Genomic DNA, 115,343 nt, shown 5'->3' on the forward strand with positions numbered 1-115,343 from the left:
CGTTAGCATCAAATGCAGTATTTTCAATTGTAAAAGAATGCACCTCAGGCGAACCACCATCATTGCGGTGATAAGATTGCAGGGCGGTGCACATTTGGGCGTACTTTGCAGGCTCTGTAAATAAGTCATTCAGAAAATCGGCAATGAGAGTGTTACCTTTTATTAGATTTTGCAGATCGTCTTGAGTGCAATTAAACTCCAATTTTTCGGCCATAGGTTAATCTGGTTTAAATATATTGATAATAAGGGTTTTTTGGGTAGAATTATTGTTTAAGAAAGTATAGTGCACCGGGTGGTGATTTGAAAATAAAGTTGTACATGAGAATGTAAACCACGGCATTGGTGCCGATACAATAATCATGTCATTGCAAGACAGATGCAGGAAGAGCATTGGATGTCGAAGTAATGAGGAAGTACAGCACACCGGAACTCCAAGATTGCTTCGGCGGAGGCGCTTAACCCTTCCGCTGCTTCAAAATAACGATTAAATTAACTCAACCTTACTTTATTCCTTTCTTAACCCTATAGTTTTTATAGATTTTCACAGCCGACATGATAATAGCCGCAAATGCTATCAGACCAGCCATGCCATACAACCAATCTACAGCGCTTTTAAGTACCGCCAGGAATGCAATAGCAAACAGAAAAATGGTAGCAACCTCATTCCAAAGGCGAAGTTGGAAAGATGTCCATTTGTATTTACCGTGGCGCATATCTTCCATAATGCTTTGGCACTTTAAGTGATAAGCTACCAGGCCAGCCACAAAGCATAGCTTAACAATAAGCCAGTTGGCCCGCATCAAGGTGGTATCAAAGTACACCATGGTTATGCCTGCCAGCAACGTAAGTATCATTGCCGGGGTGGCTATGATATTAAAGAGTCGTTTCTCAATGCGCACGTATTCCGCGGTTAATACATTACGCTCAACCTCCGGTTTATCTTGCGCCTCGGTGTGGTAAATAAACAAACGTACGCCATAAAACAGACCGGCCATCCAGCTGACTACAAATATTATATGTATGGCTTTTACGTATAGGTACATAAGATACGGCACCCTGATTGGTGCGCTTTACTTGTTATTTTAAAAGGCAATCTCCTCCTTTTAACGGGAGGAGATTGATGTCTTAATATCTGTATTCTTTAATTACTTCAACAGCGTACTTCACATTATCAAACGGAATATCAGGCATAATGCCATGACCGAGATTGAATATATAACCCTGCTCATCTTTCATGCGATTAAACAGACGGTGAATACGCTCTTTGATAACGCTTTTATCGGCATATAAAATATGCGGATCGAGGTTACCTTGTACGGCAATGCCTTGTGGTAAGCGCTGCTTCATATCAAGCAAATCAACATTCCAGTCAATCGAAACTACATCAGGTTTAGCCTCTGCCATTAACGGGGCAAATACCGAGCTCCCTTTACAAAAAGATATTACCGGAATATCTTTACGGTTCAACTTGCTGATGATTTGCGCAATATAATTATGAGAAAATTCTTTGTAATCATCCCACGCCAAAGCTTGTGCCCAACTGTCAAATATTTGAACGGCATTCACGCCGGCTTCAATTTGCAGGTTAAGATAATCGGCAGTAACCTGCGCAATTTTTGATAGCAGTTGATGAGCCAGTTCGGGCTGATTATGCAACATCAACTTGGTGAGCTTAAAATCACGTGATGAACCACCTTCAACCAAATAACTCATTACAGTAAACGGAGCACCGGCAAAACCGATAAGGGGTATACGGCCATTTAAGCGTTGCTGTATCACTTTGATAGCATCGGCTACGTATTGCAGGCGATCTAACACATCAACCTGTAAATTGTCAACATCGGCCTTGGTACGTACCGGGTTTGCAAACTTAGGACCAACGCCTTGGGTAAAGCTTAAATCGCCACCCATAGCCTCGCCGGTAACTAATATGTCAGAAAAAAGGATAGCCGCATCAATATCCAGCAAATCAACCGGCAACATAGTTACATCGGCAGCAATTTCGGGTGTTTTGCACATTTCCAAAAACGAATACTTGTTTTTGATTTCCCAATACTGCGGCATAAAACGGCCTGCCTGGCGCATCATCCATACCGGCGGACGCTCGGTTGGCTGTGATAATGCGGCTTTAATAAATAATGAATCTTTCATATAAAAATAGCCGGCCTGCACAGCCTGCTTCATATCAATTTTTACGCAAGGCTAATTCGCTTTCAAGCTTAGTAATTACCTCGCGCATTTTAGCACTTATTTTATCACCTTTTTCTTCGGCAAGCTGCAAATAGGCTTCGGCCTTTTCATAGTTGCCTTGCCTTATATTAATATTTACAATATGCACCAAGGCGGCAACATGGTCATTAACTGAGCGTAACGGGTATTGAGCCGCCTGCTCGTAATGCTGTTCGGCCGTGGTGTACTCCTGCTTATGCAAGCTAATGCCACCCATCATAAACTCATAGAAACCACGGCGTTTACGGCTTAACCACTCAGGGTTTTTAATTTGCAGCAGCAACTCTTCGGCCTTATGATAATCTTTAAGGTGAAATTGCTTTGCAGCTAATATAATAGGTCCTTCTTTAAAATACCCCCATACCAGCAAAGCAACAAAAAGCAGTGCTACGGCAGCCAGCTGGTACGTTTGCTTATAGATAAAAAATATCATAAGCAGCGTAAAAGCAATAGCTACAAGTATACGGGCTTTATTGGTAAACATTAATGATGATCAGTAAACTTATAGCCTACACCACGAATGGAATGAAAATAAACCGGATTTTTTGGATCGGGTTCAAAATACTTGCGGAAGGTTAATATAAAGTTGTCAATAGTACGGGTTGATGGGTAAACGTCGTAGTTCCATACCGTCTCCAATATCTGCTCGCGTGATACGGCCTCGTTACGGCGCTCAATCAACAGCTTCAACAGCATGGTTTCCTTTTTAGTTAAAGGCGTAACCGAACCATCTTCGTTAATTAATTCAAATGAGTTGAAATGGATGGTTTTGTCGCCAATTTTGTAGCTGTTAAACTCTTTCAAGTCGTCGCCTTTGAGGCCACGCTTAACCAGGTTGTTAACGCGTAAAATTAGCTCCTCTAAATTGAAAGGCTTGGTAAGATAATCATCAGCACCTTTTTTAAGGCCCTGAATTTTATCCTCATTGGTATTTTTAGCCGTTAGGAACATGATAGGGACCTCCGAGTTTTCCAAACGGATGGTTTCGGCCACTACAAAGCCATCAACCTCAGGCATCATTACATCTAAAATTACCAAGTTAAAACGCTCTTCTTTAAACTTTTGAAGTGCTTTTTTACCATTATTGGCTGTTGTTACTTTATAACCCTCTAACTCGAGGTTTAATTTAATGGCTTCTAAAAGATGTTCTTCATCTTCGGCCAAAAGGATTCTTTTTTTTGTCATTACAGGTTTGTTGAAATGGTTTAACCAAAAATAACTTCAAATACACTGCCCGCCGGACGGTTATCACGTACATTAATTACCGCCTGGTGTTTATCCAGCACTTGTTTTACAATGTATAAACCCAAACCTGTACCCTTTGTGTTACGGGTTTCTTCGCTTCCTACACGGTAAAAACGTTCAAAAATACGGCTTTTTTCTTCATCTGCTATACCAATGCCGTGGTCGGCCACCTCAAGGTGTATTCTGTTGCCGCGGGCGTACAGTTTTACATCTACAGTTTCGCAGGGTTTTGAGTATTTAATTGCGTTCTCAATTAAATTAGTAACTACCGATGTTAAGGCAAACTTATCGCCGGTTACTTCAAGCTTTGGCTCAATTTCGGCGTTAATTAATTGCTGATGCATATCGCACCGGTTTATTTGTAAGCGGTTAATAATACCATCAACCAATACCGAAATGTTAAACTGCTGCTTTGGGAAGGTGTAAGACTGGTTTTCGATCTTGGCGGCCAGCAGCATATTTTCAACCATATCATTCAGGCGGTCAACGTCAAGCAAGCACTTGCCCACAAAGTCTTCAACCTGTTGCTTGGTCAGCGTTCGCTTTTGAATGGTTTCCAAATAAAGTTTTATGGAAGCCAAAGGTGATTTCAGCTCATGCGTAACCGAGAGTAAAAAATTCTTTTTTTGATGTTGTAAGCGGCGTTCTTTAGTAAGCGATTTATGAAACAGTATAGCCCCGCCTGTTATAACCATAACAAACATCGAACCTTCGCCTAGTATCATGCCCGTACGCTCGGGCTGCAGCTTTAAAAGCATATACCCCCACCACACCAATTCCATAACGGTGTAAATGATAAGCGCGTAGAAAATAACAAATGGTCTTTTCATAAATCAATTTATAGCTGGTGGTTCATAGTTTATAGCAAAGCTGGCACTCAGAAACTATGAACCAAGAACCTTTATCTATCCAAATATCACCTCTAAACTATCAAATATAGCTTGTTTTGCCTGGTTAAGTAAATCGGTAGTGTGAGCGGCAGATACAAACCCAACTTCATAACCCGATGGGCCAAAATAAACACCACGGTTTAAAAGTTCGAAGTGCATTTGCTTAAACTTGCTCATGCTTTGCGGATCAATGTCTTCGGCTTTACGGATGGTTTCTTTGGTATCAAACGCAAACCAAAAGATAGAACCAATACGCGTAAGGTTAACCGGGTAATTGCGCTCGTTTACAAAGGTTGTAATATCATTCACAAATGCTTCTGTTTTGGCCGACAAGTCTTCATAAAAGCCAGGTTTTAACAACTCGCTTATTTGAGCTATACCTGCTGCCATTGCAACCGGATTGCCCGACAATGTACCCGCCTGGTAAACCGGCCCTTCGGGCGATACATTGCTCATAATTTGTGCCGATGCACCGTAAGCACCTACAGGCAACCCTCCGCCAATAATTTTACCATAGGTAATAATATCAGGCTGAATTTGGTATAAACCTGCCGCACCAGTGAAGCTCACACGGAAACCGGAAATTACCTCATCAAAAATTAACAAGGTGCCGTTTGCCGTACAAATTTCGCGCAGGTACTGTAAAAATTCCTTGTGTTGAAGCAGCAAACCGTTGTTGGCAGGTACCGGCTCAATAATTACTGTAGCTATCTGATCTTTAAAATCTTCAAACGCCTGAGCCAATGCTTCTTTGTCATTAAGTGCGATTACTATAGTTTCATCGGCAAAAGATTTTGGTACACCTGCTGATGAGGTTTCGCCAAATGTTACCAGGCCTGAACCGGCTTTAACTAGTAAAGAATCAGTATGGCCATGATAGCAACCTTCAAACTTTAATATCTTATCGCGCTTGGTGTAGCCTCGGGCCAGCCTAATGGCCGACATAACCGCCTCGGTACCCGAGCTTGTAAAACGTATTTTTTCGATGAACGGATTATTGCCCAAAATAAGTTCGGCCAGTTCGTTCTCTAAAGCGGTTGGTGCACCAAACGACATACCGTTCTGCATCACCTCCATCACCTTTTCGCGCACGGCAGGGTGGTTATGTCCTAAAATAAGCGGACCCCATGAGCCACAAAAATCAATAAATTGATTATCGTCAGCATCCCACAGGTAAGCTCCATCACCTTTTTTTATGAAAAGAGGGGTGCCGTACACTGATTTGAACGCTCTAACCGGCGAGTTTACCCCACCCGGAAAAAACGTTTGCGCCTTAGCATATAATGCAGCCGATTTTTCACGGCTTATTTCTTTTACGTTATCAGACATCCTTTATATTAGGTTAAGGGTGAAAGGTGAAGGGCGAAAGGTACTTTTTGAGGTTTGAAACCTTTTACCTTTCGCCTTTATCCTTTCACCTTCAAATTACAGCCACTTGTTCTCCAACACTTCTTTAGCGTGGTAAGTTAAAATTGCCGATGCGCCTGCCCTGCGAAAACTCAATAACACTTCGGTTACCGAACGTTGCTCATTTAACCATCCGTTTTGCACGGCAGCTTTTATCATAGCGTACTCACCGCTTACATTGTAAGCAGCAATGGGCAGCTCAGTGTTATCTTTTAAGAGTTTTATAACGTCGAGGTACGGCAAACCAGGTTTTACCATTAAAAAGTCGGCACCTTCGGCTTCGTCAAGTTCGGCCTCAATAAGTGCTTCGCGCTGGTTAGCCGGGTTCATCTGGTACGATTTTTTGTCGCCAAACTTAGGAGCTGAATTCAGCGCATCGCGGAACGGACCATAAAACGCACTGGCATATTTAGCGGTATATGACATGATAGATACGCCGGTAAAGCCATTATCATCAAGCACATTGCGTATGTAGCCTACTCTTCCGTCCATCATATCTGATGGTGCAATAATATCGGCACCGGCGCGGGCGTGGGCTAAAGCCATTTTGCCTAATACTTCCAATGTTTCATCATTCAGTATTTCGCCGTTTTGTACAATGCCGTCGTGTCCATCGCTGCTGTATGGGTCCATGGCTACATCGGTAACTACGCAAGCCTCTGGAAATTCCTTTTTAACTGCACTGATAGCACGCAGGTAAAGGTTACCATCGCGATGACTTTCGGTAGCGTACTGGTCTTTTAATGCTTCATCAATGTTAGGGAACAAATCAAACGACTTCAAACCCAACTTCATGCAGCTCTCCACCTCGCGCAGTAAATTATCAATTGAGTACCGGTAAATGCCCGGCATCGAAGAAACCTCCGTTTTTTGATTCGCTCCCTCTACAATAAACAGCGGGAATATCAAATTTGCCGCACTCACATGTGTTTCCTGCACCATTTGCCGGATCACTTCACTCTTTCTGTTTCTTCTTGGTCGTTGTAGCATAATTTTAGTTCATGGTTGATAGTTCATGGTTCATGAAAGAACTGAGCTATCAACACCTTTGCTATGAACTATGATCCATGAACCATGAACCACAATTCGATTTTAAAGCCCAAACACCGCTTCGGCCAATCCCACCTCATCAGGTGAGAACGGCAGGGTGTAAGAGATATTCATTTCTTGTAATTTGTTGCCGGTTGATTTGCCTATGGCTATAACGCGCTGGTTATTATCCAGCAGGTTATCGTTAAAATAAGCTTCCACGTTTGATGGACTGGTAAACACCAATATATCGGCATTGGTGCCTTCGGCACTTTCTTCTAACACGGTTTCGTATACCGGCAGGTCAACTACTCTGGTTTCGGGCGAGAGGGCTTTGTGAATGCTCCTCATCGGGTTTTCGGCACCGGGAAACAACACATGTTGGCCGTTAGCCAGTTTGGCAAATTCGGCACCTACCTCAGCCGTGTCGCCGCTATCGCCTACGTAATCGGCAAAGTGGCCGTTACGGCGCAGCATATCTTCTGATCCACTGCCCATTACGCCAAACTTAACCGGGTGACTAAACTGTGGCTTCAGTTGAAAAAAGTATTCCACCGCGTTTTTGCTCGTAAAGAAAACCCAATCAACACCCTGCAAAACGTAAGGATTCAATATGGTCATTACCGGCACCGTGCGGATCAATGAGCGGGCTTCAATTTCCACATCATGTTTTTCCAACACACGGCGGAAATAACTTGATGCTGGCAGCTCCCTTGATATAAATACCTTGTTAGCCAGTTTGCGCTCTTTATCAAACTTGGCTAGTATTTTGTCAACCAGTCCCTCAGTGCTTTTGGCGCTGATAAACATACGGTCGGGAAGGTCATTTTCGGTATCGGCTTTAGAGGTAAACACATGGTACTCACCCTCGTGTTTGCGGCAGTAACAGCCCAAAGGCATGTGGCAGCCACCACCAAAGCTTTTAAGTACAGTACGTTCAACAGCCAAAGCCTCTGCAACCTCTGGGTGGTGCAGCTTTTGTAAAACCTCAAACAAATCAGTATTGGTTTCACGTATTTGGATAGCTAAAGCACCTTGCGCAGGGGCGGGTACAAACTCGGTTGGAGTTAGTTCCTCTACATGAAATTCGCTTAAGTCAATACCTAAGCGCACCACGCCGGCTTTTGCCAGCATAATGGCGTCATAACTCTCGCTACGCAGTTTGCCAATACGGGTAGGCACGTTGCCGCGCAAATCGTCCATCTCCAAATCAGGACGCAGGGCACGCAACTGGGCTTTACGACGGTTTGATGAGGTACCAACCAAACCCCCAAACTTAACCGATAGCTTTTGCTTTACGTCAACACAATCTTTCAAAATAATTAAGTACTCCGACGGGTCTTCACGCTCAGATACGGCTGCGATAATTAAGCCCGGCGGATGCTCGGTAGGCAAATCTTTGTGCGAGTGTACGGCAATATCAATAGTGCCGGCCATCAGTTCTTCTTCCAGTTCTTTGGTGAAAAAACCCTTACCCTCCAGCTTATCAAGGCTAAGGTTCAGGATACGGTCGCCCTGGGTTTTAATAATTTTTAGCTGGGCGGTTACGCCAATTTCAGCTAAACTATCTTTAACAAAGTTGGCCTGCCATAAGGCTAATTCGCTACCACGGGTGCCAATAATAACTGTCCTGTCCAAGTGTGTATTTTGATTTGCTAGCAAAAATAAGTTTTACATAGAGTTTTAAGGAATTTTTATGAGAATGTGAGGATTGATTGACGTAGGGGTGTTTATTTCTTAACAATCTCTTTTAAACCTGTCATTTCGAACGATAGAGAGAAATCTTATCGAAGCAACTTCGCTTGCCACCACGTCGTTGCTTGAGTTTGGTGCTTTTACATCTGCCAGTGCCTTGTTAACATTGGGATGTACTTGCGGTAAGCCAGTGGATGTTGTGGTTTGACTCGGGTTTCTGCTACCCGCAACACACTGATGCCGCGGGGGAAGAGCACTAGGACAGTGGTTTTGACAGTCCATAAATCTTGTTCAATAAACCAAGCAAACTATTCACCTTACTTATCGAACAAGATTTCACTTTATCGTTCAAAATGACAGTTGATAGATTATTACCTAACTTATCAATTCTGCCCATTCAACAAATTTTTAAAATTCCGGTTTAAGAGCAGCTATTTACGCCGCAGCCAAACCATCCTTTTTTCCCCTTAGCACCAGCATTACCAATACCGATAGCACCACCATAGATAAGTAGCTTAGCGCTAAATTGTGCCAATCGTTTGCAGGCAGCGCAGCTACCACACTGTAACTTAAAAACGATATGATGACGTAGTTGATACCACCAGTTAGGCCGCTGGCTATGCCCGCATTTTTTGGGAAACGGCTTAAACAAAAAGTAAAAAAGTTATTAAACGTAAAACCGGCCGCCACATGAATGAGGAACGCAAACAGGATGAGTGTATACAGATTTGACAGGTGCGGCATTACTACCAGCATGGCAATTACAAAAATTACCTGCACCACAATGTTTACCACCATGCGGCCAAAAAATGGACGGTTGATGGTAGCCTTGCCAATAAGCCCGCCTACCATCCAGGCGAAACCCAGCACCAGCGAACTGTAGCCCGATACAATGGGCGACAAGTGCAATGCATGCTCAATGATGAATGGACCTGTCATGTTGTAAACCATTACCATGCCGTAGGCCAAAGCCAGCATTACAATACCTAGCGTAAAACTAGCTGTTGTTATCATTGATGCATAAATGCCTGTTATCTTTTTGATGGCAAACTCAGAAAAGTGCTGTAATGATTCGCCGCTGTACAATACCTCTAACACAAAAAGTATTGCCCCAAATAAAGATAAAAAGTAAAAGTTTGACTTCCAGCCAAAAGCAACTTCAAAGTAGCCACCTACAAATGGCGCTACAATTGGCCCGGTAGACCAAATAATGGAGAACATGCTGAGGTAATGTTTCAGCTTATCGCCGGTAAACATATCAATAAAGTAAGCTCTTTTAGCTACAATAATGGCTGCTACGGTAAGGCCGTGCACTATGCGCATGGCATATATTAAATAAACGTTTTGGGTACTAGCAATAACTAAACTTGCCAGCACAAATAAAACCAATGATATAAGACTGATTTTATACCTGCCAAAACTATCAAGCAAACTGCCTATAAACAGCTGACCAAAGCCGTAGCTTATTAAAAAAAGTGTTAAAGTAAACTGAACCTGGATACTGCTGGCATTTAACGATGCAGCCATTGAAGGTAACGACGGGATGTAAATATCGGTAGCAAAGCCTGACAATGGCAATAACGCAAAAGCTAATACGGTTGCAATGCCTTGGTTTTGTTGTTTTATAGGTTTGGGGGTTAATATGTTAGAGAACATGATAAACGTAATAATGTAAACGGTTAATAAAGCAGCAGCAAGCGTGATAAATAACGCAAAGCGTGGCCGCACTAAATAATCAATTCCGGCTTGTGCCGGCTATTCCCCGAAAAGAAATTGGGAAAAGAAAATTACGCTTACAATGCTAAATAAACACTGTTCCGTGAAGCAATAACATGCAGGGCTTTTTGTAAAAGGGAGTCATTGCGGGTGATTACTGTTTGTATTATGATTGATCAGTTGTTGTTGATCATGATTTCTTTAGCCATTACCATGGGAACACTTATGTACTTTTTCTCCATGTAAGCTATCACTTTCTCCAGCACCTGGCGCGATTGCTCGTCCATAGCCTGTACCTCGTCGGCAAAAACGGTATTAAGGGCTTTATGCTTTATTTGCTTAATTGTTTCGGGCACCTGGCGCATAGCCACCTCAATACGGCGTTGTTTTAGCAAAGGCAAAAACTCGTCGATATTTTGGTTAATGATACGCTCGGCGTGTACCAATTCCTGGTAGCGCTCCTGTAAGTTCTTTTTAGCAATTTCATTCAGCGTGCTAACTTCAATAAAGTTTACCGGAAACTGCTCTAATACTTCAGGTGCGGTATCATTTGGCACAGCTAAATCAACAATCGTTTTGCGCTCGGTTTCGCCGTTTAATAATGATTTATAAATTTCGGCAGTAATGATAGGCTGCGTGGCCGATGTACAGGTAATAATAACATCAAAACCTTTGCTATAGGTTTTAAGGGCATCTAAATCGTATGCCTCTCCGTTTAAATCGGTAGCCATGCTTTGTGCATTGGCCAGCGTACGATTAAATACCGCAAAGTTGCTGTACTTATGCTTTTGCAGGTATTTTGATATGTTGCGGTTAGTTTCGCCTGCACCAATAATCAGCACTCTTGAGTTTGAACATTGCTTCAACTCTTTTAATTTACGGTAAGCTAATGATACTACCGAAATTGGGTTACGTGAAATATTAGTGTGGGTGTAAACTTCTTTGGCGGTTTTAACTACACAATTCATTACCATTCGCAGGTAATCGCCGGTGAGTCCGTTTTCGCGGCAGTTTTCATAAGCTTTGCGCAGTTGAGCTAATATTTCTTTTTCGCCAACTACCAAACTTTCAAGCGAGCAGGATGTTCTTAACAAGTGCGTTAATGCTTCCTGATCTTCATAAATTGATGCAGCATCAATAAAGGTGTTCATGTAGTAAGGACATAGCCCCATACTTAATGACTGAAGAAAACGCTGTGCAAAATCTCTGTCAACAGGCTGTGAAGTTGCCATTACAAATTCAACCCGGTTACAGGTAGAAAGGTAAAAAAGCTCAGGAATGTCGAATTGCTCCTTTACCTGTTGTAGTTTACCGGTAAGGTCTTCCTGACAAAGCACCAGCTTCCCAAGTTCCTTCAGTTCAATTTGCTTGTGCGTAAAAGCTATTACCTTTAAATACTTCAAAGCTTATTTATTAGTACAAAAATTCTGACCCACAAAAGTACTATCTTATATAATGTGCTACTGTCAACACTTTGTCAAACACCGCAATTTAGAATGAGTATAAATTAATAGCGATGACTTGATTTGGCTGTGATTACCAATTAATTCCTTATCAAATTTTAATATATATTTACCATAGCTTCTTCTTCATACACTAATCATGAACTCTTAAATGTTAAAAAAAGCAAGTCTTATTATACTCATTGTAGCTTACGTTGCTGCGGGTGTAAACCATTTCATAAACCCCGATTTCTATATTGATATTATTCCCGATTATTTACCCCAACCGCAGGCATTAAATTATATTGCGGGTGTTTGCGAGGTTGTGTTTGGTTTGATGCTTATATTTAAACAAAGCCGCAATTTAGGCTTAACCTTGCTCATTATTATGCTGGCTGCATTTTTACCGGTGCATATTGCCATGGTACAGCAGGCCCCTATGCGCGTAAACGGCACTACAATAACTTTACTAACGGCGTGGCTTAGGCTTTTTTTACAACCGTTGTTAATGCTGTGGTTGGCGTGGCACCTTGAAACAAAAAAGTAAGCCAAACACTTATCTAGTTACATGATTACTACCGAAAACTATACGCTGCCCGGCTCTAAAGGCCGCATAATGTCAATGGATTTGACCTATGACGATGCAAATCGCTATGCGCCGCTTGTCATATTTGTACATGGCTTTAAGGGCTTTAAAGATTGGGGAACACACCATTTGGTTGCCAATTATTTTGCCGCGCAAGGTTTCAGGTTTTTAAAATTCAATTTTTCGCATAACGGTACCACCCCCGAACAGCCTACGGACTTTGCCGATTTAATAGCCTTCAGCGAAAACACGTTCAGTATTGAGCTGGAAGATTTGCAATACGTAATTGACTGGGTTTGCAGCGGCTCGGTAATACCTGTAGTACATTCTGTTGCGCTTATAGGGCATAGTATGGGTGGTGGCATAAGCGTAATAAAAGCAGCTGAAGATAAACGGGTAAGTCATTTAATTACTATGGCATCGGTTGCATCATTCCGCAACCTTTGGCCGCCGTTAGCCGAAACGCAATGGCGGTTGAGTGGCGTAATTCACTTTCCTAATTATCGCACAGGGCAACAAATGCCGGTAAAGTCAACATTGTTAGATGATCTTGACCGCAACCCGGGCCGCCTTAATGTACTTGCCAATGCAGCCAACGTTACGCAACCCTGGCTTTTAATACATGGCACTGCCGATAGCGTGGTTACCTTAAGCCATGCGCATGAATTAAAAGCTATGCAACCCAATGCGCAATTATTAATATTACCTAACGCCGACCATGTTTTTGGTGCGGGTCATCCATATTTGCAGTCGGAGCTGCCAACACACTTACATCAGTTATGTGAAAAGGCAATAGCTTTTTTAAAACAGTAACTGCAATCAAAGACCATATCAACTACAATGCAACTAAAAGGCGCAAAAAAACAAGGCAAAAAATTCATTAATCCAATACCCACCGACGATGCCGGCCTTGACAAGATGCCTGCCGTATTTTGGGAATACCTAACCACCAGATCGGAAGGTACACCAAAGAAAACATTAGGACCGTTTGTTACCGATGCCGCAACATATAACACGCCACCTGAAAGCGGCTTGCGCATAACCTGGGTAGGGCACTCAAGCCTCCTAATTGAAATAGATGGCAAGCGCATATTAACTGACCCCGTTTGGAGCAAGCGCGCCTCCTTTGTACAATGGGCTGGACCCAAACGCTTTTTTGATGCTCCTTTACCACTTGATAAATTGCCTCAATTAGATGCCGTCATTATATCGCATGACCATTATGACCATTTTGATAAGGCAACCATACGTGCACTGGCACCAAAAAACATTCCTTTTTACACCTCATTAGGTGTAGGTAAGTATTTAAAAAAATGGGGAGTTGCAGCTGAATTAATTACTGAAATGGATTGGGGCGATGTTGCACAAGTAGGTGATAATTGCACAATTACAACAGCCCCTACACGCCACTTTTCGGGTAGAGGCATTACTAACCGTAACCAAACATTGTGGAGCGCCTTCGCAATAAAAGGCCATACACACAATATATTTTTTGGTGCCGACTCGGGTTGGTTTAATGGCTTTGAAGATATTGGCAACGCTTACGGCCCGTTTGATTTAACCATACTTGAAATTGGCGCTTACGGTAAAAGCTGGCCTGATATACATATGGGTCCGTTGAGTGCAGTAAATGCACACCTGGCCTTAAAAGGTAAACAAATGATGCCCATACATTGGGGAACATTTAACCTCGCCCTCCATGCATGGCACGAACCAATTGACATTTTACTTGAGTTAGCTGCCAAAGAAAACCTCAACCTTTTTGTGCCCGAACCCGGCAAACCAACCGAAGCAACAGGAAGTAACTATAATTCGGGCTGGTGGGAAAAGTACAAATCGTAATTATACGTAGTAAAAAAGCCAATGATTATAATCATTGGCTTTTTATTTTAGTTCCTGACGCAAATTTTGCTTTTATTACAGCACGTCTTTAATGTGTTTGTAATTGGCCTTTATGGTATCCCATACCTCGCCGGCCTCGCCGTTCAAAATATATTTCGACATAGAAAGAGCCATACCTTTAACCTGAGCAAATTCAATTTTAGGTGGCATAGCTAAAGCGTTTGGATTAGTGATTACATTAAGTAATACAGGCCCGTTGTGAGCAAATGCATCACGTAGTGCCGCATCAACATCATTCGGGTCACTTACTGTTACACCTTTAATACCCATGGCTTGGGCAAGTAAGGCAAAATCGGGGTTGTGCATTTCGGTTTGCCAATCGGGCAGCCCGGCAACTTCCATCTCCAGTTTCACCATACCCAACGACCGGTTGTTAAAAACTACAATTTTAACAGGTAGTTTATATTGAGAAATAGTAGCCAAATCGCCTAAAAGCATAGAAAGTCCGCCATCACCAGCTAAGGCAATAACCTGCCTGTCCGGGCATGCCATAGCTGCACCAATGGCCTGTGGCATAGCATTGGCCATTGACCCGTGATTGAATGAACCCAGCATACTACGCTTCCCTGTTGAGGCTATGTATCTGGCTCCCCAAACGCAGCACATACCGGTATCAACAGTAAATATTGCATTATCGTCAGCAAGCTCATTTATAGTATGCGCTACAAACTCCGGCTGTATAGCTCCGCTCTCTCCCCTATCTTTAACATAGGTAAAGAGATTGTCTTTCACTTTTCCATAAAGCTCCAGCTGATCCTTTAAAAAGCTATCATCTTCCTTTTGCGGAAGTAAAGGCAGTAACGCCTGTAAAGTATGATTAATGTTTCCGCATAAACCTAAATCAACCTTTGCCCGCCTACCAATACGTTCAGGCTTAGCATCTATCTGAATTATCTTGCAGTCGGTAGGCATAAACTGCTCGTACGGAAAATCGGTACCTAGTAAAATAACCAAATCAGAATCATGCATGCTATGATAAGCCGACGGTAAGCCCAGCAAGCCGGTCATACCAATTTCATTAGGGTTATTATGCTGCACGTACATTTTACCACGGAACGAATATCCTACCGGTGCATTCAACCGTTGTGATAACTGTATCACCTCAGTATGTGCGTCGGCGCATCCAATTCCGCAAAACAAAGTAATTTTACTACACTCGCTAATAAGCGAAGCCATTTTTTGCAAATCATGATCGGCCGGACGAATAACCGGCTGCGCATAGTAATTAGCAGTAGATGACACAATTTCCTCGGCATCCATGGAGGTAAGATCTCCGGGTATGCCTACTACTGAAACACCTTTTTTACTAATGGCGTATTGCACCCCAGCCTGCAGCATACGCGGCAGCTGTTTAGGCGTAACGGCAATTTGATTATAGTGACTGCAATCGTCAAAAAGTTTTATGGTATTAGTTTCCTGAAAATACTCGGTACCAAACTGATGCGATGCACAAGTTGAAGCAAGCGCAATAACAGGCGCTCCTGACCGGTGAGCATCATATAAGCCATTAATCAAATGCACATGGCCCGGTCCGCTGCTTCCTGCACAGCAGGCAATACCATTTAATTCAGCCTCGGCTGCGGCAGCGTACGCGCCGGCCTCTTCATGCCGTACATGTACCCATTCAAGCTTACCATCGCTGCGGCGTACTGCATCATTAATTTCATTAAGGCTATCACCGGTTACTGCATATATTCTTTTGATGCCTGCATTGGCAAGCATATCAACCACTTGTTCTGCTACATTTTTAGCCATAAAATTTAATTTATTGGATAACCGTTTAGCAACACAGTAAGTTTTAAGTTTTGCTGATTGCTTTAGTTTGATGACATCGATATTGCACTTAAAGCAAACCATAACAGGCTGCTCATGTTACTATAATAATTAAAACATACTACCATGGATAAATTAGAAATAAAAGGTGGCTGGAATGAGTTGAAAGGCAAAATAAAACAAGCCTATGCCGACCTTACAGATGATGATTTAAAACATGAAGAAGGCAAGGACGATGAGTTACTTGGCAGACTTCAACAAAAAACCGGCAAAGGCCGCGATGAATTGGTAAGCTGGATTAAAAGCTTATAATCATAAACAAAAAAGTAAAGCCCGGTAGAAGTACCGGGCTTTACTTTTATAAAGACTTTTTCCTGCCATTTTTGTAGTACGAGGTCAAAATCAGTAAGCCCAAAAGTACTGTTACCGTGAAAGCAACTACAGCTAAAAAAAATTCCGGCAAACTATCCATATCCATACGGCATTAAATTTCGCAGCAATTGCAACGGTTAAATCGTGAATAACGTAATAGACACCAAAATTTTGCTAGTGTTACATGAGCCTTTAGATGTTTAAACAAGCAGTGTGTAAACGTAACCAAACACATTAGTAAAAGTGATGTTGTAATAGGTGCTTTGATATACTATATGCTGTTGCTTAAATTAAAATATAAAATTAGGGCTATTGCCGTTGCCGCCTGCATTTTGTTACCCTTTGGCGGACAATGCTTTTCCATATTGGCTCATGAAGCCATTATTGATGCCGAATGGGACAGGACTCTAAAACCGGTACTGCTTAAACGATATCCACAATCAACCCTTGATGAGCTGATAAAAGCGCACTCTTTTGCCTATGGAGGCAGTTTGGTAGCCGATATGGGTTATATGCCAGGCGGTAACAGTTACTTTACTGATTTACTTCACTACGTGCGCAGCGGCGACTTCATTATTAACTTACTAAATGAAGCTCAAAGCTTAAACGAATATGCATTCGCCTTGGGTGCTATGTCACACTACATGGCCGATAAATACGGCCATAGCATGGCAACAAACGTTACTGTTCCGCAGCTATACCCTAAATTAAAAGCCAAATTTGGCAATGTGGTTACTTATGATAATGATCACACATCGCACAGCCGTATGGAATTTGCTTATGACGTGGTTCAAATTGGTAGAAGCAACTATGCATCTGTGGCTTATCATGATTTTATTGGCTTTAACGTAGCTACCGCCCCACTCGAACGCGCCTTTTTAAAAACATACGGACAAGAACTAAGTGTTATTTTTAAAAACTTCGACTCGAGCATAAACACCATGCGCTGGGGCGTAAAAAACCTTTTTCCGGCGATGACTAGGCGCGCATGGAATTCCAAAAAAAGTGACATTGTTAAACATGACAGCCACGCCAGCAAACGCAGTTTTAAATATAAAATGAGCAGGCGCATGTATAATAAGGAATTTACCGGCAAGCGCGAAAAGCCTGACATTAAAGCGCGCATGGTCTCATTCCTGGTAAATATATTACCAAAGGTTGGTCCGCTTAAAAATTTAAAATTTGTTTACCCAGGTGTGGAAGGCGAAAAGAGATTTGAAAAAGTATTTGATACCATTATAGTTAAGTATGCAACCGCTATCAAACAATGGGATGGCGATCAGCTGAAATTAAACGATATCAACCTCGACACCGGTCATGAACTTAAATTTGGTGAGTACAGCCTTGCCGACAATACTTATTGCGAATTGGTTACCAAGCTTAAACAAAACAACTTTGCCTGCTTAACACCTGATATTCAGCAGCACATAAATGCCTATTTTGCAGGCGCTGAACTGAAAAAGATGTTTTTGGACAAGCCTGAAAAACAAATGGAACTACAAACTGCATTACAGGAGTTAAAAAACTGCAAACCCATACCTGGTGCAGTAGAACCTGTAATGGCGCAACGCAAGTAAATTGATAAGCAATTGATTTGTATTTGTTAAGGCGATAACTTTACCGCCATGTATTTAACATTTACCCAATCAACGTTACGCAGCTTTACCCAAAATATATTCAAAGCTATGGGCTGCTCCCAAGAGCATGCAATACTGGCTGCAGATGTGCTGCTTAAGTCAGACCTGCGTGGAATAGATTCGCACGGAGTGGCACGCTTAAGCGGCTACGTTAGGTTATGGGAAAAGCAACGCATAAATGCAACACCCAACATCAAAATTGTACATGAAACCGCTACCACCGCAACTGTTGATGGTGATGCCGGCCTGGGTTTGGTAGTAGCCCCTTTTGCAATGAAAGTTGCTATTGAAAAAGCTGAAAAATATGGCTCGGGTTGGGTATCTGTAAAAAACTCAAATCATTTTGGTATTGCCGGTTACCACGCACTAATGGCGGTTGAAAAAGATATGATTGGTTTTGCCATGACTAACGCCAGCCCTTTAGTGGCACCAACATTTGCCAATGAACGTATGTTGGGTACCAATCCAATGTGTTATGCCTTTCCGGCAGGCAAATACCCTCCGGTAATTGTTGATATGGCTACATCGGCGGCGGCAAACGGCAAGCTTGAAATAGCCCAGCGCACCGGAAAAAATGTTCCTGAGGGATGGATTCAAAACGCGGACGGTGAATACACTACTGATCCACATGCATTGAAAACGGGTGGCGCTTTATTGCCATTAGGAAGCGACAGAGAGCATGGAAGCCATAAGGGCTTTGGATTGAGCGCAACCGTTGATATATTGTCGGGCGTACTTTCGGGTGCTAATTACGGTCCATGGGTACCCCCGTTTGTAGCATTTATGGAACCTGCAGCTAACGCGCCAGGCGAGGGAATTGGTCACTTTGTAGGAGCAATGCGCGTTGATGGTTTTCGCCCGGTAAAAGACTTTAAAACAAATCTCGACAACTGGATTGAACGCTTTAAAGCGTCAGAAACTATCAATGACAGTCAAAAAGTCATTATTCCCGGGGAGCCGGAAAGGGAAGCCGAGGCTGAACGCACAACTAATGGCATACCGCTGGTACTAGCCGTAGTTGACGATTTGAACGCCGTTGCCGAAAAATTTGGTATTGAAAAGCTTGTTGCTGATGCCTGATATAAGGTAGTGCAAAACGCTTCTACCTTACATAATATAATAAGTTTTAGGCGGTTCAATTACGTTTACCGGTGGTTCACCTACCATCTCCATCAGGGTATTCTCAATACCTTTTGATAGCGTGGTCATTGGCGTATCGGTTGGTCGGTTTTCAAACGGATCCTGCATAAATATGGCCGTTTGCTCAATGGCTATAAAAAGTACCGGCACAATAATAGTTAACGAAACTTCAACCAGCTTACTTTGATCTTCCAGGCCAAAAGGGAGCATGGTCATTAATACATAAATGAGGAAATGTATAAGTACGCTGTAAGCACGCGGGAACACTGTGTTTTTAATACGTTCGCATTTGCCCATTGAGTCACAAAGTTTTACCAGGGTTGAATCAATTTGCACCTGCTTATTAGGGTTTAAGTTGAACTTTTCTGTTGCAGCTACCAAAGCATCAGCATGATGATCAATAATACGATTGGGCTTATTGGCCGCATCCTCCCCTTTTTCATCAAAGTATTTTTTTACCTTTTCACTGTGTTCACATTTGCGCAATGACTCTGCAAGGGTGAAGCACCATACACTTTGTCTGCGGGCAAAATCTTTAGCAACTTCAAGGGCTTCGGGGGTTCGCGGTAAAAACTGCTTTACCTGCCTCACTAACGTACGGCTGTCATTTACAATAGCTCCCCACACAATGCGGGCTTCCCACCAGCGTTCGTATGACTGTGATATGCGAAAAGCCAATAAAAGCGACAATACCGTACCTGTAAACGCAGTAACCGCCAGTGGGACAGTTACCTGGCTCAAAATACTAAAATGATCAAAAGCACCGGCTAATATGGCGTAGCATATAATGGCAATAACATCCCATCTTATACTGCGCAGGAAGTAAACAATTGAAATACGTTTTTTTATAAGCATAGCAACACTGTAAACACCTGAAACTAAAATCAGTTGGCCTTAAAATTAAAAATATATTAGAGACGCCTTCAAATATTTGAATAATGACTCAACTAGTTTCCCACAAACAAAACAAGTTGAACAACACTGCTTGCTGTCAATTTAAACTATTAATAGTCAGTGAATTAATAAAAACCGTTTCACAATTTGCTTTTTTCTTTCCAAGTTAACTGCGAACTCCTATATTTGCAGCCCACGACGGGGGATTAGCTCAGCTGGCTAGAGCGCTTGCATGGCATGCAAGAGGTCATCGGTTCGACTCCGATATTCTCCACTAAAAAGCCATCTTTATGATGGCTTTTCTTATTTCATTCCATTTTATTTTTTGAGCTAGTCCGGAGATCATTTTCTCACTCCAATGTATACGATTTCATTACTGTTGTATTAATTAACACCAAGTTGAAACCTTGATAGCGGTTTAATGCTTACCTTTGTTTATTTAAAGCAACTCTCTGCATATATGATGAATGGTGAAGCTGTAAAGGCACTGCCTGGCCGTTATTGTAATTCGTTAATCGAGTATTCGCGCTTTGTTACCCGTGAGGTTAATATTGGTGATGTACCTATGGGTGGAAACAATCCCATAAGAATACAAAGTATGACCACTACCGATACCATGGACACCATTGGTACTGTAGAACAAACCATACGTATGGTTGATGCAGGTTGTGAGTATGTACGCATTACAGCACCAAGCATAAAAGAGGCACAAAATTTAGCCGAAATAAAAAAGCAGCTCCGCGCTCGCGGTTATACTGTACCCCTGGTGGCCGACATACATTTTACACCTAATGCCGCTGAGGTTGCAGCACGTATTGTTGAAAAGGTGCGTGTTAACCCTGGCAACTATGCCGATAAAAAGAAATTTGATGAGTTAGAATATACAGACCTTGAATACCAGGGCGAACTTGACCGTATATTTCAAAAATTTACGCCACTGGTAAATATTTGTAAAGAATACGGAACCGCTATGCGCATAGGCACCAATCACGGTTCACTTAGCGATCGTATTATGAGCCGCTATGGCGATACGCCACAAGGTATGGTTGAATCGGCTATGGAATTTATACGCATGTGCGAGGTGCTTAACTTCCATAACCTGTGCATCAGCATGAAAAGCAGTAATCCACAGGTTATGGTACAAGCCTACCGTTTGCTTGTAGAGACTATGGTAGCTGAGGGTATGAATTATCCGCTGCACCTGGGTGTAACCGAAGCAGGTGATGGTGAAGATGGCCGTATCAAATCAGCAGTAGGTATTGGCACCTTGCTTGAAGATGGCTTGGGTGATACCGTACGGGTTTCATTAACCGAGGAACCTGAAGCCGAAGCTCCTGTTGCTATTGCATTGGTGGAGAGATACTCAAAGAGAGCTTCAAATAGCGACAAGAGTCAAGAACAAGGAATCAAGACTTTTGAGCAAACTACTCACCACTCACTACCCACTACTCACCATAACCCTTACGAATATCAAAAACGCCATACTTTTGAAGCTAATGCATTTATAGGAGGGCACATGGTTCCGCGTGTGGTGGTTGACCTAAGTAACCGTAATTTAAAAGATCCATCAGTACTTAACGATGCAGGTTATCTTTATTCGCCAGCACTTGATAAGTACAATATGGCCGACCAATCGGTTGACTTTGTCTATCTGGCCGATAATCTTTCGTCATTCACCTTTCCAGGTAACTTAAAGCAGTTGTACAACTATTCAACCTGGTTAACCCTTGCTAATAAGAAAAATTGTCATCCGGTTTTTAACCTGCACGAGTATGTTGCTGAAGGCGTTGACCAATTATCTGATCTGAATTTTGTTTGCGTTAAACCAAAAGACTTCAACGCAGAACTCTTTGTAGAGCTAGCACAAAATAAAACACTTGTTTTTGTATTGGAAACCGATGCGCTGCACGGTATGGCCCAACAACGCACATTCTTCTTTAACCTGAATACTGCCGGTATTGATACACCTGTTGTAATCAAACGCAGTTACTCTTCCGGGGCAAGTGAAGTATTAAAACCAGCAAACCAAAATAACATAAGTGTTGTGAACCGTGTGCAGGCCTCACCTGAAGAGGTAACCGAATTACAGCTTTACGCGGCAACAGATATGGGTGCTTTACTAGTTGATGGTTTTGGCGATGGTATTTGGATTGATGCACCTGCTATGCCCGCAGCCGTTATCACATCAACCGCGTTTGGTATTTTACAGGCCACCCGTTCGCGCATATCTAAAACAGAATACATAAGCTGCCCAAGCTGCGGCCGTACCTTATTTGATTTGCAGGAAACTACACAAATGATAAGAAGCCGCACAAGCCACCTAAAAGGTCTAAAAATTGGTATTATGGGCTGCATTGTGAACGGTCCGGGAGAAATGGCCGATGCCGATTATGGTTACGTTGGCGCGGGTCCGGGTAAAATAACCTTATACAGGGGTAAAGAGGTAGTCAAGAAAAATGTTAATACCGCCAACGCTCTTGATGAATTGATAGGTATTATACAAGAAGACGGCAACTGGGTTGAACCTGCAGTAATTTAACTAAAGAAGGAGATCGGCCTCGCGCTAACCCCCTTCACGTTCATTAAAACAAAGTCTTTAATTTTTCAACTTCAACGAGGCGGTAAGCAAATTTTTGTTTTCACGGTAGCCTTGCTGCGTTAAAAGATTATTTAAAAGCTGGTTAAGTGCCTTTTGTATTTTTTTGCGGCTTATATTCAGCTTAGTATTTACTGTTTCTGCATATATCAACTGCGCATTGCTATCGTAAAACTTTACAGTTTGCACTTTGGCATTTGCGTTTTCACTTTCAACTACCCAGGTTGGCTGGTTTACGGTATTAACATCTTGAGCGTGTACTGTTACCAATGTTATAAGGCCGAGGCTTAAGGTTAAGATTATTTTTTTCATGGCGTTTCGTTAAATTGTGTTTGATTATGTACCAAATGTATTTAGCCATTTAACTACATTATAACAAAGCATATACAAGGTATATTTTTAACTACTAAGCGTAAGCTACAGACTATCAATACCGTTTGTATGAAAAAGGTGCAGTACACGCCTACCTTTAATGCATTTTGTCGACAATATCGTGTTGTCGGTATGCCGAAGAGCCTGGCAAGCTTATTTGCTTGTAACTTAGCTGTATGAAAAACTGGCTCGAACTCAAAATTGGTAACTGGCCGCTTAAAAGGGTTGCATTGCACCTGGCTTTTTGGGCAGTTGTATACTTTATGTATACTGGTATTTACGCCATACAGCTTACCTATGCCACATCATTACGCAACAATCTGTTTTATGTGCCGGTACACATGTTTTACTATTATACGCTGGCATATTGGTTATTACCCAAGTATTTGTTTAACGGCCAATATGTAAAGTTTGAGATATATCTTTTAGTACTCATGTTAGTGGCAACCGTTATGAGCAGGTTGGTCGGTATTTATATAGCAAACCCATACATACTACAACGTGAGCATCCTACCGATTGGAGCTTTATTGAAGAACAAAGATGGCCCTTGCATAAACAACTTTTTAACCTTTTAACCTTTGTAAACGCCTGGAAAGCCATGAACATGGTGGTTTGGTTTGCGCTTGTGCTTAAAATGGTAAAATTATGGGCCGAGCGTAAGCAAGCTGCGCTGCAGGCCGAGTTAAGCGCACTTAAGGCGCAGGTACACCCACATTTTTTGTTTAATACGCTGAATAATTTGTATGCCCTAACATTATCCAACTCACCAAAATCGCCGGAGGTGGTGCTTGGTTTGTCAGATATTTTACGCTATATGCTTTACGAATGCAATACCGAAAATGCCTCACTCAAACAGGAGATACTGGTATTGCAGCAATACATCAGCCTTGAAAAGCTTCGTTACGAAGACCGCCTTGACTTAACCTTTAACATTGAAGGCGATTTGGATGATAAATATATAGCGCCGCTAATAATGTTGCCGTTTATTGAAAATGCATTTAAGCACGGAACAAGTGAAACGCAGGGACAGGTATGGATTAATATTAATTTGTTAGTAAGCGGTAACGTTTTGAAATTTAAGGTGTCTAATAGTAAACCTGACAACACGCCGACTGATGCCAGCAAACATCACGGGCATATTGGATTACAAAATGTGCAAAAAAGGCTCGATTTGCTTTATCCATCGGCTTATCAGCTCAAAATATTTGATGACGATGAAGCTTACCTGGTTGTACTGCAAATTGAATTAAAACAACTGAACCAAACCAAACCGCAATTATTAACCCATGAAGATACGCACGCTTATAGTTGACGATGAACCCCACGCCATAGAAATTATTGACAAGTACCTGTCAAACTTTGGAGATGTGGAGGTAACCGGCCGCTGCAGCGATGCCATGCAGGCTTTCAAGATGCTGCAACAAAAGCATGTTGACCTGATGTTTCTGGATATTAAAATGCCCGGAATAAACGGCACTGATTTATTGCGAAGTATAAAAAACCCACCAAAAGTAATTTTTACTACGGCTTACAGCGAGTATGCTTTAGAAGGTTTTGAACTTAATGCGGTTGATTACCTGTTGAAACCCATTCCTTTTGAGCGCTTTTTGAGAGCGATGGATAAGGTATACCAATTAAATGACAGCAAATCGACTGTTCATTTGGCTCATGAAAACCTGGCGGTTAATACTGATGCTTATTTGTATATAAAGGTTGACCGTAAAACCATCAAGCTTAATATAAATGATATTTTGTGGATTGAAAGCTTACGCGATTACGTAAAAGTAGTAACCGACAGTGAGGTTTATATTAGTAAGCAAAAGATTAGCTTTTTAGAAGAAATGCTGCCCGAACGCCGCTTTGTGCGTATACATCGCTCTTTTATTGTTTCTCTCAATAAAATAGGGTCTTTTTACTCAGGAGCAATTGAAGTGAACGGCCACCAATTACCTATTGGCCGCAATTACAAGCAAGACTTACAAAAGAAACTCCGTATAGAGAACATGCATTTTAATTAAAGCTTGTTACCTCGGCAGCTGCACAACTAACTCCGGTTTATCATATGCCTTTGTGCTATTAAGCAGGCGCTTTACTTTACGTTGCCAAATTGCCTGCTGCTTTTCATCAAGGCTATGCTTGGTTTGTATATCATACTCGCGTTGCATAACCTGCAAACCGGCAATAACTTCCTGGTATATGTAATCCATAAGCTGGGGTAGTGTTGCAGGCGTATACCTGGCACGTGCTACTTTTTTAAAATACATACGCTTAAAGTACTCTGTAATATCAAAATGAAGCTGCTCATGTGCAAGCAGCCTCTCCGAAGCCTCTCCCTTTCTCCATGAAACACACGGGTAAAAGTAGGTAACCATTGAAGTATATAACCGGTAATCTTTGGCCGACCATGTTCTGATAAACCCTGAATTGGTATAAGCAGCAACTATTGAATTAGTATCGGGCTGCGCCTTATAATCAGCCCAAACAAGTGGCCTGCCTGCCCGCCATACTATGCTATCACAACGGTTAACCTGCGCATATGCTTGTATGCAAAATAAAAGTGCTATGCTAAAAAAAAGGTATTTCATAAAAGTTAGATGCATAACAACTAAACAAGCGTTTGGTGCAGGAAGGCTTAAAGTTTTTAAATAAAAAAAAGTCCGCATTAATAATGCGGACTCAAATTCATAGCAAAGCTTCCTATAAAGCTCCAGCCTTAATCTCATCAACTACGCCCGGATCCAACAGCGTACTGGTATCACCAAGGTTGCTTACATCGCCCTCGGCAATTTTACGCAATATGCGGCGCATAATTTTGCCCGAACGTGTTTTAGGCAAACCACTTACAAACTGAATTTTATCTGGTTTGGCTATCGGTCCTATAATGCGGCTCACGGTCATGAGTATATCTTTACGGGTTAAATCCTCGTTTTCATGCTTATCGGGCGATATAACGAATGCATACACGCCCTGGCCTTTAATATCATGCGGATAACCTACCACGGCAGATTCTACCACGCTGGAGTGCATATTGATAGCGTTTTCTACCTCGGCAGTACCAATACGATGGCCCGATACATTCAATACATCATCTACCCTACCTGTTATGCGGTAATAGCCATCAGCATCGCGCATGCAACCATCGCCGGTAAAGTACATATCAGCATAGGTAGAAAAATACGTTTGACGGCAGCGCTCATGATCGCCATAAGTAGTGCGTAGCATACCGGGCCACGGAAACTTGATGCACAGGTTTCCGCTTACGTCGTTACCTTCTATCTCTTTTCCGTTTTCATCAACCAAAACAGGCTGAACTCCGGGTAGCGGCAAACTTGCATAACCCGGCTTAAGTGGCGTTACCCCTGCAATTGGCGAAATCATAAATCCGCCGTTCTCTGTTTGCCACCAAGTATCAACTATAGGGCAATTTCCTTTACCAACGTTCTCATCAAACCAGTGCCAGGCTTCCTCATTAATAGGCTCACCTACTGATCCTAATTTGGTTAATGAACTTAGGTCATGCGATTTTACCAAATCGGTACCAAAACTCATGAGTGATCGTATAGCCGTTGGTGCAGTGTAAAGAATGTTTACTTTATACTTATCTACAATATCCCAAAAACGTCCTGCGTCAGGCCAGGTTGGTACGCCTTCAAACATAACTGCGGTTGCACCCTGTGATAACGGACCGTACACAATGTATGAGTGGCCGGTTATCCAGCCAATATCAGCAGTACAAAAATATACCTCTCCTTTATTGTACTGAAAAGCAGTATCAAAAGTAAAACCTGCATAAACCATATAGCCGCCGCAGGTATGCACTACGCCTTTAGGTTTGCCGGTTGAACCCGAAGTATAAAGAATGAAAAGCATGTCTTCAGCATCCATTTCTTCGGCTGGGCAATCGGGGTTACCCTGAGTTTCTACTTTCTTAATTTCGTCTTCCCACCATACATCGCGGCCTTTAATCATACTTACAGGAGTGCGGCTGCGGGTAAGCACAATCACTCTTTTAACTGATGGACATTGCACCAGGGCATCATCAATTACCGACTTAAGGGGCAGATCTTTAGGTCCGCGGAAACCACCATCAGCCGTAATAACAACTTTGCATTCAGCATCCTGTATACGGTCGGCAATTGACTGAGCCGAAAACCCTCCGAAAATAACAGAGTGCACTGCGCCAATACGGGCACAAGCCAATACAGCTATTGCCAGCTCGGGTATCATTGGCATATAAATACATATACGGTCGCCTTTTTGAACGCCGTTATTTTTTAAGGCATTTGCAAACTGGCAAACCTTGTCATGCAGCTGCTTATAAGTAAGTACACGGTGATCTTCGGTTGGATCGTTAGGCTCCCATATAATGGCAGGCCTGTCGCCGTCAGTTTCCAAGTGGCGGTCAAGGCAATTTTCGGTAATATTTAGTTTACCACCCTGAAACCATTTAATATCAGGCTCCTTAAAATTCCATTCCAATACCATATCCCATTTTTTACGCCATTGGAAAGTTTCGGCTACACCTTCCCAAAATTGCTCGGGTTGGCTAACACTTTGTTGGTATACCTGCTTGTAATGCTCAAACGAAGATATTTTCATGCTATAGATTATAATGGTTGGTACGCGCAAGATAGTAATTTACCCTGTTGCCTAAGCAAATGCCCGTTGTTTAAAAATACTTTTAGTTAACTTTGTACAACCCCGAAATGATTTGAGTGCCTGCGCAAGAACAATGCAGAACTATTTAAAAAAATTTTCATGGGCACTATTGAATTATTCACTTAATTTCCTGATATTTGCACACTCTTTTAGAAAAAGACACATTAAAAAGTTTTGTCATGTCAAGAATTTGTGATTTAACAGGAAAAAGCCCACTGAATGGCCATAACGTTTCTAACTCAAACGTTAAGACTAACCGTAAGTTTTATCCTAACCTGAAGATCAAGAAGTTTTATATCCCTGAAGAAGATAAATGGATTACTTTAAAAGTTTCTACTTCTGCAGTAAAAACCATCAGCAAAAACGGTATTACCGCTTGCTTGAATAAGTTTGTTAAAAAAGGATACATATAGTAGATAATTATTGGTTTGACCGGGTTTTAAGTTGATTGAGTTGTTTGCTTTATTGGCTTTATAACTCACACACCATAATTCAGTTACCAACAATATAATAAGCAACAAAATGGCTAAAAAAGGCAATAGAGTTCAGGTAATTCTGGAGTGCACTGAGCACAAAGAAAGCGGTATGCCAGGCATGTCTCGCTACATTACCACCAAAAATAAAAAGAACACTACTGAGCGTTTAGAGTTAAAGAAATTTAACCCTGTACTACGTAAAGTAACAACTCACAAAGAAATTAAGTAATAACTTCTGGTTGCGGGAGGCCGGTTTTAAGTTGCGTGTATTTACATCCAGCTGGTAACTGACAACTCACAACTCGTAACTCAAAAAGATATGGCAAAGAAAGTAGTTGCAACCCTGAAAACCGGTAAAGGTAAAGAGTACTCTAAAGTAATTACCATGGTTAAATCAACCAAAACCGGTGCTTATTCATTCAAAGAAGCTATCGTACATAACGATCACGTTAAAGATGCGATTGAACAAGCTAAAGCATAAGTTTTAGCACTTAGTTGATATACTAAAGCCGTCTTGTTTTTGCAGGAGGGCTTTTTTTGTTGATTTAAAACAAGAATCACGAGCGCCGAATTAGGAGTCAATACCCTCAAACTATTGTAATGTTTGTCTTTACTCTGTACTCTTGATTCCTGACTCTCTTCATAAGTTGGTATATTTGTATTTCAGCACATCTTTAATCAGCACATTATAAATGGGATTATTTGATTTTTTCAAGAAGAAAGAAAGCACGCCTCAGGAACAAGAGGCACTTGATACCGGTTTGGAGAAAACCAAAGACAGCTTTTTTTCAAAAATAACCAAGGTTATTGCCGGCAAATCAACCGTTGATGATGATGTGTTGGATGACCTGGAAGAAGTGCTGGTAACATCAGATGTTGGCGTTACCACTACGCTCAAAATTATTGAGCGCATACAAGCCCGCGTAGCGCGCGACAAGTACGTAAGCACTTCTGAGCTGAACACGCTCCTGCGTGATGAGATTCAGACGCTGCTTGCCGAAAACAACAGTAATGATTTTCAAAACTTTGAGTACGGTAACCACAAGCCATATGTAATTATGGTGGTGGGGGTTAACGGTGTAGGTAAGACTACCACCATTGGTAAGCTGGCTCATAAACTTAAGCAAGCCGGTAACAAAGTTGTACTTGGCGCTGCTGATACCTTCCGTGCCGCTGCGGTTGACCAGATACAACTTTGGGGCGAACGTGTAGGCGTACGGGTGGTTGCCCAAGCCATGGGGTCTGACCCTGCTTCGGTTGCTTATGACACATTGCGGTCAGCTGTATCAAACGGTGAGGACGTGGCAATCATTGACACTGCTGGTCGTTTACATAACAAGGTAGGCTTAATGAATGAGCTTACTAAAATCAAGAACGTAATGGAAAAGGTTATCCCCGGTGCCCCGCATGAGATATTGCTGGTGCTGGACGCCTCAACCGGCCAAAACGCTATTGAACAATGCAAACAATTCACCGAAGCTACTAACGTAAACGCACTTGCCCTTACCAAACTTGATGGCACTGCTAAGGGTGGCGTGGTAATCGGTATATCTGATCAATTCAAAATACCCGTTAAATACATTGGTGTAGGCGAGAGTATGAACGACTTGCAGTTATTTGACCGCAAAGGGTTTGTTAATAGCTTATTCAACAAATAAGTGTCCCACCCAAACTTCCCCCATAAAAGGAGGGCTTTAAAATAAAAATGACAAGTCTTTAAAAGTCGTCCTTACCAGGGAGATTTAGAGGGCTTGAGAACGATAAGCGTAGATAGATGAATACCAAGACCATAAAAAAGCCGATACTAACTGCTAAACCCCGTGTTAACGTGGTTACTTTGGGCTGCTCAAAAAACATATACGATTCGGAAGTGCTGATGGGTCAGCTTAAGGGCAACATGTTTGATGTGGTGCACGAAGCCGAAAGCGTATCAAGTAATGATATTGTAGTGATTAACACCTGCGGCTTTATTGATAATGCCAAGCAGGAATCTATTGACACCATACTACAATACAGCGAGCTTAAAGAGCAGGGAAAGGTTGGGAAAGTAATTGTAACAGGATGCTTATCTGAACGCTATAAACCCGAGTTAGAAGCCGAAATTACGAACGTAGATGCTTTTTTTGGCACAAATGATTTGCAAAACATATTGCAAAGTGTTGGTGCAAACTATAAATACGAATTACTGGGCGAGCGTATGCTCACTACCCCATCGCATTTTGCTTATTTCAAAATTGCAGAGGGCTGTAACCGTCCATGTTCATTTTGTGCTATTCCGTTGATGCGTGGTAAGCATTTGAGTACGCCGATGGAAGACCTAGTTAACCAAGCCAAAGGTTTAGCTAAGCAAGGCACCAAAGAGCTGATCCTCATTGCTCAGGACTTGACTTATTACGGCCTTGATTTGTACGGAAAGCGCAACTTGGATGAGCTGCTGCGACGTTTGAGCGATGTGGATGGTATTGAGTGGATTCGTTTGCAGTATGCTTACCCTTCCGGCTTCCCGATGGAAATTTTGGATGCCATGAACGAGCGCAGTAACATTTGCAAATACCTTGATATGCCGTTGCAGCACATTAGCGATAATATGCTAAAATCGATGCGCCGTGGCATCACCAAGCAAAAAACCATTGATTTGGTAAATCAAATACGTGATAAAGTGCCTGATATTGCTTTGCGTACTACGCTCATTACAGGCTACCCCGGCGAAACGCTGCAGGATTTTGAAGAGATGTATGATTGGGTTGAAGAAACCCGTTTCGACCGTTTGGGCTGTTTCACCTACTCGCACGAGGAAAAAACTCATGCGCACAGTTTGATAGATGATGTACCTGAGGAAACCAAGCAAGAGCGCGTTGATGCCATTATGGAACTTCAACAGGGTATATCGTACGAAAAAAATCAGGATAAAATAGGTAATACTTACAAAGTATTGATTGATAAAATTGACGGTGGTTATTTAACCGGACGTACCGAATATGATTCGCCGGAGGTTGACAACGAAGTTTTAATTGATGCTACCCAACAATATGCAACCGTTGGTAGTTTTGTAAACGTAAAGATTGATAGTGCCGAGGACTTTGATCTTTATGGACAAATTGTAAAATAAAATCAGCATATGGGAGCATTTTCAATAATGCTTCTACATTTGACGCTATGGACGCTACCTGTATTGATTATCATGAAACCGGCTTTTTCTCCAAAACAGTAACCGACTATTTGGAGGATGTACCAGAGCTTAGGTCATTTTACAGCTACCGTCCTGATTTGAAAGGTTTTCATGAATTGCTGGAACAGAAGCAGGTTCACGCCAATCGTGCTTTACTGGCCCAGGTTTTAAACGAGCAGTACAGCAAACCGGGCGCTTCCGAAATGCCTTTTATGCCCTTTGTGAAAGGCAATATCGATTTGCTTAAACAAGATAATACCTTTACCGTAACTACCGGTCACCAGTTAAATGTGTTTACCGGTCCGTTATACTTTCTATATAAGATAGTAACCGCCATTAAACTATCGAGGCAGTTAAAAGACGCCTTTCCCGATAAAAATTTTGTACCGGTTTACTGGATGGCATCTGAAGACCATGATTTTGCTGAAATAAACTATGCCAACATTGGCGGCAAAAAAATTCAGTGGAACGAGGAGGTTAGCGGGGCTACCGGTCGGATAAACATTAAAACTTTCCGCAACTGCCTTATACAGTATAAAGGCATCTTAGGCCTGGAAGGTCATGCCGAAGAGCTTGCCCAAATTGTTGAAACGGCCTACGGTCAACACCAAACCCTGGCCGATGCCATGCGCTATTTGGTTAACGCTTTGTTTGGCCAATATGGACTGGTGATTATTGATGCTGATGACAGCCGTTTGAAAAAGCATTTTTCGGGCATTATTAAGCAAGACATTATTGAACAAAATAGCTTTAAACATATTACCGAAAGCAATGCCGCCTTACAGTCTTTAGGTGTACATACACAAGTGAACCCCCGCGAGATAAATTTCTTTTACTTACAAGATAACCTGCGCGAGCGTATTTTACAGGAGGGCGAAGAGTTTCATGTGCTGAATACGGATATTAGATTCAACAAGGAGCAATTAGAGCAGGAGATAGATACCAATCCTGAGCGCTTTAGTCCTAACGTGGTAATGCGCCCGGTTTACCAGGAATATATTTTACCTAATCTTGCCTACATAGGTGGTGGTGCAGAAATTGTTTACTGGCTGCAACTCAAAGCCAATTTCGATCACTACGGTGTATCCTTCCCCATTTTGATGTTGCGTAATTCGGGGTTGGTTATCCGCAAGGAAACCACAGCTAAAATAAACAAAATGCAGCTAAAGGCGGTGCAACTGTTTAAAGATGCCGACAGCATAAAAAACGAATGGGTTAAGAAAAATACCCAGCACGACCTATCGCTTAAAGAAGAGTGGCGCGAATTGCAGTGTATTTTCGAAAAGATGAAACTGCGTGCCCACAAAATCGACCCTACCCTATCGCCCTCAACCAGTGCAGTACAGGCCCGATTAAAACACGCCATTGACAACCTGGAGCGGAAACTGGTAAAAGCCGAAAAACGCAACCACGAAACATCATTGCGCCAGATTGATGCCATCAAAGCCGAAATATTTCCTAAAAACAGCTTACAGGAACGCAGTGAAAACTTTGGCCTGTACTACGTAAAATGGGGTCAGATATTTATAGACGAGTTGATCCGCAACTTTGAACCGTTAGACTTTAAGTTTACGGTACTATCGGAGTAAGGCTAAAAATTAGCATCACTTTCAAACAAGGCTCTCATATCTTTTGATATGAGACTGCTTACCCCATTACATCTCAAACTTAATCCATCCCTCCCCTTCATTACCAAAAATGAATTGTTTAGGTTGAATGATTTCGGCCAGCATTTCAATCGCATCAACTAAACCGGCATCGGTTTGATAAAAATACGCTGCGCCATCAGCAATATACAAGCGCTTGTTTTTAACGGCTTGCAAATCGGCGAAACCGGGTTCTTGTAACAAAGCGCTGATTTGACGCATGCTTTGTTCTACCGATAAGCCTCGCGCCACTATCACAATCACATCAGGATCAGTCTGCTGAATTTCATCCCAATCAACAACTAATGATGGCATACCCAAAGTTGCCAATACAGGCGTGCCACCAGCAATTTCAACCAGCTCTGGTAGCAGGTTGCCTGCAACAGTTAACGGGTTTAGCCATTCAAGGCATAAGGTACTAGGCTTCTTATCTATAAACTTTAGCTTATGCTCTATAATATCCAGGCGTTCCTGCAGCTCTTCTATTACCGATTGGTCTGTTATAGGGATAAGCGATATGATGTTATCAGCGGGCATTCAATCTCAATTAAATTTTGTGCAAAGAAAGTTTATTTTAATTTGTAACTCAAAATAAATTGGTCGCTCTAATCTCAAAAAACGGTTTATTTTTGACCTAATGATTTTCCTGACGTTCATCCTCGGGTTGGTAGCCAATTTTATAGGTTATATTCCGCCGGGCAATATCAATCTAACCCTTACGCAAATTACCATCAACCGTGGTATGCGCCAGGCATTGCGCTTTATTACAGCATTTTCCTGCGTTGAATTTTTCTTTACCTTATTTATTATGCAGGCCGCGCAATGGTTGGCCGGGCAGCCCCGGGTAGGCACAATCATTGACTGGGTAATGATCTTTTTGTTCAGCATAATGGGTACCATTACCTGGCTCAACCGTAATAAACCACCCAAACCTAAGTATTCCGACCGCGAAAGCATTCGTTACGGTATTATTATGGGCTTTATTAACCCTATGCAGATTCCGTTTTGGATGATAGCCGGAACATACCTCCTTGCCCATGAGTGGATTTTACCCGGGTTGTTTGCGCTATGCATATTCAGCCTGGGCTCGGCATGTGGATCATTTTTATGTTTGTACGCTTATGCCCATTTTGCTAAATATATACAAAGCAAATTTGCGCTCAGCACACAAATCATTAACAAGAGTATTGCGGCTCTATTTTTTGTGCTTGCACTTTATCATATAGGCAAGCAGGTTTACCTTATATTTTTTAAGGTACATTAAATGGCGACACCCGTTTAATTTATTTCTCCATTATATTTGCTTTATGGTTATTGAACAGTTATACGAGCTTTATAAACAGCACCCTGTTATCAGTACTGATACACGCAAAATTGCCCCAGGCAGTTTGTTTTTTGCTTTAAAGGGCGATAAGTTTGATGCCAATACCTTTGCTGCAAAAGCGGTTGAAGCAGGTGCTGCCTATGCTGTTATTGATAACGCTGCTTACCGCGTATCTGAACAGTTTATTTTAGTTGAAGATGTTTTAACCGCGCTGCAGGATTTAGCCCATTACCACCGCAAGCAATTGCAAATACCTGTAATTGGGCTTACCGGCACTAACGGTAAAACTACCACTAAGGAGCTTATTAACGCTGTACTGTCGCAGCAGTTCAATACGCTAGCCACGCAAGGCAATTTAAATAACCATATTGGCGTTCCGCTTACCATTTTGAGCATTAATGCCAGCCACCAAATGGCGGTTATTGAAATGGGCGCTAATCATCAAAAAGAAATTGGCTTTTTGTGTACCATAGCCCAGCCTACGCACGGTTTGATTACCAACGTTGGTAAAGCCCACCTTGAAGGTTTTGGGGGCGTTGAAGGCGTTAAAATAGGCAAAGGTGAATTGTATGACTACCTCAAAGCCACCAATGGTGTTGCCTTTGTAAACAGTAGCAGTACCGATTTAATGCATATGCAGCAATCGCGCGAACTGGAAAATGTGGTTTACTACGGGCAATCGGCAACTGCGGCGGTGCATGGTAACCTTACCGGCAACGCGCCATACCTTAAGCTGCAGTGGGCAACCGCCAGCAACTTAACAGAGCACTACATCACCTCGCAACTTACAGGTGAATATAATTTTGATAATATTTTAGCAGCCATTTGTATTGGCAATTACTTCGAGCTATCTGAAACTCAAATTAACGATGGCATTGAAGGTTATCAACCAAAGAATAACCGTTCTCAAATTCTTAATACTGCTACCAACACGCTAATATGTGATTACTATAATGCCAACCCAAGCAGTATGGCCGTAGCTATTGCCAATTTAAACAACCTGGAGGCTAGCAATAAGGTAATGATTTTGGGTGATATGTTTGAGATGGGCGATGAAGCATACGCAGAACATAAAGCCATTGTAAACCTTGCTTTAGCAGTAAATGCAGATAAGCATATTTTTATTGGCAAGGAATTTATAAAACACGATGCCGGGGCAGGCAACTTTTACGAAACCGCAGATGAGGCTATGCAGGCACTCAAAGTTGATCAAATAACTAACTCAACAGTTTTGCTTAAAGGCTCAAGAGGCATGGCACTTGAACAACTTGTTCAATATTTATAGTCGTTACTCATGTGCCGGTAAACACAACCCCTTATGTTCACCGGCTTTACACCTAAATAATTGGAATAAGCGCACACCTAAGCGCTGCATCCTGTGATAAAGTTTACACGAGTACCCGGCCATATTGGTGAGTTAAATACCCTACGCAATTGATTGGTTAAACGCTACATCTTATTAGAATTATTTAAGAATTCGCGACACATTTACACGCCTTACTGAACATTTGACAGCTATTTTCACATTGTTATACCGTTAAATGCATGAACGCTAAGCGGAATGCTTTTTGATTGTATACAGGTATATAGGAAAGATTATGATGAATTTGAATATGATTTTAGGCTACATTGGTACTGGCGGATTTAATTCAGGCTGGCTATTAATGATAGCTATAGCCATAATAAGTTTAATTGTTCAATGGCGTTTTAAAAGCAAGTTTAAGGAGTATGCCGAGATCCCGCTATCGTCGGGTATGTCGGGTGCGGAAGTGGCTGAACGCATGCTGCGCGATCACGGTATAACTAACGTACAAATTATGTCGGTTGAAGGCCAGCTAACTGACCACTATAATCCTGAAAACCGTACTGTTAACTTAAGTCCTGATGTTTATCACAGCCGTAGTGTGGCAGCGGCAGCCGTAGCAGCACACGAATGTGGGCACGCTGTTCAGCACGCTAAAGCCTACAGTTGGTTAAGGTTACGTTCGGCGCTGGTGCCAATGGTGCAGTTTGCTTCAAACCTTGTACAATGGACCTTGATGATTGGCGTTATGCTGATGATTTTTTCAAACAGTCCTACCGTACTGTTCATAGGTGTTATTGCCTTGGGCGTTGTAACCGTATTTAGCTTTATAACCTTGCCGGTAGAGTTTGACGCTAGCAGACGTGCTTTAGCATGGTTAGAAAATAACTATACGGTAATGCAAACCCGCCAAGAACATTCAGAAGCGAAAGATGCGCTTTGGTGGGCAGCCATGACGTATGTAGTTGCAGCACTAAGCTCCCTGGCAACGCTGCTTTACTATCTGCAAATACTTAACAGTCGCAGAGACTAAGCATATCTTTAAATAAAAAAAGCTAACCAAATGGGTTAGCTTTTTTTGTGAAGTAACTAAACCTCCGATTGCGAATAATATAAAAAATCAGTAAACTGGAGGGGACTTTCTTACCCAAAGCGCTACATCCCAAGGCAAAATTTTTCTCGTATGTAAAGTTTTGTTAAGCTTAATAATGCCTAAAAGGGCCGCTTGAGCTATACGATCCATTTTGCTTCGTGACCATAATCTGAAATTGTTCCAAACTATATTTTAAAAGAATCGCAACTAGGATTGCTAATAGTCATTAATTTAAAATTAACCTCAATAAATCAAACTGTAAAGACATTTATTACGTCAAAAGCTATATAATGAATGTCTTTACTGAGTTCTCGTCATCTTGATTTGGATGAGTTTGCAACTGCACTTCGGCACCTTTTAAAAATGGAATATCCTTTAACACAGGAAGTATCATTTTATATAAGTTTTCACTGCTTTGTGCTTTGAAAAAGAAAACACCACTTTCACCATTTTTACTGAGTTCATAGCCATCGTATTTCCCGGCGTTACGAAATGACACTACCCGCTCTAAAATTTCCTGTGTTTTATCTAATACTTCAAGGTTAGTAGCTTGATAGTTAAACAAAACATTTAGCGCCTGCAAGTCGCCGGTGTCTTTCTTGGTGATCTGAGGATCGGAAAAAAAATTAAAATTGATCATAAATAATTAATTAATGTATCCGGAGTTATTTTGGAGCGTTACTCGGTTGTAACATCAATTGCAAGTTTTGTTCCTTGTTAAATTGTGTACAGTAAATTCAACCATTGCTTAACCATGCACTTTTAAACACTATCCTTTACCTTTGGTTATCAATTACACCAACCCTCTATTATGCGCATCAGCACTTTATTATTAGCCGTAACTTTTAGTTTGCTTATATGCCAAAGCAAAGCACAAGACACTGCAGGTAAAAAACAACAAACAACCGATACTATAAATAACAAGGTTTTAGGTGCGCAAATAAACAGGTTACAGCAATTACAGGCCGAGCATGTTGCCGATTCATTAAAGAAAGAAGCACTTGAAATACAAATAAGTATGCTCAAGTCGTCTGATAACACACGCAAGTCGGCCTTACAGCGTGAACTAGTCGAACTTAGAAGTCAGGATTCAGTAAGAGCTGCAAAGCAGAAGCGACAAGTAGATTCGTTACGTAGGTTTGTGAAGGGTTATCCGGTTATATTCTTTAAGGACACCTTATTCACTATCTATAACCGCCAGGGCAGCTTTTCGGCCTCAGACCGTGCCGCTGCAATAATTGACCGCCTGGAAACCATTAGTCATGATCATCTTTTTGCTGCAGACTCATTAAAAATTACTGAGGCAGAACAAACCATTGACTTGCAGTATGGCAAAATGCTTATAATGAGTATTGCCGAGATAGATGCCTTATGGGCCGAAAAAAAACGCTCGGTATTGGCTCTGCAGTATAAAGGTGTAATAGCTAAGGCAATTATCAACTACCAAAATGAAACCAGCTGGGATACTTTACTCAAGGAAGCCGGACTTGCACTTTTGGTAATAGTTGTTGCCCTGCTTATCATTTACTTTTTGCAACGAATTTTCAATTGGATACAACAGAAAATAGCCGCGCAAAAAGATCAGCTTATAAAAGGGCTGCGTATAAAAAACTATGAACTGCTAACGGCCGATCGGTCGGTATATGTTTTAAATGTTGTTGCAACTTTAGTAAAATGGGTATTTATAATTATCATCATCTACCTTGCTTTACCTATTTTGTTCGGCATTTTCCCCTGGACCAAAGACTACTCGGTAAAGCTTCTGAGCTACTTTACTACACCTGTAAAAAGAATACTGGTAGCTATATGGAATTACATTCCAAACCTCATTACCATAATCGTATTGGTATTGGTGTTCAGGTATATTATACGTTTCCTGCGTTTTATAAAGGATGAAATTGAACGCGGGGTATTGCGCATACCTGGCTTTTATACAGATTGGGCAAACCCTACATTTCAAATTATACGCATACTGGTGCTGGCCTTTATGCTAATTGTTATATTTCCTTATATGCCGGGATCCGAATCGCCTATATTTAAGGGCGTTTCTGTGTTTGTGGGCGTGCTTTTCACCTTTGGTTCGGCAGGTGCTTTGAGCAACGTGGTAGCAGGGCTGGTGTTAACCTATATGCGGGCTTTTAAAATTGGTGATCGCGTGAAAATTGGCGATGCTACAGGAGACATCATTGAAAAATCATTGCTGGTAACTCGCATACGCACTATAAAAAACGAGGTTATTTCAATACCAAATTCAATGGTGATGAATAACCATACCGTAAATTTCACAATTGAAACGGCAGATAAAGGACTCATCATCTATAAAACCGTTACTGTGGGTTATGATGTACCCTGGCGCAAGGTGCATGAATTGCTCATAGCGGCAGCAAAAGCCACTCCCATGATTGAGCATGAACCTGAACCTTTTGTGCTACAAACAAACTTTGATGACTTTAGCGTAGCTTACCAGATTAACGGCTACACAAAACATGCAAGCAAACAAGCCCTGATATATTCAGAACTTTATAAAAACCTGCAAGATACATTCAATGAGGCGGGTGTAGAATTGTTGTCGCCAACTTACCACGCCGTAAGAGACGGTAATGCAACCACTACTCCGCCTGAGTATTTGCCTAAAGACTACGTTCCCCCAGGCTTTAAAATAAACAGGTAAGCGTTGGAGACACCTTAATTCATTTTGAACGGTGCGATAAGGTAAAATTCAGGAATCTGCGCGTCAAAAACGGTATTATCTAACAAACGCAGCATTTGGTACTCGCCTTTCATGCTGCCCATATCAGTTTTAAGGTTACAGCCAGATATATATTCATGCGATTCACCCGGTTCAATTACCGGTTGCAAACCAACAACGCCTTCACCTTCAACCTCGCGGTGGCTACCATTTGAATCAAATATGCTCCAATGACGGCGCATAAGCTGAATGGTGTAATCGCTTAAGTTTTCAATATGAATTTTGTAGGCAAACATGAAATGCTCATTCGCCGGGTTTGAGTATTCGGGTTGATATTGTGTTTCAACCGACACTTTAACCCCATCTGTAATAATAGTTGTTGCCATATGTTTAAGGTTAAAAAACTTGTAAATCAATAATCACGCCAGTTCGTGAGTGTAACGATCGGTAATTTGTTCAAGTATTTCAAAAAGCTCGTCTATATTTTCGGTACTCACCAGCCTGGTTCTGAATTCTTTAAAATTTTCAAGGCCTTTAAAGTAGTTTGAATAATGTCTCCGCATCTCAAAAACCCCGGTTTTGGGCCCTTTCCACTCAACTGACTTTTGTAAGTGAGTTTTGCAAACGTCAACACGCTCGGTAATAGTCGGGCCTTCAAGGTGTGTACCCGTTTCAAAAAAGTGCTTTACTTCTCTGAAGATCCAAGGGTAGCCAATAGCTGCACGGCCTATCATCATGCCATCAACACCGTATTCAAGTCGCCAGTTTGCCGCTTTTTCGGGCGAATCAATATCACCGTTGCCGAAAATAGGAATTTTGATGCGCGGGTTCTTCTTAATATCACGTATAAGCGACCAATCAGCCACCCCTTTATACATTTGAGCGCGTGTACGACCATGTATAGTTAAAGCCTTAATACCTACATCCTGCAGGCGTTCGGCAACCTCATAAACGTTTTTGGTATTATCATCCCAACCTAAACGCGTTTTTACCGTAACCGGCAAATGCGTTGCCTCAACAACAGCTTTGGTCATGGCTACCATCTTATCAATATCCTGCAAAAGGCTTGCACCCGCACCTCGGCAGGCTACATTTTTTACCGGGCATCCGTAATTGATATCCATCAAATCAGGGCCTGCCTGGGTTGATATTTCGGTAGCTTCGCGCATGCTGTTAATATCACTGCCAAATATTTGAATACCTATAGGCCTTTCGTAATCAAATATGTCGAGTTTTTTACGGCTTTTGGCAGCATCGCGTATTAAGCCCTCTGATGATATAAATTCGGTATACATCATATCGGCCCCGTTTTGCTTACATACATAACGGAACGGCGGATCGCTCACATCTTCCATCGGCGCCAGCAGCAGCGGGAACTCTCCTAAATCAATATTTCCAATTTGTACAGACATGCCCTATCTTTAACAACTGCAAAAGTACATAATTTGCAACAACTGTATGATCAGCAAAAAACCATATTATAAGCAGGAGTTTGGCCCGGCACTTCAATTTGCTGCTTTTATTGGAATAACTATAGCTTTATTACTGCTGGGCAATATTATAGCCCTGGCTTTTATAGCAGTCAAATATGGCGCAAACGGCCTTATGGAGTTTGTGAGCATCGATTTAACTTCGCCCATTGTTACCCAAAACCTGTGGATATTGCAGGTTGCTGGTACCACCATACCAATTTTGCTTATACCCATAGTTTTTGCAAAACTGCTTACCCGCCAGCCGTCAAATTATCTTAAAGTGTCGGCAAGCTTTCCTTCCATGCTTATGTTAATAGTTTTAGCTACCATGGTGGTAAGTATGCCCTTTATGGAAACACTTATCAACATTAATCGCAAAATGGTTCTTCCTGAGTTTTTAAAAGGACTGGAAGATGCGCTTCGCCGCGCTGAGGATAGCGCACAAAAGGTGACGGCTGTACTGCTTAAAATGGATTCGCTGGCAGATATGTTTAAGGCCCTCATCCTGGTTGCACTTGTAACAGCAATAGCCGAGGAGTTGATGTTCAGAGGGTGTTTGCAAACCATTTTTTTACAGTGGACTAACAGCATACACTGGGCGGTTTGGATAACCGCCGCACTCTTCAGCGCCTTTCATATGGAATTTTATGGTTTTTTACCCCGGTTAATGCTTGGTGTTTTGTTTGGCTACTTTACCGTATGGAGCGGTAGTATATGGCCGGCTGTATGGGGCCATTTTTTAAACAACGGAACCGCAGTTGTGCTTACCTACTTATATCAGCATAAAAAAATTGATATTAACCCCGATGCGCAGCATGCGTTTAATTACTTTTTACCAGTTTTAAGTGCTGCTTTTACCTTAACTTTGCTGCTGGGCTACCGTTGGGTGGCTAACCGCAAAACAATTGCCGACAGCGTTTAATGGAAAAAAACTGGGTCAAAATTTACTCTTCTTCTAACTACTATCAAGCCGAAATTATAAAGCAAGTGCTGTTGGAACATGAAATTGGCGCTGTATTGCTTAACAGGCAGGCATCATCTCATCAAAACTTTGGCAATATTGAAGTGTACATACACGAAGAGAATTTTAGCCAAGCCATTGAACTAATGGTAATGAACCAAATAACCTTATGAAAACTCGTGCTATAACAGGCTTCTTTTTTGTGATTGTAATGCTGGGTTCCTTTTTTGCAGGAGCGGCAGTATTTTCGGTATTTTACGGCATACTTGCAGTTTTGTGTTTGCAGGAGTTTTATGGCCTTATAAAACAAAGCGGTTCATCTCCAAACACTGCAACAGGCCTAATTAACGGCGTTTACACCTATGCTGCATTTGCGGCATTATTTCATTGGGATGTTTACCCCGAGGCTCAAACCATACATAAGCTGGTATTTTTACTCGTACCCGCCATGATGGCTATATTTATACAGGAGTTGTACCGCAACACCAACAAGCCGTTTGAAAACATTGCCTACACGTTTTTGGGTATTATACTTACAGTGCTTCCTTTCACATTTTTTCATGCGCTGGGCTTTGTAACCAATAGCGGTTTTAGCGCCCACATACCCATGGGCTTTTTGCTTATGTTGTGGGCTAATGATACAGGCGCCTACCTTGTTGGCAGGCAGTTTGGCCGCACTAAACTTTTTGAGCGCCACTCGCCTAAAAAAACCTGGGAGGGTTTTATTGGGGGGATTATTATAAGTGCTGTAGCCGGTTACGTTCTAAGTATTTACTTTAAAGAGCTTGTTTGGAGGCAGTGGGTATCAGTAGCCATTTTAATAAGCATAGTTGGAACCCTTGGAGATTTGGTTGAATCGATGTTTAAGCGCAGTATTAACGTTAAGGATAGTGGTGGCTTACTGCCGGGCCACGGCGGCTTGCTTGACAGGTTTGACGGCTTATTTATGGCGGCACCAATTGTATTTGCTTATCTGTATTTCATATTCAATTAGGCTAAGCCGCTAACTATTAGCTTTTATTATAAATATTGTTGGGCAAACAGACCTATTTACTAATTTTGCTAACTTATTAAAACAGCATCACATCATGACTTTTCATAAAGAAGGATACACTTCCATGGCCCTGTGCATTTTGTTCATTTTTGTATTGAATGCTCTGGTACATTTTTACTACCCCGAAGCAGCGGTGCTTAAATGGTTCATTTACATAATCTCGTTTTTACTTTTTGTTATTATACTACAATTTTTCCGCAGCCCTAAATTTGTCGTTACCACGCATGATGAGCATGTTATTTGCCCCGCCGATGGTAAAGTAGTAGTAATTGAGGAAGTTGAAGAGCCTGAATTTTTAAAAGACAAACGCATTCAGGTATCCGTATTTATGTCGCCGGTTAATGTGCACGTAAACCGTAATCCTATTGCCGGTGTTATATCGTATTTCAAATATCACCCGGGTAAATACCTGGTAGCATGGCATCCAAAGTCATCTACAGAAAATGAGCGTACCACTATTGCTATTGAAAGCAAAACAGGTGTAACAGTACTGTTCAGGCAAATTGCAGGTGCTTTGGCACGCCGCATTGTATGGTACGTTAAAGAAGGACAACAGGTTGAGCAAGGCGAACAATTTGGCTTTATTAAATTTGGCTCACGCGTAGATATATTTTTACCTCTGGGCACCAAAATCAACGTAAACCTTGGCGATAAGGTTAAAGGTGGCCGTACTGTATTGGCTGAGCTTCAAGCTTAAACATTTACTGATATAATACCAGAAGCGGTTGGCACTTAAAAAGCCAACCGCTTTTTCTTTATAAGCTATTTTGGTTACTCTTGCGCCAGTATTGTAGCAAGGCTCCTGCCATCGCATCATCAAATACTGTGGCCATAAAACTTCGAGGTGAGCATGTTTGCTTCTCAAATAACAGGTTTATTCGGTACCTAGCACAATTAACATAGAAGGCGTATAAAAACAAAGCAGCCGTTGGATTTATGGTCCAACGGCTGCTTTAATTTAAAATTGATGAATGAGCTTATTTACCTCTTGCTTCTTGCTCAGCCTGACGAAGAGCACGTGAAGTAGTGATTGATAAGATAGTGTCTTCAGGAGTGTTAGTGATAGTTAAGTTTTCAACTTGAATATCGCGTACACGAACTGATTTACCAACTTCTAAACCTTCGATGCTTACTTCAATGGTATCTAAGTGATCTTTAGGTAAAGCTTTGATACGTAATTTACGTAGCTTTTGAACTAATTTACCACCCATTTTAACACCAGGAGAAGTACCGGTTAAGCGAATTGGAATTTCGATAGTTACTGGTTTAGCCTCGTCAAGTTGTAAAAAGTCGATGTGCAAAGTTTCGCCGGTTAACGGGTGAAATTGCATATCCTTAATGATAGCCTGAGTTTTAGTACCAGCAATATCTAAATCAATAAACTGAACTTCGTGAGTAAAAATCACAGTCTTAATTTCGGCAGCCGAAACAGAAAAGTGAGTTTGAGTTGCGCCACCGTACAATACTGCAGGCACTAAACCTTGGTAACGTAGCTCTTTAGCATCGCGTTTCCCTACGTTCTCTCTTAGAGAACCGCTAATAGCAAATGATTTCATTTTTTTAATTTAAATTGTTTGTTCTATAAAGCTCACAGCCTGTTAACCATGAACCATAGTTCTTTATATTTAGTTGCTGCTCATGGAATATTACCATAACCAAGCCACTTAAAAATTAGTCTATTTTAAACAACTGGCTAATTGAACCATGCTCGTTTACGTTAGCAATGGCTTTACCAAATAACTCTGCTGTTGACAGTACTTTAATTTTACTGCACTCCTGCTTAAGCGGAATAGTATCAGTAACAATAAGCTCTGTTAAAGCCGAATTTTCAATTGTTTCGTATGCCTTGCCAGATAACAGCGGGTGGGTACACACCGCACGTACACTGTTAGCACCACGCTCCATAATTAGGCCTGCAGCTTTAGCCAAAGTACCGGCCGTATCGCAAATATCATCAATAAGCACTATGTCTTGACCGGTTACATCGCCAATAACACTCATGCTTTCAATTTCATTGGCACGCTTACGGCGTTTATCACATATTACAACCTCGGCATTAAAAAACTTGGCAAAGGTACGTGCGCGGTAAGAGCCGCCCATATCAGGCGATGCAATAGTAAGGTTAGGCAGGTTAAGGCTTTTTATGTAAGGCACAAAAATGATCGAAGCATCTAAGTGATCTACAGGTATGTCAAAAAAGCCTTGTATCTGGGCCGCGTGCAAATCCATGGTCATTACGCGGTTAACACCTGCTGCAGTTAGCAAGTTGGCAGCCAGTTTAGCACCAATGGCAACACGTGGTTTATCTTTACGATCCTGACGGGCTAAGCCAAAATACGGAATAACAGCTGTTACATAATGTGCCGATGCCCTGCGTGCAGCATCAACCATCATAAGCAGTTCCATTAAATTATCAGTTGGTGGATTGGTTGATTGGATGAAAAACACATCGCAACCACGAACCGACTCATTGATGTACGGCTGAAACTCACCATCGCTAAAGCGCGATAATGTCAAATCGCCCAACTCGCGGCCATAAACCTTGGCAATTTTTTCAGCCAGATCGGTTGTGCCCGAACCTGCAAACAATTTAACCGGATTGAATTGTAAAGGCATTTTATTGTTATTTCGGATTTTACCAGGTTTTTGCCTGATGTTATTATCGCAAAATTGAGCCGGAATACTTTGCCTGCCGACAATATTAATTGTACAGAAGACAAATAACAACGACTTAAAATGAAAAAAATCGAATTTCGGTATTCCAAAATTCGATTTTCTTCGTGTTGTCCGACCTGGATTCGAACCAAGACAAACGGTACCAAAAACCGTCGTACTACCTTTATACTATCGGACAATCCTCTTTCGAAATTGTTATCCTCTTCCGAAATCGAATGCAAATGTAAGGCGTTTTTTTGAAGCCGCAAATATTTTTTAAAAAAATTTTTCTCAATCAGTTCAGTAGCCCCTTTAAGCTGTTAAAATTATGTTAAAGCACAACTAATTAAACCAAGGTGTGCATAGTTTTCTTAATTTCGTCGGCTTAAACAGTAACTCAAATTCTGATAATTTGAATATGAACTTTACCAAAACCAATAACCTGTTCGGTTGGCTAACCTTTTTGATTGCTGCCGTTACCTATACGCTCACGCTTGAACCATCAACCAGTTTTTGGGATTGCGGCGAGTTTATTGCCTGTATATATCGTCTGCAGGTAGCTCACCAGCCGGGTGCGCCCCTGTTTACTATGATAGGCAAAGCTTTTTCGCTGCTATCATTTGGTGATGTTACCAAAGTAGCCTACTGGACTAACATGGCCTCGGCCCTGTCAAGTGCTGCTACCATACTATTCCTGTTTTGGAGTATCACCATGCTTGCCAAGAAGATTTTGGTAAAGAAAGCCGAAGACCTGAACACTACCAATACTATACTCATTATTGGAGCAGGACTGGTTGGCGCGCTGGCTTATACATTTTCAGATACTTTTTGGTTCTCGGCCGTAGAGTCGGAGGTATATGCGCAATCATCATTATGTACTGCAATTGTGTTTTGGGCAATTTTAAAATTTGATGCACATGCGGATGAGCCTTATGCCGACCGCTGGATAATTTTCATAGCATACATTATGGGTTTATCAATAGGCGTTCACTTGCTCAACTTACTGGTTATTCCGGTTATTGCACTAATATTTTACTTCCGCAGGGCGAAAAACGTTACAACCGCAGGTACCATATGGGCATTTGTTATTGGTATAGTTGTGTTAGGTTTGGTACTGTGGGGCCTTATTCAATACACCGTTAAAGGTGCAGCTTACGCCGATTTATTGTTTGTAAACCAGTTTGGTTTCAGCTTTAACAGCGGTGCAATCATATTCTACCTGTTAGTTATCGTAACGCTTATTGCAGGTATTTTCTACTCTGTAACTACATCATTTGCTGCCCTAATTACTGCCGTTGCCTGTTTTGTTATAGCGCTTACTATAAGCGGGGGCATAGCAGGCTTTATTGCTGCAGGCGTTGTGTTAGCAATTTTAGAGTACGTTTTAAAAGTACGCGAAAAACGTTACTCGTTAAATATGGTACTTATATGTACGGTATTTATACTTTTAGGCTACAGCTCTTTTGTAATGATTGTGGTTAGAGCCAAAGCAGGCACCAACTTAAATAACAGTGATCCGCAGGATGCTTTTGCACTTAACAGCTACCTCAACCGTGACCAGTACGGTGAAACACCTTTAGTGTACGGTCAGTATTTTGATGGTAAGCCTGTTGAGCAAACTGATGGTGCCACCATTTACCGCCGTGGTGCTACCAAATATGAAATTGCGGGTAAAAAGCTTAAAACCAAATACGATCATAACACCCTATTCCCTCGCATATTTGACTCTGATGCCCGTAAGGCCGGCTTTTACCGCGACTGGCTGCAAATGAGTCCGGAGGAAACCCCAACCATGAAGCATAACCTGGGATTCTTCTTTAGCTGGCAAATACAGCAAATGTATAACCGTTACTTTTTATGGAACTTTTGGGGCCGCAGTAACGATATGGATGGCCAGAATGACAGCAACGGTTTAGATGGTAACTGGACCAGCGGACTGAACTTTGGCAAACAACTACCTTACAGCGTTACAGAAAGCAAAGCTTACAACCGCTTATACGCACTTCCTTTCATTTTGGGCGTACTGGGTTTAATTTACCACTTCACTAATGGTAAACGCGATGCCGGTGTGGTTGCCGTATTATTCTTCTTTACTGGTTTGGCTATTGTATTATACCTCAACCAAAATCCGCTGCAACCCCGCGAACGCGACTACGCTTATGTAGGTTCGTTTTACGTGTTTGCCATATGGATAGGCTTAGGCGTTTTATTTGTTGCCGATTTAATAAGCAAAGCATTAAACCGTAAAACAGCAGGCATTATAGCCACTACAGTTTGTTTACTGGCTGTGCCTGTTTTAATGGCTTTCCAGGAGTGGGATGACCATGACAGGTCAACCAAAATGACACCGCATGATATGGCTTGCAACTACCTAAACTCATGTGCACCAAATGCTATTTTGTTTACCTATGGTGATAACGACACTTACCCATTATGGTATGCACAAGAGGTAGAAGGTGTAAGGCCTGACGTGCGCATTGTAAACCTTAGTTTATTAGGCACCGACTGGTATATACGCCAGATGAAGCAAAAAATGAACGACTCAGAGCCGCTGCCGTTAAGCATGCCTAACGAAAAATTTGCAGCAGGTATACGTGATATCATTTACTACAGCGATCAAATGGATATTAAAGACACAGTAGAATTGAAAGAAGTATTTGACTTTATTACATCAGATAAACCTGAAGCAATGGTTGAATATGATAGCGGCACCCGCATGAATTATTTACCTACTAAACAATTCAAGCTAACTATTAATGCCGATGAGGTAGTAAAATCAGGTACTGTTCCGGCTAACCAAAAAGATCAGATAGTGCCTGCCATGGAGTGGAAGTTCAATTCGAACTATGTTACCAAAGACAACCTTGCTTTGATTGATTTATTGGCGCATAACAACTGGAAACGCCCAATTTACTTTGCAATAACTGTTGGCAACGAAAACATGATGGGACTTGACAAGTACATGCACGATGAAGGTTTTGCATATCACCTGCAGCCGCTTAAGCCTGATACCGCTGCTAATGCACCCGAGCCAACCAACACATTGATTATGTACAATAACATGATGACCAAGTACAAGTGGGGTAATATGAAAACAGCTAAATACCTTGATCATGAATCGGTTACCATGTTCTTCCCTATTATACAAAAGCAATTTAACAGCATGATAGCCAACCTTCAAAAAGAAGGACACAATGATTTGGCTATAAAAGCATTGAAACGCTATGAAGAGGTAATGCCTGATAACATTCCTTTCGGAGAAATTGCATTACGTAAGTTTTACCTGGTTCAAAATGCATATCAACTAGGGCAAACCCAGTTAGCCAACAAATGGACTAACCAGTTAGATGACTTTATTAAAAACTCACTCGATTATAATTATAACGTGTTGCAAAACAGCAATGGACAGCTTAGCCAACGCGATATACAATTGGGCATGTACATGCTTAATGGATTGATGCAGTTAACTGAAACCTATCATGAAACAGCGCTGAATAAAACGCTTGCAACCAGCTTTAAAGGTTATGAAAGCAAGTTTGGTAATGTGCTGGGAGGCCAGTAAAACCATAAATTATTAAACAAAAACGCCAGGATATATTCCCGGCGTTTTTTGTTTAATATAAGTTGCAATTAGTTTATCATCATTGCTTTTCCTTCCTTTCATGCTTTGGCTTATCACTATCATGCGGAAAGCGCTTACCTCGTTGAGCGGTATTAGGGTTGCGGTTAAACAATGAGCAGCTGCTTAACAGCAAAAAGCAGCTTATAGCTATGCAAAGACTTTTATTTTTCATTACTTCTTCCTTTTGTTACTACAACCCGCAACTAAAACATAGCAGCTGATTATTAACGCAATTTAAAAACTCTTTACAAACAAAGAAGCCGGATATAATTTCCGGCTTCTTTGTTATACGAGCTTAAGAGACTAATAGTTCACAAATAACAAACTACCAGATTTTTATCCTCTTGTCCTCCGGCTTATAAAGCTTATCGCCCGGTTTAATGTTGAATGCTTTGTACCATGCATCAATATTACTTAGCGGACCATTTACGCGATACATTTCAGGCGAGTGCGGGTCAACGCTTAATCGCATTCTTAATGATTCGTCGCGGCTTTTAATGCGCCACACTTGTGCGTAAGCTAAAAAGAAGCGCTGATCGGGCGTTAAACCATCTATTTTGGTATTGCCCTTGCCTTGAGGGGTATTTTTAAACGCCTGGTAAGCAATTGCCACACCACCGTTATCAGCAATGTTTTCGCCTAAGGTAAGGTTACCATTTACATGCTGGTTATCCAAAATGGTGTAAGCACTGTACTGAGTGGCAATGGCGGCAGTTTTAGCCTTAAATTTAGTTTCGTCATTTTTGGTCCACCAAACTTTAAGGTTACCGTCCTTATCATACTGGCTGCCCTGGTCATCGAAACCATGGGTCATTTCATGTCCAATTACTGCGCCAATGGCGCCATAATTAATCGCATCATCCGCATCTTTATCAAAGAACGGAAACTGCAGTATACCAGCCGGGAAAACGATTTCATTAAAGCTTGGATTATAATAAGCATTAACTGTTGGCGGTGTCATACCCCACTCTGTTTTATCCACAGTTTTGTTAATCCGGTCAATTTTTTCCTTGTAATTATGTTTAGCTGCCGTTTGTACGTTTTTGAAAAACTCTCCCCTGTTAACATCTATATCATCATACTTTTTCCACTTATCAGGGTAACCTATTTTCTTAGTAAAAGAGTTCAGCTTATCTTCCGCTTTCTTCTTCGTTTCATCACCCATCCAGTCAAGCTTTTGTATGCGGTCACGATAAACATCCTGCAGGTTATTCACCAAATCAAGCATACGCTTTTTAGCATCAGCAGGAAAGTACTTCTCTACATATAACTGACCAAGCAATTCACCTAAATCATCGTCAGTTTCTTGAACAATGGCTTTCCAACGCTCCTGCTGTGACTTTTGCCCGTTAAGTTTACGACCAAAGAAGTCAAATCTTGCGTCTCTGAATGGCTTGCTCAAATAACTTGACCAGCTGTTTAGAGCCATAAAGCTTAATTTGTTTTTCCAAACCTCAATAGGTTGTGTTTTAAGCAGCTTGCCTAATGCTACGTAATATTTAGGCTGCCCAACCAATATTGTATCGGTGCTGATGCCCATGCGCTTGAAAACATCTTTAATATCAATTTCAGGTACCTGCTGCTGTAATTGATTTACCGTATACTTATGATAGTTTTTTACAGGGTCGCGCAGTTCAACCGGAGTTGAATGTGATTGGGCAATTGTAGTTTCAAGTTTTAATATATCACCGGCATTTTTTGCAGCAGTAGCAGCATCTGTACCTGTAAGCGTAAACATTTTGGTTATGTAATCTACATAAGCTTTACGTATACTAACTGATGCCGAGTCGGTTTTAAAGTAATAATCGCGATTAGGCATACCTAAGCCGGCCTGTGAAAACTGAGCTAAGTTCTTGGTGCTGTTTTTATCATCGGGACCAACATAAAGTCCTATCATATAGCCCCCACCATCTTTGTAACTGTCGGCTATAAAAGCGGTTAGGTCCTTATAGTCTTTTATGCTTTTTATCTTATCAAGGGTTGGCTTTAGGGGTGTATAGCCTAATTTTTCTATAGCTACTGTATCCATACCACTGGCGTACATATCGGCTACCTTCTGTTCATTGCTTCCTTTGTCGTGCTCCTGCTTAGATATGTCAACCAAAATTTTGTTCAAATTTTTAAGGTTATCATCATACAAGGTAAAAAATGAACCCCAGCCCGATTGGCTTTCCGGGATTTTAGTTTTTTTGAGCCACGAGCCACTGGCATATTCAAAAAAGTTATCGCCAGGATTTACGGTTGTATCCATTGCCGATTTATCGAAAAACACGGTACGCTTTGGCACCTCTGCCGATTTATCCTTGGGCTGTTGTTTGCAGGCTGCTACGGCCAGTGCAGGCGCGGCCAGTATTAACCACTTATTTATTTTCATAAAGTTAAAGTTTCATTAAAGATGAATAACCTCTTACAATAAAACAATAGCTGTTTAATAATCTGCATAACCGCACTTGTTTACCTAGCATCAAAACTTACACTCAATTTGTTGATAACCAACTAAATGTTAACAAATAAATCACACACACGTTACGTTTATATGAATATGTATCGCTTACTTTTATAGACCCTAAAAAGGTCATCAATAAATTTTTAACCTAACGTAAATTTTATGACCTGGAGAAAATTTAGCGGTGAAGTACTGCGCACCCCCATCATTGAAGAAGTTGAACATGCCATTGAGCGCGAATGCGCACTTGGTAACAAGCTGAAAGTTTGCATTGGTACAGACTCGCAGGTGAAAGGCGAAATAACCGACTTTGCTACCGTAATTGTTTTTTTGAGAGAGCAGCGCGGTGGGTTTATGTTCATACATCAGGAGCGTACCACCAAGAAAATGAGCATCAAGGAGCGCATGTTAAATGAGGTTCAAAAATCAATTGACATAGCCTACCACCTGTGCGACTTGCTTGATGTATACGATGTTGATTTGGAAGTGCATGCCGACATTAACACCAACCCTATGTTTAAATCAAACCAAGCGCTGCACGAAGCCATGGGTTATATACTGGGCATGGGCTTTGTATTTAAAGCTAAACCCGAGGCCTTTGCCAGTTCGTACTGCGCTAACAAAATGGTGCAATAGCGCTCATTTAAATTAAATCTACCAATTTAGTATACTTTTACTATTTTAGTTGATTGAATAATTGAATTCGCTTATGAAAAACCTTTTGATGTTCCTTGTTTTAGGAATGACAGCTTTTGTCTCCAAAGCTCAGGATGCGGCAACAGATGCCACCACCTTAACCAAAATTGGCCAGCAGGTGCCGGTGTTTGAGTTTAAACTAAACAAAGACAAAACAGCATCTATCAACGACTACAAGGGCAAAATAGTAATGTTAAATTTTTTTGCCACCTGGTGCCCGCCATGCAGACAGGAGTTTCCTCGCGTGCAAAAAGAAATATGGGAAAAATATAAAGACAATCCTAAATTTGCTTTAATGGCATTTGCCCGCCAGGAAGGCTGGGAGAAAGTACTTCCGTTTAAAGAGAGCAACAAGTACACTTTCAATATTTTAACCGATGAAAGTCGCGCTATATTCAGTTTGTTTGCAACGCAATCAATACCCCGCAGTGTAGTATTGGACGAGGACGGCAAAATCATCTACCAGTCGATTGGATATTCAGATAAAGATTTTAGCGAGCTACTGACCTTGTTAGACAGCCGTTTAAAAAAACCATTACCGTAATTTACGGTTGTGGTTATGTGAAAACTTATGAACGCCGCTGGGAGCAATTTATACCCATTAGTTTGAATGAAGCCTGGGACTTCTTTTCGTCGCCATTAAACCTCGAAAAAATCACCCCATCCTCCATGAAGTTTATTGTTACATCGCCTTACACGCCCGATACTAAAATGTATCCGGGAATGGTCATTACTTATAAAGTATCGCCTCTGTTTGGCATTAAGCTAAACTGGATGACCGAGATTACGCACGTGCAAGACAAGGTTTACTTTGTAGATGAGCAACGTTTTGGCCCTTACGCCCTTTGGCATCATCAGCATCACTTTAAAGAAGTTGACGGAGGCGTACAGATGACGGATATACTAAATTACGCCATTGGATATGGCCCGGCCGGGTTAATAGCAAACCGGGTACTGGTTAAAAATAAAATTGAGGAAATATTTAACTACCGCACAAAAGCTATTGAAAAAATGTTTGGTAAAGCTTAGCTGATGTTGAGCTGATTAAAAAGGAAGTACAAACCCAGGTACTTCCTTTTTTTATGTCATTGTTTTTGTTTATTTGCTTAATAAATCCTCGCGCAAATGAAACTCCGTTTTAACGTTCTGCCTTTAGCTTTGTTACTGCTTGCCACCTTAACAGCCTCGGCACAATTAATGCAAAAAAAAGAAACGTATACACGTGCCGATTCATTACGGGGAATGCTCACACCGTTGCGTACAGCTTACGATATTAATTACTATCACCTTGATGTTAAGTTTGACATTGATAAGAAATTTATAAGCGGTAGTAACCTTTTTAAGTTTACCGCTACTCAAAACTTCAATAAACTGCAATTTGACTTATATGCTAACCTTAAGGTTGAAAAGGTACAATACAAAGGTAGGGAGCTGCCATTTGCCCGCGAGGCTGCAGCAGTATTTATAACGTTCCCAAAAACCATAACCAAGGGCAGTAAAGAGGAATTTATTGTTTACTATTCGGGCAATCCAACAGTAGCCAAACGGGCTCCGTGGGACGGGGGCGTTGTTTACACTTTAGATTCACTGGGCAAGCCATATGTAGCTACTGCCTGCCAGGGTGCCGGTGCAAGCATTTGGTGGCCTACTAAAGATCATCAAAGTGATGAGGTTGATAGTATGCTGATAAGCATCAGCGTACCCAAAGGATTAAAGGATGTATCAAACGGACGGTTACGTAAAGTAACAGAACTTGCCGACGGCTACACCCGCTTTGATTGGTTTGTTGCCAACCCCATAAACAATTACGATGTTGCCGCCAACATTGCTAACTACAACCATATGGAAGATAGTTACGCCGGTGAAAAAGGCACCCTTACTATTGATTATTGGGTGTTACCCTATCATCAGCAAGCTGCCGAAAAACAATTTGGGCGTGATGTTAAACGGATGCTCAAATCATTTGAGTACTGGTTTGGCCCATACCCATGGTACGAAGATGGTTACAAGCTGGTTGAAACACCGCACCTGGGCATGGAACATCAAAGCGCCGTTGCCTATGGCAATCGTTACCGCAACGGTTATTTAGGTCGCGACTTATCAGGCACAGGTCTTGGCCTTACCTGGGATTTTATAATAGTGCATGAAAGCGGGCACGAGTGGTTTGGCAATAACATAACCTCCAAAGATATTGCTGATATGTGGTTGCATGAAAGCTTTACCAATTATTCTGAATCGCTTTTTATTGAAACCTATTCGGGCAAACAGGCAGGTTTGGAATACTTAAAGGGCCTGCGCAAAATAATTCAGAATGATATACCCATTATTGGCCCTTACAATGTAAACAAAGAGGGTTCGGGCGATATGTACCCTAAGGGAGCCAACATGCTGGGCCTCATACGCACTTTGGTTAACAATGATGATAAGTGGCGTGCCATATTACGTGGGTTAAATAAAACCTTCTACCATCAAACGGTTACTACGGCGCAAATTGAAAATTATATGAGTAAAGAAGCTGGTATTAACCTTTCCCCTGTTTTTGACCAGTACCTGCGCTATAAAGACATTCCAACCCTCGACCTGAAATTTGAAAATGGCAAAATTTATGCTAAGTGGACAACCGACGTTAAAAACTTCAACGTACCCGTAAAGCTTGGCAAAAAAGGCGGTGAACTCTATTTTGTTAAATTGAATAACGAGTATGCACCAGTAAACTTTCCGGGGTTAACTAAGGATAACTTGGAAATTGACACCCTTGATTATTACATTAAAGTTAACGGCCTGGCAAAATAACTAACAGTAACTTAGGGTTGGCTTAAGTAATAAGTTTGACCGGCATGTAAGCAATAAAAAAGGCTACAATTTAGCTACCTTTGCAGCATCTGCCTATCAGTATGTTTAAAACTACCCTTAGTAACGCCCAGGCCAACCGCTATATCCTGTTTTTTTTAGCCGGATGGACTTTGCTCAACACCCTGCAGGCAGCAACGCTGGGTGTTCACCCCGATGAGGCCTACTACTGGATATACTCCCGCTTTTTAGACTGGGGTTATTATGACCATCCGCCAATGGTGGCGCTCTTTATTAGAGTGGGCGACAGTCTCATTAAAACAGAATTGGGCTTACGGATGCTTACTGTTATCGCAAGCACTGTATCGGTTTATATACTTTGGTTAATTGCTAAACGATACCATACCGATGCGCGCTGGTTTATCCTTTTAACATCAGGCTTGCTTGCATTCCATATTTATGGCTTTATTACCACGCCCGATGCGCCCTTACTGCTATTCACTATCTTGTTTTACTACATTTACCTGCAGTATCTCGAGAAGAACAACTTTGTATATGCATTGATGCTATCCATAGTTATTGTGTTGATGCTTTACAGCAAATACCACGGGGTATTAGTACTGCTGCTTACCTTGGTGGCTAACCCTAAACTATTTACCCGGCCATCATTTTATTGCATACCGGTAGTAGCTGCATTACTATACCTGCCGCATATTTTATGGCAGGTAAATCACAACTATCCATCAGTAAACTACCATCTGTTTGAACGCTCTTCTGACGTTTATAGGGTATCACGCACATTTGAATTTATACCCGGCCAACTGCTTATTGCCGGCCCACTTATTGGCTGGTTTTTGTTTTACTACGGTTTCAGCAAAAAACCCGTTGACGCATTTACCCGCTGTTTAATGTTCAACAGTGCGGGCATTTTTGTATTTTTTTGGTTTAATACCATTAAAGGCAATGTGCAACCACATTGGACGCTGATAGGTTTTGTACCTTTAATTTTACTGGTGCTTATTAGGTTATCAAACGCCCCTCAAATACCACGCTGGCTTTATAAACTTACAATTGCCAATGCAACATTAGTTATAGCTTTCAGGCTTATACTTATACCGGGCTTTCCGGCAGTAAAAAAACTGGCTTTTTTAGAAACGTACTATGGTTACGACACCTGGGCGCAACAAATTAAGCGCAAGGTGGGCAACGCCTACGTTATTATGCCGGTGGGTTTTCAATCGGCTTCCAAGTATAATTATTATACTCATAGTCTTAAAAGTTTCTCTTATGATGGGTCAAACTACCGCCGTACACAATTTGACCTGTGGCCAATTGAAGACAGCATGCAAAACAAACGTGCTTTTTATACAGGCCCTATACATTTAAACGGAGCAGAAACCGACAGCATAAAAACAAACAAAGATACCTGGGTAGGTTTTTGGGTTGATAAGGTGCGTACTTATCAAAAAGTAGATATCAAAACAGACAGTTACAAGATTACCGCACATCCCGGTCAGGTAATTAATTTCAAACTGCAAATATCAAATCCGTATAACCGGCGGTTAAACTTTGCTAATAATGCTAACAGTAAGGTAGAACTACTAGCGTGCTTTTACCAGGGCGATGATGGCATCTTTGAAACTGCTGAATCAAACTTTAATGGCATTACCATTACACCGCATCAAACAGCAAATTATACCTTTGCGACAAAAGCGCCGCTTAAAAAAGGCAAATACGAATTGATATTCTCTTTACGTACCACACCCTTTAACGGAGGGCGCAACAGTCGTGCAATCAACTTTATCGTTCAATAAACTTTATGATAAAAAAGTTCTACTTAATTATTTTCTTTTTAACAGCCGCCATTACCGCAAGCGCACAGCATAGCGTTGATGTTAACGTAAGCGGTCTTGGTTTTTTAGACAACCGTGAGTATAAAGCATTCACCGAACGCTCGCGCACTTACTCGGGTATGCGCACCGCAATTGATTTTGGATTAAATATAGATAGCCTAAATCATATCATCATTGGTATAAACGGCATTCATGAGTTTGGAGCAAAACCTTACTTTTTAAAGGTAGACCCGGTGGCTTATTACAAATTTGAAAGCCATAAATGGCTATTCAATGCAGGTATGTTTCCGCGTAAAGACTTACTTAGCAATTACCCACGTGCTATATTGAATGACACGCTGATGTACTACCGCCCTAACGTAGAGGGTTTATTAACACGCTATCAAACCGAGTACGGTTACGAAACCCTGTGGCTCGACTGGACCAGCCGTCAAACTCCTACAGACCGTGAGCAGTTTCTGTTTGGCCTGGCAGGTAAATACCTCCCAAACCCTAACGGGCCTTTCTACTTATCGCATTACTTTATGTTGTTGCATGATGCCGGGCCGGCGGTAGCTATCCCGGGCGATCATATACGCGACAATGGCGCCGCTCAAATACGCTTAGGCTATAACTTTGGCAAGAAAACCATGTTTGATTCGCTCTCGGTTGAGGCCGGTGGTATGCTATCGTTAGAACGTACGCGTAGTGTTAGCGGCTTTCAAAAACCTTTGGGCTTTGTAGCCAGTTTATATGCGAGCTACCACCATATAGCCATTTTTGATGAGTTTTATAAAGGTGAGGGCCATGATGTTACTTATGGTGATGCATTTTACCGTAAGAAGATTTATAACCGTTTAGATATTATTTATACGCCGTTTTTGTTTAAGCACATTAAAGGGCAGTTTGTGCTAAGCCTTCACCAGTCGCCCGGTCAATTGGGTGACAGCCAGCAGGCATTCAGGATAACGTATGACCTGGGTCGCAAAAAATTATTTAATTTTAAAGACGACAACTAATTATCTCTAACATGGCCGAAGAAAATTTATGCGAACACCTGACAGCCATTACCGAAGTTAAAATTGGTGATGAATATGTATGCGAAGAGTGCGTTAAACAAAACGGCACCTGGCTACACCTGCGCACCTGTCAAACCTGTGGCGTAACGCTCTGCTGCGATTCATCGCCCCAAAAACACATGACCAAGCATCGCTTTCGAAGCGGCCACCCCGTAATGGCATCGGCCGAGCCGGGTGAACGTTGGTTGTGGTGCTATGAGCACGAAATGATGAGGGAGTACTAGTCTTGACTTTTTATTCTTCTGTCATTTCGAACGATAGAGAGAAATCTTATTCATGTTGCAAAGCTTATTCGCTTCCAATAAGATTTCTTGTACCTCGAAATGATAAGGTGATTAAAGCTCGAATTAATCTATCGTAGCAGGGATTTTTATTTCACATATAATGGTCACATTAAACCTGTATCTTTGCGCCCCGAACAACAAACCTTATTGCTAACCCGTATATATTTATTAAGAAACTACAATTATGTCTATATCATCTGATGCTGAGTTAGCCGGAATGCAAAAAATAAGTGAATGTGTGGCTATGGTTTTGAAGGCCATGCGTAAGCATTGCAAACCAGGTATGAGCACATTAGAACTGGACGAATTTGGTGGTAAGATGCTTGAAGAAATGGGTGCAAAATCGGCGCCTAAACTTACCTACGGCTTTCCGGGATATACCTGCATCAGCGTAAACAACGCAGTTGCACACGGTAAACCATCGGCCGATATTATTTTGAAAGAGGGCGATTTAATTAACATCGATGTATCTGCCGAGTTGAACGGCTTTTGGGGCGATAATGGCGGCTCCTTTGTTTTGGGAGAAGACATTAACAATCATCAGGCACTTGTTGAGGCATCCAAAGAAATATTACAGTTAGCCATTAGCCAAATTAAGGGCGGTGTTAAAATAGCCGACATTGGCAAACTGATCGAAACCCAGGCTGCAAAACGCGGGTTAACTGTTATCAAAAACCTTGCAGGGCACGGTATAGGCTACAGTTTGCACGAAGAGCCGCATGATATACTCAACTGTTACGACCGCTTTAATACTACACGTTTCCGCAAAAATAGCGTTGTTGCTATTGAAACCTTCATATCCACCAAATCAACTATTGCAGCATCAGTTGCAGGCGACGACTGGACCCTGTTTGGAAACAAAGGCGGCTTTGTTGCACAGCACGAGCATACTATCATTGTTACCGGCGACAAACCTGTAATATTAACCGAAGCCAACGGCATTTGGGATTAAATCAGTTTTTGAATTTAGGTTCAGTTGCAGTTTGCGTTAGGGGTAGTAGCGTAAAGCCAACAATGAAGCGTAGCGAAGTGAGCACTTGCAGCGTATAGCTGGGCCGCAGGTAACGCTCAAAATAAGTTATTGGGAAAGTTGCTTATTGAATGATTAGTGAAGTAAAATAAGAAACAAACATATTTCGCAAACACCTTCGCTACAGACCTACGCTTCGTAAAAGCTTGATTAAATAAGTTATAACCAAAAATACCTTAACTGTTCAATTATAATCACATACAAGCAATTATAAGCTTGTTAGCCTCGGCTCTATTCCACTCAATTTCAACTATTCAGAATAAATCTAAATAGCATTTGCTCAAACCTGCGTTCCCTTTTAGGTGTTAAATTTTGTAGATTCGCGGCGTTCACTCTTTACAGAGCCCCCGAACCAAACTATTGTTCATTTTTTACCTTAAAATCAATCAAATGGCTTTTGATTTAGATATGATTAAAAAGGTTTATGAGCGTTATGGCACCCGCATTTCAGCGGCCCGTAAAGCTACCGGTAAACCTCTAACTTTAACCGAGAAAATTTTATATGCCCACCTTACTGAAGGCGATGCCCAGGCAACGTATCAGCGTGGTGTTGACTATGTAGACTTTGCACCTGACCGCGTAGCAATGCAGGATGCAACTGCGCAAATGGCTTTGTTGCAATTTATGCAAGCTGGCCGTCCGCAGGTGGCAGTACCTTCAACCGTACATTGCGACCACTTAATTCAAGCCAAAATTGGTGCGGTAGAAGATTTAAATACAGCTAAAGACATTAACAGCGAAGTATATAACTTCCTGTCATCAGTATCTGATAAATACGGTTTAGGTTTCTGGAAACCAGGCGCAGGTATCATTCACCAGGTAGTATTAGAAAACTATGCTTTCCCGGGTGGTATGATGATTGGTACCGACTCACACACACCTAACGCAGGTGGTTTGGGTATGGTTGCCATTGGTGTTGGCGGTGCTGATGCTTGTGACGTTATGGCCGGCTTACCATGGGAGCTTAAATTCCCTAAATTATTAGGCGTTAAACTAACCGGAAAACTTTCGGGCTGGAGTTCAGCAAAAGACGTAATCTTACGTGTTGCAGGTATCCTTACAGTAAAAGGTGGTACCGGTTACATTGTTGAATATTTTGGTGAAGGCGCACAATCACTTTCTGCTACCGGTAAAGGTACCATTTGTAACATGGGTGCCGAAATTGGTGCTACTACCTCAATATTTGGTTACGACGAAAAAGCTGCTGCTTACTTACGTGGTACTGAGCGTGCTGATATTGCCGATATGGCTGATGCAATTGCCGAGCACTTAACCGGCGACCCTGAGGTTTATGCTAATCCTGAGCAATACTTTGACCAGGTTATTGAAATTAACCTTAGCGAGCTTGAGCCACACATTAATGGTCCGTTCACTCCGGATTTGGCATGGCCACTTTCTAAATTTGCTACTGCCGTTAAAGAAAACGGATGGCCAACTGCTTTAGAGGTAGGTTTGATTGGTTCATGTACCAACTCATCATACGAAGACATTAGCCGTGCTGCTTCTGTAGCTAAACAAGCTACCGATAAAGGCTTAAAAACACGTGCCGAGTACACTGTAACTCCGGGTTCTGAATTAGTACGTTACACTGTTGAGCGCGATGGTTACTTAAACACTTTCGAGCAAATTGGCGGTGTAGTATTAGCTAACGCTTGTGGTCCTTGTATTGGTCAATGGTCACGTCATACTGATGATCCAACCCGTAAAAACTCTATCATCACATCGTTTAACCGTAACTTTGCTAAACGTCAGGATGGTAACCCTAATACACACGCTTTCGTAGCCTCTCCGGAGATTGTTACTGCGTTCGCTATTGCGGGCGACTTAACTTTTAACCCTGTAACTGATACCTTAACTAACGAGGCCGGCGAGCAAGTTAAATTAGACGAGCCACTAGGTATTGAATTACCAATTAAAGGCTTTGCGGTAGAAGATGCCGGTTACCAGGCACCTGCCGAAGATGGTAGCCAGGTACAGGTTCAGGTTGATCCTAAATCATCACGCTTGCAACTTTTAGAGCCGTTTGCGGCATGGGAAGGTACCGACATCAAAGACCTGCGCTTGTTAATTAAAGCTAAAGGTAAATGTACTACCGACCATATTTCTATGGCTGGCCCGTGGTTAAAATTCCGTGGTCACTTAGACAACATCAGCAATAACATGCTGATTGGTGCTATCAACTACTTTAACAACACTGCCGACAGCGTTAAAAACGAACTGACAGGCGAGTACGGCCCTGTGCCGGCTACCCAGCGCGATTACAAAGCCAACGGTATTGGTACTATTGTAGTGGGCGATGAAAACTATGGTGAAGGTTCATCACGTGAACACGCAGCTATGGAGCCTCGTCACTTAGGCGTTCGTGCTATCCTGGTAAAATCATTTGCCCGTATACACGAAACCAACCTTAAAAAACAAGGTATGCTGGGTTTAACCTTTGCTGATGGTGCCGATTACGACAAAGTTCAGGAAGATGACCGCATTGACATTATTGGGTTAACCGAATTTGCCCCGGGCAAACAGTTAACTGTAGTGTTACATCATGCTGATGGTACCGAAGATTCGTTCCCGGTTAACCATACTTACAACGCTCAGCAAATTGAGTGGTTTAAAGCTGGTGGCGCGTTAAACATCATCCGTAAACAACAAGCTGCTAACTAAGCAAGTTCATTAGTCACAAAGCTTTGTGACTACAGATAATAAAAACGCCATTGTATTTGCAATGGCGTTTTTTTGTTAGTATGACTTTATAGTACAAGGTAACTTGTATATTGCTTTATTCTAACGGCCATTTTTATACTAAGGCCATCAGTCCTTTGCCTGGTTACTTTAAAACCTCCACTTCCACATAACTATCATTGTAAACTGTGTGGGTAGCTTTGGTATAGTCAGCATCCGTAGCTTTGTAAGGATTCTCTACAAACTTTTGCGGGTTACGGGCAAATAATGGGAAGGCCGTACTTTGCACCTGTATCATTATACGATGGCCTTTTTTAAAGGTATGCAACACATCCTGTAGCTTAACGTTTACGTTAGTCTTTTGGTTAGGTACAAAGGCTTCCGGCTTCTCAAAGCTGTTACGAAAGCGGCCCGGCATAATCTCAGAACGTACCATTTGCTGATAGTTAGCCATCAATATGTTTTTATTAGGCAGATACGGGTGATTAGGCTCATCATCAGGGTACACGTCAATAAGTTTAACAAACCAGTCGGCATCGGTGCCGGTGGTGGCCACTTTAAGGTGCGCCATAATTTCTCCGCCAAGCGTAACGTCATCCTGCAACACATCACTCTGGAAAACCAGCACGTCGGTACGGCGGCCGGCAAAACGCTGATCTTCGCTCATATAATTGCGCGGTGTAAAGCCTACGGTGGTTGTATTATCATTGGTGTAAGGCACCGGCTTAAGCGGATCACTAATAAATGACATTGCTGATGCTGACGAGGGCTGTGCCATAGGCAACTTACCATCGGCACTCAGGTATAGCTTTTGCCTGATAGCGCTGGGTACAGACCATTGGGCAAACTGAGCCCATTCTTTCTTGCCCGTATTATACAAGTAAGCTTTAGGCAGACCTGTATTCTTATCGCCTTTACCTTTCAAAAATGATCAAAAAACTTAGCCTCAATATTCTTTTGGTAAAATGTAGCTATGCTATCGCCAAAGTATACGTCGGCGTGGCGGTGGTGCCCTTGCTCGCGGCTCCAGCCACCATGATCAAACGGTCCCATTACAATAGTGTTATAAGCAGCAGGATCGGTTTTATTAATGGTTTTGAATATAGCCAGCGGACCTCGTAGATCTTCGGCATCAAACCAGCCGCCCACAATCATTACCGCAGGCTTAACCTTACCAAAGTGACGTAGTAAATCGCGCTTCTGCCAAAATTCATCATAATTAGGGTGGTTAACAGTCTCCTGCCAGTAAAAGTTGTCTTTGTAATACTTATCAGCGTTGGTCAACGGGCCCATGTTCAGCAAAAAGTTGTAACCATCGCGCGTAGTTGGGTTTATAATTTGATGATTATACCATGATTTACTGGTTGTATCCTTCTTTTGCACGCCAAATACAGGATAGGTAAAAAAGTACGACTCTAGCAGCGCACCATTGTGATGGAAGTCGTCATACCAAAAATCAGATATAGGTGCCTGAGGCGATGATGCTTTTAATGCCGGGTGGTTTGACAGTAAACCGGCCGCCGTATAAAAGCCGGGATATGAGCCACCCCACTGCCCTACGCGCCCATTATTGAACGGTATATTTTTTACCATCCAGTCAATAGTGTCGTAGGTGTCCGATCCTTCGTCAACATCCTTTTTACTCTTCTTGTTATCAATAACCGGTGTCATGTTGGTCCAGGTGCCTTCGCTTTTCCAGCGGCCACGTACGTCCTGGTAAACTACAATGTAGCCGGCCTTCATCATCTCCTCAGATGGGCCTAGTTTTACAGGGAATTTATCGGCACCGTAAGGCGCAACACTATAGCAGGTGCGCTGCATAATAATGGGATACTTTTTACCTGACGATGCATTTTTAGGGGTGTAAACCGATGTAAAAAGCTTCACGCCATCGCGCATGGTAATGTAGTAATCTTTTTTAGTGTAGTTGTCCTTAGCATAGCTGCCGGTTACCTGTGAGTAAGCAGTGGTACAGCATATAACGGCAATTGTAGGCAGGAAGAAAAATTTGTTCATTGATTTACGTTAATAGTACAGCACACTAATATAAGCAACCCTGCCCACATGCACTACATTTAAAGCTATACACCTAAAAAAACGAAAGCCCCGGTACTGCGTACCGGGGCTTTAATTAATGTGTTTAAAGTATCTTATACAAGGTCCAATAATCGGTTACGTATATTTTGTAGATGTTCAAATTGCGGTTTTTTCGCCGTATACCGTCCAGGTAAAAATCGGTAAGCTGTGTATAACCCAACATAGGGTTAGCCTCGTTGGCAATAAGCACGTAACCATCATATTTTTCAGGTGCCTCTACTGCGCTTAAATAGCTTTCCTGGTAAGGCATGGTTAGCGTTTTGATATTCTTTACGTAACATGCCACCGAGTAAGCTACCGCATCATCAACCAAAATATGGTCGGTATCACGCAGGGTGTTTATGTAATCTGCAATTTCATGGTTTTGCTCATCAACCTTATTACTGGTGCGATTAAGCAGCACACTTGCAAAGTTACTCTCCTCGGGTATGTATGATTTGGTTAGGAAGACGTAGCCTATATACAATTGCACGGCAACAATAATAGTGAGTGCTGCCTTTAACATTTGCTGGTTTTTAATAAACCTTGCTCTAAAGATAATACATAGCATTGCCAATATCAAAAACAGCAAGTAATACTGGTAAACCAAATTTACACCATCATACTTTACCTTTAAAAATTCAATAAGCCCAAAAGGCGTTAACAGCGTAAGTATTTGATACGTGTTTTGCTTGAATAAATAAATTGCCAGCACAATCATGGGGCAAAAAACAATTGCCTTTAAGGATACCAGGATAGATAGTTCCGGAATGGCAAAACGTGCTGCTGTCTGTGCCGCACTGTACTCAAACTTTTCGGCAATAATGTTCCAGGTTGCGTAAGGACTTTCAAGAAAGTAATTTAAGTCATCGGCATGAGTTAAATTAAGCACTTTATAAATAGCTATTGAGGCAACCGGCAATATAAAGATGATACTGTAGATAGAAAACGTTTTATTAATGAGCTTACGCCTTAACGAAGGGTTATTGAAACTCAAATGCAGCCTGAACACGGATTCCTTTTCGCTCAGGTTTAAGCTGTGCAATGATATGGATAGCACCAGTGGGATAAAAAATAAGGCTAACCAAATGCACTTATAATCGCTGAATACAAGTAACACAAAGAATATACTGGCAATACTTACGTGATAGGTAGTATTTGAGTTATAAAACCTCAGCATATTTAAAAAGAACAGAAAGAAGAATATCAGTATCATATATACCGACTTGCCCGATGCTGCCGTGTAAATTAAACCCGGATGCAAAATAAACAAGGCAGCCAGTAGATACAGGTAAAAGTTATCTTTATTACGCTTAACCAATGAGGTAGCCATAATGTAAAACAAAATGGTAGTACCAACGGCCGATGCCAGCACTGGAGCTAAAACAGGATTGATAAAGCTAAAAATATAAGAGCCGTAAAAAGGTAACAAAGGCGATGTTAAACCCATAACGCGCAGCTTATTGCCTAAGCCCTGCGTTATAATTTTGCCTTTCTCTATATAAAATAACTGCTCGTGGTTTGTGTAACCTAATTGGTTAAGGTAAGTAGCTATAAATACATAGTATACGGCTAGTATAAACGAAAATACGATTAGATAGAAAGTTTTAGAACGTGTCATTTTTTACTTAACCGCGTTATTTTGATTGTTCACTTTACTTAAACCGTGGTTGGTTTTTTCCCAGTAAAACGGATTTACAATTAACTGGTACAAGCCTTTATAAGCGGCAACAGAGTGCATAAGCCAGTAAATAGGGTTGGCAATTGCAAATAAGATGAGCTCATAAAATCTGCGTTTAAATACGGCCATCATATTCACATAAATCATCAGGATATTACCCACCATTAGGTTGAATATGGAGATGAACAGCACCCAATCTGGGAAAATCTGGCGTATAATTCCTAAATCAAACACCACATAACATATAAAAATAAGTATGAGTATAGGATTTATAAGAAACATGATAGGCGTAGCGCCAACAAAGAAATTAAAGCCAAGGAAACCTTTTATACCAATTTTTTTGATGAGTGCCATTGGGTTACGCATGTGTACCAGGTAGGTTTGCATGTAGCCCTTAATCCAACGCGAGCGCTGGCGTATCCAGTTAAAAAACTCGTTATTGGCCTCTTCGTAAGTAGTTGAGTTAATAACAGCAATTTTATGTCCTTTTGCATAAGCACGCACACCTAAATCGGCATCTTCGGTTACGTTAAACGGATCCCATGCGCCAAGTTCAACAAGTTGTGCCAGCTTGAAGTGATTACTTGTACCACCCAACGGGATAGGAATATCAAGTGTATCGAGGCCAGGCAATACGTAATCAAACCAGTATGAGTACTCCAGCGTAAACATACGTGTAAGGAAGTTTTCGTTACGGTTGAAGTAGTTGAGTGCGCACTGTACACATATGTAGTCTTCGGGCAGCTTATTAAACATAGCCACCACTTTCTTCAACTGGTCGGTATCAGGAATATCTTCCGCGTCATAAATAGTAAGATATGTTCCGCGCGAAAAATGCAAACCGTAATTACATGCCTTTGGCTTGGTTTTAGGCATGTGAAACGGCACCACAATTACTTCAAAAATTGCCGGAAAGTCCAGGTTACGCACCGCGTTAAGCGTTTTATCGTCATCCTCCTCTATCAGCAGTTTAATATCAAGTAAATGCCTTGGATAATCAATGCTCTGCAAGTTCCAGATGAGCTTTTTAATCAGCTTATCCTCTTTATAAACGGGCAGGTGTATAGTGTAAACCGGTAACGTTTCATCGTCAAGATTTTTGATCTCGCTTTTGGTTACCGCCTGGTACAATTCAAACTTCGACCCAACTAGTGAAAGGAAAAGTTTAAACGAAATTGTAAACAGGAAAAACACGCTCATGAAAACATTCACAATGATTGATGTCATTTTGAAGTTGAGCACCAAACCGGCAGCAATAAGCCCTATGAAAGTAAATATAAACACCAACTGCCCGGAGGTGAATGTAGTAAGTGCCGAACTCTCGTTATCACTGTTCAGCAGCTCAAACACAGCAGATTTCACATACTTTTGCCCAAGCAGCTTGTGGCTAAGCCAGGTTATATCAAGGTCAGACGCTACAATAATCAGTGGTTCTAAACCGTAGGTAAGGCGTACAAAGTCAATAAACAACTGATCGTCCGGATCGGCCATTATGGTTACCACCCTGTTGTCTTCAATACGCAGGGGAATAGCCAGCCTTTCATCAGCAAAGCGTAGATCTATTTTTTCAAGCACCTCCTCATCATGAGCCTCTTCGCGTATGTTTTCAAAAACATAACCGGCATTTGATAAGGAACGCTCGTAGTTTTTACGGGATATAAAACCAAAGTTAAGTGCAATTTTAATATGCGAAGCACCTATAGTGGTTGAATAGTCGTCAATTTTATTGCATTCTTCCTCGCCCAGAAAACCATCCTGAAGCAGCAACCTGAAAACCGATGAGTTGCGGCAACCTGAATAGATACCTTCTGTTCTCCCTGTAATTAATCCTTCACTCGCGGTTGTATGCATAAGCCTTTTTTACAATGAACATTTCACACACAATAGCAGGATATAATATTATCCTGCTATTGGCTTTAATTTGCTGGCGAAGCCTGAACTGATTACTCGCCTATGATGTCTTGTGAGCGCTGTACTTTTGAACGCACATAAAGGAATGCCAGTAATATAAGTACCAATATGCCTAACAGTACGTAAAGGTTGTAGCTTTCCCAAAAACGGGCTAAACCACTTTTTGCATCGGTGTACTCAATATTATCAGTAGCCTTATCAACGTTAAATAAGTATTTGTTGTCATTTAAATCGGCCACACACACGTTACTGTTCAATGTTGATAGCTGCTCGGTAATTGCTTTTGAGGCCGACAAAAATGCACCGTCGAGATTTTGACCTGTAGCGGTGAGTACCAGTATGGCGTTGTTACTGCCCCTGCCATAAAAAATTTGAGCTAAACCGTTCGACACCGAGTCTGACAGGGCATAAACCAGTTTGTTATCCTCATTATTATATAGGCGGAAGGCATGGTTGAACTTAATCGGCGCATCGGGGAATTTATCCATCAACGGATCATCCTTGGCTAACAGTGCAACAATGTTGTATTTCTTCAAATCGCCATCTTGTACCTCGTCAGAGTATTTAAAATCAGGGAAGTTATTGCTGTTTAAGTTGTTGTTTAACTCGTAAATAACCTCACCAACTGCACCAGCTGCATATTTAGCGTAGTTTTTACTGATTACAATTTGAGATGGACCTTCGTTAAACGCCTCTGGGTACTGGTAAAAGCTCAGGGTATTGTTTACAAAAGGGTTTCTTGATTCAAGGTATGACTTGTCAACATCAATTTCACCAAAGAAATTTAGGAAGCTATTCATACAGTTACCTGTTGAAGGGTAAAAACGGAACTCAGCAGTAAGTGAATTGTATTTACGGTGCTGGTAGCGGTTAACTACAACCGAGGTATTCAACTTGCCTGTTTCATTCAGCTTTTGACTGTTAATAAGCATACCGTTAAGGTAAATATTAAAGTATCCCCTATCGGCAGGATTCATACCACTATATGTACCTATAAAGCGTATCTCAACTTCTTTTGGAGTGAAGCTAAAGTCGCTGTTTTTAAAGGTATAAGTGCTGCGTAACGAACCGATACCCGACATGAAGTTTGATACTCCACCAACATCACGGAAGGTTAATTTTGTACGCTGCTGATTAAGATTCTTGATATTATCATTGCTGGCCGTATTTACTACCAGGTAATTACCAAACGATGAGTTGAGTATGTTATAGTTACCTAATGCAGTTATGGCTTTGTTGTAACCATCATCATCGGCACCGGTGATAAACAATATTTCGTTACTTGAAAACGCCTGGCGTGCTGCTGAAATAGAAGACACAAACCGCGGACGATAAGCAGACGAATCTGTTACGTTGCTTTTGTACAAATACATTAAGCCCTGCCCACCCTGCGGAGTAACTGTTATAAGGCTCTTTTTGTCTGCCGGTAACTGATCCATAGTACCAACCATTACATAGTTACGAATGGTATCAGGCACCTTATCATAAGAGTATACATGCAAGTCGCTTACTGCTAATGAGCGCTTAATTTTATTGTATGCCCATGCAACAGCTTTCAAGTCATTTAAGCTTGGATTGGTTGGGTACACTATAGCTGTTTTGCTTTCAAAAGAGTTGCTGATGTTTACATCATTGTAAACGTTTTTGCTGCTTTTTACTAACGACAGGAATGAATAACCTTTAACCTTTATCCACATGGCCGGGTTATCAAGGTCTTTACATTTATTGTCGGTAATAGTAAGCAACGTTTTTACCTGAACTTTTAAAAACTGCTTGTTATCAGTAAGGTAACTGCTGTTTAAAGGAATAACCAAACGCTGTATCGAATCCTGGGTCATACGACCGCTGAATACCGGCTTATCGGCCAGGAGGATGTTGATGTATGACAAATTTTTAATGAGCGCCTGTGATGGTTCAAAGTATAAAACCAGCTTACTGCGGTTCATATCAACAAGCGGATCCATTCTGAAGTAGAATGAGCTTACACCACTCATACCATAAATAACCTCATCATCGTGACCATAAGTTTTAAAGGATATGTTGGTTTGTGCCAACGTTACCTTTGCAAACAAGGTTGTTAAGAGTAATAGCAGGGTCAGAAATTTATTCATATCAAGTTGCAGATTATTTTTTCTTAGTATCAGTTATATTTAGTTTACAGCGTAAAATTCTACTCTAAAGTAATTTCCGTTGTCATCACTACGGTAAGTAAGTTCTCCACCCATTTCAATGGTCATTAGTTTGGCAATTGAAAGTCCGAGGCCTAAACGGCTTTCAGCCGGCGAGCCCGATGCATCACTTAGGGTTTTAAGCCTGTTAAACATAATATCTAACTCGTGCTGCCCAATGGCTATGCCTTCATCAATAATTTCAAATACAAATTTTTGACGCTGCAGGCTGGTTACAACACGCAGGTTGTTATTGGTTTGTGAGAATTTTATAGCGTTTGAAAGTAAATTTTGGAACACCTGGCTGGTAAAAACTTTATCTAACCTTACGTTAAGCGGCAGTTTCAGAATGTTATCAAGCAAGTGTACGTTCTTCATGTTAGCCGTATCAACTAATCCTCTGAAAACCTGCTGTGCAATGGTGTTGGCATCAAACGTCTCCATGTTAAATTTAATTTCAGGAGACTCAATTTCCTTAACATCCATCAGCGTTTTAAGAAGGTATTGCATTTTCTCGGCCGATTCGCTTATGTACCGGGTAAATTCCTTTTGATCTTCACTCAGGCGATATTCTTCTTCCTGAATAAGGTTATTACTCATTACTATGGAGCCAATAAGGTTTTTAAGATCATGACCGGCAATATTAATAAAGCTGTTTTTTTGCTCGTCAAGGCGACGAAGCTTATCATACTGAATATCAATGATACTATTCTTCTCCATAATATCGCGGTTTTGCGATTTCAATTGCTCGTTTGATTGCTCAATAAGTAGCTGGGAAGTAACCTCACGTTGAATTACCTTATAACGTGATGCAGGTATAAGGCATGAAGCAAAAGCAATAATAAAGAAGTACTGGCCGCCGTTACTGATAAACACATCGAGCGAGTAACTGTTAAGGATGTTATAAAAAACAGCGAGCAGCATTAAAGCAACCAAAGCTTGTATTAACGAGTTTACGGGTTCCCAAAAAACCTGCAGGTTAAAAAACAGGAAAATGATGCCATACATTAAAAAATAAATAGTGATATGGCTTATATCAACCAGGTTACACAATACCGACATCACAAGGGAGAGTAAAAAGAAGCTTATATGCAGAAGTAGTCGGTAGTCGAGCTTATTTTTTTGAAAATAGTTATAAACGCCATAGATAACTACAACAACTATAACCCGCACAACCATAATTTCAACCCAGTAGTTGGTGGTGTATATAAAATCAATGATACCTAAAAGCGGATACAGGAAAATTATTGTCCAAATGATGTTATTTGTAATAAACCAGGCTTTTTTCCGGGTTTCCTTCAGGTACTCTTCTTTATTGATTTGGGCAATCATTTATGGTAAAAATATTATCAGGCGTTAAAATTGAAGTTGCTGAAACTATAAATAATTTGATGTTAAATATAGAAAATACTAAATCAAACTACATTATTTTATCAAAAATCAAACTTATACGGCTGGTATTTGTATTTGTTTACTTGGGGTTTGCAAAAAGTACACCAACATTTGCACAAACCAGGGCAATTGCTTTCAAACGCGCTGCATCTTTAAATAACGGTATTAACATATCCTGGCTGGAGCAAACCTGGAATCCCGATGCGTTAAAGCGCAAAACAATTACCATAACAGACCTGAAGCTACTTAAAACACTTGGTTTCAAAAGCATTAGGCTGCCTGTGGCATTCAGGTATTATGAGGAGCATAATATACCCTTAAGTAATGTGCTTAAACAAGTGGACTACGTATGGAAACTATGCCGCCAAACGGGCTTAAAACTGGTAATTGATTATCATTATGGTAAGCTTAATGACGCTAATTATACGCTCGAAACACAAAAAATCATAAAAACCTGGAGCACGTTAACGGTTAGATACGCCAATGCGCCGGCTGACCAGCTCTTTTTTGATTTGTATAATGAGCCTCCTCCCATCAACCCATCTGTATGGAAAGATGCTGCTTATAACATAGTAACGGCCCTGCGTAAGATGGATAAAAAGCGCACGTTCCTGGTGGGTGCCTCTAATTACAACAGTATTTATGAGCTAAGCCGAATGGTTCGGCTCGCTGATGAAAATGTGATTTATGCCTTTCATTTTTATGAGCCTTTTTTATTTACCCATCAAGGCGCATTATGGGTGGGCAACCAAGTCTCCACTACCGGGGTTCCGTTTCCCTATAATGTAGAAAATTTTCCCGCCCTTAATTTAAAAGCAAAAGGCACGTGGGGAGAAACTAATTATTACCAGTATAAAACTGATGGTAATGAACAATCAGTTAAAGATAAATTACAAATAGTTAAAAACTGGGCAGGCAATTATGCTGTTCCTATTATATGCAGCGAGTATGGAGTGTATAATAAATATGCCCGGCAAGACAGCAGGTGCCGTTACATAAAAACGGTACGCAATACATTAAAGCAAATGCAAATACCGGGCATGCTTTGGGACTACAACGGAAATTTTTCGTTGTTTGAAGGAAAGCCCGCAGTAAATAATTTGCCGCAATGCATGGCTGATGCTATAGCTTATAAACCTAAAAAGTAATTAATTGTATAAAGCTGTATAAATTAAGTAGATTTGTCACCAAATTAAATTATGGAATTTTTTGTAGAGAAGCGTCGCGAGGTAATGAAGCATATTGAAAAATACATGCTGGAAAAAATGCATGATTTTTTGAAGCCGATTGACCAGATTTGGCAACCGTCTGACCTATTGCCCGACTCAACCCGCGATACATTTTTCTCAGAAATAAAAGATTTGCAGGAAAGCGCCAAAGGCCTTTCTTATGATTTGGTTGCTGTGCTTATTGGTGATACTATTACCGAAGAAGCATTGCCTACTTACGAATCATGGTTAACCATGGTTGAAGGAGTTGATAAATCAGAACATAACGGTTGGATGACCTGGACCCGCCACTGGACTGCGGAGGAAAACCGCCATGGTGATTTATTAAACAAATACCTGTACCTGTCTGGCCGGGTTAACATGCGCGCTATGGAGGTATCAACCCAGTACCTTATTGCCGATGGCTTTGATATAGGTACCGGTACTGATCCTTACCGTAACTTTATTTACACATCTTTTCAGGAGCTTGCTACAAACGTATCACACCGCCGCGTAGCTTCGTTGGCAAAAAAGGATGGTGACACGTTGCTATCAAAAATGTGTGGCGTTATTGCGGCAGACGAAGCTCGTCATGCTAAAGCTTATATGCACTTCATTAACAAAATATTTGATGTAGATGCAAATGAGGCAATGATAGCATTTGAGGATATGATGCGCAAAAAAATCGTAATGCCGGCCCACTTCCTGCGTGAGGTTGGTTTAAAAATTGGTCAAACTTTTGGCCACTTTACCGATGCTGCACAACGTTTGGGTGTTTATACCGCGGTAGATTACGTTGATATATTGAAAGACCTGATTGACGAATGGCAAATTGAAAGCCGCACCGAGTTGAACGAAGCAGGCGAAAAAGCCAGAGACTACATCACTGCGCTGCCAAATCGTTTACTACGCATTGCAGAACGCATGAAAAACCCTTCTATTGAATATAAGTTCAGCTGGATTCATGGGTAAACCCATTCAACCCAAAGAGCACTTTAAAATATTACTCTCTATACAATCAAGCCCTCCCAAAAAGAGGGCTTGATTTATATTATGACTTTTCACCTACGTAATCGATATTATCCCTGCCCGGATAATCCAGCATAAGATTGTTCATAATTTCTTCAATGGTAAGCACGTTTACATCATCAGTATAATGTTCCGACTTGATGATGTGCAACTCATCGTTATTTACAGCCTCAATCCTGAACAAGAAATCATCATATAAATCAGGGATAGATATATCAAGACTATTACCACTCAACACAACTTTCAAATCAACATCAAGATGCCGGTGCTCTTTAAACTTCGTATTCAAATCGTTTTCAAGGAAAGACTTTAAATCTTCAACATTTACAGGTGCAGTTGTATGTACAATTTTCATAAGCAATGTTTATTACTGGTATATAACCTACAAGCCAGAATTTTAATTGTTTGCCTTACGGTAGCCACCCTGTTTGGCGCAATAACTTTGGTAAATAAGCGCTTTTACTAACTTTGTGTTATGCCTCCCTATAGAGGCATCTACCGTTTATGAACTACAAATTACTTGGCCGTTCGGGCCTTAAAGTTTCTGAACTGTGCTTGGGCACTATGGGTTTTGGCACCGAAGCCGGTTGGGGAGCCGATAAACAAACCAGCTTTGAAATAATGGATGCTTATGCCGAGGCAGGCGGCAACTTTCTGGATACTGCTAACATGTATAAGCTGGGCACCAGTGAAAAGATTATTGGCGAGTACCTAAGCATTCACGACAGGCATCAGTTTGTGGTGGCCACTAAGTATACTTTAAAAGATAATATCACCAACGTAAACGCATCAGGCAACAACCGTAAAAATATGATGCGCAGTGTTGAGGAAAGTTTAAAGCGCCTGCAAACCGATTATATAGATGTACTTTACCTGCACATTTGGGACAACATTACACCGATAGATGAAGTACTGCGCGGCCTTGATGACCTTATACGCCAGGGAAAAGTTAACTATGCCGCTATAAGTGATACGCCAGCGTGGGTAGTTGCAAAAGGTAACACCTTAGCCGAGTTGATGGGTTGGAGCCAGTTTATTGCTTTACAGGTAGAATACAGCCTTATACAACGCACACCCGAACGCGAGCTGATACCTATGGCCAAGCATTTTGGTATGACGGTTACCCCATGGGCTCCCCTTGCGGGTGGCGCCCTAACCGGCAAATACCTGCGCGGTGAAAACGGTCGTGTTAAAGCAGAAAGCAATCGCCGTAACGAAAACAGTGAACGTATAACCCGCGTAGTGATGGACATTGCAGATGAGCTTAATGTACAACCTGCTCACGTAGCTTTGGCCTGGATGATGCAGCAGGACTTTTCATGCATACCCATTGTAGGTGCCACCAAATTAGAACAGCTTGAACAAAACCTAAAGGCAGCCGAGGTTAGTTTAACTACCCAGCAAATGCAAATGCTTGATGAAGCCAGCCAGATTCCTTTAGGTTTTCCAGGCGACTTCTTCAAAGAAGATGCTGTAAAAATGAACTCGTTTGGCGGGTTTTATGACAGGGTTGAAAAAAGATAGACCTTAAATAATGGCAACTTTAACGGTTGCCATTATTTGTTTAACGTGGTTACTTTTATGCGCAAGGTTGTCGGCAAATTGTAATTACAAAACGGTAAACAGCAATTCCGAAATCAAAAACTGTATCTTTGCACCGATATGCAATTGGCCGAAGACACAGTAAAGCAGGGATTTAAAGGATATAACAATTACGGCGCATGGCTGCGTAAAAAATATGATGGCCAGCGTGTGTTTAAGGTTATAGTTGATGGTGGATTTACCTGCCCAAACCGCGATGGCTCCAAAGGCTACGGAGGCTGCACCTATTGCAACGTTGATTCGTTTACACCAACAGTGTCACGTAGTACCCCAAATTTGCGCGAGCAGGTAGTAAGGGGTATTGAACGTGCCCGTAATGGCAACAAGGCCGATAAGTTTATAATTTACTTTCAGCCTAATACTAATACTTACGCCCCTACGCATTATTTAAAAATGATGTATGATGAGGCATTAAGTGTTGATCCTGAAAATACCGTAGGACTTTCAATTGGCACCCGCCCTGATTGTATTGATGCTGAAAAGATAGCCTTACTCGAAAGCTATACCGACCGCTTTGATGTTGATCTGGAAATGGGCATGGAATCAATTTATAATGACACCCTTAACCAAATCAATCGCGGCTGTTCGCATGAAGACCTACTTAATGCGCTTAAGTTAGTTGAAAACAGCAAACTTGATATTTGCGTACACACCATTTTCGGCTTCCCGTGGGAATCGCACGAGATGATGCTCAAATATGCTGATGAAATCAATCGCCATCCGCAAATTAAATTCGTAAAATTCCATCACCTGCATATTGTTGAAGGCTCGGTAATGGGTGTGAAATACAAGCGCGAACCGTTTAAGCTCTTCAGCCTGCCCGAGTATACCGACTTTTTATGCGAATTATTACCGTTGGTACGCGCTGATGTTGTTGTACAAAGGTTATTTGGCTTGTCAGACAGGGAGTTACTTATTGCACCTAACTGGCAGTTAAAAAAGTCAGAAATCCAGCATTATATTGATAGCGCAATATTGGCGCGTGGCGTTATACAAGGCTCTGCATTGTAAAATATACCGCTTTGGTATTTGCTTTGTAATAAACACATAGTTAAGTTTGAGTTTATTATAACTATTGTGACGCAAAAAAACCTGCAAAGCTACATTCCGGCCCTAACCGGGGTGCGAGCCCTGGCCGCCTATCTTGTATTCATTTCTCACTTTGAGTATGTATTTGATGGAAATTTTCCTCATGCTGTGCAAAGATTTCTACAGGAGTTTCATATGGGCGTTACCATATTCTTTGTTTTGTCGGGCTTTTTAATTACTTACAGGTATTATAATAATTTTCATTTAACCAAAGATTGGTTTAAGCAATACCTCAAAAACAGGGTAGCTCGCATCTACCCCATGTACTTCTTGCTTACCGTTTTAGCGTTTGTATATTACTATGTAACGCACGACGAAAAAATTACCAAAGGGTTCCCATCTGTTCCGGGCTTGCTGCTAATGCACGTAACGTTTGTAAGGGGCTTTTTTGCTAACCTTTGGGACACGGGCATTGCTCAGGGCTGGTCGCTTACCGTTGAGGAATGCTTTTATTTTTCTGCCCCTTTCGTTTTCTTAATCAACAAAAAATACCGTCAGTTTTATACACAACCACTTGTGTTAACAGGCGCAGGATTACTGTTGGTTGTCATCTTCCGAAATGTTAACTGGTACGGCTTTTTCGGCAATTTCACCTTCACCATGATTTATACATTTTTGGGCAGGTGTTTTGAGTTTTTTGTTGGCATACAGTTGGCGCTTATCCTGCTTAACAAAGGCATAGAGCGAACCAACAAGATCAAGTACACATACCTTGGCTTTTTACTGATGATGGTTTGCGTAGGCATAATGTCACAGTTGGCTATACCCAAAGGATGGATGGCCGGCTTGCACAACCCATTTGGTATAATCACCAATAACTACCTGTTGCCGCCATGTATTGCCATGTTCTTTTACGGTTTACTTACCGAATCAACCGTTTTTAAAACCATTCTGTCATTTAAGTTTGTTGAGTTGTTAGGTAAAAGCTCTTACATATTTTACCTCATACACTTGGGTTACATCCGCGATTTTCTGAACGATTGGATTAACAAGGCCAATGATTGGATATTTGAGTACTATGACGCTCACGGCATGTCTTGGGAACACTCCCCTTTTGAAAATGACATCATAAATTTAATCATCCAGTTTGTGCTGCTTAATGCGCTATCAATACTGCTCTTTAAAACCATTGAAGAGCCAATGAACCATTACATACGTAAATCAAACTTCCTGATTAAGAACAAACCCCGTAACCAGGAAAACGAATCGGCCCTGATTAAATAAACACTATTGCTCCAGCATACATGAAGAAACTTTACCTGCTTACGTTAGTAGCTTTTATAATGCATTGCAGCACGCAATACGTGTATGCCGGCTGGCCAATAGGTAAATACAGGCATATTTTTACCCCTTCACTTACTTATTACAGCTCAAAAAACTATTGGGACAAAAACGGAAAGAAGGTCATTACCCCAGCAGGCACATCTTTCAACGCTTTAACCATAGGATTGTACGGTGGTGTGGGCATAAGCAGGAGGCTTGATTTATTGGCCAGCGTAGCCTACGCATTACAAAGCAGCAAATTTGGGGGTATAACGCAAGCTACCCCAACTGGTTTTGGCGATGCTACCCTTGGGTTTAGCTACAACATTGCCGCTTTTAAATACAAAAGATTTTTATCGGTGCAGGGCACTGTTATAGCTCCTCTTTATACGGTTGAGCGTGCCGGTAATACACTTGGCTACGGCGTATTAGGCGGCGAGGGCAAGCTGATGTATAGCGGCGAGATATCTTCAAAAGCATATTTTAACATTGAAGGCGGCTACCGCCGTTACTTTGATGATAAAGGGCCTAACCAAATACTGGGTTCAATAACCATTGGCACCGCGTTAGATGATCGCAAGAAAAACCAGCTTACGTTTGATGTTGGCGGACTAAAATCTTACAGCAACAATGAAAACCTTATTAGCGTTAACCCCAACCTGGTATATAACGGCTATTACGTAAAAGGCGGAGTGAGTTATGGCCATAAGTTCACCAACAAGTTTTCGGTTTTTGGTAATGCCTTTTACACATTCGCAGGCCAAAACGCTCCACAGGGTTATGGTGGTACTGTATTTACTGTATTTAAATTTTAAGGCTTACAAACAAGATGTTAAGAGCTATTACATTACTAAGTATATTGTTTACCTTAATTGGTGGCCACAAAGCCAATGCGCAGGACGACGACCCAAAAGGAGAAATAAGTATTGATGCCATTCCATCAAAAAAAACGGCTGTTTACGGCAGCAACAATAACATAGGCTGGAAGCTAAAAGTTAAAAGCACATACAACGTACGTCAAGACGGTAAGCTGAGCTACGAAATCATGACCGACGACTGGAAGAAGGTTTGGTCGGGAAGTACCAAAGTCAGGCTCGGCAAAAATGCATCAAAGAATTTCAACGTTCATTTCCCGGGTCAAAAGGCAGGAATTTACCGGGTACACTTCAGTTTCAACTTAAGTTATTACGATGATACGGTTAAACGGGTAGTAGCTGTTGACCCGGAGAATATACATACCGAACTACACAAACCAGGCGACTTTGCAGAGTTTTGGGCTAAATCAAAAAATCAGCTTGCTAAAATAAACCCCGATTATAAGATTACCGAGGTAGAATCAAAAGATAAGTACGTGCGCACTTACAAAGTTGAAATGCGCTCATGGAATAATGCTAAGATAAGGGGTTGGCTTACTATACCAACCGAAGGAAAGAACTGGCCTGTGATTTACAAACTGCCGGGCTATAACATACCCATGCGCCCCGAAACCGATAAGCCCGACTTTGCCGTGTTTGCTATTGACGTTAGAGGCAACGGCATGAGCCGTGATATTGTTGCGCCCGAAGCCGAAAGATTCAACATCACCAACATTGATAATAAGGAACTATATATATATCATGGTGTATACATGGATTGTATAAGGGGGCTTGATTTCATCATGTCGCACGGTAACATGAGCCTTAACACCAACAGGGTTGCAGTACTAGGTGGCAGCCAAGGTGCCACACTGGCGATTATGGTAGCCGCGCTTGATAAAAGAGTTACTGCATGTACTTTTGAATTACCTTTGTATGCTGATATGCACGACGCATATTCAATAGGTTTATCATTCCCTAAAACGACATGGCCTATAAACCGCTTTCAGGAATACATAAAGGCACATCGCACTTTCACACCCGAGCGGTTTTTGTCTATCTGGGATTATTACGATCCTCAAAATTTCATTAGCTCTATACGCTGCCCTGTATTAATGGGTGTTGGCCTGCTTGATGAATACTGCCCTCCGCGTTGCAGCTTTGGCATGTACAACAAAATAGCTAAGGATGTGCAAAAAGAATACAAAGTGGCACCTGATAAAGCACACGAAATGAACCAGGATTATTTTATGTTTCAGCTCCTTTGGCTTAAAGAATCACTGCGGGCGCCTAATTAATGGCACTTGCAGCCCTTATTAATCAGGCAAATGCTTAATTTTAATGCCATAAACGTTGCGAAAATTTGCCTCACATTCGGGGCATCAATGAAAATTGATACCGGGCGAATATTACATATTCAAATGTTAAAAAAAGTCATCCTTAAACCTCACTCATTAACGCTGGTTTATACTATAGTATTAGTGTTTACGCTTGTGCAGCAAGCTTCGGCAGGGGGCTGGCCTGTTCGTAAAGGCAAGCTGCTTACATCAGTTTCTGTAAGCTACTTCAGGGCTAACAGTGCCTGGGATTCTACAGGTAAATCACGCAGCTACCCGGGTAATGGTTATTTTGCTTCGCAAAGCATTGGTATTTATGCCGAGTATGGCATATCGCGCAGGTTTACCGGCATAGCGTCTCTTCCATACGTTTTGAATCAGATAAAACAAGATTCGCTCAAGATATCACAATATGGCTTTGGTGATGTTGAGGCCGGCTTACGCTACTATCTTACAAATATTGAATTTAAATACTATTTGGCTTTACAGGCAACGGCAATTTTGCCGCTATACCCAAGGCAATCACTAGGGCTTGGCGCTCCGGGCACCGACCTGTCTGTACTGATGTCCGGCGCGGGCAAAAAGTACTACTTTACTGTTCAAACCGGCGGACGCTTTTACTTCTCTGATACCGGCCCCACCCAGTTCAGGTATAATGGCGTAATTGGTTATAATATTGATTTACATAATCAGTTAAGCGCAGGCCTGTCGGGCGTTATATCATCAAGTACCAACAAAGAGTTTAATGTAAACTTTGTTCAAAACCGCGATTTTGCTTATCACCAGCTTTCGTTAAGTTACGGCTATTTGCTCAACCGCGATTTATCTTTCTTTGCAACCGTAAACCAGTTCCTGTTTGGCCGTAATACAGGTAAGGGAACCAATATTGCGTTTTCTGTGTCTAAAAAATTTTAATAATCTACCCATAACATGCTGATTACGGATACACTAAAGTTTTTAAAGTGCGCTGTGCTCGCTGCAGTTTTTATAACCTGTAATACGCTTAACGCTACGGCACAGGAAGAGGAAGTTATATGGGATGCCAAACCATCAAAAAAAGAAGCTATTTATAAAAGAACCGACCGTATTGCCTATAAAGTTGAAATAAAAAACAACTTGAGGACAGATCAAAGTGGCAGATTAAGCTACACAATTATTTCACCCAATAATAAGGAAGTAAGCAGCAGCTCCATCAGCGTTAAGGTAAACAAAAAAAGCAGCGGAAAATATCAGTTAAGTATTCCAACCCAGCCTGCAGGCTTTTATAAGGTAAACATTATGCTAAATACTAATGAGTATGATGATACCATAAGACGAGTAATTGGTATCAACCCACAGCAAATAAGCTCGGCCGGAAATAAGCCAGCCGACTTTGATACATTTTGGGATAAAGCAAAAGATGAGCTTAACAAAATTGCCCCTAACTATAAAGTAACCGCACAGCCCGATTCTGATAAGAAGAACACCAACGTTTACCTGGTTGAAATGAAATCAATAGGTAACATTACCGTACGAGGCTGGCTAACGCTTCCTAAAGACCGCAAGCCCAAGGAGAAGTTTCCGGTTTGGGTGATATTGCCGGGCTATGGTGGCGAAGGTGTAAAACCCATTTATGGCTCGCCGCAAATGGCTGTACTATCATTTAACGTACGCGGCCATGGAAACAGTAAAGACGTTATACACACCACTACCGAAGGCTACGTGACAACTGATGTTGAAAACCGCAATAAATACGTATTTAGAGGTGCCATAATGGATTGCCTGCGTGCTATAGATTTTATAGAAACCCGTAAAGATCTTGATTCCACTCAAATACTGGTTTCAGGAGCAAGTATGGGTGGCTATCTATCTATTGCAGTTGCATCTTTAGATCAACGTGTAAAGCTTTGCTCATCAAACAACCCAGTGTTTTGTGATTATAGGGCATCTGTTGGCAGTAAGGAATGGCCGATGAAAAGCTTTACCGAGTATGGCCGTAAAAGAGGTATTGCGCTCAATACATTACTGTACAACCTAAATTACTTTGACCTGAAAAACTTTTCAGATAAACTTAAGTGTCCTGCCCTTATTGGTATGAGTTTACTTGATAACCTTGCGCCTCCGGCAAACGTGCAAGCAATGCTCAACAACATAAAGGTTAAATATAAACTGTTTGTTTATCCTGAGCTTGCGCATGAGGTACCCCCTTCAATTTATGAGTACCTCAGCAACTGGACAATGGATAAGTTTGGCTTGTTTTAACTTAAGCCTTACCAGCACGGGTTGGATCGAAATGCAGGTTAGGTGTTAACCAGTAAAGCAAAATCACCCTTGAATACCTGAAGTTAAAAGGCCACAGTGCAAACGCCACGCCTAACAATATGGTAATATATAACCATGGCGACTCTAAATTGCCGGTTAAAATGTAAGTAGCAACGGCAAGTGTAACCATTTCGGCAACGTTCATTGCGTAGCTTACAAACATTGCCACATAAAAATACCCGGGCTCTATTTCAAAGTGAAAACCACAATGCGGACAGTTTTCACGCATTGTTTGCCCTCCTAAATGATAGCCTTTGCCGGCAAACATATTACCGGTACGGCATTTTGGACACTTACATTGTAAGGCGCTTTTAAATTCAGAAGGATTTGCCATTGCTGTTTTATCTAAGCTTAATGTTTTCATGTTGTGTATGTTTAAGTGCCTCTTTCCTGAAAACCTCCGGAGTGAGGCCTGTTTGCTTTTTAAAAAATTTTGTAAAGTTTGAATTATCTTCAAAGTTGAGTTGAGCTGCAATTTCTGATATACCTAACTGCAGGTTTATAAGCAAGCGTTTTGCTTCAAGCGTTATCCTGTTACGTATCACCTCCCCTGCCGATAAATTCAAAGCATCTTTACAAAGCGCATTTAGGTGGTTTGGAGTGATGTATAGCATTGCGGCGTAATCTTTAGGTAAGCGCAATGTTCTATAATACTTTTCAATTAGCGTTTGAAAGTTGCGCAACAGCGTGTAGTTGTAAGGATTTATGTTTACGCCCTGTTGCTCAAAGCCCAGGCGGCCAACCTTTATAAAAACCTGCAGCAGCAAGGCCCTAACCATATCAAGCCCAAGTCTTTGAGGGGCTTCGCCTTCGGTAACCAACTGTTCAAACAAAGCCAAGATTTCTTTGTGCACCTGCTGTGGTAAATCAATTACAGCATTAGCGGTACTTCCGTTAAAAAAAGAAAACTGCTCCAGGTAATCAGGCTTCAGTAAGAAGGAGTTGAAAAATGGAACGGAAAAGTTTATAACGTAGCCATCAACATCACCTTTAAACGCCCAACTATGCACCTGGCCCGGTACCATAAAGTAAATTTGATAGGGTTTTACGTCAAATTGCTCAAAGTCTATGGTGTGACTACCGTCTCCTTGTGTAAAAAATACGAGGTGGTAAAAGGTGTGCTTATGAGCCATTTGCAGGTTTTGATGCCTTTGCAAATAAGGCGCAAACCTGCTTATCAGTATATCATCTTGCTTAAATTCAGATAATGTACAAATATCGTAAACCGGTATATCCTGCTTCATGATGATACAAATTTAAGTAGTACTGTACCATTTTCACTGGTATTAAACATAATCTTAATGGTATCATTTACTTATTGATGCAATTTTAGATTTTAGTTATTGTAAGATGGGTGACCCAAATCATACTAATAAGTGACATTTATTACAAAGCATACACCAGTATAAAAAGTTCGCTGATTGCATCCTGATGAAACAAAGTGAGCGTGCAATAGTATTTAAATGATGACTTCCAAATCAATACCATTATTAAGGGAAATAATTACTGGTGCCACCGGTATGGTTGGCGAGGGTGTTGCTTACGAGTGCATGAAATCGCCCCTGGTAGAAAGCATATTATTGGTTAACAGGAAACCAAGCGGCATTACACATCACAAAGTAACCGAAGTTTTGCATGATAATATGCATGACCTAAGTAAAATAGAAGACAAGCTAATTGGATACAATGCCTGCTTTTTTTGTCTTGGAATTTCATCAATTGGTGTAAGTAAAGATGATTATTACAAGATAACTTATGAGCTTACCATGCATTTTGCCCAAACACTTAGCCGCCTTAATGCTGATATGACCCTTTGTTATATATCAGGTGCCGGCACTAACATCAACGGCAGCAGTAATTGGAGCCGTGTGAAGGGCAAAACCGAAAATGACCTTAAGCTGCTTCAGTTTAAACAGGTATACAACTTTAGGCCGGCATTTATGAAACCAACCCCGGGGCTAAAAAATACTCTCGGATTTTATAAGTATATAACCTGGATGTTTCCGTTGTTAAGGCCCATCATGCCCGGATCTATAGGAACCCTTACCGAGCTTGGGGAGGGAATGATTAACACCGCTGCTTACGGCTATAACAATGACACGCTTGACGTTAAAGACATCAGGACAATGGCAAGGCATCAACCATAAAAAACGTTATGAAACACAAAAGGCTGCTCAGTTGTGAGCAGCCTTTTGTGTTTATGATATATTAAGTTGAAGGGCTTATTTATTTGAATACAGAATATACGTTGGTGATTTTCCAACCATCGCCGGTGTTGGCAATGGTAACATAGTTGGTACGGGTAAAGTTGCTATATTTCATATCAACCTTTACAATGCTCATATCATCATTGCTTTCAACCTCACTAACTGTGGTAGCACAATCCTGACGTACATCTTTATTTTCGTCGGCATGTTTAATTAAATCGGCTTTGGTAAAGCTCATAACTGCCTTGCCGCGTAAAATGTTAAACTTTGCGTTATCTTCAATTACTGATGCCAGCTCAGTGTTTTGACCTAAAGTGGCGCTATTTACGTAAGCTTCTACAGCATAATTTTTAGTTAATTTAACTGCTGGTACGGGCTCGTCGGCTTTTGCTATGTTAGCAACTATTACTAAGGCTAAGCCTAATACAAGTGATTTTAAGGTTTTCATATCGTTGAGATTTTAAATGTTGAATAAAGTTTTTTGTTTGCTTTTCTATCTATAAGACAACCGCTTAACAGCAAACGTTACACTTGTTTGCCAACTATTTTCACATTTAACAACCTTTTAACATTTGGGCATCAAAATCAATAAGTTTGTTAATTTGTCTGTATAATCTAGTTAAGATCATAAGTAAGACTGTATTTAACTACGACATTTTTAAATGACTGATTTTCTATGCGTCTAAATATTTTCTAACTCTACTATACCACCAGAATGACGAAACGCTATAAAGCACCAAAGCCGCTCAAATGAGCGGCTTTGGTGCTTTATATAATTGAGAACAAAACTTCTTATTTAACTACCGAATATACGTTGGTAATTTTCCAGCCATCACCGGTATTAGCAACGGTTACATAGTTAGTGCGTACAAATTTACCATAGTTCATTTCTACTTTCACAATGCTCATATCTTCGTTGCCTTCAACTTCTTCAACGTTAGTTTTACAGTCCTGGCGCACGTCTTTGTTTTCGGCAGCAAACTGTAACATAGCTGACTTGCTGAAGCTCATTACTTTGTTGCCACGCAGGATACTGAATTTGGCATTCTCTTCAATTACGTTATTAAGTTCGGTGCTCTGACCTGTTGTCATGGCGCTTACGTAAGCGTCAACTGCATTATTTTTGGTTGATTTTACTGCTTTAACGGTTTCATCAGCTTTTACAAACTGAGCAGTTGCTAATAAAGCTATACCTAATACAAGAGTTTTTAAAGTTTTCATATCGTTTAAAATTGATGTTATTTAAATTGTTGTTTTTGCTTTTATACCCATAAGACAACACAAATACTACAAACGTTACAAAGAATTTTATTTTGTTGTAAATATTTATCGAACGGTGATTGGGAACATGATTTTGGCTTGATTGTTTTCACTTATTTTAAAATAATTCAGTTACACCATTCAAAAGGCAAATAAAGGCTCAAATGGCAAGATTAAAGCACACGAACATCACAGAATAAAATTTGGCCAAAAAAAACGCCCGACAGGCGGGCGTTCATCAATTACAAGTTTCTCTTTTATTAAGGCTGCGTAGGCGCCTGATTATTCGTAAATCGGCTATCCTTACTTATACTAATGTAATCAGTTAAAATTTGCCCCGCCTCCATTTTCAAAAAGTCAAGGTCTTCATTCTTTGGTCTAACCTGTCCTTTTTTTAATGGCGGTAAATTCAATGCTGCACGACGCAAGTTATTACGCTCAAAGTTTTTTTGCTCTTCACTGTCGCGCTGTTGCTTTAACTGTTGCTCATTCAGCGTTATGCTTGTTTCGTTTTGACGTTTTTTATAGTCGGCAATATCTTCAAGCAAATACTTATAGTTTGCATTTTTTGCCATACGGTCTTCATGCATTTTGCTCAGTTGAGGTATTACCGTGCCCAAATCACCTACTTTGGTATAATTACTTTTGTTAATTACATCAAATGGTAAAGCTGATGGTTCGGTATCTTCTCCATACTTATCTAACGGAATAACCGAAGGGAATTTGATATCAGGCATAACACCTTTATGCTGTGTAGAACTTCCGCTTATGCGATAGAACTTGGCTACTGTTAAGTTCAACTGCCCGAATTTAGATTCTGCTCCTGTACCGCTTCCTTTTTTAGTCATGGCCGTAAGCATTTCTTTGATTGATGGGTTAATTACCTTATCTAACTCAATAGCGCTTTGTACAGTACCTTTACCATAGGTTTGCGTACCTATAATGATACCTCTGCCATAATCCTGAATAGCGCCTGCAAAAATCTCAGATGCCGAAGCGCTGAAACGATCGGTCATTACCGCAAGCGGGCCTGCATAAGTCACAGTTGGATCTTCATCTTCGTCAACCTCAATACGGTTACGGGTATCACGTACTTGTACTACCGGTCCGTTTTTGATAAATAAGCCGGTAAGTTCAATAGCTTCAATTAATGACCCACCTCCGTTTTGACGAAGATCGAGTATTACACCATCAACGTTTTCACGTTTTAAGGTATCAAGTATCAACTTTACATCGCGAGTGGTACTTTGATAGTTCGGATCTTTTGCGCGGTAAGCATTAAAATCAATATAAAATGCAGGAACGTTGATGATTCCGATTTTTAAAGTTTTACCGTTTGAATTGTAAGTGCGTATTTCTTTTTTGGCTAACTGATCTTTCAAAACGATTTTCTCCCGCACCATTTCAACAATGCGTGGCTGTGCCGAAGTTGAAACTCCTTTAGGCAATATTTTCAAACGCACCGTTGTGCCTTTTTTACCGCGTATAAGTGCTATAGCGTTTTCAAGGCGCCAGCCTACTACATCTTGATATTCACTGCCCTGGTTACCTTGTGCAACGGCTACAATACGGTCATCAATGTTTATTTGACGGCTTTTATCAGCAGGGCCACCGGCTACAACACTTTTAATGGTCACATACTCGTTTTCACTGGCCAGCGTTGCGCCTATACCTTCTAACGAGCGTGACATTTCAATATTGAAATTAGCCGCGTTGGCAGGGTTATAGTAATTGGTATGCGGATCTACCGACTCGGTAAAGGCATCCATAAATATCTGAAAAACGTCTTGGTTTGATAGTTTTTTAGATTGCGATATGAGGCTTTGGTAACGCTTACGTAAGGTTTCCTTGTTTTTACCCATATCGGCAGTGGCCAGCTTAAGGTTAAGCAAATCATACTTCACACGCTGGCTCCAAAGCTTATTCATTTCAGCTTGGTTAGCAACCCAGAGCTGCTTTTCACGGTCATAAGTAAAGCTCTCACTTTTACCATAATCAAATGATTTATCAACCTGTGCTAATGAGTAATTAATGCGCTCCAGATAACGTTTTTGATAAACGTTAAATATGTAGAACGCATTGTTCAAATTACCCGTTTTAAGGTCATCGTCAAACACCGTTTTAAAGCGGTCAAAGTCTTTGATATCAGATGCCAGCAGGTAGTTATGATTTTGATCTAACGATTTAAGATAGCGGGTATATATAAGGTTGGAAAGCGAATCATTAAGGGCAACTTTCTTGTAATTATAACTGCTTATAAGTCCGGCAACCTCCTTAGCTACGATACTTTGTTGTTGATCGGGTACCAAATTAGTTGAACCGTCAACCTTTACCGGCCCTGACGTTGACGCCTGGCAAGCCAGCGTTGCGCCCAACACCAGGAACGTATATATTTTTGTAAACATTTCCTTTATATTTTTTAAATCTGTGCCTGAATTATAAAACATCAATATTAGTGCCTATAGTATACAAGTTGCCAAAGTAAACAAAAAAGAGACAGCAATTTAGCTGTCTCTTATATACAAATGCAATATTATGACACAATGTTTTTTTACCTGCTTATTATTTTATTGTGGGGCAAAAAAATTGTTTTTCTGTTAAACACTACAGGCTTAAAAATTATAAAGTATTTTGTCCGGCGCTGGCTAAACCTGCATCGGTTTTTACTGCGGCAAGTTTGGTACGCTGTAAGTTATCCTGATGCCTTTTTACCGATACAATATCATCATTCCAGTGATGAGTGCTGGCAAGGTCTTGCGCTTCATCTAAGTCTTGCTGGGCAAGGGCAAAATCGCCAATGGTTGATTTGATAGATGCCAGCTCAATAAGGTTGGCAATGGTTAAGCGATCGTTACTTTGCTGGCGCGATAAGTTATTGCTTTGCAAAAAAAACCATTTAGCTTCTGAAAGCTTATTTTGCTGCAGGTAAATTTTAGCAAGCTCGTTAAAACTATAGCTGGCCTCGGCATACTCTCTAAAACGCATTTGATGCTGAGCGGTTTTCATTACCGTACGTTCATTTTGCGTGATGTTGTAAATGGTTTGTGATATTGCCACCCTGTTAACAGCGGCTTTGCTCAATTTACCATCAAGTTTTGGCAGGTATTGTTTCACCTGAGCCATTTGCGCATAGCGCGCATGCTTTTTTAAAGGACCTACTGCCCACCACTGTGCCGAAGCAGTAAAACCTGTTGTACATAAAACTAAAACCAGTAAAATTCCTCTCATCTATTCTTTGTTGGGTTTAATGAATTAAGCTATAAGCAAAATTAAGTTTTATAAGCAAACCAAGTACTATTGAAGTGTAATTTAAGTAAAAACTTTAGTTAACTTAAAAATTAAGTTGAGCTATTGTAATGGTTGTAAGGACCATCCGTTTTCCTTTTTACTTAACCCTGTTTTATACGGTGAATTAACAGTAAATGTTACACTGCTTTGTAAGGTTTAAGCTTAGTAAGTCTCTTCAATCAAAATGTATCCAAAATTATTCGCATCCCTTTTATGATGTTTGGTGCGGCAAACCACTGCAGGAAAATAAATGTTATAGTCTACAGTTTATTATAAATTTTTAAGCCATGGCCTTTGTTGATTATTACAAAATTTTAGGTGTTGAAAAAACTGCCAGCGAAAAGGACATTAAAAATGCTTATCGTAAGCTGGCCCGTAAATATCACCCCGACCTTAACCCGAACGATACTGAAGCCAATAAAAAGTTTCAGGAGATAAATGAGGCTAACGAAGTACTTACCGATGCCGAAAAGCGTAAGAAATACGACCAGTATGGAGAAAACTGGCAACATGCTGATGCCTATGAGCAGGCACGCCAGCAGCAGGGCGGTTCTTATGGTGGCTACCAGGGCGGAGGACAGCAGGGCGGTTATAACTTTGAGCAATTTGGCGACGGTGGTGGCGACTTTTCAGAATTCTTTCAATCGATGTTTGGCGGCGCAGCTGGAGGCGGCAGGCGGCAACAAGCACGCTATCGCGGCCATGATTTTAATGCGCAACTGCAACTAACCTTGCAGGAGGCCGCACAAGCACATAAGCAAACGCTTACGGTAAATGGAAAAAACATACGCATAACCATACCGGCAGGTGTAGAAAACGGACAAACCATAAAAATTACAGGACACGGCAGCCCTGGTGTAAATGGAGCCCCGGCGGGCGACTTATACATCACCTTTATGGTTGCCGATGATGCACGTTTTAAACGGCGCGGCAACGACTTGCTGGCTACCGTATCACTTGATTTGTATACAGCAATATTAGGTGGCGAAATTACGGCCGACACGCTTACCGGGCAGGTTAAAGTAAAAGTAAAGCCCGAAACGCAAAATGGCACACAGGTTAAACTAAAGGGCAAGGGCATGCCTGTTTATAAAAAAGATGGCGACTTTGGCGATATGTACCTTACTTACAATGTACAGTTGCCTACCAACCTCACCCCTGAGCAAATTGAACTATTTAAGCAACTGGCTAATCGTAAATAATATGACAACAGAGCAGTTAACCCCCGTAAACGATTTTTGTACCTATCACCGTATTGAGTATACCGTTATCACCACGTTTCATGATGCAGGTTTGCTTGAATTAAATACAATTGACCAGGTTAGCTACATTCCGGTGTATGAACTACCACGGTTAGAGCGCATGATACGACTACATACTGATTTAGGAATTAACACAGAAGGTGTTGAAGCTATAACGCATTTGTTAGAGCGTATTGACATAATGCAGCAAGAGATGCAGTTGTTAAAGAATAGGTTAAAAAGTTATGAATAAGCTAAAATCAATTATTTAGTAAACTTGATTACAAACTCTTTAGCTTCAGCCATGCTTTTGGGATATACAGTGTAGGTATAGTAGCCGTATTGTCTTGTTTTTACATATTTATCATTTACATGCTGATATATGAACCCGTTTTGTTGTAAAAATTTAACCACGCTCCATGCCTTGATATTGTTACGTTTAGGCGGCCTAAATTTGTGATTATAATATACGAACGTTTCTCCGCATTCTTGGCACTTGCCGAAGTTATTATTAAAACCCCTATTATTACTAAAGGCTTTTCTACAGTTTAAGCATACAATCTTATATCCCATAGAGTTAGTTTTAAATTGATGGTAATTACAAATGAATTCGTCAAACTTAACCTAAATCTATTATTTTCTATCTATCACAAAAAATGTAATAACTACTGGTCTGTTAAATAGATTAGCTGTTTATAACAACAATTTCGAAATTTGCATTTATGAACAATTTACCGCCATTGGCCGAACGTATGCGCCCTAAAACCCTCGACGATTATGTTGGGCAGAAACATTTGGTTGGTCAGGGTGCGGTACTGCGCAAGGCAATCGAATCGGGTAATTTACCGTCGATGCTGTTTTGGGGGCCGCCGGGTGTGGGTAAAACTACGCTAGCCTATATTATTTCACAAAACCTGAACCGCCCGTTCTTTTCTCTGAGCGCTATCAACTCAGGAGTAAAAGACGTGCGCGAGGTAATTGAGAAAGCCGCACTCCTTAAGCAAGGCGGACAAACGTTACCGGTTTTGTTTATAGATGAGATTCATCGTTTCTCAAAATCGCAGCAAGACTCACTGCTGGGCGCTGTGGAACGAGGTATTGTTACCCTCATTGGCGCAACTACCGAAAACCCTTCGTTTGAAGTAATTTCAGCATTGTTGTCGCGATGCCAGGTTTACATACTACAGCATTTGCATGAAGATGACTTGTTGGCCTTGCTCAATAAGGCAATGAAGGAGGACGAGGTATTAAAGCATAAAAATATCATTATTGAAGAGCATGAGGCATTGCTACGCCTTTCTGGCGGTGACGCACGTAAGTTGCTTAATGTTTTTGAGCTGCTTATAAACGCCATCGATGCACCTCAAATTACTGTTACTAATGATAATGTACTCGAAAATGTGCAGCAAAACATGGCGCTGTATGATAAGGCCGGCGAGCAGCATTATGATATAATTTCGGCCTTCATCAAATCTATGCGGGGCAGCGATCCTAATGGTGCGGTGTATTGGCTGGCCCGTATGCTGGTAGGTGGCGAAGACCCATCTTTTATTGCCCGCCGCATGCTTATACTGGCTTCCGAAGATATTGGCAATGCCAACCCTAATGCTTTGCTACTGGCGCAAAGTTGTTTTGAGGCAGTAAATGTAATTGGCATGCCCGAGGCGCGTATCATCCTTTCGCAAACCGCCGTTTACCTGGCAACATCTGCAAAAAGTAATGCCAGCTACATGGCTATTGGCGCAGCTATGGACTTAGTGAGGCAAACCGGCGACCTGCCTGTGCCCTTACACCTGCGCAATGCGCCAACCAAGCTCATGAAAAATATTGGTTATGGTAAAGAATATAAATACGCCCACAGCTATGAAGGAAACTTCACCGATCAGGACTTTTTGCCGGATGCTATTAAGGGAGCCAAGTTATACGACCCAGGGCAAAATGCCCGCGAGAATGAAGCCCGTGAAAAGCTGCGTACATTGTGGGGCGACAGGTATAAGTATTAAGAGATTTAAGTAGCAGCCACCAGGAATTCTGTGGCTGCTATTTGGAAATTTAATTATGCCTCGTAGGCAAATTTATAGCCCACGCCTCGTACGGTTTGCAAATATTGGGGCGAATCGGGGTTGTTTTCTATCTTTTTACGGAGACGAACAATGTGCATATCAAGCGTGCGCGTGTTAACATCTGCATTGTATCCCCATACCTCCATCATCAGTTCTTCGCGGTTAATTACCTTGTTTTTATTTTTTAAAAAGTAAAGCAATATCCTATTTTCCAGAATAGTTAACTCAACCTTGCGGCCGCCCTTTACCAACAGGTGAGTGTTGGGATGATGCTCCATATCCGCAAAACGGTGAACTTCTGATTTTTCACTGTTTAAAGAGAACTTGATTTTATTATCAATCATAGCTACCAGCACATCCATGTTGAAGGGTTTGGTAATATAATCGCTTACGCCAAAATTATAAGCCTCAATTTTATCAACGTCTTGCGCCTTGGCGGTCATCATAATTACCAATTTATCAAAGCCTTTTTCACGTATGGCCGTGCAAACTTCTGAGCCTTGCTTACCGGGCAGCATCCAGTCTAACAACACAATATCCGGATTACCCTCCATTATCATTTGTTCCGCATCGTTACCATTGGCTGCTTCGAGTACCTTGTAACCCTCAGTCTCTAAACGCTCGGCCACTAAAAAGCGCAAATTCTCGTCATCCTCAACCAGTGCTATCTTAATTTCTGTGTTCATGATTTAATTTTCATAAGGCAGGGTTACAATAAACTCCGAACCTTCGTTTACTTTACTTTTTACCTGCAGGTCTCCGTTCATAAAATTAGCCAGTTCTTTACAAAAAGCCAAACCCAGGCCTACGCTTCCGGTTTGGTTATACTGGTTTTCTATGCGGTAAAACTTTTTAAATATATTACTAATCTCGTTTTTTGGAATACCAATACCCTTATCAGCAAACGAAAAAATAATGTTACGCTTTTCGTAGCCAATGCTTATAAACAGTTCCTTTTGCCCAGGGTTTGAGTACTTGTAGGCGTTCTCAATTAAATTTTGAAATATACTGCCCAACAAAACCGGATCGGTATAGAAATTATAAACACCTTCTACACGATACTTCAAATTAAAATCAGGGTACTTTATACTAAAGGTGTTAATGTATTTCTGCACAAACTCTTCCAGATTGACTTCCGTTTTATTAAGCTTTATTGACCGGTTTTCAATTTGCGTAAACGAAAGCAGTTTGTTCATTAACTCGTTAAGTTTATCTGCCTCCTCATCTAAAATTTTACCGTAATGCTTTCGTTGCCGCTCGGTAAGCTCCCCTTCGCCTTTCAGGTTGGATCCGGCTATTTTAATAACGCTAACCGGAGTTTTAAACTCGTGGGTAAAGTTATTTATGAAATCATACTGCAGCTTAAACAGTTTAAGATTCACATTTAGGTTGCGGTATATAAGCCAGCCAATAAGCACCAGGAAAATATAAATCAATAACACAATGGCTGCGGTAGGCATAAAGTGCTTATTTATTTCATTATCAAGGTGTGATCTATCAGATCTGAAATATAACTTGTAATCAGAAAATGCCCCGGGTAGTGCTACCTCTGTTCTAATCTCGCTGTTATCGGTACTAAGCGGGTCATAAACAACTGGCTGAATTGATATATGCTGATAAAGCTCGGGGTGCGTATTTCTAAGTTTTATGGTATATACATCAAGCAAAAACGTCATCATATTTTGCTTGTACACTGCTGATTTTCGCCCTCCGTTTTGCAGTTCGCGATATTGCTTTATCTCCTCTCGGCGGGGTATGTTCAGGTAGCTTATCTTACTGGGTTTAACGTCATAAAATGTGCGGTAAATTTCATCCTGATTGGGCACCCGGGAGGTATCTGCATTTACAAGAAAATAGTTAAACTTAGCCGACATGGTGGCGAAGTCTATACCAGCCGCACCTGTTGATTGCCTGCGCCCCTGTATACGCTGATTTACTTGCCTGTATTCGTACACTGCTTTTACAGTAATACCCATTGAGTTGCCGGTAGTACTTTGCGGATTACTGCCTATGGCTATTTCATCATACCGTATAGTTTTCACAAACGGAAAATCGTCAAATACTGACCGTGCATAATTTGCAGCTGATGATGAATCAAGAAAGCCCTGATAGGATGTTATTTCGGGGATGCGGTTCTGAAAAAAGCTATTGTATGGCTTTATAGTTTGCTCAAGCACATCAAGCTTTTTTGATGCGAATTCGTTTTCAACCAGGCGCGATGTAAAGTTATAGCCAATAACAAGCGCTACCACCACCATGATAGATATAAGCACCAAAAAGGCCCCAATTAGCGAGAAGTTTTTTTGGTAAATATGCTGGTGTGCTTTGGCTGCCATAGCATTAAGGCTTAACCTTCATATGAGTACTCAGGAATTTCTCAATATCAGTATACATGGCCATACGGTTGTGCTCACTCTTGAAAAAATTACGTTCGTTATCTTTAAGCACATACTTAACAGAAACGTTGTTTTTTTGCAACGCCCGTACAAATTGGTTTAACTCACTGATGTTTGCGCGCGGATCTTTAGCACCCTGGAAAATAAGCAGCGGGCTCTTGATTTTATCGGCATGAAATACCGGCGAAATAGCCCTGAAAACATCAGCATCCGTTTCGGGATTACCAACCATTTCATAGGTCATTTGTAAACGGGGCTTTAAAAACGGGGGAACGTCTTTCAAATAGTTAAAGAAGTTTATAAGCCCGTACTGAACTATGGCGCAATTATAAGTTTTAGGGTGAAACGACATACCGTACAATGCCGAGAAGCCGCCAAACCGTGCTCCCATTATAGCTATCTTTTTAGGGTCGGCAATGCCTTCTTTTATGAGCCATTGAACACCATCATTTATATCACTTTGAATTTTACCGCCTACCTGTTTAAAACCGGCACTCATGAATTTTTTTCCGTAGCCGGTAGATCCTCGGTAATTAATTTGAAACACGGCATAACCACGGTTAGCCAAAAACTGAACCTCGGCGCTGTACCCCCAGTTGTTACGATTCCAGGGGCCATCATGCGGCATAACCACAACCGGTAAGTCTTTGTCCTTATCACCCAAAGGCAACGTTAAGTAACCGTTTATAAGCAAACCATCGCCCGCTTTAAAACTTACCGGTTTCATAGCACACAGCTCTTCGGGCTTAAAACTGGTATTTAGGTTACTTAGTTGGGTTAACTTACCAGTACTTTTTTCGTACAGGTAAGAGGTTCCTGGGTTACGATCAGTATAAGTAGTAATTACAAACTTAGTTTCGGCGGTATCACGGTCAACAAACTTAACTGCACCATTGCTCAGTTTCTTTTTAAGATCACTGAACATATTGCCTGCTTCGGTATTTAGAAAGTGCTTATGTGGCTTTGCATCTTCCCAGCCGGCGTACTCCAGGCGCCTTTTATTACGCGAATAACCAACATCCATTATATCGGCCTTGTCAGTAGCATAAATCACTTTTTGTTCCCGGCCTGTAAGGGCATTTATTTCAACAAGGGCAGACTTATCTCGGTTTACATTTGATAAGGCATAGAATGTGTTACCTGTATTTGTAAACGCAACCGGATCAACCTTATTTTTAAAATTGTTTTTAATGATGGGTTTGAACTGTGCCTGCTCATTACTCCGGAAAAGTATGGTTTCATCAACCCCGTCTGAAGCTTTGGCCAACAGTATTTTGCCGTTATTATCAGTATACCACTCAGTAATATTTCCCGGGTTAGTTATGTATAGCGTTAACTCGTTAGTTTTAACGTTAAGCCGGTATACATCAAATGTTGCCGGGTTACGCTTATTCATTATAATGGTAACCACATCGGGGTTTTGCCTGCTGCGGTTAAGCAACCTTATACGTGTTTTGGTTTGGCTTAACAAGGTACGCACCTGCAGGGTGTTTACATCAAGCGCATACATCTTCACCTCATCCATTTCAGTAACATCCTGGCTAAAAACCAACTGGTTATTGAACGTCCAGAAGTAGTCGCGCACCGGATTATCAGTAAATGATGTTGCCATACGCTCCTTGCCATCTTCGAGCGACTGAATAAACAAATTTTGCCTGTCCTTATATGGTTTCAAATACGATAAATACTTACCATCGGGCGATATTTTAAGGAAGCTTTTATCAGGTGTTTTGAAAAAATCGCTTATAGGTATCTGCCTGCGATCCTCTTCCTGGCACGAAAAAAAAGCGGGCAGCAGAATAACAATAAGTATCAAATATTTTAAACGGTTCAGCATCTTAATTCTGTGCGTTCTTTTTCCAATCAGGTTAAATTATATAAATTTACTAAGCTGAGTAACAATGTCACCACAATTTTACCCGTTAGTATTAAACCTAAACTATTAGTAAAATATATAATTGGCTTGGGTTGCAATTTATTATTTTTGACATACATGAAGCGTTTACTTATCCTGATTTTTACATTGTTTGCTGTAACAATTTGCTTGCAGGCGCAGGAAAGTAACGATATGCAACTGGCAAGGCAGTATTCACAAAATGGTGAATACCAAAAAGCCGCTGATGTTTACCAGCGTTTGTACCGGCAGGATAATGAGACCTATTTCTTCCTGTATATTGAAACGCTCAGTAACTTAAAAAAATACGACGAAGCCGAGAGCCTAGCTAAAAAGATAATTCGAAAACACCCCGATGAACCGCAATATGCTATAGCTTTAGGCAAAATATACAATGATTGGGGCCAAACCGATAAGGCTTCTACCGTGTATGAAACTCTGCTTAAAAACCTACCCGCTAACCAGGCAGCCATCAGCAGTTTGGCCACACAATTTTACCAAACCGGTAATACTGATGTAGCCTTGAAAATTTTGTTGAAGGGGCGTACCATGCTCAGCAACCCACAGATGTTTAGCATGGAGCTGATAAGCCTTTACCGTATAAAGCGCGACAAAGCAGCCTTAACTGATGAATACCTGAACTTGTTGTCTGTAAATCCTATCTACATTAATCAGGCTCAAAACACACTTGCCACATTGTACGAGGGCGAGGCTGATTATGACATGCTGCGTACTGCTTTGTTAAAGCGTATTCAGAAAGATCCACAACAAATTGTGTTCACCAGTTTGCTTACCTGGCAGTTTTTACAACAGAAGCAATATGATCAGGCGCTTAACCAGGCGCTGGCTCTGAACCGCCGCCAGCCTAATGATAAAGGAAACGACATATTTGATCTTTGTCAAACACTGGTATCCAACGGAGCTTATGAAACCGCAATAAGGGGATATGAATATCTACTTACAAAAAACAGCCGTGGAAACGATTTATACATTCCCGTAAAAATTGAACTGGTTAACGCCAAAAGCTTAAGAATAACATCGGGCAAGTACACACCGGCCGATTTGTTGGAATTAGAAAAAGATTACACAAGTCTGCTGGCTGAGTTTGGTAAAAATGCCGGGACTGCATTTGCTATGCAAAAGCTGGCAAACCTGCAAGCTTTTAAATTGCATAAGCTTAATGATGCTCAAAAAATTCTTGAAGAAGCAGTTGCCCTACCAGCGTTACGCCCGCAAACTTTGGCTTCATGCAAGCTTGATTTAGCCGACGTATACCTGATGAATAACCAGCCCTGGGAAGCTACACTTATTTACAGCCAGGTTGAAAAAGCTTTTGCCGGAAGTACTATGGCTCAGGAAGCAAACTACCGTAATGCTAAACTATCCTATTACACCGGCGATTTTAAGTGGGCCAAAAATCAGCTTAAAGTATTGAAAGCTGCAACATCACAACTTATAGCAAACGATGCCCTGAATTTGTCATTACTAATAGGTGATAATTTGGTGACTGACACCGCCGGAAACGCACTTAAGATGTACGCACGGGCCGATTTATTGATATTTAAAGAAGAACCGGAAAAGGCTGTTATAACGCTTGATAGCATTGACAAAAAGTTTCCGGGTAACGCACTTGCTGATGATTTACTAATGGCAAAGGCGCGCATATTTGTTCAACAAAAAAACTATCAGGCAGCTATTGTGCCGTTAAAAAAAATTGTAGCCGACCATCAATATGACCTTTGGGCTGATGATGCTGTATATATGCTGGCTACCATTTACGAAGAGCAGTTACAGGACAAGGAAACGGCCAAATCTTACTATCAAAAAATCATTACAGATTACCCCGGCAGTATTTGGATAAGCGATGCCCGTAAACATTTCAGAATATTACGCGGAGATACACCTGATAGCTCCTCTTAATTTATATTTTTGCTAACAATGATTATTTATAACGAAACCTTTGTGGTTGATGCAGGCGCAAGTACCGAGTGGCTGCAATGGATGAAGCAGGAGCATATACCTGCTGCTATGCAAACTGCTTGCTTTACGGAATTCCAGATACTTGAGATTATTGACTCACCTAATGAAGGGGCTACGTTTTGCATTCAATACAAAACGCCTGAGTTAAGCAAATTTGAGGAGTTTAAAAATCAGCATTTGCAGGCTTTACATGTTCGCCACCATCAACAATTTGAAAACAGATACGTGCTGTTCAACAGCATTATGAAGACCGTTGACTAATAACTTTTATGAACGTTACCACTACCAACATTGAGGGGCTGCTGATTATTGAGCCCAGAATATTTCCTGACGACCGTGGCTACTTTTATGAAAGCTACAACAAGAATAAATTTGCAGAAGCAGGAATTACAGCTGACTTTGTGCAAGACAATCAATCATTTTCGCACAAGGGCACTTTAAGAGGCTTACACGGGCAGGCAAATCCTTTTGCACAGGGCAAACTGGTAAGGGTTTTACAAGGAAGGGTTCTTGATGTAGCGGTTGATATACGTAAAAACTCACCTACCTATGGCCGCCATTTCTCAATAGAATTGAGTGGTGATAACCATAAACAATTTTGGGTACCACCCGGCTTTTTGCACGGTTTTGTAACGCTTGAAGATAATACGATATTTACCTATAAAGTAACCAACTTTTATGACAAGGCTTCAGAAATTGGGGTGTTATGGAACGACCCTACCCTTGGTATTGGTTGGGGTATTAATGAAAGTGAGGCATTATTATCACCCAAAGATGAGGTTCTACCTGCCTTTGCAGATTTTGTAAGTCCTTTTTGACATTAAGATAAATTAGTGCGAAAGGTTTGTACAGAAAGCTTGGCATAAGCCATAAGTTTAACGTATCAGGCCTTTCGCAATTTTAAAACAGTGTCTTAATTTTCAATTCTTAAATCTTTAGGCATACGTCCGTTCAGTAAAAAATGCGACCAGTTATCGCTGCCATTTGCCTTAGCTACATTTGATGCACGGTTCCAGTTATATGCTACATACACCTGCTCAATGTTAACTGTCACTCCATCCGTACAAACTATAGCATATTTTGCATGCGGAGTCATTGATTCCATTGCAAAGCGGTGCTCACCAACGCCTAAATAAGCCGGCAAACCAACGCTTCCCGGATTCAAAATAATTTTACCGTTACTTAGATACACCAAACGGTTCACATGTGAGTGACCGCATAAGATGACTTTTTGTGTGATGTGTGAAGTCTTTGCTATCAACTCATCATCGTTATAAACAAACACACCATTTGGTGTTACCTTTTCCAGCAAGTATTCATTATCGCTGGTTGGTGTACCATGGCAAACAAAAAACACCTCATCGAACACGGCAGTCGGTGGAAGGCTTTTCAGCCACATAATACTGTCTTTAGAAAGCTCGCCCTTTACCCGCTCCATATTTTCCTTTTCAGTAACTTTATCCAGGCTCTCCAATATCTCGCGGTCGGTATTTCCACTTATATTAAACATGGGCGTATTACGTATGATCTGTGCGCATTCTTCCGGTTCTAATGCGCCGAACACATGGTCGCCAAGATTTATAATTGTATTTATTTTTTTTGCTTTAATATCGGCTAAAACGGCCTGCAGGGCTAAACAGTTGCCATGTACATCTGATATGATGGCGTACGCTTTCATAGTGAGTTTGGGTATAGATTAAATTAGCCTGGCTGTAATTAAACCGGCTATTACAATTATACGCAAACGATATATATATTGTTACTTAAGTTAAAACCATACTTGCACGCTATAAGCAGTAGCAAATAGTATCATCTTCCTAAAACAAAAAGGGCCGATTATAATAATCAGCCCTTTAATCAATTATATCACTTACGGTTACGCTTCTTTATTAATAAGTGGCGCTTTCTTTTTGGTTTCTAAATACAATGCACCAAACAAAACCAGTACAAGTATTATAGATGCAATTAATGATATTGTTTCGCCGGTGTAGTATGATGCCGGGTGGAAGATAAATTCAATTTTGTGATTACCAACTGGGATAGCTGCTGCGCGCAACAAATAATCGGCACGGAAAAATGGCTTCTCTTCATTGTCTATCAACATTTTCCAGCCTTTATCATAAAACACTTCTGAGAATATAGCAATCTGATCTGTGGTTGAACCCGATTGGTAAACTAAATGATCAGGGTTGTAGCTGGTTAATTTGATAGTTGCAGCACCATCAACCGCAGTTGCCTTATCATTAATCAGTTTTTTGTATTGCTGATCAACAATAGCTTCGTTTTTAGGGTCAAAGCTGCTTATTGCCTGCATTTCCTCATCAGCATTTTTAGCATACTTTATACTCTTAACAAACCAGGCGTTTCCGCATGCGGTTTGATTAGCCTGCATGTTGGCAGCGTTTGTTTTAGGATCATTATTAATGATGTACTTGGTATTCAACATATCCAATACATCCTGGTTTATGCTCTTTGTGAACTGATTTTCAATCAATTCCTGGTAGCGTTTAAGTTTGGCTGCATGGTAACCACCTATTGATTTGTGGAAATAAGATGTATTTGCGTTACTGAAAGGATCGCCGCCGGCTAAATCAAATACACGGAAATTAGGATCGGTGTCACGAAGTATGAAACCGTCTACTTCACGCTGCTGTGGCTTTATTACATCCTCTTTAGCAACAAAGTTTTCATCTTTAAGGTAACGTTTATCTACTGTCCATAAATCAACAGTTACTAAAATAAGGAAAGCTATTGAGGCAACAGTTGCATTCAGTTTTCCTTTTAATAAAGCAAACAATACACCAAATGCCAGCACTATAAATATAAGCGACCTGATAGCATCGTGACTGGCTAAGGTACTGCGATCCTGAACAAGGGCATTGGCAATAGCATTAGCAAATGACACATCGCCACCTATGGCCTGCGCCAGTTGGTTAACAAAGCCCTCATGCTCTGGCGATTTAAAGCTTAAGAACAATGTTGGCATTACCCATAATATTAAACATACACCGCCTGTTACACCGGCTGCTATCATTAACTTCTTTAAGGCATCTTCCTTGTTGGTTGTGGTAATGGCTTCGTGTACTGCCATAAAACCTAACACGGGGAAACACAATTCAGCAATAGCCAATATTGAATCAAGTGCCCTGAATTTATTGTATAACGGGAAGTAATCAAAAAACAGGTTAGATAAAAGCGAAAAGTTGTGACCGAATGAAAGCAGTATAGTTAAAACTGATGCGCCTAACAACCACCATTTTAAACGGCTTTTTACTACCAGCAAACCAAACACAAATAAAAAGCACACAATGGCTCCAAAGTATGTAGGGCCTTCGGTAAAGGGCTTACCACCCCAATATGAAGGCATTTGTTGTGCAAAGCCTTGTGCTTGCTGGGCATCAACGCCTTTATCCTGCAATACCTTAACTACTTTAGAGTCGGTACCGCCGGCTTCGCCGCGGCTTCCGCCCCCATAGGCGTTAGGCACCAAAAAGGTAAAACACTCGCCTATGCCCTGGCTCCACTGAAATGCATAATCGCGGCTTAAGCCGTTTGATGGCTCAGAGGTATTTCTGGTTAAATTTGATTTACCGCGTATCGATTCGTTGCCATATTCGTAAGTAGTCCATAATGAACCAGCATTTACTGCTATTGCTAATGCAGCAGCGGCCGCCAGGTAGCCAAAGCTTTTAAAGAAAGATTTAGTTTGCTTGGTTTTAAATGCGTGATAGAATTCAATACATACGTAAATTATTAATGCCAGCAGCAGGTAATAGGTCATTTGTATGTGATTGGAGCGAATTTCAACTGCCAGGAAAAATGCAGTAAGCGCCGAACCCAACAGATATTGCCCCCTGAATGCCATAATAATACTGGCAATAAGCGGTGCAAAAAGAGCTATGGCATACACCTGGTTGGCGTGCCCTGCATCAATTAGTATGAAGTTATACGTTGAAAATGTAAATGCAATGGCCCCGGCAGCGGCAAGCCACGGATTTAAGCGCAATACCGATAACAGGAAATAAGTTCCCATCAGCAGTATCAAAACGGTATCAACAGGGTTTGGAAATACGGTTTTTAAAACATCAATAATATATGTGGTAACATTGCTTGGAAACGGCACCCAAACCTGGAAGGCCGGCATACCGCTAAACATGCTATTGGTCCAAAGCGGCGCTTTACCGGTTTTTTCCTTCACATCCATTATCTCTTTCTGCGTAGCTTGTGCCCGCATAACATCACCCTGATTTAGGGCCTTACCCTGAAATGCAGGTGTAAAGTACACGAAACATATAGCTAAAAAAACTCCGAAGATGGCAAAATGAATGCCATTGCGCTTGAACCAGTTGCTCATTTATCTTTAGGGAAAATTTATTCCCCAAAAATATAAAAATGGCTGATAATAGAAACAGATAGTTTATACGGCTGCAACCGGCTTACAATGCAGTGCCACAACGCCAAGTAAATAATACAGCAATGCCATACCAAGCAAGCTTATGGCATATATTATTTGCGTCTTTTTTTCTTCAAACTCCTCGGTATTGCGGCGAATGGTGTAGTAGTTGTACCACGCCAAACCGGCCATCCCCACCCACAAAAACCAATGAACACGTTCACAGTTTACACACACTTGTACCAGTAGTGCAAACACAATATAGTTAACGGTAGTTAAAGATATTAATGCCTGCAGGCTGTAATGGCGGTCTTTGAAAACACTATCGGGCTGACCTATCATAACTTATTCTATTTTACTTCTTCGTAATCAACAAAATCGCCCTCGTTATCCGGTATCTGCGATTTCTTTACGGGAGGTACATGATCTATTTTTACTTTGCCTTCGGCACGACGTTCAGATTTATTTTGCTGCTGAAAAGGATTTTGTTGCTGGCCGTATTGTTGTTGAGCCTTATTTACCATACTCTGAAACAGCATTGGCAAAAATATACGCGCCAAACTGCGTATGATGTAAATAACACAAATACTTATAATTAGGAAACGGACTATTAACATTCTAAAACAATTAGTTTACAAATATAAGCTAATAACGTAAAAAATGTTTGTATATGATACCCGGCTGTGCTATTGGTTTGTAATAATCAGTTTGCCTTTTACTGTGATACTTCGCTATAATGCATTCAAATTTTCAAGGTAAGCTTCGGCCTGCTCCATTATCCTCTGCCTTTCGTCCGGCTTCATTTTTTTTAGATTGTTATAAGCCATACCTATGCGTGGATTCTTTTCCAGCTTATCGGCATTACGGTCAAAAAAGTTCCAGTATAGGCTGTTGTATGGGCAAGCCTTTTCGCCGTGCTTTTTCTTGTAATCATAATGGCAGTTTTTGCAGTAATCGCTCATTTTATTGATATACGCTGCAGATGCTACGTAAGGCTTGGAGGCTATGATCCCTCCATCGGCAAACTGGCTCATACCACGCGTATTTGTTATTTCAACCCACTGTATAGCGTCAATATAAATGCCCAAATACCATGCATCCATATCATCGGGATTTATGCCGGCAAGTAAACCAAAATTACCAATAACCATTAGGCGCTGTATGTGATGCGCCCAGGCTTCGTTAAGCGACTGACCGATGCATTTATTGAGGCAGTTCATTTTAGTGTTACCATCCCAAAACCAGTGAGGTATTTCTGTATGATGCTTAAAAAAGTTCTTTTCATCATAACCCGGCATTTGGGCCCAGTATACACCCCTCATAAATTCACGCCAGCCTATGATTTGCCTTACAAAGCCTTCTACCTGGGCTATGGAAATATTATGGCTTTGTTTTTTGTAGTAATCAAGTACGGTACCCACCACCTCAGCAGGTGATATCATTTTTACATTTTGGGCAAAAGATATACGCGAGTGAAACAGGCTGATGTGATTTTGTAGCATCGCATCCTCATAGGTGCCAAAGTTTGGAAGTAGGTTTTCGCAAAAATACTGCAGCACCTTCAAGGCTTCTTTCCTGCTTAGAGGCCATGCAAAATGCTTTGCATCAACGTTTCCAAAGTATTTAACCTTTGCCGCGTCTATCATTTCCTTCAACGCTAACACATCATGATCAAAATTCAACGGCTCCTGCAGCGGCACTTTTCCATCGTACCTTTTACGATTATCGGCATCAAAATTCCAACGGTTGTGTACCGGGTCATCGCCATCCATTAAAATGTGATGCTTTTGACGCATGTGGCGGTAAAAGCTTTCCATACGGTACCCTTTTCCTCCAAAAAAATCCTTTACATCAAATCGTTCTGTTAAAAAATGTTCTGTATCGGCCGTTGCGGTATCAATGTCGAGCTCATTGCAAAGCGTTTTCAATTGTTCATCAAGCCGGTACTCGTCAGGCAACTGGTACTCAAGGCGCTCAAATTTTTCTTTTTTGATAACGTGTTTGATGTTTTCAGAAAAATCTTGCTTGTTGCCCCTATCGTCAAGATTAACGTAGATCACTTTATGCCCATGCTGGGTTAACTGGTGTGCGAAGTTTCGCATGGCGGCAAAGAAGGCCAGTATTTTTTGTACATGATGCATTACATATTGCTGCTCCTGCATCACCTCAAGCATAATATAAGTTACATTGTCGTCAACATTGTTATACCAACTATGCTTGCTGTTTAATTGATCGCCCAGTATTAAGCGTAAAGTTTTGGCCATGCAACATAAACGCCGTTGCAACAAATACTGTTTTGTATTGCTTAGTGCGCTTAGTTGTGTTGTAAGAATAAAGGTTAAACAATCTGTTCCTATTTCAAAAGTTTCAATGCTTCGGCTGCAACTACTTGTCCCGAAATGATTGCCGGAGGAACGCCGGGTCCGGGTACGGTAAGTTGCCCGGTGTAAAGCATGTTACTTATTTTTTTTGCCCGCATAGCCGGCTTTAAAAAAGCTGTTTGCCCTAACGTGTTAGCCAAACCGTAAGCATTACCTTTAAATGAATGATAGTCGTCTTTAAAATCGTTCATTGCATAGCTACGCTTTAAAACTATGTTGTCCTTTATACTTTGCCCGGTTACTGCCTCAAACCGGTTAACCATTAAGTCAAAGTATTTTTCGCGCAAGGTATCATCATCATTCAGACCTGGCGCCAGCGGCATTAGGAAGAACAAATTTTCGCCACCTTCCGGAGCTACAGAATTATCGGTCTTTGATGCACATGAGACATAAAAAAGCGGTTTGGTAGGCCATTTTGGCTCCGTATAAATTTCGCGCGCATGGAGTTCAAAGTCTTCATCAAAAAATAAATTATGGTGCTCAATACCTTCTACCCTTTTGTTTAGGCCAATGTAATACAATAGGCTTGAGGGCGACATGGTGCGGGTATCCCAATATTTTGATGTGTAGTTTCTGTTTTGTTTTGGAATAAGTGCCTGATCGGTATGCTCATAATCAGCACCTGATATAACAATACCGGCCGTAAAGTCACCTTGTGTTGTACGCACTAAATTAGCCTTGCCTTCCTTTACATCAATAGCAGTTACCTCTGTATTAAGCTTTATGCTAACACCGTAGCTTTCGGCAATGCTAACCATAGCCTTCACAATTTGATGCATTCCACCCTGCGGATACCAGGTTCCAAGCACCAGGTCGGCGTAGTTCATCATGCTATACATTGCAGGTGTGTTTTGTGGTGTAGCACCTAAAAACAACACCGGAAACTCCAGTAGCTTAATAAGCTTTGGGTTTTTAAAGTATTTGCGCACATGCTTGCTCATGCTGGTAAGCAGTTGTATACCCAGGCTTTTTTTAAGCAGGCTAAAACCCATGTACTCTGTAATAGAGTGTGATGGTTTAAACACATACTCGCCCATACCAACACGGTATTTATACTCGGCCTGGTTTAAAAACTCGCTTAACGCACTGCTGCTGCCCGGCTCTACACGCTCAAATAAGTCTTTAAGCTTTTGCATATCGGCAGCAACATCAAGATAATCGTTTTCGGCATAGTACACCCTGTACCCCGGATCAAGGCGTTCGAGCTTATAAAAATCAGAAGGCTTTTTATTAAATAGGGCAAAGTAATTTTCAAATACATCGGGCATCCAGTACCAGCTTGGGCCCATGTCAAAGGTAAAACCATCCTGCTGCCATATGCGTGCACGGCCACCCGGTTGATCATTCTTTTCCAAAATAACCACCTCGCAACCTTCTTTTGCTAACAAAGCCGCAGCGGCCAGTCCCGAAAAACCTGCGCCAATAACAATAACCTTCTTTTTACTCATGCCGTGTTTACAAGGGCAAAGTAAGTAAATTGTTTGGGCCCAAAGCCAAACAATTTAGGTTCAAATATGTACATTTGATGATACTACCTGCTAACCGATGAATTTATTTGACGAGACCTGCTTTGAATGCAGCAAAATTATTACCACTAAATACAGTACATCGTTTAGCAAAGGTATTATGGCTTTCGACCGCAAGTTCCGTTACCCTATTTATGCCATTTATGGCTTTGTGAGGTATGCTGATGAAATTGTTGACACTTTTCATGATTATGATAAGGCCAAACTTATAGCCAGCTTTAGAGTACAAACCTTTGAAGCCATAGCACAAAAAATAAGTCTTAACCCGGTTTTGCAGGCTTTCCAGCAAGTTGTTAACCGCTATAACATCGAACACGAACTTATAGACGCATTTTTGCGGTCGATGGAAATGGATTTAGATAAGAAGGCTTATGACAGCAGCACTTATCAAACCTACATCTACGGCTCGGCGGAGGTGGTTGGCTTAATGTGCCTGCACATATTTTGCGAAAACGACAAAGCCATGTACAAGCAGTTAGTGCCCATGGCGCGCAGTTTGGGTGCAGCTTTTCAGAAGGTGAATTTTTTGCGTGATGTAAAGTCAGACTTTGAAGAGCGCGGCCGTACCTACTTTCCTTTTGTTGATTTTAACCGCTTTAATGAAGAGGACAAAAGAGCCATTGAAGCCGATATTGAAAAAGACTTTGATGATGCATTTAAAGGCATAAAGCAACTTCCACGTGGTACGCGTTTGGGTGTTTACGTTGCTTACATTTATTACCGCCAGCTTTTTAAAAAAATAAGCCGCACACCGGCCAACACTATTCTGCAAAAACGTATACGTATTTCTGATACTCATAAAACTGCTTTATATTTCAAGGCAGTTTTGCATCAAAAATTAAACGTTATTTAATGAAGTTTTCCTTTTTGTCCTTTCTATTTATATTATTTGCCGTTCCATTTATTTGTAAGGCCGATGTACCCGAACCTCAAGTGATCAGAAAACAGTTGATACTGGCACTTGAAAAAAAAAGTTTAACAGATTCTCTTTACAACATTTTAAGCGCCGAAAAGAATAAATCGGCTTTAAACACTTGTTATTTAGGCGTTGTACAGGCCCTTAAAGCTAAGCACGCCTGGAACCCGTACTATAAAGTAAAGTATTTAAACGATGCTGAAAAGACATTGCAAAAGGCGGTAACCGCTCAGCCCGATAATATTGAAATACGTTTTATGCGCTTTTCCATCGAGCACAATGTTCCGGGCTTTTTAGGGTACAATAAGCATTTGGTGGCCGACAGGGAAGAGATGATTAAACAACTTAACCGCAAGCATTACACCACGGCCGATGAAAGCGTTGTGCGCACAATAATTAAATTTTTGATTGATTCGAAACGCTGCACAGCCCACGAAACCGAAACATTGCATAAACAGTTAGCTGCATTAAAGTGACATACGCATACCTGCTTATTAATTTCCTTACTATAATTTTTCCAATACTGCTATCATTTGATAAGCGTGTTGCCTTTCACAAAAGCTGGAAGTACATATGGCCGGCTATGGCCATAACAGGACTGGTGTTTTTGTTTTGGGACGTGCTATTTACATTGAAAGGTGTATGGTCATTTAACAGCAACTATATTATTGGCATACGCTTTTGGGGCCTCCCCTTAGAGGAGATCTTATTTTTTTTAACTGTGCCTTTTTCATGCATATTTATTTATGCCTGCTTAAATTACTACGTTAAATGGTCGTTACCACAAACTGCAGGTAAAGCAATATCTGTACTGATGATTATTTTAAGTATTGTGATGCTTGTGATTTATTATGACAGGTTATACACCACAGTTACCTTTGGCTTACTGCTTGCCTTGGTAGCAGCTATACAGTTTGGTTTTAATCCGATATGGTTACCACGTTTTTACATGGCTTATATTGTGTCGCTATTACCGTTTTATATTGTAAATGGCATACTTACTTCCGTGCCGATTGTACTTTATAACAATGCCGAAAATATTGGTAAGCGCGTTGGTACAATACCTTTTGAAGATCATTTTTACTCGCTGGCATTGCTGCTTATGAACGTGGCCATTTTTGAGTATTTTAAAAATAAACGCAAGACTTTGTTATGACTTTGCCCGTATATACCCGTTCTCAACTGGCATTGCGCAACGGGCAAGACAAGCCACAAATTTGGGTTGCTTACCGTGGGAATATCTATGACGTAGGCAAAAGCCGCTTATGGCGCGATGGTAAGCACTACGAACATTGGGCAGGGCAAGACCTGACGGAAGAACTAGCAGACGCCCCGCACGCCGATGATGTATTCAAGCGCTTTGATATAGTAGGAATTTTAGGCTAAAAAAAAAGATGCCATTCCGCAGCCCTTATTACCTGCAAAATGACATCTTTATAATTCATAAGCTTACAGTTCTATTTCAAACTGGGCAAGGTTTACAAATTCTTTCACCCGGGCAGATACTTCTTCCTGAGTAAGGTTTTTGATCTTCTCGGTACCAAATTTCTCAACGCAGAATGAAGCCAATGCCGAACCAAATATGATGGCGTTTTTCATGTTATTGAAGTTAATAGAGCCCACCTTAGCCAGGTAGCCTATAAATCCGCCTGCAAAGGTATCACCGGCACCAGTTGGATCAAACACTTCGGCCAATGGCAAAGCAGGCGCCGAAAACACTTTATCTTCATGAAACAGCAAAGCACCATGCTCACCTTTTTTAATGATAAGGTATTGGGGCCCCATGGTTAAAATTTTACGGGCAGCTTTCACTAAAGAATACTCACCGCTCAATTGCCTAGCCTCTGCATCGTTGATTGTTAAAACGTCAACCATTTTAATAGTTTCAAGCAAATCATCCAGCGCAATATCCATCCAAAAGTTCATCGTATCCATCACGATCAGTTTAGGGCGGTTCTTAAGCCGTTTAATAACCGTTTGCTGCACCTGAGGGGTAAGATTACCCAGCATCAAATATTCGCAATCCTGGTACGCCTCTGGTATTATAGGATCAAAATCGGCAAGTACATTAAGCTCGGTAGCCAACGTATCGCGGCTATTCATGTCGTTATGATAACGCCCGCTCCAAAAAAACGATTTCTCACCCTCTTTTATCTGTAACCCTTCCGTATTGATATTGTGGTTTTCAAAATCAGCAATTTCGCTTTGAGGGAAATCATCGCCTACTACAGCAACAATTTTTACGTTGTTATAAAAGTACGATGCGGCCAAACTGGCATAGGTTGCAGCCCCTCCAACAATTTTATCTGTTTTTCCGAAGGGTGTTTCTATAGCGTCAAATGCCACAGTACCAATGACTAATAAACTCATGTGAAAAATATTTAAATTTTTTTTGTGCAAATATTGTGAAATATCCGCGAAGTTTATACTTTTGCACCACTCCAAACCGGAAAAGATTCCTGAGTAGCTCAGCCGGTTAGAGCATCTGACTGTTAATCAGAGGGTCGCTGGTTCGAGCCCAGCCTCAGGAGCCACAAAGGGCAAGCACGAGAAATCGGTCGCTTGCCCTTTTTATTTCTTCCTTTTTTTCTAAAGTCAAGTACATATACAAATCGCTCTTTTGAGCGGTTCCATATTACAGGTCTCAAAAGTGAATCTTTGGGGATATATCTAATGAATAATCTTCCTTATTCCTTGTAATACTTACTGTAAACACTACGCACTAAGCTTTATAAATTTGCCTATACCTGTCCAAAAACGGCTCGATATGTCCAATAGGCTAATAAACCGCTTAATATTTTAAGCTTTTAAAGATTGGGGTTGAATTCCGTACAGCGTGGGCGACCTGTGTAAATGACATTACATAGCGTTGGTTAACCGGAGCAAGACTCAAATCATTTTCATTACATTAAATATTGTGTGCGTGGCGTAGAAATCAGAGTGTGTAAACCCGTTGATTATTTATCAAGCTTTAATTAGTATCCTTAACAGGTCTTTTTTAAGTATGACTATAACCGTTAAGGCTTTGACTCAACCACCATTTAAAAAAAGCAAAGTTGGTTACTTGTCTAGCAATAAGCATTGTATATGATAATTGTGATTAATCAAATATTTAATGCAACGTTTTATAGTTCTATGTGTCACTTATCACGATGATAACAACGTTACGTAATTTCACACTGTCCGCATGTATTGTGGCTTCACTTGCATGTTTGCACAAAATTGTTTCGCTACAATCATAACAACCAATTAACTTGTTTCCAAAGAAACACGGTTAGCCGTTGGTATCTAAGCACGATGCAATCAGAGAGTTAGCGTATTGAACATATGTATATGTTACCCTCCTTTCTATAATTAGAACTTTACGTTGAAATTTATACAATAGATGAATTATATAGCTGCAATTTTTCTTATCCTTTTTTCAGTAAATGCCTTTTCTCAAAAGAATGTAAAGAAAACATACCCCGCACATCAACAGGGGAATGCAACCATCCTGATCGATTCATTAATGGCAAAATCCTACGAAAGGGGTTTATTTAACGGAAACGTCCTTGTTGCTAAAAACAAAAAAATTATGTATCAAAAATCGTTTGGATTTACAGATGGGACGAAAAAAAACGCTTTGAATAATAAGTCAATATTTAACATTGGTTCTATTGCAAAGGAATTTAATGCCGTTGCCATAATGATGCTAGTTGAACGTCATCGTATCAGTCTTGATGATACGATTTCTAAATTCAATTTTGGATTACCAAAATGGGCAGAAAAAGTTACTATAAGACACCTCATCAATTATGCGAGTGGAATTCCGCGAATCGATCTGTTAGTGCCAAAGAACGATGAGGAGGCTTGGAAAGTTTTAAGAGGTAACGATAGCTTACTGTTTCAACCAGGAAAAAATTATAAGTATGACAATAGCAATGTGTTTTTACAAAGAAGAATTATAGAAAAGGTAACTGGAATATCTTACAAAGAATTTGTTACTAAAAACATTATCAAACCTTTAAAAATGACTAATTCGGTGTTTGATCCGAAATCAGGTTTTAAAAACCGAACATCTTGCTATGATATGGATAACGCCCAATGCCCGGAGATGCAATTCATCAGCGGATGGCTTTGGGTTGATATTAACGATTTGTATAAATGGATTGAAGCCATGAATACGAATAAACTAATTTCCAAACAATCCTTTCAAACACTACTTGAAAACCCTTATGCAATTAACGAAGGTGGATCACTTGGCAGGTACATTGAAAAGGAAGACCTTCAACGGCACAATGGAGTATCTTATAAATTCGAATCTATCTTTTTAAACGATTTTAAAAATAATGTAATCATCATATTGCTGTCTAATAATTTTAACCGGGTTTGGGATTTGGGATATACTATCCACAATTTGATACTGGGAAATAACTACGAGATTCCTAAAAAGTCAATTTATCAAGCCCTCAGAAAGGAGTCCATCAGTGACGTTAATACTGCTATAAACAGCTATTACTCACTTAAAAAGAACTCAAAAGACGACTACATGTTTGAAAATCCAAGCGAGCTAAATAGACTAGGATATGAACTATTAAGACTAGGAAAAATCAATGCATCTGTAACAGTATTTAGATTGGCTACTGAAGAGTTCCCTAAAAATGCCAACATATTTGATAGTTTAGGAGAAGCTTACTTTACAGACAAACAATACGTATTAGCTTTAAACAGTTATAAGAAAGCACTGAGCCTTGATGCAAATAGTGAAAACGCAAAAAACATGATAGAAAAAATCAAAAGTTTGGTTGGCAATTAATCTTGGATTTGAATCCTGCGTATCTTTAGATTTTCGATGACTTGTATCGAGTTTATCCTGCATGGCGAGCAAGGAGAAAAGCCTTTCAGTGAAAACTGAAAGGCTTTTTGTTTTAAGACACATAAGGATTTTCAATTAACTTCTGTACCCATTATTTCCATGCCAACATTAATCACTATATGGTGTTAATATAGTTCATAAAAAAGGTCTGCTTATGAGATCAATTTATTTGCTTGGGGTTATAGGTGTGCTGATGGCCTGTAATAACAAAAAACCCACCACCATTATTAATAAGGATAGCACAACTATAAGTGCAGCCACCACCGCTGCGGTTAATAAGCCACAATTACATACCGATACGTTGCAATACATTCATTTTGATGGCAATTACGATTATTGGTTTGCCGTATTTATTGATAAGCAAAAAGACACGTTGCAACTGGTAGTGGATGACGCACCAAATGCTAAATTCAGAAACAAGCTTGTACAGGTCACCTGGTTTACTGATACCCTTACCCAAGCCGGCGACAACGAAAGCAAGTACGCCGGAAAACGACTAAAGAGTATCCACCCTATTACCGGTAAAGCCTTTATTGAGCCTGTAACCGAACAAAAAGTTATTAAGGATATTGAAGCATTGCCCGAAGTTAAAAGCAATGCTGATAAGGTTTCAATTGCCGAACGCCCTACGGACGATAGGGAATATTACCTGGTAGAAACGGGTACGCATAATGATGATAATTTCTCAAGGTTATTTATGTTCCGCGTTTATGTTTATCCGGAATACGAGATTAAGTTTTACGACATAAATGAGGAAAAAGAAATGAGCCTCGACGAATGGCGTAAAAACAAACAATAAATTAGCAGAACGACAAATGCTTTGGAAGTTAGCCATATTAATTGTACCCGGGGTGGTATTGCTTTGCACACTATACACCGGAAGTAAAGGCAAGGGCATAGGCGGCGGTGGATATGATCTGTCTGAATTAGTTTATAGCTGCATGTATACCATCTTCGTTGTTTGTTGGAATATATGGATAACCACAGCGCTATTGATGTCTAAAACAGCATTAGATAAGCAAAACAACAAAATATTGCTCATTATAGGCGTTTTAGTGCTTATCGCCTCTGCAACCTGGTTCTTTAGGTTTTTGCGGTAACAAACCAGCTTTATACGGTATGTTATTCCCAATACCCCGGTTAGATAACACCAGCGTGTTGAAATCTATCTTTCAAGTGATCAATGTCAATGTTAATTTCTCTCAGTTAGGCTGGTAATGAAATGTCAATATACATCAATTCAGTATAAATAGTCGTTAATGCAGCTTTAAACCGGGTTATCACAGCATCCAACGAAAACTTTTTAACCAGCGCCTTACAACAATCTAAATTACATTTCGTATAAAACTGTACCTAATTAATTTAACTGTTGTATGCAAAAAACTCTGCTCTTTGTATTACTTCTGATTGCTGCTGGCTGCAGAAAAGAAGCCGCCTTAGCTCCGCAAGATGATGTTGCACCTATGGCTATAGCTGAAAAAAGGTTAGCTACTACCTCACTTACAAGTGTTACCGCTAACGGCTCCATCCCTGCCGGCTTACCCAAACGGGTAGCTTTTGGTATTGAAGGAGACGTATCTCAACGAGCCAGCTTTATAAATGAAGCTGATTACGTTTATGTGTATTTAGCCGGCGACATATTTTCAAACGGCTGGACAACCTGGAACTGGCCATCAGGTCAGTATGCGCGTAATTTCCTGAACGGAATCGGCAGCATGGGCAAAGTTCCTGTATTTACCTACTATAATATTGTACCTGCACGCAATCGGTTTCAAGAGCCCGCAACCATCAATTTAAACGATGCCGAATTGATGAAGAAGTACTTTGATGACTTCAAACTACTGCTTCAAATATGCAAAAGCTATGGCAAAACGGTTGTAATTCATTACGAGCCCGATTTGTTTGGCTACATGCAGATGTATAAGAATGATGTGACCAGGAGAACAATAAAGGTTAGTCTAAGCAATCACCCTGATGTACAGGGCTTCAGCAATAACGCCAAAGGTTTGGCACAGGCAATAGTAAGCATGCGAAACAAGTATGCTCCTAACGTATTGCTGGGCTGGCATGCCTCACAATGGTCTACCGGTGTTGATGTAATTGGCAATAAGTATAACCCCGAAGAGCATGCAAGCATTACGGCCAATTATTACAAGTCATTAAATGCTAATTTTGATTTACTGTTTTCTGAATTCTCAGATCGTGATGCAGGTTTATACCAGCTGGTTTACGGACGACTAAACTCTTGGTGGTCAATGGAACCTCGTGCTGATAACGATTACCTGAGCGATTATGACCGCTTTCAACGCTACTTAAAAAAGTTGAATCAGGATTTAGGCAAGAAAATTATTTTGTGGCAAATACCTATGGGCAACACCATAACCGCAAGCTGTAACAGTACTCCGGGTCATTATAAAGATAACAGAGTGCAATACTTTTTACAGCCGGTTATGCAAACCGGTGATAAATCGAAAATTGCACACTACGGCGAAGCCGGAGTTATCGGATTTTTGTTTGGATGGGGCTCTAACGATTGTACCACCTACCTTGATTTAAGAGGCGATGGTGTAACGGCACAAAATGAACCATCTGATGATGACGGAGGCTACCTGCGCAAAGGAATTAAAGACTATTACCAAAAGGGCGTTGTTACGTTACCTTAGAATTTATTTATTCATCGCTTTAAGTAAGCAAAATATAGTAAAGCGATTTTTATAGCTTTGAAGCGCATGAATGCCTAAACGGTTGCGCTTAAACTAGCGTGGTTAATCTGGCTTTTCAAGCCAAATTAACCACGCCTTAATGAAGTATACTTTTTTTCAGTTATTTACAGCACTTCATCTTATAGCAAGCCAGGCTTGTTCACAACAAATTTATTCCAAAGCCTACGGCAACCCTAAAAACCCCGCCATAATCTATATTCATGGTGGGCCAAGAGGTAATGCAACTTTATTTGAAGGCACAACTGCACCATTACTTGCACAAAAAGGGTTTTACGTTATTGCTTATGACCGCCGTGGTGAAGGCCGTTCAAAAGACACAGCAGCCACCATGACTTTTAACGAGGCAATTACCGACCTGGATAATTTGATGCAGGAGTATCAATTAAAAACAGCTACCATACTTGGGCACAGCTTTGGGGGTATC

Annotated in this window: 103 protein-coding genes, 2 tRNA genes and 1 pseudogene (2 of these 106 running past the window's edge); 60 read left to right on the forward strand and 46 right to left on the reverse strand. The window is 41.0% G+C overall.

Annotated elements, in window-relative coordinates; all coding sequences use genetic code 11:
* The 11 genes from GO816_RS03400 to hemA form a co-directional block, all read right to left on the reverse strand.
* On the reverse strand, window positions 1-214 hold the 5' portion of the coding sequence (locus GO816_RS03400; RefSeq protein ID WP_157539932.1) for a hypothetical protein. The gene continues 167 nt to the left of window position 1, outside the view; only the first 214 of its 381 coding nucleotides appear in the window; the start codon lies at window positions 212-214; its stop codon lies beyond the left edge, outside the window.
* A 286-nt stretch (window positions 215-500) separates the two neighbouring features.
* Window positions 501-1,043 carry a CopD family protein gene (locus tag GO816_RS03405; protein WP_157539933.1) on the reverse strand — a complete coding sequence of 181 codons (543 nt, stop codon included), beginning with the start codon at window positions 1,041-1,043 and terminating at the stop codon, window positions 501-503.
* A gap of 82 nt (window positions 1,044-1,125) precedes the next feature.
* Window positions 1,126-2,151, reverse strand: coding sequence for a uroporphyrinogen decarboxylase (gene hemE / locus GO816_RS03410; RefSeq protein ID WP_157540160.1), 1,026 nt, complete (start codon window positions 2,149-2,151; stop codon window positions 1,126-1,128).
* Between the two features lie 34 nt (window positions 2,152-2,185).
* Window positions 2,186-2,713 carry a tetratricopeptide repeat protein gene (locus tag GO816_RS03415; protein ID WP_157539934.1) on the reverse strand — a complete coding sequence of 176 codons (528 nt, stop codon included), beginning with the start codon at window positions 2,711-2,713 and terminating at the stop codon, window positions 2,186-2,188.
* Window positions 2,713-3,414, reverse strand: coding sequence for a response regulator transcription factor (locus tag GO816_RS03420; RefSeq protein WP_157539935.1), 702 nt, complete (start codon window positions 3,412-3,414; stop codon window positions 2,713-2,715). The genes GO816_RS03415 and GO816_RS03420 overlap by 1 nt, the downstream gene beginning before the upstream one ends.
* Window positions 3,415-3,434: 20 nt before the next feature.
* Window positions 3,435-4,304 carry a sensor histidine kinase gene (locus GO816_RS03425; RefSeq protein WP_157539936.1) on the reverse strand — a complete coding sequence of 290 codons (870 nt, stop codon included), beginning with the start codon at window positions 4,302-4,304 and terminating at the stop codon, window positions 3,435-3,437.
* A 75-nt stretch (window positions 4,305-4,379) separates the two neighbouring features.
* Complete coding sequence (hemL, locus tag GO816_RS03430) at window positions 4,380-5,693, reverse strand: glutamate-1-semialdehyde 2,1-aminomutase (RefSeq protein ID WP_157539937.1); 1,314 nt, start codon at window positions 5,691-5,693, stop codon at window positions 4,380-4,382.
* 96 nt (window positions 5,694-5,789) lie between these two features.
* On the reverse strand, window positions 5,790-6,761 hold the full coding sequence (gene hemB, locus GO816_RS03435; protein ID WP_157539938.1) for a porphobilinogen synthase: 972 nt from the start codon (window positions 6,759-6,761) through the stop codon (window positions 5,790-5,792).
* 102 nt (window positions 6,762-6,863) lie between these two features.
* Window positions 6,864-8,438 carry a hydroxymethylbilane synthase gene (hemC, locus tag GO816_RS03440; RefSeq protein ID WP_157539939.1) on the reverse strand — a complete coding sequence of 525 codons (1,575 nt, stop codon included), beginning with the start codon at window positions 8,436-8,438 and terminating at the stop codon, window positions 6,864-6,866.
* A gap of 492 nt (window positions 8,439-8,930) precedes the next feature.
* Window positions 8,931-10,151, reverse strand: coding sequence for an MFS transporter (locus tag GO816_RS03445; protein WP_157539940.1), 1,221 nt, complete (start codon window positions 10,149-10,151; stop codon window positions 8,931-8,933).
* Between the two features lie 236 nt (window positions 10,152-10,387).
* Window positions 10,388-11,614 (reverse strand): glutamyl-tRNA reductase, encoded by a 1,227-nt coding sequence (hemA, locus tag GO816_RS03450; RefSeq protein ID WP_157539941.1) that lies wholly within the window; start codon window positions 11,612-11,614, stop codon window positions 10,388-10,390.
* A gap of 211 nt (window positions 11,615-11,825) precedes the next feature.
* On the opposite strand from hemA, the gene GO816_RS03455 reads away from it, so the two are divergent.
* Genes GO816_RS03455 through GO816_RS03465 form a run of 3 tightly spaced genes read left to right on the forward strand, consistent with a single transcriptional unit; the run spans window position 11,826 to window position 14,081 of the window.
* Window positions 11,826-12,200, forward strand: coding sequence for a DoxX family protein (locus GO816_RS03455; protein WP_157539942.1), 375 nt, complete (start codon window positions 11,826-11,828; stop codon window positions 12,198-12,200).
* Between the two features lie 21 nt (window positions 12,201-12,221).
* The gene (locus GO816_RS03460) at window positions 12,222-13,052 is read left to right on the forward strand and encodes an alpha/beta hydrolase family protein (RefSeq protein ID WP_157539943.1); all 831 of its coding nucleotides are present in this window, start codon (window positions 12,222-12,224) and stop codon (window positions 13,050-13,052) included.
* Window positions 13,053-13,079: 27 nt separating this feature from the next.
* Window positions 13,080-14,081, forward strand: a complete 1,002-nt coding sequence (locus GO816_RS03465; protein ID WP_157539944.1) for an MBL fold metallo-hydrolase — start codon at window positions 13,080-13,082, stop codon at window positions 14,079-14,081.
* Window positions 14,082-14,156: 75 nt separating this feature from the next.
* Here GO816_RS03465 and GO816_RS03470 read toward each other — a convergent pair whose 3' ends face one another.
* Entirely contained in the window at window positions 14,157-15,896 is a 1,740-nt protein-coding gene (locus GO816_RS03470) for a thiamine pyrophosphate-dependent enzyme (protein ID WP_157539945.1), read from the reverse strand.
* Window positions 15,897-16,040: 144 nt separating this feature from the next.
* Between GO816_RS03470 and GO816_RS03475 the strand changes: the two genes are divergently transcribed.
* The 3 genes from GO816_RS03475 to GO816_RS03485 all read left to right on the forward strand — a co-directional run bounded on the left by GO816_RS03475 (window position 16,041) and on the right by GO816_RS03485 (window position 19,003).
* Window positions 16,041-16,226 carry a CsbD family protein gene (locus tag GO816_RS03475; RefSeq protein WP_157539946.1) on the forward strand — a complete coding sequence of 62 codons (186 nt, stop codon included), beginning with the start codon at window positions 16,041-16,043 and terminating at the stop codon, window positions 16,224-16,226.
* A gap of 341 nt (window positions 16,227-16,567) precedes the next feature.
* Window positions 16,568-17,863, forward strand: coding sequence for a zinc dependent phospholipase C family protein (locus GO816_RS03480; protein WP_198171406.1), 1,296 nt, complete (start codon window positions 16,568-16,570; stop codon window positions 17,861-17,863).
* Between the two features lie 48 nt (window positions 17,864-17,911).
* The gene (locus GO816_RS03485) at window positions 17,912-19,003 is read left to right on the forward strand and encodes an Ldh family oxidoreductase (RefSeq protein ID WP_157539948.1); all 1,092 of its coding nucleotides are present in this window, start codon (window positions 17,912-17,914) and stop codon (window positions 19,001-19,003) included.
* 27 nt (window positions 19,004-19,030) lie between these two features.
* On the opposite strand, the gene GO816_RS03490 is transcribed toward GO816_RS03485, so the two are convergent.
* The gene (locus GO816_RS03490) at window positions 19,031-19,918 is read right to left on the reverse strand and encodes a bestrophin family protein (RefSeq protein ID WP_157539949.1); all 888 of its coding nucleotides are present in this window, start codon (window positions 19,916-19,918) and stop codon (window positions 19,031-19,033) included.
* 239 nt (window positions 19,919-20,157) lie between these two features.
* On the opposite strand from GO816_RS03490, the gene GO816_RS03495 reads away from it, so the two are divergent.
* Window positions 20,158-20,231, forward strand: a tRNA-Ala gene (locus GO816_RS03495).
* A 189-nt stretch (window positions 20,232-20,420) separates the two neighbouring features.
* A complete protein-coding gene (ispG, locus tag GO816_RS03500) occupies window positions 20,421-22,496 on the forward strand; it encodes a (E)-4-hydroxy-3-methylbut-2-enyl-diphosphate synthase (protein WP_157540161.1) in 2,076 nt (691 codons plus the stop codon).
* Window positions 22,497-22,553: 57 nt separating this feature from the next.
* Here the strand turns inward: ispG and GO816_RS03505 are convergent, their stop codons facing one another.
* Window positions 22,554-22,865: a hypothetical protein gene (locus GO816_RS03505; RefSeq protein ID WP_157539950.1), complete on the reverse strand. Its 312-nt coding sequence runs from the start codon at window positions 22,863-22,865 to the stop codon at window positions 22,554-22,556.
* Window positions 22,866-23,101: 236 nt separating this feature from the next.
* Here GO816_RS03505 and GO816_RS03510 point away from each other — a divergent pair, with 236 nt between their 5' ends.
* On the forward strand, window positions 23,102-24,238 hold the full coding sequence (locus GO816_RS03510; RefSeq protein WP_157539951.1) for a sensor histidine kinase: 1,137 nt from the start codon (window positions 23,102-23,104) through the stop codon (window positions 24,236-24,238).
* A complete protein-coding gene (locus tag GO816_RS03515) occupies window positions 24,213-24,944 on the forward strand; it encodes a LytR/AlgR family response regulator transcription factor (protein ID WP_157539952.1) in 732 nt (243 codons plus the stop codon). Before GO816_RS03510 ends, GO816_RS03515 begins: the two co-directional genes overlap by 26 nt.
* A gap of 6 nt (window positions 24,945-24,950) precedes the next feature.
* On the opposite strand, the gene GO816_RS03520 is transcribed toward GO816_RS03515, so the two are convergent.
* Both GO816_RS03520 and acs read right to left on the reverse strand, forming a co-directional pair.
* Window positions 24,951-25,511, reverse strand: a complete 561-nt coding sequence (locus tag GO816_RS03520; RefSeq protein WP_157539953.1) for a hypothetical protein — start codon at window positions 25,509-25,511, stop codon at window positions 24,951-24,953.
* Window positions 25,512-25,623: 112 nt separating this feature from the next.
* On the reverse strand, window positions 25,624-27,525 hold the full coding sequence (gene acs, locus GO816_RS03525) for an acetate--CoA ligase (RefSeq protein ID WP_157539954.1): 1,902 nt from the start codon (window positions 27,523-27,525) through the stop codon (window positions 25,624-25,626).
* A 239-nt stretch (window positions 27,526-27,764) separates the two neighbouring features.
* On the opposite strand from acs, the gene rpmB reads away from it, so the two are divergent.
* The 6 genes from rpmB (at window position 27,765) to bshC (ending at window position 32,819) form a co-directional block, all read left to right on the forward strand.
* Complete coding sequence (gene rpmB, locus GO816_RS03530) at window positions 27,765-27,998, forward strand: 50S ribosomal protein L28 (protein WP_157540162.1); 234 nt, start codon at window positions 27,765-27,767, stop codon at window positions 27,996-27,998.
* A gap of 109 nt (window positions 27,999-28,107) precedes the next feature.
* Window positions 28,108-28,290: a 50S ribosomal protein L33 gene (gene rpmG / locus GO816_RS03535; protein ID WP_157539955.1), complete on the forward strand. Its 183-nt coding sequence runs from the start codon at window positions 28,108-28,110 to the stop codon at window positions 28,288-28,290.
* 90 nt (window positions 28,291-28,380) lie between these two features.
* Window positions 28,381-28,542 (forward strand): DUF4295 domain-containing protein, encoded by a 162-nt coding sequence (locus GO816_RS03540; protein WP_157539956.1) that lies wholly within the window; start codon window positions 28,381-28,383, stop codon window positions 28,540-28,542.
* 211 nt (window positions 28,543-28,753) lie between these two features.
* Window positions 28,754-29,719 (forward strand): signal recognition particle-docking protein FtsY, encoded by a 966-nt coding sequence (gene ftsY / locus GO816_RS03545; protein ID WP_157539957.1) that lies wholly within the window; start codon window positions 28,754-28,756, stop codon window positions 29,717-29,719.
* 116 nt (window positions 29,720-29,835) lie between these two features.
* Window positions 29,836-31,170 (forward strand): 30S ribosomal protein S12 methylthiotransferase RimO, encoded by a 1,335-nt coding sequence (gene rimO / locus GO816_RS03550; RefSeq protein WP_157539958.1) that lies wholly within the window; start codon window positions 29,836-29,838, stop codon window positions 31,168-31,170.
* A gap of 47 nt (window positions 31,171-31,217) precedes the next feature.
* Window positions 31,218-32,819, forward strand: a complete 1,602-nt coding sequence (bshC, locus tag GO816_RS03555; protein WP_157539959.1) for a bacillithiol biosynthesis cysteine-adding enzyme BshC — start codon at window positions 31,218-31,220, stop codon at window positions 32,817-32,819.
* A gap of 66 nt (window positions 32,820-32,885) precedes the next feature.
* Here bshC and GO816_RS03560 read toward each other — a convergent pair whose 3' ends face one another.
* On the reverse strand, window positions 32,886-33,413 hold the full coding sequence (locus GO816_RS03560; protein WP_157539960.1) for an ABC transporter substrate-binding protein: 528 nt from the start codon (window positions 33,411-33,413) through the stop codon (window positions 32,886-32,888).
* A gap of 100 nt (window positions 33,414-33,513) precedes the next feature.
* Between GO816_RS03560 and GO816_RS03565 the strand changes: the two genes are divergently transcribed.
* The 3 genes from GO816_RS03565 (at window position 33,514) to GO816_RS03575 (ending at window position 36,536) form a co-directional block, all read left to right on the forward strand.
* Window positions 33,514-34,140 carry a LysE family translocator gene (locus GO816_RS03565; RefSeq protein WP_157539961.1) on the forward strand — a complete coding sequence of 209 codons (627 nt, stop codon included), beginning with the start codon at window positions 33,514-33,516 and terminating at the stop codon, window positions 34,138-34,140.
* A gap of 43 nt (window positions 34,141-34,183) precedes the next feature.
* A complete protein-coding gene (locus GO816_RS03570; protein WP_157539962.1) occupies window positions 34,184-35,485 on the forward strand; it encodes a UDP-N-acetylmuramoyl-tripeptide--D-alanyl-D-alanine ligase in 1,302 nt (433 codons plus the stop codon).
* Window positions 35,486-35,798: 313 nt separating this feature from the next.
* Window positions 35,799-36,536, forward strand: a complete 738-nt coding sequence (locus GO816_RS03575; protein WP_157539963.1) for a zinc metallopeptidase — start codon at window positions 35,799-35,801, stop codon at window positions 36,534-36,536.
* A gap of 343 nt (window positions 36,537-36,879) precedes the next feature.
* Here GO816_RS03575 and GO816_RS03580 read toward each other — a convergent pair whose 3' ends face one another.
* Window positions 36,880-37,236, reverse strand: coding sequence for a hypothetical protein (locus GO816_RS03580; RefSeq protein ID WP_157539964.1), 357 nt, complete (start codon window positions 37,234-37,236; stop codon window positions 36,880-36,882).
* A gap of 171 nt (window positions 37,237-37,407) precedes the next feature.
* Here GO816_RS03580 and GO816_RS03585 point away from each other — a divergent pair, with 171 nt between their 5' ends.
* Window positions 37,408-39,267: a mechanosensitive ion channel family protein gene (locus GO816_RS03585; protein ID WP_157539965.1), complete on the forward strand. Its 1,860-nt coding sequence runs from the start codon at window positions 37,408-37,410 to the stop codon at window positions 39,265-39,267.
* Between the two features lie 14 nt (window positions 39,268-39,281).
* Here GO816_RS03585 and apaG read toward each other — a convergent pair whose 3' ends face one another.
* Together apaG and dusB are read right to left on the reverse strand one after the other, a co-directional pair.
* The gene (apaG, locus tag GO816_RS03590; RefSeq protein WP_157539966.1) at window positions 39,282-39,671 is read right to left on the reverse strand and encodes a Co2+/Mg2+ efflux protein ApaG; all 390 of its coding nucleotides are present in this window, start codon (window positions 39,669-39,671) and stop codon (window positions 39,282-39,284) included.
* Window positions 39,672-39,704: 33 nt separating this feature from the next.
* Window positions 39,705-40,697: a tRNA dihydrouridine synthase DusB gene (dusB, locus tag GO816_RS03595; RefSeq protein ID WP_157539967.1), complete on the reverse strand. Its 993-nt coding sequence runs from the start codon at window positions 40,695-40,697 to the stop codon at window positions 39,705-39,707.
* 46 nt (window positions 40,698-40,743) lie between these two features.
* On the opposite strand from dusB, the gene GO816_RS03600 reads away from it, so the two are divergent.
* The 4 genes from GO816_RS03600 to GO816_RS03615 all read left to right on the forward strand — a co-directional run bounded on the left by GO816_RS03600 (window position 40,744) and on the right by GO816_RS03615 (window position 43,469).
* Window positions 40,744-41,679, forward strand: coding sequence for a CPBP family intramembrane glutamic endopeptidase (locus tag GO816_RS03600; protein WP_157539968.1), 936 nt, complete (start codon window positions 40,744-40,746; stop codon window positions 41,677-41,679).
* Complete coding sequence (locus GO816_RS03605) at window positions 41,679-41,891, forward strand: putative signal transducing protein (RefSeq protein ID WP_157539969.1); 213 nt, start codon at window positions 41,679-41,681, stop codon at window positions 41,889-41,891. The genes GO816_RS03600 and GO816_RS03605 overlap by 1 nt, the downstream gene beginning before the upstream one ends.
* Window positions 41,888-42,712: a phosphatidate cytidylyltransferase gene (locus GO816_RS03610; protein ID WP_157539970.1), complete on the forward strand. Its 825-nt coding sequence runs from the start codon at window positions 41,888-41,890 to the stop codon at window positions 42,710-42,712. The genes GO816_RS03605 and GO816_RS03610 overlap by 4 nt, the downstream gene beginning before the upstream one ends.
* Before the next feature lie 94 nt (window positions 42,713-42,806).
* Window positions 42,807-43,469 (forward strand): phosphatidylserine decarboxylase family protein, encoded by a 663-nt coding sequence (locus GO816_RS03615; RefSeq protein ID WP_157539971.1) that lies wholly within the window; start codon window positions 42,807-42,809, stop codon window positions 43,467-43,469.
* Between the two features lie 280 nt (window positions 43,470-43,749).
* On the opposite strand, the gene GO816_RS03620 is transcribed toward GO816_RS03615, so the two are convergent.
* Together GO816_RS03620 and GO816_RS03625 are read right to left on the reverse strand one after the other, a co-directional pair.
* Window positions 43,750-44,328, reverse strand: coding sequence for a 50S ribosomal protein L25/general stress protein Ctc (locus GO816_RS03620; protein ID WP_157539972.1), 579 nt, complete (start codon window positions 44,326-44,328; stop codon window positions 43,750-43,752).
* A 115-nt stretch (window positions 44,329-44,443) separates the two neighbouring features.
* Window positions 44,444-45,388, reverse strand: coding sequence for a ribose-phosphate pyrophosphokinase (locus GO816_RS03625; RefSeq protein ID WP_157539973.1), 945 nt, complete (start codon window positions 45,386-45,388; stop codon window positions 44,444-44,446).
* Window positions 45,389-45,845: 457 nt separating this feature from the next.
* Between GO816_RS03625 and GO816_RS03630 the strand changes: the two genes are divergently transcribed.
* On the forward strand, window positions 45,846-48,989 hold the full coding sequence (locus GO816_RS03630; RefSeq protein ID WP_157539974.1) for a DUF2723 domain-containing protein: 3,144 nt from the start codon (window positions 45,846-45,848) through the stop codon (window positions 48,987-48,989).
* A gap of 79 nt (window positions 48,990-49,068) precedes the next feature.
* Here GO816_RS03630 and GO816_RS03635 read toward each other — a convergent pair whose 3' ends face one another.
* On the reverse strand, window positions 49,069-49,221 hold the full coding sequence (locus GO816_RS03635) for a hypothetical protein (RefSeq protein WP_157539975.1): 153 nt from the start codon (window positions 49,219-49,221) through the stop codon (window positions 49,069-49,071).
* A 153-nt stretch (window positions 49,222-49,374) separates the two neighbouring features.
* Complete coding sequence (locus GO816_RS03640) at window positions 49,375-51,423, reverse strand: M13 family metallopeptidase (RefSeq protein ID WP_157539976.1); 2,049 nt, start codon at window positions 51,421-51,423, stop codon at window positions 49,375-49,377.
* A 234-nt stretch (window positions 51,424-51,657) separates the two neighbouring features.
* Between GO816_RS03640 and GO816_RS03645 the strand changes: the two genes are divergently transcribed.
* The 9 genes from GO816_RS03645 to GO816_RS03685 all read left to right on the forward strand — a co-directional run bounded on the left by GO816_RS03645 (window position 51,658) and on the right by GO816_RS03685 (window position 61,867).
* On the forward strand, window positions 51,658-52,131 hold the full coding sequence (locus GO816_RS03645; protein ID WP_157539977.1) for a ribonuclease H-like YkuK family protein: 474 nt from the start codon (window positions 51,658-51,660) through the stop codon (window positions 52,129-52,131).
* A 73-nt stretch (window positions 52,132-52,204) separates the two neighbouring features.
* The gene (locus GO816_RS03650; protein WP_157539978.1) at window positions 52,205-52,735 is read left to right on the forward strand and encodes a TlpA family protein disulfide reductase; all 531 of its coding nucleotides are present in this window, start codon (window positions 52,205-52,207) and stop codon (window positions 52,733-52,735) included.
* A gap of 17 nt (window positions 52,736-52,752) precedes the next feature.
* The gene (locus tag GO816_RS03655; RefSeq protein WP_317163577.1) at window positions 52,753-53,220 is read left to right on the forward strand and encodes an SRPBCC family protein; all 468 of its coding nucleotides are present in this window, start codon (window positions 52,753-52,755) and stop codon (window positions 53,218-53,220) included.
* 96 nt (window positions 53,221-53,316) lie between these two features.
* Window positions 53,317-54,984, forward strand: coding sequence for a M1 family metallopeptidase (locus tag GO816_RS03660; RefSeq protein WP_157539979.1), 1,668 nt, complete (start codon window positions 53,317-53,319; stop codon window positions 54,982-54,984).
* A gap of 101 nt (window positions 54,985-55,085) precedes the next feature.
* Entirely contained in the window at window positions 55,086-56,795 is a 1,710-nt protein-coding gene (locus GO816_RS03665) for an ArnT family glycosyltransferase (RefSeq protein ID WP_157539980.1), read from the forward strand.
* A gap of 5 nt (window positions 56,796-56,800) precedes the next feature.
* Window positions 56,801-57,832 carry a hypothetical protein gene (locus GO816_RS03670; RefSeq protein ID WP_157539981.1) on the forward strand — a complete coding sequence of 344 codons (1,032 nt, stop codon included), beginning with the start codon at window positions 56,801-56,803 and terminating at the stop codon, window positions 57,830-57,832.
* A gap of 11 nt (window positions 57,833-57,843) precedes the next feature.
* Window positions 57,844-58,116 carry a UBP-type zinc finger domain-containing protein gene (locus GO816_RS03675; protein ID WP_157539982.1) on the forward strand — a complete coding sequence of 91 codons (273 nt, stop codon included), beginning with the start codon at window positions 57,844-57,846 and terminating at the stop codon, window positions 58,114-58,116.
* A gap of 244 nt (window positions 58,117-58,360) precedes the next feature.
* Window positions 58,361-59,128, forward strand: coding sequence for a type I methionyl aminopeptidase (gene map, locus GO816_RS03680; RefSeq protein ID WP_157539983.1), 768 nt, complete (start codon window positions 58,361-58,363; stop codon window positions 59,126-59,128).
* A gap of 468 nt (window positions 59,129-59,596) precedes the next feature.
* On the forward strand, window positions 59,597-61,867 hold the full coding sequence (locus tag GO816_RS03685; RefSeq protein ID WP_157539984.1) for an aconitate hydratase: 2,271 nt from the start codon (window positions 59,597-59,599) through the stop codon (window positions 61,865-61,867).
* 163 nt (window positions 61,868-62,030) lie between these two features.
* Here the strand turns inward: GO816_RS03685 and GO816_RS19005 are convergent.
* From GO816_RS19005 to GO816_RS03710, 5 genes and pseudogenes are all read right to left on the reverse strand, one after another.
* Window positions 62,031-63,901 (reverse strand): annotated as a pseudogene (locus GO816_RS19005) (CocE/NonD family hydrolase).
* 124 nt (window positions 63,902-64,025) lie between these two features.
* Window positions 64,026-65,582: a hypothetical protein gene (locus GO816_RS03695; protein ID WP_157539985.1), complete on the reverse strand. Its 1,557-nt coding sequence runs from the start codon at window positions 65,580-65,582 to the stop codon at window positions 64,026-64,028.
* Window positions 65,583-65,585: 3 nt separating this feature from the next.
* Window positions 65,586-67,493 carry a glycosyltransferase gene (locus GO816_RS03700; RefSeq protein WP_157539986.1) on the reverse strand — a complete coding sequence of 636 codons (1,908 nt, stop codon included), beginning with the start codon at window positions 67,491-67,493 and terminating at the stop codon, window positions 65,586-65,588.
* A gap of 92 nt (window positions 67,494-67,585) precedes the next feature.
* A complete protein-coding gene (locus tag GO816_RS03705) occupies window positions 67,586-69,664 on the reverse strand; it encodes a cellulose biosynthesis cyclic di-GMP-binding regulatory protein BcsB (RefSeq protein WP_157539987.1) in 2,079 nt (692 codons plus the stop codon).
* A 39-nt stretch (window positions 69,665-69,703) separates the two neighbouring features.
* A complete protein-coding gene (locus tag GO816_RS03710) occupies window positions 69,704-71,053 on the reverse strand; it encodes a sensor histidine kinase (protein WP_157539988.1) in 1,350 nt (449 codons plus the stop codon).
* Between the two features lie 2 nt (window positions 71,054-71,055).
* Between GO816_RS03710 and GO816_RS03715 the strand changes: the two genes are divergently transcribed.
* Both GO816_RS03715 and GO816_RS03720 read left to right on the forward strand, forming a co-directional pair.
* A complete protein-coding gene (locus GO816_RS03715; protein ID WP_157539989.1) occupies window positions 71,056-72,261 on the forward strand; it encodes a glycoside hydrolase family 5 protein in 1,206 nt (401 codons plus the stop codon).
* Between the two features lie 51 nt (window positions 72,262-72,312).
* A complete protein-coding gene (locus tag GO816_RS03720) occupies window positions 72,313-73,293 on the forward strand; it encodes an acyl-ACP desaturase (protein WP_157539990.1) in 981 nt (326 codons plus the stop codon).
* A 79-nt stretch (window positions 73,294-73,372) separates the two neighbouring features.
* On the opposite strand, the gene GO816_RS03725 is transcribed toward GO816_RS03720, so the two are convergent.
* The gene (locus tag GO816_RS03725) at window positions 73,373-73,705 is read right to left on the reverse strand and encodes a hypothetical protein (RefSeq protein WP_157539991.1); all 333 of its coding nucleotides are present in this window, start codon (window positions 73,703-73,705) and stop codon (window positions 73,373-73,375) included.
* A 149-nt stretch (window positions 73,706-73,854) separates the two neighbouring features.
* On the opposite strand from GO816_RS03725, the gene GO816_RS03730 reads away from it, so the two are divergent.
* From GO816_RS03730 to GO816_RS03760, 7 genes are all read left to right on the forward strand, one after another.
* Window positions 73,855-74,874 (forward strand): aldo/keto reductase, encoded by a 1,020-nt coding sequence (locus GO816_RS03730; RefSeq protein WP_157539992.1) that lies wholly within the window; start codon window positions 73,855-73,857, stop codon window positions 74,872-74,874.
* A gap of 138 nt (window positions 74,875-75,012) precedes the next feature.
* Complete coding sequence (locus tag GO816_RS03735; protein ID WP_157539993.1) at window positions 75,013-75,963, forward strand: TIGR01212 family radical SAM protein; 951 nt, start codon at window positions 75,013-75,015, stop codon at window positions 75,961-75,963.
* Window positions 75,964-76,029: 66 nt separating this feature from the next.
* Window positions 76,030-77,265 carry an acyltransferase family protein gene (locus GO816_RS03740; protein ID WP_198171407.1) on the forward strand — a complete coding sequence of 412 codons (1,236 nt, stop codon included), beginning with the start codon at window positions 76,030-76,032 and terminating at the stop codon, window positions 77,263-77,265.
* A gap of 20 nt (window positions 77,266-77,285) precedes the next feature.
* Entirely contained in the window at window positions 77,286-78,119 is an 834-nt protein-coding gene (locus GO816_RS03745) for a hypothetical protein (protein ID WP_157539995.1), read from the forward strand.
* Between the two features lie 14 nt (window positions 78,120-78,133).
* The gene (locus GO816_RS03750) at window positions 78,134-79,456 is read left to right on the forward strand and encodes an acetylxylan esterase (protein WP_157539996.1); all 1,323 of its coding nucleotides are present in this window, start codon (window positions 78,134-78,136) and stop codon (window positions 79,454-79,456) included.
* Between the two features lie 123 nt (window positions 79,457-79,579).
* Complete coding sequence (locus GO816_RS03755) at window positions 79,580-80,410, forward strand: hypothetical protein (RefSeq protein ID WP_157539997.1); 831 nt, start codon at window positions 79,580-79,582, stop codon at window positions 80,408-80,410.
* Between the two features lie 15 nt (window positions 80,411-80,425).
* Window positions 80,426-81,736, forward strand: a complete 1,311-nt coding sequence (locus GO816_RS03760) for an acetylxylan esterase (RefSeq protein WP_157539998.1) — start codon at window positions 80,426-80,428, stop codon at window positions 81,734-81,736.
* Window position 81,737: 1 nt separating this feature from the next.
* On the opposite strand, the gene GO816_RS03765 is transcribed toward GO816_RS03760, so the two are convergent.
* Together GO816_RS03765 and GO816_RS03770 are read right to left on the reverse strand one after the other, a co-directional pair.
* Window positions 81,738-82,160 carry a DUF983 domain-containing protein gene (locus tag GO816_RS03765; RefSeq protein WP_157539999.1) on the reverse strand — a complete coding sequence of 141 codons (423 nt, stop codon included), beginning with the start codon at window positions 82,158-82,160 and terminating at the stop codon, window positions 81,738-81,740.
* Window positions 82,138-83,040: an AraC family transcriptional regulator gene (locus tag GO816_RS03770; protein WP_157540000.1), complete on the reverse strand. Its 903-nt coding sequence runs from the start codon at window positions 83,038-83,040 to the stop codon at window positions 82,138-82,140. The genes GO816_RS03765 and GO816_RS03770 overlap by 23 nt, the downstream gene beginning before the upstream one ends.
* A gap of 219 nt (window positions 83,041-83,259) precedes the next feature.
* On the opposite strand from GO816_RS03770, the gene GO816_RS03775 reads away from it, so the two are divergent.
* Window positions 83,260-83,943: a Rossmann-fold NAD(P)-binding domain-containing protein gene (locus GO816_RS03775; protein WP_232336479.1), complete on the forward strand. Its 684-nt coding sequence runs from the start codon at window positions 83,260-83,262 to the stop codon at window positions 83,941-83,943.
* Between the two features lie 79 nt (window positions 83,944-84,022).
* Here GO816_RS03775 and GO816_RS03780 read toward each other — a convergent pair whose 3' ends face one another.
* The 4 genes from GO816_RS03780 to GO816_RS03795 form a co-directional block, all read right to left on the reverse strand.
* Window positions 84,023-84,451 (reverse strand): nuclear transport factor 2 family protein, encoded by a 429-nt coding sequence (locus GO816_RS03780; protein WP_157540001.1) that lies wholly within the window; start codon window positions 84,449-84,451, stop codon window positions 84,023-84,025.
* Between the two features lie 344 nt (window positions 84,452-84,795).
* Entirely contained in the window at window positions 84,796-85,224 is a 429-nt protein-coding gene (locus GO816_RS03785; RefSeq protein ID WP_157540002.1) for a nuclear transport factor 2 family protein, read from the reverse strand.
* A gap of 299 nt (window positions 85,225-85,523) precedes the next feature.
* A complete protein-coding gene (locus GO816_RS03790; RefSeq protein WP_157540003.1) occupies window positions 85,524-87,668 on the reverse strand; it encodes a carboxy terminal-processing peptidase in 2,145 nt (714 codons plus the stop codon).
* Between the two features lie 214 nt (window positions 87,669-87,882).
* On the reverse strand, window positions 87,883-88,491 hold the full coding sequence (locus GO816_RS03795; protein WP_157540004.1) for a hypothetical protein: 609 nt from the start codon (window positions 88,489-88,491) through the stop codon (window positions 87,883-87,885).
* A 347-nt stretch (window positions 88,492-88,838) separates the two neighbouring features.
* On the opposite strand from GO816_RS03795, the gene GO816_RS03800 reads away from it, so the two are divergent.
* The 3 genes from GO816_RS03800 (at window position 88,839) to GO816_RS03810 (ending at window position 91,795) form a co-directional block, all read left to right on the forward strand.
* A complete protein-coding gene (locus tag GO816_RS03800) occupies window positions 88,839-89,753 on the forward strand; it encodes a DnaJ C-terminal domain-containing protein (protein WP_157540005.1) in 915 nt (304 codons plus the stop codon).
* Between the two features lies 1 nt (window position 89,754).
* Entirely contained in the window at window positions 89,755-90,045 is a 291-nt protein-coding gene (locus GO816_RS03805; protein WP_198171408.1) for a chaperone modulator CbpM, read from the forward strand.
* A gap of 469 nt (window positions 90,046-90,514) precedes the next feature.
* Window positions 90,515-91,795 carry a replication-associated recombination protein A gene (locus GO816_RS03810; protein ID WP_157540007.1) on the forward strand — a complete coding sequence of 427 codons (1,281 nt, stop codon included), beginning with the start codon at window positions 90,515-90,517 and terminating at the stop codon, window positions 91,793-91,795.
* Between the two features lie 53 nt (window positions 91,796-91,848).
* Here the strand turns inward: GO816_RS03810 and GO816_RS03815 are convergent, their stop codons facing one another.
* Genes GO816_RS03815 through GO816_RS03825 form a run of 3 tightly spaced genes read right to left on the reverse strand, consistent with a single transcriptional unit; the run spans window position 91,849 to window position 96,088 of the window.
* Window positions 91,849-92,541, reverse strand: coding sequence for a response regulator transcription factor (locus GO816_RS03815; protein ID WP_157540008.1), 693 nt, complete (start codon window positions 92,539-92,541; stop codon window positions 91,849-91,851).
* A 3-nt stretch (window positions 92,542-92,544) separates the two neighbouring features.
* Entirely contained in the window at window positions 92,545-94,191 is a 1,647-nt protein-coding gene (locus GO816_RS03820) for a sensor histidine kinase (RefSeq protein ID WP_157540009.1), read from the reverse strand.
* 4 nt (window positions 94,192-94,195) lie between these two features.
* Entirely contained in the window at window positions 94,196-96,088 is a 1,893-nt protein-coding gene (locus GO816_RS03825; RefSeq protein ID WP_157540010.1) for a S9 family peptidase, read from the reverse strand.
* A gap of 156 nt (window positions 96,089-96,244) precedes the next feature.
* Between GO816_RS03825 and GO816_RS03830 the strand changes: the two genes are divergently transcribed.
* From GO816_RS03830 to rfbC, 3 genes are read left to right on the forward strand one after another with little or no spacing between them, the layout of a single operon-like run.
* The gene (locus GO816_RS03830; protein ID WP_157540011.1) at window positions 96,245-98,065 is read left to right on the forward strand and encodes a tetratricopeptide repeat protein; all 1,821 of its coding nucleotides are present in this window, start codon (window positions 96,245-96,247) and stop codon (window positions 98,063-98,065) included.
* Window positions 98,066-98,083: 18 nt separating this feature from the next.
* Window positions 98,084-98,386: a DUF4286 family protein gene (locus GO816_RS03835; protein WP_157540012.1), complete on the forward strand. Its 303-nt coding sequence runs from the start codon at window positions 98,084-98,086 to the stop codon at window positions 98,384-98,386.
* 8 nt (window positions 98,387-98,394) lie between these two features.
* Window positions 98,395-98,943 carry a dTDP-4-dehydrorhamnose 3,5-epimerase gene (gene rfbC, locus GO816_RS03840; protein WP_157540013.1) on the forward strand — a complete coding sequence of 183 codons (549 nt, stop codon included), beginning with the start codon at window positions 98,395-98,397 and terminating at the stop codon, window positions 98,941-98,943.
* A 95-nt stretch (window positions 98,944-99,038) separates the two neighbouring features.
* Here rfbC and GO816_RS03845 read toward each other — a convergent pair whose 3' ends face one another.
* The 6 genes from GO816_RS03845 to GO816_RS03870 form a co-directional block, all read right to left on the reverse strand.
* Window positions 99,039-99,803 carry a metallophosphoesterase family protein gene (locus GO816_RS03845; protein ID WP_157540014.1) on the reverse strand — a complete coding sequence of 255 codons (765 nt, stop codon included), beginning with the start codon at window positions 99,801-99,803 and terminating at the stop codon, window positions 99,039-99,041.
* 198 nt (window positions 99,804-100,001) lie between these two features.
* Window positions 100,002-102,479 carry a YfhO family protein gene (locus GO816_RS03850; protein ID WP_157540015.1) on the reverse strand — a complete coding sequence of 826 codons (2,478 nt, stop codon included), beginning with the start codon at window positions 102,477-102,479 and terminating at the stop codon, window positions 100,002-100,004.
* Between the two features lie 63 nt (window positions 102,480-102,542).
* Window positions 102,543-102,860, reverse strand: a complete 318-nt coding sequence (locus GO816_RS03855) for a hypothetical protein (RefSeq protein ID WP_157540016.1) — start codon at window positions 102,858-102,860, stop codon at window positions 102,543-102,545.
* Between the two features lie 8 nt (window positions 102,861-102,868).
* Window positions 102,869-103,135: a DUF4834 family protein gene (locus GO816_RS03860; RefSeq protein WP_157540017.1), complete on the reverse strand. Its 267-nt coding sequence runs from the start codon at window positions 103,133-103,135 to the stop codon at window positions 102,869-102,871.
* 114 nt (window positions 103,136-103,249) lie between these two features.
* Entirely contained in the window at window positions 103,250-104,782 is a 1,533-nt protein-coding gene (locus GO816_RS03865) for a cryptochrome/photolyase family protein (protein WP_157540018.1), read from the reverse strand.
* An 89-nt stretch (window positions 104,783-104,871) separates the two neighbouring features.
* Window positions 104,872-106,347: a phytoene desaturase family protein gene (locus tag GO816_RS03870; RefSeq protein ID WP_157540019.1), complete on the reverse strand. Its 1,476-nt coding sequence runs from the start codon at window positions 106,345-106,347 to the stop codon at window positions 104,872-104,874.
* Between the two features lie 97 nt (window positions 106,348-106,444).
* Between GO816_RS03870 and GO816_RS03875 the strand changes: the two genes are divergently transcribed.
* From GO816_RS03875 to GO816_RS03890, 4 genes are read left to right on the forward strand one after another with little or no spacing between them, the layout of a single operon-like run.
* Complete coding sequence (locus tag GO816_RS03875; RefSeq protein ID WP_157540020.1) at window positions 106,445-107,278, forward strand: phytoene/squalene synthase family protein; 834 nt, start codon at window positions 106,445-106,447, stop codon at window positions 107,276-107,278.
* A complete protein-coding gene (locus tag GO816_RS03880; RefSeq protein ID WP_157540021.1) occupies window positions 107,278-107,817 on the forward strand; it encodes a hypothetical protein in 540 nt (179 codons plus the stop codon). The genes GO816_RS03875 and GO816_RS03880 overlap by 1 nt, the downstream gene beginning before the upstream one ends.
* A complete protein-coding gene (locus GO816_RS03885; RefSeq protein WP_317163578.1) occupies window positions 107,814-108,497 on the forward strand; it encodes a lycopene cyclase domain-containing protein in 684 nt (227 codons plus the stop codon). The genes GO816_RS03880 and GO816_RS03885 overlap by 4 nt, the downstream gene beginning before the upstream one ends.
* Entirely contained in the window at window positions 108,494-108,727 is a 234-nt protein-coding gene (locus tag GO816_RS03890; RefSeq protein WP_157540022.1) for a cytochrome b5 domain-containing protein, read from the forward strand. The genes GO816_RS03885 and GO816_RS03890 overlap by 4 nt, the downstream gene beginning before the upstream one ends.
* 63 nt (window positions 108,728-108,790) lie before the next feature.
* Here GO816_RS03890 and GO816_RS03895 read toward each other — a convergent pair whose 3' ends face one another.
* Complete coding sequence (locus GO816_RS03895) at window positions 108,791-109,711, reverse strand: PfkB family carbohydrate kinase (RefSeq protein WP_157540023.1); 921 nt, start codon at window positions 109,709-109,711, stop codon at window positions 108,791-108,793.
* A gap of 87 nt (window positions 109,712-109,798) precedes the next feature.
* On the opposite strand from GO816_RS03895, the gene GO816_RS03900 reads away from it, so the two are divergent.
* The 6 genes from GO816_RS03900 to GO816_RS03925 form a co-directional block, all read left to right on the forward strand.
* A tRNA-Asn gene (locus tag GO816_RS03900) sits at window positions 109,799-109,875 on the forward strand.
* Between the two features lie 851 nt (window positions 109,876-110,726).
* Complete coding sequence (locus GO816_RS03905) at window positions 110,727-112,136, forward strand: serine hydrolase domain-containing protein (protein WP_157540024.1); 1,410 nt, start codon at window positions 110,727-110,729, stop codon at window positions 112,134-112,136.
* A gap of 214 nt (window positions 112,137-112,350) precedes the next feature.
* Entirely contained in the window at window positions 112,351-112,995 is a 645-nt protein-coding gene (locus GO816_RS03910) for a hypothetical protein (RefSeq protein WP_157540025.1), read from the forward strand.
* A gap of 16 nt (window positions 112,996-113,011) precedes the next feature.
* Complete coding sequence (locus tag GO816_RS03915) at window positions 113,012-113,296, forward strand: hypothetical protein (RefSeq protein ID WP_157540026.1); 285 nt, start codon at window positions 113,012-113,014, stop codon at window positions 113,294-113,296.
* 273 nt (window positions 113,297-113,569) lie between these two features.
* On the forward strand, window positions 113,570-114,859 hold the full coding sequence (locus tag GO816_RS03920; protein WP_157540027.1) for a hypothetical protein: 1,290 nt from the start codon (window positions 113,570-113,572) through the stop codon (window positions 114,857-114,859).
* Between the two features lie 139 nt (window positions 114,860-114,998).
* Window positions 114,999-115,343, forward strand: the 5' portion of a protein-coding gene (locus GO816_RS03925) for an alpha/beta fold hydrolase (protein ID WP_157540028.1). The gene runs 588 nt beyond the window's last position; 345 of the gene's 933 nt are visible here — the first part of the coding sequence; its start codon is at window positions 114,999-115,001; the stop codon falls past the right edge of the window.

Origin of the sequence: Mucilaginibacter aquatilis (assembly GCF_009755275.1) — a bacterium.
Classification (GTDB): Bacteria; Bacteroidota; Bacteroidia; order Sphingobacteriales; family Sphingobacteriaceae; genus Mucilaginibacter; species Mucilaginibacter aquatilis.

What these genes read in the sequence shown, in the direction of transcription:
- GO816_RS03405 (WP_157539933.1), bottom strand. Translation starts at nt 1,043, where the DNA reads ATGTACCTATACGTAAAAGCCATACATATAATATTTGTAGTCAGCTGG.
- hemE (WP_157540160.1), bottom strand. Translation starts at nt 2,151, where the DNA reads ATGAAAGATTCATTATTTATTAAAGCCGCATTATCACAGCCAACCGAG.
- GO816_RS03415 (WP_157539934.1), bottom strand. Translation starts at nt 2,713, where the DNA reads ATGTTTACCAATAAAGCCCGTATACTTGTAGCTATTGCTTTTACGCTG.
- GO816_RS03420 (WP_157539935.1), bottom strand. Translation starts at nt 3,414, where the DNA reads ATGACAAAAAAAAGAATCCTTTTGGCCGAAGATGAAGAACATCTTTTA.
- GO816_RS03425 (WP_157539936.1), bottom strand. Translation starts at nt 4,304, where the DNA reads ATGAAAAGACCATTTGTTATTTTCTACGCGCTTATCATTTACACCGTT.
- hemL (WP_157539937.1), bottom strand. Translation starts at nt 5,693, where the DNA reads ATGTCTGATAACGTAAAAGAAATAAGCCGTGAAAAATCGGCTGCATTA.
- hemB (WP_157539938.1), bottom strand. Translation starts at nt 6,761, where the DNA reads ATGCTACAACGACCAAGAAGAAACAGAAAGAGTGAAGTGATCCGGCAA.
- GO816_RS03445 (WP_157539940.1), bottom strand. Translation starts at nt 10,151, where the DNA reads ATGTTCTCTAACATATTAACCCCCAAACCTATAAAACAACAAAACCAA.
- GO816_RS03455 (WP_157539942.1), top strand. Translation starts at nt 11,826, where the DNA reads ATGTTAAAAAAAGCAAGTCTTATTATACTCATTGTAGCTTACGTTGCT.
- GO816_RS03460 (WP_157539943.1), top strand. Translation starts at nt 12,222, where the DNA reads ATGATTACTACCGAAAACTATACGCTGCCCGGCTCTAAAGGCCGCATA.
- GO816_RS03465 (WP_157539944.1), top strand. Translation starts at nt 13,080, where the DNA reads ATGCAACTAAAAGGCGCAAAAAAACAAGGCAAAAAATTCATTAATCCA.
- GO816_RS03470 (WP_157539945.1), bottom strand. Translation starts at nt 15,896, where the DNA reads ATGGCTAAAAATGTAGCAGAACAAGTGGTTGATATGCTTGCCAATGCA.
- GO816_RS03475 (WP_157539946.1), top strand. Translation starts at nt 16,041, where the DNA reads ATGGATAAATTAGAAATAAAAGGTGGCTGGAATGAGTTGAAAGGCAAA.
- GO816_RS03485 (WP_157539948.1), top strand. Translation starts at nt 17,912, where the DNA reads ATGTATTTAACATTTACCCAATCAACGTTACGCAGCTTTACCCAAAAT.
- GO816_RS03490 (WP_157539949.1), bottom strand. Translation starts at nt 19,918, where the DNA reads ATGCTTATAAAAAAACGTATTTCAATTGTTTACTTCCTGCGCAGTATA.
- ispG (WP_157540161.1), top strand. Translation starts at nt 20,421, where the DNA reads ATGAATGGTGAAGCTGTAAAGGCACTGCCTGGCCGTTATTGTAATTCG.
- GO816_RS03505 (WP_157539950.1), bottom strand. Translation starts at nt 22,865, where the DNA reads ATGAAAAAAATAATCTTAACCTTAAGCCTCGGCCTTATAACATTGGTA.
- GO816_RS03510 (WP_157539951.1), top strand. Translation starts at nt 23,102, where the DNA reads ATGAAAAACTGGCTCGAACTCAAAATTGGTAACTGGCCGCTTAAAAGG.
- GO816_RS03515 (WP_157539952.1), top strand. Translation starts at nt 24,213, where the DNA reads ATGAAGATACGCACGCTTATAGTTGACGATGAACCCCACGCCATAGAA.
- GO816_RS03520 (WP_157539953.1), bottom strand. Translation starts at nt 25,511, where the DNA reads ATGAAATACCTTTTTTTTAGCATAGCACTTTTATTTTGCATACAAGCA.
- acs (WP_157539954.1), bottom strand. Translation starts at nt 27,525, where the DNA reads ATGAAAATATCTTCGTTTGAGCATTACAAGCAGGTATACCAACAAAGT.
- rpmB (WP_157540162.1), top strand. Translation starts at nt 27,765, where the DNA reads ATGTCAAGAATTTGTGATTTAACAGGAAAAAGCCCACTGAATGGCCAT.
- rpmG (WP_157539955.1), top strand. Translation starts at nt 28,108, where the DNA reads ATGGCTAAAAAAGGCAATAGAGTTCAGGTAATTCTGGAGTGCACTGAG.
- GO816_RS03540 (WP_157539956.1), top strand. Translation starts at nt 28,381, where the DNA reads ATGGCAAAGAAAGTAGTTGCAACCCTGAAAACCGGTAAAGGTAAAGAG.
- ftsY (WP_157539957.1), top strand. Translation starts at nt 28,754, where the DNA reads ATGGGATTATTTGATTTTTTCAAGAAGAAAGAAAGCACGCCTCAGGAA.
- rimO (WP_157539958.1), top strand. Translation starts at nt 29,836, where the DNA reads ATGAATACCAAGACCATAAAAAAGCCGATACTAACTGCTAAACCCCGT.
- bshC (WP_157539959.1), top strand. Translation starts at nt 31,218, where the DNA reads ATGGACGCTACCTGTATTGATTATCATGAAACCGGCTTTTTCTCCAAA.
- GO816_RS03560 (WP_157539960.1), bottom strand. Translation starts at nt 33,413, where the DNA reads ATGCCCGCTGATAACATCATATCGCTTATCCCTATAACAGACCAATCG.
- GO816_RS03565 (WP_157539961.1), top strand. Translation starts at nt 33,514, where the DNA reads ATGATTTTCCTGACGTTCATCCTCGGGTTGGTAGCCAATTTTATAGGT.
- GO816_RS03570 (WP_157539962.1), top strand. Translation starts at nt 34,184, where the DNA reads ATGGTTATTGAACAGTTATACGAGCTTTATAAACAGCACCCTGTTATC.
- GO816_RS03575 (WP_157539963.1), top strand. Translation starts at nt 35,799, where the DNA reads ATGATGAATTTGAATATGATTTTAGGCTACATTGGTACTGGCGGATTT.
- GO816_RS03580 (WP_157539964.1), bottom strand. Translation starts at nt 37,236, where the DNA reads ATGATCAATTTTAATTTTTTTTCCGATCCTCAGATCACCAAGAAAGAC.
- GO816_RS03585 (WP_157539965.1), top strand. Translation starts at nt 37,408, where the DNA reads ATGCGCATCAGCACTTTATTATTAGCCGTAACTTTTAGTTTGCTTATA.
- apaG (WP_157539966.1), bottom strand. Translation starts at nt 39,671, where the DNA reads ATGGCAACAACTATTATTACAGATGGGGTTAAAGTGTCGGTTGAAACA.
- dusB (WP_157539967.1), bottom strand. Translation starts at nt 40,697, where the DNA reads ATGTCTGTACAAATTGGAAATATTGATTTAGGAGAGTTCCCGCTGCTG.
- GO816_RS03600 (WP_157539968.1), top strand. Translation starts at nt 40,744, where the DNA reads ATGATCAGCAAAAAACCATATTATAAGCAGGAGTTTGGCCCGGCACTT.
- GO816_RS03605 (WP_157539969.1), top strand. Translation starts at nt 41,679, where the DNA reads ATGGAAAAAAACTGGGTCAAAATTTACTCTTCTTCTAACTACTATCAA.
- GO816_RS03610 (WP_157539970.1), top strand. Translation starts at nt 41,888, where the DNA reads ATGAAAACTCGTGCTATAACAGGCTTCTTTTTTGTGATTGTAATGCTG.
- GO816_RS03615 (WP_157539971.1), top strand. Translation starts at nt 42,807, where the DNA reads ATGACTTTTCATAAAGAAGGATACACTTCCATGGCCCTGTGCATTTTG.
- GO816_RS03620 (WP_157539972.1), bottom strand. Translation starts at nt 44,328, where the DNA reads ATGAAATCATTTGCTATTAGCGGTTCTCTAAGAGAGAACGTAGGGAAA.
- GO816_RS03625 (WP_157539973.1), bottom strand. Translation starts at nt 45,388, where the DNA reads ATGCCTTTACAATTCAATCCGGTTAAATTGTTTGCAGGTTCGGGCACA.
- GO816_RS03630 (WP_157539974.1), top strand. Translation starts at nt 45,846, where the DNA reads ATGAACTTTACCAAAACCAATAACCTGTTCGGTTGGCTAACCTTTTTG.
- GO816_RS03635 (WP_157539975.1), bottom strand. Translation starts at nt 49,221, where the DNA reads ATGAAAAATAAAAGTCTTTGCATAGCTATAAGCTGCTTTTTGCTGTTA.
- GO816_RS03640 (WP_157539976.1), bottom strand. Translation starts at nt 51,423, where the DNA reads ATGAAAATAAATAAGTGGTTAATACTGGCCGCGCCTGCACTGGCCGTA.
- GO816_RS03645 (WP_157539977.1), top strand. Translation starts at nt 51,658, where the DNA reads ATGACCTGGAGAAAATTTAGCGGTGAAGTACTGCGCACCCCCATCATT.
- GO816_RS03650 (WP_157539978.1), top strand. Translation starts at nt 52,205, where the DNA reads ATGAAAAACCTTTTGATGTTCCTTGTTTTAGGAATGACAGCTTTTGTC.
- GO816_RS03660 (WP_157539979.1), top strand. Translation starts at nt 53,317, where the DNA reads ATGAAACTCCGTTTTAACGTTCTGCCTTTAGCTTTGTTACTGCTTGCC.
- GO816_RS03665 (WP_157539980.1), top strand. Translation starts at nt 55,086, where the DNA reads ATGTTTAAAACTACCCTTAGTAACGCCCAGGCCAACCGCTATATCCTG.
- GO816_RS03670 (WP_157539981.1), top strand. Translation starts at nt 56,801, where the DNA reads ATGATAAAAAAGTTCTACTTAATTATTTTCTTTTTAACAGCCGCCATT.
- GO816_RS03675 (WP_157539982.1), top strand. Translation starts at nt 57,844, where the DNA reads ATGGCCGAAGAAAATTTATGCGAACACCTGACAGCCATTACCGAAGTT.
- map (WP_157539983.1), top strand. Translation starts at nt 58,361, where the DNA reads ATGTCTATATCATCTGATGCTGAGTTAGCCGGAATGCAAAAAATAAGT.
- GO816_RS03685 (WP_157539984.1), top strand. Translation starts at nt 59,597, where the DNA reads ATGGCTTTTGATTTAGATATGATTAAAAAGGTTTATGAGCGTTATGGC.
- GO816_RS03695 (WP_157539985.1), bottom strand. Translation starts at nt 65,582, where the DNA reads ATGACACGTTCTAAAACTTTCTATCTAATCGTATTTTCGTTTATACTA.
- GO816_RS03700 (WP_157539986.1), bottom strand. Translation starts at nt 67,493, where the DNA reads ATGCATACAACCGCGAGTGAAGGATTAATTACAGGGAGAACAGAAGGT.
- GO816_RS03705 (WP_157539987.1), bottom strand. Translation starts at nt 69,664, where the DNA reads ATGAATAAATTTCTGACCCTGCTATTACTCTTAACAACCTTGTTTGCA.
- GO816_RS03710 (WP_157539988.1), bottom strand. Translation starts at nt 71,053, where the DNA reads ATGATTGCCCAAATCAATAAAGAAGAGTACCTGAAGGAAACCCGGAAA.
- GO816_RS03715 (WP_157539989.1), top strand. Translation starts at nt 71,056, where the DNA reads ATGGTAAAAATATTATCAGGCGTTAAAATTGAAGTTGCTGAAACTATA.
- GO816_RS03720 (WP_157539990.1), top strand. Translation starts at nt 72,313, where the DNA reads ATGGAATTTTTTGTAGAGAAGCGTCGCGAGGTAATGAAGCATATTGAA.
- GO816_RS03725 (WP_157539991.1), bottom strand. Translation starts at nt 73,705, where the DNA reads ATGAAAATTGTACATACAACTGCACCTGTAAATGTTGAAGATTTAAAG.
- GO816_RS03730 (WP_157539992.1), top strand. Translation starts at nt 73,855, where the DNA reads ATGAACTACAAATTACTTGGCCGTTCGGGCCTTAAAGTTTCTGAACTG.
- GO816_RS03735 (WP_157539993.1), top strand. Translation starts at nt 75,013, where the DNA reads ATGCAATTGGCCGAAGACACAGTAAAGCAGGGATTTAAAGGATATAAC.
- GO816_RS03745 (WP_157539995.1), top strand. Translation starts at nt 77,286, where the DNA reads ATGAAGAAACTTTACCTGCTTACGTTAGTAGCTTTTATAATGCATTGC.
- GO816_RS03750 (WP_157539996.1), top strand. Translation starts at nt 78,134, where the DNA reads ATGTTAAGAGCTATTACATTACTAAGTATATTGTTTACCTTAATTGGT.
- GO816_RS03755 (WP_157539997.1), top strand. Translation starts at nt 79,580, where the DNA reads ATGTTAAAAAAAGTCATCCTTAAACCTCACTCATTAACGCTGGTTTAT.
- GO816_RS03760 (WP_157539998.1), top strand. Translation starts at nt 80,426, where the DNA reads ATGCTGATTACGGATACACTAAAGTTTTTAAAGTGCGCTGTGCTCGCT.
- GO816_RS03765 (WP_157539999.1), bottom strand. Translation starts at nt 82,160, where the DNA reads ATGAAAACATTAAGCTTAGATAAAACAGCAATGGCAAATCCTTCTGAA.
- GO816_RS03770 (WP_157540000.1), bottom strand. Translation starts at nt 83,040, where the DNA reads ATGAAGCAGGATATACCGGTTTACGATATTTGTACATTATCTGAATTT.
- GO816_RS03775 (WP_232336479.1), top strand. Translation starts at nt 83,260, where the DNA reads ATGATGACTTCCAAATCAATACCATTATTAAGGGAAATAATTACTGGT.
- GO816_RS03780 (WP_157540001.1), bottom strand. Translation starts at nt 84,451, where the DNA reads ATGAAAACCTTAAAATCACTTGTATTAGGCTTAGCCTTAGTAATAGTT.
- GO816_RS03785 (WP_157540002.1), bottom strand. Translation starts at nt 85,224, where the DNA reads ATGAAAACTTTAAAAACTCTTGTATTAGGTATAGCTTTATTAGCAACT.
- GO816_RS03790 (WP_157540003.1), bottom strand. Translation starts at nt 87,668, where the DNA reads ATGTTTACAAAAATATATACGTTCCTGGTGTTGGGCGCAACGCTGGCT.
- GO816_RS03795 (WP_157540004.1), bottom strand. Translation starts at nt 88,491, where the DNA reads ATGAGAGGAATTTTACTGGTTTTAGTTTTATGTACAACAGGTTTTACT.
- GO816_RS03800 (WP_157540005.1), top strand. Translation starts at nt 88,839, where the DNA reads ATGGCCTTTGTTGATTATTACAAAATTTTAGGTGTTGAAAAAACTGCC.
- GO816_RS03805 (WP_198171408.1), top strand. Translation starts at nt 89,755, where the DNA reads ATGACAACAGAGCAGTTAACCCCCGTAAACGATTTTTGTACCTATCAC.
- GO816_RS03810 (WP_157540007.1), top strand. Translation starts at nt 90,515, where the DNA reads ATGAACAATTTACCGCCATTGGCCGAACGTATGCGCCCTAAAACCCTC.
- GO816_RS03815 (WP_157540008.1), bottom strand. Translation starts at nt 92,541, where the DNA reads ATGAACACAGAAATTAAGATAGCACTGGTTGAGGATGACGAGAATTTG.
- GO816_RS03820 (WP_157540009.1), bottom strand. Translation starts at nt 94,191, where the DNA reads ATGGCAGCCAAAGCACACCAGCATATTTACCAAAAAAACTTCTCGCTA.
- GO816_RS03825 (WP_157540010.1), bottom strand. Translation starts at nt 96,088, where the DNA reads ATGCTGAACCGTTTAAAATATTTGATACTTATTGTTATTCTGCTGCCC.
- GO816_RS03830 (WP_157540011.1), top strand. Translation starts at nt 96,245, where the DNA reads ATGAAGCGTTTACTTATCCTGATTTTTACATTGTTTGCTGTAACAATT.
- GO816_RS03835 (WP_157540012.1), top strand. Translation starts at nt 98,084, where the DNA reads ATGATTATTTATAACGAAACCTTTGTGGTTGATGCAGGCGCAAGTACC.
- rfbC (WP_157540013.1), top strand. Translation starts at nt 98,395, where the DNA reads ATGAACGTTACCACTACCAACATTGAGGGGCTGCTGATTATTGAGCCC.
- GO816_RS03845 (WP_157540014.1), bottom strand. Translation starts at nt 99,803, where the DNA reads ATGAAAGCGTACGCCATCATATCAGATGTACATGGCAACTGTTTAGCC.
- GO816_RS03850 (WP_157540015.1), bottom strand. Translation starts at nt 102,479, where the DNA reads ATGAGCAACTGGTTCAAGCGCAATGGCATTCATTTTGCCATCTTCGGA.
- GO816_RS03855 (WP_157540016.1), bottom strand. Translation starts at nt 102,860, where the DNA reads ATGATAGGTCAGCCCGATAGTGTTTTCAAAGACCGCCATTACAGCCTG.
- GO816_RS03860 (WP_157540017.1), bottom strand. Translation starts at nt 103,135, where the DNA reads ATGTTAATAGTCCGTTTCCTAATTATAAGTATTTGTGTTATTTACATC.
- GO816_RS03865 (WP_157540018.1), bottom strand. Translation starts at nt 104,782, where the DNA reads ATGGCCAAAACTTTACGCTTAATACTGGGCGATCAATTAAACAGCAAG.
- GO816_RS03870 (WP_157540019.1), bottom strand. Translation starts at nt 106,347, where the DNA reads ATGAGTAAAAAGAAGGTTATTGTTATTGGCGCAGGTTTTTCGGGACTG.
- GO816_RS03875 (WP_157540020.1), top strand. Translation starts at nt 106,445, where the DNA reads ATGAATTTATTTGACGAGACCTGCTTTGAATGCAGCAAAATTATTACC.
- GO816_RS03880 (WP_157540021.1), top strand. Translation starts at nt 107,278, where the DNA reads ATGAAGTTTTCCTTTTTGTCCTTTCTATTTATATTATTTGCCGTTCCA.
- GO816_RS03890 (WP_157540022.1), top strand. Translation starts at nt 108,494, where the DNA reads ATGACTTTGCCCGTATATACCCGTTCTCAACTGGCATTGCGCAACGGG.
- GO816_RS03895 (WP_157540023.1), bottom strand. Translation starts at nt 109,711, where the DNA reads ATGAGTTTATTAGTCATTGGTACTGTGGCATTTGACGCTATAGAAACA.
- GO816_RS03905 (WP_157540024.1), top strand. Translation starts at nt 110,727, where the DNA reads ATGAATTATATAGCTGCAATTTTTCTTATCCTTTTTTCAGTAAATGCC.
- GO816_RS03910 (WP_157540025.1), top strand. Translation starts at nt 112,351, where the DNA reads ATGAGATCAATTTATTTGCTTGGGGTTATAGGTGTGCTGATGGCCTGT.
- GO816_RS03915 (WP_157540026.1), top strand. Translation starts at nt 113,012, where the DNA reads ATGCTTTGGAAGTTAGCCATATTAATTGTACCCGGGGTGGTATTGCTT.
- GO816_RS03920 (WP_157540027.1), top strand. Translation starts at nt 113,570, where the DNA reads ATGCAAAAAACTCTGCTCTTTGTATTACTTCTGATTGCTGCTGGCTGC.